Origin of the sequence: Alteraurantiacibacter buctensis, assembly GCF_009827655.1 — a bacterium.
GTDB classification, from domain to species: domain Bacteria; phylum Pseudomonadota; class Alphaproteobacteria; order Sphingomonadales; family Sphingomonadaceae; genus Alteraurantiacibacter; species Alteraurantiacibacter buctensis.
In genome coordinates, this window is record NZ_WTYV01000007.1 from 1 (window position 1) to 114,564 (window position 114,564).

101 protein-coding genes, 1 tRNA gene and 6 pseudogenes (1 of these 108 only partly in view) are annotated in these 114,564 nt (G+C 61.9%); 48 read left to right on the forward strand and 60 right to left on the reverse strand.

The window, feature by feature from the left end; translation table 11 throughout:
- Positions 1-83 precede the first annotated feature (83 nt).
- The 9 genes and pseudogenes from GRI99_RS15100 to GRI99_RS18780 form a co-directional block, all read right to left on the reverse strand.
- Positions 84-308: pseudogene (locus GRI99_RS15100) on the reverse strand (DUF1810 domain-containing protein); the annotation flags it as partial.
- A 413-nt stretch (positions 309-721) separates the two neighbouring features.
- On the reverse strand, positions 722-1,165 hold the full coding sequence (locus GRI99_RS15105; protein WP_160772904.1) for a MarR family winged helix-turn-helix transcriptional regulator: 444 nt from the start codon (positions 1,163-1,165) through the stop codon (positions 722-724).
- A gap of 82 nt (positions 1,166-1,247) precedes the next feature.
- Positions 1,248-3,197, reverse strand: coding sequence for a right-handed parallel beta-helix repeat-containing protein (locus GRI99_RS15110; protein ID WP_160772905.1), 1,950 nt, complete (start codon positions 3,195-3,197; stop codon positions 1,248-1,250).
- 23 nt (positions 3,198-3,220) lie between these two features.
- Positions 3,221-6,160 (reverse strand): TonB-dependent receptor plug domain-containing protein, encoded by a 2,940-nt coding sequence (locus GRI99_RS15115; protein ID WP_160772906.1) that lies wholly within the window; start codon positions 6,158-6,160, stop codon positions 3,221-3,223.
- A gap of 32 nt (positions 6,161-6,192) precedes the next feature.
- The gene (locus GRI99_RS15120; protein WP_160772907.1) at positions 6,193-7,869 is read right to left on the reverse strand and encodes a UGSC family (seleno)protein; all 1,677 of its coding nucleotides are present in this window, start codon (positions 7,867-7,869) and stop codon (positions 6,193-6,195) included.
- A gap of 354 nt (positions 7,870-8,223) precedes the next feature.
- A pseudogene (locus tag GRI99_RS15125) lies at positions 8,224-8,793 on the reverse strand (IS6 family transposase); the annotation flags it as partial.
- A gap of 148 nt (positions 8,794-8,941) precedes the next feature.
- Positions 8,942-11,386, reverse strand: coding sequence for a TonB-dependent receptor (locus tag GRI99_RS15130; RefSeq protein WP_160772908.1), 2,445 nt, complete (start codon positions 11,384-11,386; stop codon positions 8,942-8,944).
- 33 nt (positions 11,387-11,419) lie between these two features.
- Entirely contained in the window at positions 11,420-12,454 is a 1,035-nt protein-coding gene (locus tag GRI99_RS15135) for an amidohydrolase family protein (protein ID WP_337192934.1), read from the reverse strand.
- A 17-nt stretch (positions 12,455-12,471) separates the two neighbouring features.
- Positions 12,472-13,674, reverse strand: a complete 1,203-nt coding sequence (locus tag GRI99_RS18780; protein ID WP_160772910.1) for an MFS transporter — start codon at positions 13,672-13,674, stop codon at positions 12,472-12,474.
- A gap of 150 nt (positions 13,675-13,824) precedes the next feature.
- On the opposite strand from GRI99_RS18780, the gene GRI99_RS15145 reads away from it, so the two are divergent.
- Together GRI99_RS15145 and GRI99_RS15150 are read left to right on the forward strand one after the other, a co-directional pair.
- A complete protein-coding gene (locus GRI99_RS15145; RefSeq protein WP_160772911.1) occupies positions 13,825-14,463 on the forward strand; it encodes a TetR family transcriptional regulator in 639 nt (212 codons plus the stop codon).
- Positions 14,460-14,906 carry a hypothetical protein gene (locus tag GRI99_RS15150; protein ID WP_202393129.1) on the forward strand — a complete coding sequence of 149 codons (447 nt, stop codon included), beginning with the start codon at positions 14,460-14,462 and terminating at the stop codon, positions 14,904-14,906. Before GRI99_RS15145 ends, GRI99_RS15150 begins: the two co-directional genes overlap by 4 nt.
- 479 nt (positions 14,907-15,385) lie before the next feature.
- Here GRI99_RS15150 and GRI99_RS15155 read toward each other — a convergent pair.
- The 4 genes and pseudogenes from GRI99_RS15155 to GRI99_RS15170 form a co-directional block, all read right to left on the reverse strand.
- Positions 15,386-15,748, reverse strand: a pseudogene (locus GRI99_RS15155) (DDE-type integrase/transposase/recombinase); the annotation flags it as partial.
- Between the two features lie 69 nt (positions 15,749-15,817).
- A complete protein-coding gene (locus GRI99_RS15160) occupies positions 15,818-16,609 on the reverse strand; it encodes a Crp/Fnr family transcriptional regulator (RefSeq protein ID WP_160772912.1) in 792 nt (263 codons plus the stop codon).
- Complete coding sequence (locus GRI99_RS15165; protein ID WP_160772913.1) at positions 16,606-17,004, reverse strand: response regulator; 399 nt, start codon at positions 17,002-17,004, stop codon at positions 16,606-16,608. Before GRI99_RS15165 ends, GRI99_RS15160 begins: the two co-directional genes overlap by 4 nt.
- A gap of 41 nt (positions 17,005-17,045) precedes the next feature.
- A complete protein-coding gene (locus GRI99_RS15170) occupies positions 17,046-17,735 on the reverse strand; it encodes an alternative oxidase (RefSeq protein ID WP_160772914.1) in 690 nt (229 codons plus the stop codon).
- A gap of 127 nt (positions 17,736-17,862) precedes the next feature.
- Between GRI99_RS15170 and GRI99_RS15175 the strand changes: the two genes are divergently transcribed.
- The 3 genes from GRI99_RS15175 to GRI99_RS15185 all read left to right on the forward strand — a co-directional run bounded on the left by GRI99_RS15175 (position 17,863) and on the right by GRI99_RS15185 (position 20,926).
- Positions 17,863-19,368, forward strand: coding sequence for a PAS domain S-box protein (locus GRI99_RS15175; RefSeq protein WP_337192935.1), 1,506 nt, complete (start codon positions 17,863-17,865; stop codon positions 19,366-19,368).
- Positions 19,361-19,969 carry a response regulator FixJ gene (fixJ, locus tag GRI99_RS15180; RefSeq protein WP_160772915.1) on the forward strand — a complete coding sequence of 203 codons (609 nt, stop codon included), beginning with the start codon at positions 19,361-19,363 and terminating at the stop codon, positions 19,967-19,969. Before GRI99_RS15175 ends, fixJ begins: the two co-directional genes overlap by 8 nt.
- A 576-nt stretch (positions 19,970-20,545) precedes the next feature.
- On the forward strand, positions 20,546-20,926 hold the full coding sequence (locus tag GRI99_RS15185) for a globin family protein (RefSeq protein ID WP_237438386.1): 381 nt from the start codon (positions 20,546-20,548) through the stop codon (positions 20,924-20,926).
- A 105-nt stretch (positions 20,927-21,031) separates the two neighbouring features.
- Here the strand turns inward: GRI99_RS15185 and rnk are convergent, their stop codons facing one another.
- The 7 genes from rnk to GRI99_RS15220 all read right to left on the reverse strand — a co-directional run bounded on the left by rnk (position 21,032) and on the right by GRI99_RS15220 (position 28,747).
- Complete coding sequence (gene rnk / locus GRI99_RS15190) at positions 21,032-21,436, reverse strand: nucleoside diphosphate kinase regulator (protein ID WP_160772917.1); 405 nt, start codon at positions 21,434-21,436, stop codon at positions 21,032-21,034.
- Between the two features lie 246 nt (positions 21,437-21,682).
- On the reverse strand, positions 21,683-22,687 hold the full coding sequence (locus GRI99_RS15195; RefSeq protein ID WP_160772918.1) for a rod shape-determining protein: 1,005 nt from the start codon (positions 22,685-22,687) through the stop codon (positions 21,683-21,685).
- A 127-nt stretch (positions 22,688-22,814) separates the two neighbouring features.
- Entirely contained in the window at positions 22,815-24,164 is a 1,350-nt protein-coding gene (gene gdhA / locus GRI99_RS15200) for an NADP-specific glutamate dehydrogenase (protein WP_160772919.1), read from the reverse strand.
- Positions 24,165-25,155: 991 nt separating this feature from the next.
- Entirely contained in the window at positions 25,156-26,241 is a 1,086-nt protein-coding gene (locus GRI99_RS15205) for a hypothetical protein (RefSeq protein WP_160772920.1), read from the reverse strand.
- Between the two features lie 64 nt (positions 26,242-26,305).
- Complete coding sequence (locus GRI99_RS15210) at positions 26,306-27,712, reverse strand: SEL1-like repeat protein (protein ID WP_160772921.1); 1,407 nt, start codon at positions 27,710-27,712, stop codon at positions 26,306-26,308.
- Between the two features lie 102 nt (positions 27,713-27,814).
- Positions 27,815-28,012: a hypothetical protein gene (locus GRI99_RS15215; protein WP_160772922.1), complete on the reverse strand. Its 198-nt coding sequence runs from the start codon at positions 28,010-28,012 to the stop codon at positions 27,815-27,817.
- A gap of 333 nt (positions 28,013-28,345) precedes the next feature.
- Positions 28,346-28,747, reverse strand: coding sequence for a DNA methyltransferase (locus tag GRI99_RS15220; protein WP_160772923.1), 402 nt, complete (start codon positions 28,745-28,747; stop codon positions 28,346-28,348).
- A 252-nt stretch (positions 28,748-28,999) separates the two neighbouring features.
- Between GRI99_RS15220 and GRI99_RS18785 the strand changes: the two are divergent.
- Positions 29,000-29,179, forward strand: a pseudogene (locus tag GRI99_RS18785) (hypothetical protein); the annotation flags it as partial.
- 57 nt (positions 29,180-29,236) lie between these two features.
- On the opposite strand, the pseudogene GRI99_RS18790 reads toward GRI99_RS18785, so the two are convergent.
- The 6 genes and pseudogenes from GRI99_RS18790 to GRI99_RS15245 form a co-directional block, all read right to left on the reverse strand.
- Positions 29,237-29,362, reverse strand: a pseudogene (locus GRI99_RS18790) (transposase); the annotation flags it as partial.
- A gap of 175 nt (positions 29,363-29,537) precedes the next feature.
- On the reverse strand, positions 29,538-31,133 hold the full coding sequence (locus GRI99_RS15225; protein ID WP_160772924.1) for an FAD-dependent oxidoreductase: 1,596 nt from the start codon (positions 31,131-31,133) through the stop codon (positions 29,538-29,540).
- A gap of 186 nt (positions 31,134-31,319) precedes the next feature.
- Positions 31,320-31,460: a hypothetical protein gene (locus GRI99_RS15230; RefSeq protein WP_160772925.1), complete on the reverse strand. Its 141-nt coding sequence runs from the start codon at positions 31,458-31,460 to the stop codon at positions 31,320-31,322.
- Positions 31,461-31,536: 76 nt separating this feature from the next.
- Complete coding sequence (locus tag GRI99_RS15235; protein WP_160772926.1) at positions 31,537-32,922, reverse strand: FAD-binding oxidoreductase; 1,386 nt, start codon at positions 32,920-32,922, stop codon at positions 31,537-31,539.
- A gap of 2 nt (positions 32,923-32,924) precedes the next feature.
- The gene (locus GRI99_RS15240) at positions 32,925-33,275 is read right to left on the reverse strand and encodes a c-type cytochrome (RefSeq protein WP_160772927.1); all 351 of its coding nucleotides are present in this window, start codon (positions 33,273-33,275) and stop codon (positions 32,925-32,927) included.
- Positions 33,266-34,945 (reverse strand): FAD-binding oxidoreductase, encoded by a 1,680-nt coding sequence (locus GRI99_RS15245; RefSeq protein ID WP_237438387.1) that lies wholly within the window; start codon positions 34,943-34,945, stop codon positions 33,266-33,268. Before GRI99_RS15245 ends, GRI99_RS15240 begins: the two co-directional genes overlap by 10 nt.
- A 119-nt stretch (positions 34,946-35,064) precedes the next feature.
- On the opposite strand from GRI99_RS15245, the gene GRI99_RS15250 reads away from it, so the two are divergent.
- Positions 35,065-36,102, forward strand: coding sequence for a helix-turn-helix domain-containing protein (locus GRI99_RS15250; RefSeq protein ID WP_237438388.1), 1,038 nt, complete (start codon positions 35,065-35,067; stop codon positions 36,100-36,102).
- A 354-nt stretch (positions 36,103-36,456) separates the two neighbouring features.
- Here the strand turns inward: GRI99_RS15250 and GRI99_RS19065 are convergent.
- A pseudogene (locus GRI99_RS19065) lies at positions 36,457-36,555 on the reverse strand (IS6 family transposase); the annotation flags it as partial.
- A gap of 407 nt (positions 36,556-36,962) precedes the next feature.
- Between GRI99_RS19065 and GRI99_RS15255 the strand changes: the two are divergent.
- The 3 genes from GRI99_RS15255 to GRI99_RS15265 all read left to right on the forward strand — a co-directional run bounded on the left by GRI99_RS15255 (position 36,963) and on the right by GRI99_RS15265 (position 40,059).
- On the forward strand, positions 36,963-38,615 hold the full coding sequence (locus GRI99_RS15255) for a cation:proton antiporter domain-containing protein (RefSeq protein ID WP_160772929.1): 1,653 nt from the start codon (positions 36,963-36,965) through the stop codon (positions 38,613-38,615).
- Between the two features lie 744 nt (positions 38,616-39,359).
- On the forward strand, positions 39,360-39,707 hold the full coding sequence (locus GRI99_RS15260) for a helix-turn-helix domain-containing protein (protein WP_160772930.1): 348 nt from the start codon (positions 39,360-39,362) through the stop codon (positions 39,705-39,707).
- 97 nt (positions 39,708-39,804) lie between these two features.
- The gene (locus GRI99_RS15265) at positions 39,805-40,059 is read left to right on the forward strand and encodes a hypothetical protein (protein WP_160772931.1); all 255 of its coding nucleotides are present in this window, start codon (positions 39,805-39,807) and stop codon (positions 40,057-40,059) included.
- Between the two features lie 49 nt (positions 40,060-40,108).
- Here the strand turns inward: GRI99_RS15265 and GRI99_RS15270 are convergent, their stop codons facing one another.
- Complete coding sequence (locus GRI99_RS15270) at positions 40,109-40,825, reverse strand: IS6 family transposase (protein WP_160772932.1); 717 nt, start codon at positions 40,823-40,825, stop codon at positions 40,109-40,111.
- A 54-nt stretch (positions 40,826-40,879) separates the two neighbouring features.
- Between GRI99_RS15270 and GRI99_RS15275 the strand changes: the two genes are divergently transcribed.
- Positions 40,880-41,275 carry a LysR substrate-binding domain-containing protein gene (locus GRI99_RS15275; protein ID WP_337192936.1) on the forward strand — a complete coding sequence of 132 codons (396 nt, stop codon included), beginning with the start codon at positions 40,880-40,882 and terminating at the stop codon, positions 41,273-41,275.
- Between the two features lie 19 nt (positions 41,276-41,294).
- Here the strand turns inward: GRI99_RS15275 and pcaF are convergent, their stop codons facing one another.
- The 11 genes from pcaF to GRI99_RS15330 all read right to left on the reverse strand — a co-directional run bounded on the left by pcaF (position 41,295) and on the right by GRI99_RS15330 (position 55,112).
- The gene (gene pcaF / locus GRI99_RS15280; protein WP_337192937.1) at positions 41,295-42,497 is read right to left on the reverse strand and encodes a 3-oxoadipyl-CoA thiolase; all 1,203 of its coding nucleotides are present in this window, start codon (positions 42,495-42,497) and stop codon (positions 41,295-41,297) included.
- Positions 42,498-42,501: 4 nt separating this feature from the next.
- The gene (locus GRI99_RS15285) at positions 42,502-43,260 is read right to left on the reverse strand and encodes an alpha/beta fold hydrolase (RefSeq protein WP_160772935.1); all 759 of its coding nucleotides are present in this window, start codon (positions 43,258-43,260) and stop codon (positions 42,502-42,504) included.
- Entirely contained in the window at positions 43,257-45,272 is a 2,016-nt protein-coding gene (locus tag GRI99_RS15290; RefSeq protein WP_160772936.1) for a 3-hydroxyacyl-CoA dehydrogenase NAD-binding domain-containing protein, read from the reverse strand. Before GRI99_RS15290 ends, GRI99_RS15285 begins: the two co-directional genes overlap by 4 nt.
- Before the next feature lie 3 nt (positions 45,273-45,275).
- Positions 45,276-46,820, reverse strand: a complete 1,545-nt coding sequence (gene paaZ, locus GRI99_RS15295; protein ID WP_160772937.1) for a phenylacetic acid degradation bifunctional protein PaaZ — start codon at positions 46,818-46,820, stop codon at positions 45,276-45,278.
- 24 nt (positions 46,821-46,844) lie between these two features.
- Positions 46,845-47,567 (reverse strand): enoyl-CoA hydratase-related protein, encoded by a 723-nt coding sequence (locus GRI99_RS15300; RefSeq protein WP_202393140.1) that lies wholly within the window; start codon positions 47,565-47,567, stop codon positions 46,845-46,847.
- Positions 47,568-47,613: 46 nt separating this feature from the next.
- Positions 47,614-48,096: a 4-hydroxylaminobenzoate lyase gene (locus GRI99_RS15305; RefSeq protein ID WP_160772939.1), complete on the reverse strand. Its 483-nt coding sequence runs from the start codon at positions 48,094-48,096 to the stop codon at positions 47,614-47,616.
- Between the two features lie 16 nt (positions 48,097-48,112).
- Positions 48,113-49,354 (reverse strand): NAD(P)/FAD-dependent oxidoreductase, encoded by a 1,242-nt coding sequence (locus tag GRI99_RS15310; protein WP_160772940.1) that lies wholly within the window; start codon positions 49,352-49,354, stop codon positions 48,113-48,115.
- Entirely contained in the window at positions 49,351-50,910 is a 1,560-nt protein-coding gene (locus tag GRI99_RS15315; RefSeq protein WP_160772941.1) for a benzoate-CoA ligase family protein, read from the reverse strand. Before GRI99_RS15315 ends, GRI99_RS15310 begins: the two co-directional genes overlap by 4 nt.
- A gap of 68 nt (positions 50,911-50,978) precedes the next feature.
- Complete coding sequence (gene boxB / locus GRI99_RS15320) at positions 50,979-52,376, reverse strand: benzoyl-CoA 2,3-epoxidase subunit BoxB (RefSeq protein ID WP_160772942.1); 1,398 nt, start codon at positions 52,374-52,376, stop codon at positions 50,979-50,981.
- Positions 52,377-52,460: 84 nt separating this feature from the next.
- Positions 52,461-54,146: a 2,3-epoxybenzoyl-CoA dihydrolase gene (boxC, locus tag GRI99_RS15325; protein WP_160772943.1), complete on the reverse strand. Its 1,686-nt coding sequence runs from the start codon at positions 54,144-54,146 to the stop codon at positions 52,461-52,463.
- A 69-nt stretch (positions 54,147-54,215) separates the two neighbouring features.
- A complete protein-coding gene (locus GRI99_RS15330; protein ID WP_160772944.1) occupies positions 54,216-55,112 on the reverse strand; it encodes a shikimate kinase in 897 nt (298 codons plus the stop codon).
- Positions 55,113-55,154: 42 nt separating this feature from the next.
- Here GRI99_RS15330 and GRI99_RS15335 point away from each other — a divergent pair, with 42 nt between their 5' ends.
- Together GRI99_RS15335 and GRI99_RS15340 are read left to right on the forward strand one after the other, a co-directional pair.
- A complete protein-coding gene (locus GRI99_RS15335; protein ID WP_237438389.1) occupies positions 55,155-55,616 on the forward strand; it encodes a flavodoxin domain-containing protein in 462 nt (153 codons plus the stop codon).
- 11 nt (positions 55,617-55,627) lie between these two features.
- Complete coding sequence (locus tag GRI99_RS15340; RefSeq protein ID WP_160772946.1) at positions 55,628-56,107, forward strand: hypothetical protein; 480 nt, start codon at positions 55,628-55,630, stop codon at positions 56,105-56,107.
- Positions 56,108-56,171: 64 nt separating this feature from the next.
- On the opposite strand, the gene boxB (GRI99_RS15345) is transcribed toward GRI99_RS15340, so the two are convergent.
- On the reverse strand, positions 56,172-57,665 hold the full coding sequence (boxB, locus tag GRI99_RS15345) for a benzoyl-CoA 2,3-epoxidase subunit BoxB (protein WP_160772947.1): 1,494 nt from the start codon (positions 57,663-57,665) through the stop codon (positions 56,172-56,174).
- Positions 57,666-57,786: 121 nt separating this feature from the next.
- Between boxB (GRI99_RS15345) and GRI99_RS15350 the strand changes: the two genes are divergently transcribed.
- Positions 57,787-58,797 carry an aldo/keto reductase gene (locus tag GRI99_RS15350; protein ID WP_160772948.1) on the forward strand — a complete coding sequence of 337 codons (1,011 nt, stop codon included), beginning with the start codon at positions 57,787-57,789 and terminating at the stop codon, positions 58,795-58,797.
- A 6-nt stretch (positions 58,798-58,803) separates the two neighbouring features.
- Here the strand turns inward: GRI99_RS15350 and GRI99_RS15355 are convergent, their stop codons facing one another.
- The 3 genes from GRI99_RS15355 to GRI99_RS15365 form a co-directional block, all read right to left on the reverse strand.
- Positions 58,804-59,223: an acyl-CoA thioesterase gene (locus tag GRI99_RS15355; RefSeq protein WP_160772949.1), complete on the reverse strand. Its 420-nt coding sequence runs from the start codon at positions 59,221-59,223 to the stop codon at positions 58,804-58,806.
- A 188-nt stretch (positions 59,224-59,411) separates the two neighbouring features.
- Entirely contained in the window at positions 59,412-59,732 is a 321-nt protein-coding gene (locus GRI99_RS15360) for a 2Fe-2S iron-sulfur cluster-binding protein (protein ID WP_160772950.1), read from the reverse strand.
- A gap of 50 nt (positions 59,733-59,782) precedes the next feature.
- The gene (locus GRI99_RS15365) at positions 59,783-60,823 is read right to left on the reverse strand and encodes a Rieske 2Fe-2S domain-containing protein (RefSeq protein ID WP_160772951.1); all 1,041 of its coding nucleotides are present in this window, start codon (positions 60,821-60,823) and stop codon (positions 59,783-59,785) included.
- A gap of 189 nt (positions 60,824-61,012) precedes the next feature.
- Between GRI99_RS15365 and GRI99_RS15370 the strand changes: the two genes are divergently transcribed.
- Complete coding sequence (locus GRI99_RS15370; RefSeq protein WP_160772952.1) at positions 61,013-61,795, forward strand: IclR family transcriptional regulator; 783 nt, start codon at positions 61,013-61,015, stop codon at positions 61,793-61,795.
- A 48-nt stretch (positions 61,796-61,843) separates the two neighbouring features.
- Here the strand turns inward: GRI99_RS15370 and GRI99_RS15375 are convergent, their stop codons facing one another.
- From GRI99_RS15375 to GRI99_RS15385, 3 genes are all read right to left on the reverse strand, one after another.
- Entirely contained in the window at positions 61,844-62,821 is a 978-nt protein-coding gene (locus GRI99_RS15375) for an alpha/beta fold hydrolase (RefSeq protein ID WP_160772953.1), read from the reverse strand.
- A 79-nt stretch (positions 62,822-62,900) separates the two neighbouring features.
- Positions 62,901-64,838, reverse strand: coding sequence for an FAD-dependent monooxygenase (locus tag GRI99_RS15380; protein ID WP_160772954.1), 1,938 nt, complete (start codon positions 64,836-64,838; stop codon positions 62,901-62,903).
- A gap of 68 nt (positions 64,839-64,906) precedes the next feature.
- Positions 64,907-66,193: an MFS transporter gene (locus GRI99_RS15385; protein WP_160772955.1), complete on the reverse strand. Its 1,287-nt coding sequence runs from the start codon at positions 66,191-66,193 to the stop codon at positions 64,907-64,909.
- Between the two features lie 322 nt (positions 66,194-66,515).
- Here GRI99_RS15385 and GRI99_RS15390 point away from each other — a divergent pair, with 322 nt between their 5' ends.
- The 9 genes from GRI99_RS15390 (at position 66,516) to GRI99_RS15430 (ending at position 77,304) form a co-directional block, all read left to right on the forward strand.
- Positions 66,516-68,903 (forward strand): TonB-dependent receptor, encoded by a 2,388-nt coding sequence (locus tag GRI99_RS15390; RefSeq protein WP_160772956.1) that lies wholly within the window; start codon positions 66,516-66,518, stop codon positions 68,901-68,903.
- Between the two features lie 94 nt (positions 68,904-68,997).
- Positions 68,998-70,395, forward strand: coding sequence for an aldehyde dehydrogenase family protein (locus GRI99_RS15395; RefSeq protein WP_160772957.1), 1,398 nt, complete (start codon positions 68,998-69,000; stop codon positions 70,393-70,395).
- Positions 70,396-70,412: 17 nt separating this feature from the next.
- On the forward strand, positions 70,413-72,101 hold the full coding sequence (locus tag GRI99_RS15400) for a thiamine pyrophosphate-binding protein (RefSeq protein ID WP_202393131.1): 1,689 nt from the start codon (positions 70,413-70,415) through the stop codon (positions 72,099-72,101).
- Positions 72,098-72,652, forward strand: a complete 555-nt coding sequence (locus GRI99_RS15405) for a VOC family protein (protein WP_160772958.1) — start codon at positions 72,098-72,100, stop codon at positions 72,650-72,652. The genes GRI99_RS15400 and GRI99_RS15405 overlap by 4 nt, the downstream gene beginning before the upstream one ends.
- Positions 72,649-73,419 carry a glucose 1-dehydrogenase gene (locus GRI99_RS15410; RefSeq protein WP_160772959.1) on the forward strand — a complete coding sequence of 257 codons (771 nt, stop codon included), beginning with the start codon at positions 72,649-72,651 and terminating at the stop codon, positions 73,417-73,419. Before GRI99_RS15405 ends, GRI99_RS15410 begins: the two co-directional genes overlap by 4 nt.
- Positions 73,420-73,440: 21 nt before the next feature.
- Positions 73,441-74,187: an SDR family NAD(P)-dependent oxidoreductase gene (locus tag GRI99_RS15415; protein ID WP_160772960.1), complete on the forward strand. Its 747-nt coding sequence runs from the start codon at positions 73,441-73,443 to the stop codon at positions 74,185-74,187.
- 33 nt (positions 74,188-74,220) lie between these two features.
- On the forward strand, positions 74,221-75,189 hold the full coding sequence (locus tag GRI99_RS15420) for a Rieske 2Fe-2S domain-containing protein (RefSeq protein WP_160772961.1): 969 nt from the start codon (positions 74,221-74,223) through the stop codon (positions 75,187-75,189).
- Between the two features lie 132 nt (positions 75,190-75,321).
- On the forward strand, positions 75,322-76,098 hold the full coding sequence (locus GRI99_RS15425) for an IclR family transcriptional regulator (protein ID WP_160772962.1): 777 nt from the start codon (positions 75,322-75,324) through the stop codon (positions 76,096-76,098).
- A 225-nt stretch (positions 76,099-76,323) separates the two neighbouring features.
- Positions 76,324-77,304, forward strand: a complete 981-nt coding sequence (locus tag GRI99_RS15430) for an oxygenase MpaB family protein (RefSeq protein WP_160772963.1) — start codon at positions 76,324-76,326, stop codon at positions 77,302-77,304.
- Positions 77,305-77,337: 33 nt separating this feature from the next.
- On the opposite strand, the gene GRI99_RS15435 is transcribed toward GRI99_RS15430, so the two are convergent.
- On the reverse strand, positions 77,338-78,270 hold the full coding sequence (locus GRI99_RS15435; protein WP_160772964.1) for an oxygenase MpaB family protein: 933 nt from the start codon (positions 78,268-78,270) through the stop codon (positions 77,338-77,340).
- Between the two features lie 175 nt (positions 78,271-78,445).
- Here GRI99_RS15435 and GRI99_RS15440 point away from each other — a divergent pair, with 175 nt between their 5' ends.
- The 13 genes from GRI99_RS15440 (at position 78,446) to GRI99_RS15500 (ending at position 91,266) form a co-directional block, all read left to right on the forward strand.
- Positions 78,446-79,438 (forward strand): helix-turn-helix domain-containing protein, encoded by a 993-nt coding sequence (locus GRI99_RS15440; protein WP_160772965.1) that lies wholly within the window; start codon positions 78,446-78,448, stop codon positions 79,436-79,438.
- A 400-nt stretch (positions 79,439-79,838) separates the two neighbouring features.
- The gene (locus GRI99_RS15445) at positions 79,839-80,093 is read left to right on the forward strand and encodes a DUF3489 domain-containing protein (RefSeq protein WP_160772966.1); all 255 of its coding nucleotides are present in this window, start codon (positions 79,839-79,841) and stop codon (positions 80,091-80,093) included.
- The gene (locus GRI99_RS15450) at positions 80,090-80,515 is read left to right on the forward strand and encodes a DUF2924 domain-containing protein (protein WP_237438391.1); all 426 of its coding nucleotides are present in this window, start codon (positions 80,090-80,092) and stop codon (positions 80,513-80,515) included. Before GRI99_RS15445 ends, GRI99_RS15450 begins: the two co-directional genes overlap by 4 nt.
- Positions 80,512-82,173 (forward strand): recombinase family protein, encoded by a 1,662-nt coding sequence (locus GRI99_RS15455; RefSeq protein ID WP_160772967.1) that lies wholly within the window; start codon positions 80,512-80,514, stop codon positions 82,171-82,173. The genes GRI99_RS15450 and GRI99_RS15455 overlap by 4 nt, the downstream gene beginning before the upstream one ends.
- Positions 82,174-83,440: 1,267 nt before the next feature.
- The gene (locus GRI99_RS15460) at positions 83,441-85,786 is read left to right on the forward strand and encodes a heavy metal translocating P-type ATPase (RefSeq protein ID WP_160772968.1); all 2,346 of its coding nucleotides are present in this window, start codon (positions 83,441-83,443) and stop codon (positions 85,784-85,786) included.
- The gene (locus GRI99_RS15465) at positions 85,783-86,082 is read left to right on the forward strand and encodes a hypothetical protein (protein ID WP_160772969.1); all 300 of its coding nucleotides are present in this window, start codon (positions 85,783-85,785) and stop codon (positions 86,080-86,082) included. Before GRI99_RS15460 ends, GRI99_RS15465 begins: the two co-directional genes overlap by 4 nt.
- Positions 86,079-86,516, forward strand: coding sequence for a Cu(I)-responsive transcriptional regulator (cueR, locus tag GRI99_RS15470; protein ID WP_160772970.1), 438 nt, complete (start codon positions 86,079-86,081; stop codon positions 86,514-86,516). The genes GRI99_RS15465 and cueR overlap by 4 nt, the downstream gene beginning before the upstream one ends.
- Positions 86,516-86,827 (forward strand): hypothetical protein, encoded by a 312-nt coding sequence (locus GRI99_RS15475; protein ID WP_160772971.1) that lies wholly within the window; start codon positions 86,516-86,518, stop codon positions 86,825-86,827. Before cueR ends, GRI99_RS15475 begins: the two co-directional genes overlap by 1 nt.
- Before the next feature lie 40 nt (positions 86,828-86,867).
- On the forward strand, positions 86,868-87,173 hold the full coding sequence (locus tag GRI99_RS15480) for a hypothetical protein (RefSeq protein WP_160772972.1): 306 nt from the start codon (positions 86,868-86,870) through the stop codon (positions 87,171-87,173).
- Positions 87,174-87,249: 76 nt separating this feature from the next.
- Complete coding sequence (locus GRI99_RS15485; RefSeq protein ID WP_160772973.1) at positions 87,250-89,055, forward strand: copper resistance system multicopper oxidase; 1,806 nt, start codon at positions 87,250-87,252, stop codon at positions 89,053-89,055.
- Positions 89,052-89,942 carry a copper resistance protein B gene (locus GRI99_RS15490; protein WP_160772974.1) on the forward strand — a complete coding sequence of 297 codons (891 nt, stop codon included), beginning with the start codon at positions 89,052-89,054 and terminating at the stop codon, positions 89,940-89,942. Before GRI99_RS15485 ends, GRI99_RS15490 begins: the two co-directional genes overlap by 4 nt.
- Before the next feature lie 73 nt (positions 89,943-90,015).
- Positions 90,016-90,372, forward strand: coding sequence for a copper homeostasis periplasmic binding protein CopC (copC, locus tag GRI99_RS15495; RefSeq protein WP_160772975.1), 357 nt, complete (start codon positions 90,016-90,018; stop codon positions 90,370-90,372).
- Positions 90,373-90,375: 3 nt separating this feature from the next.
- Positions 90,376-91,266, forward strand: a complete 891-nt coding sequence (locus tag GRI99_RS15500; protein ID WP_160772976.1) for a CopD family protein — start codon at positions 90,376-90,378, stop codon at positions 91,264-91,266.
- A gap of 189 nt (positions 91,267-91,455) precedes the next feature.
- Here the strand turns inward: GRI99_RS15500 and GRI99_RS15505 are convergent, their stop codons facing one another.
- The 5 genes from GRI99_RS15505 to GRI99_RS15530 form a co-directional block, all read right to left on the reverse strand.
- Positions 91,456-91,980, reverse strand: a complete 525-nt coding sequence (locus GRI99_RS15505) for a hypothetical protein (RefSeq protein ID WP_160772977.1) — start codon at positions 91,978-91,980, stop codon at positions 91,456-91,458.
- 278 nt (positions 91,981-92,258) lie between these two features.
- Complete coding sequence (locus GRI99_RS18540) at positions 92,259-94,187, reverse strand: alpha/beta hydrolase (RefSeq protein WP_202393132.1); 1,929 nt, start codon at positions 94,185-94,187, stop codon at positions 92,259-92,261.
- 42 nt (positions 94,188-94,229) lie between these two features.
- Complete coding sequence (locus GRI99_RS15520) at positions 94,230-95,897, reverse strand: carboxylesterase/lipase family protein (RefSeq protein WP_160772978.1); 1,668 nt, start codon at positions 95,895-95,897, stop codon at positions 94,230-94,232.
- Between the two features lie 38 nt (positions 95,898-95,935).
- Positions 95,936-96,877: an alpha/beta hydrolase gene (locus tag GRI99_RS15525; RefSeq protein WP_237438392.1), complete on the reverse strand. Its 942-nt coding sequence runs from the start codon at positions 96,875-96,877 to the stop codon at positions 95,936-95,938.
- A gap of 17 nt (positions 96,878-96,894) precedes the next feature.
- A complete protein-coding gene (locus GRI99_RS15530) occupies positions 96,895-99,123 on the reverse strand; it encodes a TonB-dependent receptor (protein ID WP_160772979.1) in 2,229 nt (742 codons plus the stop codon).
- A 287-nt stretch (positions 99,124-99,410) separates the two neighbouring features.
- Between GRI99_RS15530 and GRI99_RS15535 the strand changes: the two genes are divergently transcribed.
- Positions 99,411-100,112 (forward strand): response regulator transcription factor, encoded by a 702-nt coding sequence (locus GRI99_RS15535; RefSeq protein ID WP_160772980.1) that lies wholly within the window; start codon positions 99,411-99,413, stop codon positions 100,110-100,112.
- On the forward strand, positions 100,109-101,266 hold the full coding sequence (locus tag GRI99_RS15540) for an ATP-binding protein (RefSeq protein ID WP_160772981.1): 1,158 nt from the start codon (positions 100,109-100,111) through the stop codon (positions 101,264-101,266). Before GRI99_RS15535 ends, GRI99_RS15540 begins: the two co-directional genes overlap by 4 nt.
- Before the next feature lie 212 nt (positions 101,267-101,478).
- Here GRI99_RS15540 and GRI99_RS15545 read toward each other — a convergent pair whose 3' ends face one another.
- Entirely contained in the window at positions 101,479-101,727 is a 249-nt protein-coding gene (locus GRI99_RS15545; protein WP_160772982.1) for a helix-turn-helix domain-containing protein, read from the reverse strand.
- Positions 101,728-101,849: 122 nt separating this feature from the next.
- On the opposite strand from GRI99_RS15545, the gene GRI99_RS15550 reads away from it, so the two are divergent.
- The 3 genes from GRI99_RS15550 (at position 101,850) to GRI99_RS15560 (ending at position 103,684) form a co-directional block, all read left to right on the forward strand.
- Positions 101,850-102,992 carry a PDDEXK family nuclease gene (locus tag GRI99_RS15550; protein ID WP_160772983.1) on the forward strand — a complete coding sequence of 381 codons (1,143 nt, stop codon included), beginning with the start codon at positions 101,850-101,852 and terminating at the stop codon, positions 102,990-102,992.
- A 10-nt stretch (positions 102,993-103,002) separates the two neighbouring features.
- Positions 103,003-103,377, forward strand: coding sequence for a hypothetical protein (locus GRI99_RS15555; protein ID WP_237438393.1), 375 nt, complete (start codon positions 103,003-103,005; stop codon positions 103,375-103,377).
- Between the two features lie 97 nt (positions 103,378-103,474).
- The gene (locus GRI99_RS15560; protein ID WP_160772985.1) at positions 103,475-103,684 is read left to right on the forward strand and encodes a hypothetical protein; all 210 of its coding nucleotides are present in this window, start codon (positions 103,475-103,477) and stop codon (positions 103,682-103,684) included.
- A gap of 18 nt (positions 103,685-103,702) precedes the next feature.
- On the opposite strand, the gene terL is transcribed toward GRI99_RS15560, so the two are convergent.
- The 4 genes from terL to GRI99_RS15580 form a co-directional block, all read right to left on the reverse strand.
- Positions 103,703-104,566: a phage terminase large subunit gene (gene terL / locus GRI99_RS15565; protein ID WP_160772986.1), complete on the reverse strand. Its 864-nt coding sequence runs from the start codon at positions 104,564-104,566 to the stop codon at positions 103,703-103,705.
- A gap of 170 nt (positions 104,567-104,736) precedes the next feature.
- Positions 104,737-105,099, reverse strand: coding sequence for a DUF5681 domain-containing protein (locus GRI99_RS15570; protein ID WP_160772987.1), 363 nt, complete (start codon positions 105,097-105,099; stop codon positions 104,737-104,739).
- Positions 105,100-105,161: 62 nt separating this feature from the next.
- Positions 105,162-106,637, reverse strand: coding sequence for a DNA modification methylase (locus GRI99_RS15575; RefSeq protein WP_160772988.1), 1,476 nt, complete (start codon positions 106,635-106,637; stop codon positions 105,162-105,164).
- 571 nt (positions 106,638-107,208) lie between these two features.
- Positions 107,209-107,299: transfer RNA gene (locus GRI99_RS15580), tRNA-Ser, on the reverse strand.
- Positions 107,300-107,382: 83 nt separating this feature from the next.
- On the opposite strand from GRI99_RS15580, the gene GRI99_RS15585 reads away from it, so the two are divergent.
- The 3 genes from GRI99_RS15585 to GRI99_RS15595 all read left to right on the forward strand — a co-directional run bounded on the left by GRI99_RS15585 (position 107,383) and on the right by GRI99_RS15595 (position 109,215).
- Positions 107,383-107,787, forward strand: a complete 405-nt coding sequence (locus tag GRI99_RS15585; protein WP_160772989.1) for a metallopeptidase family protein — start codon at positions 107,383-107,385, stop codon at positions 107,785-107,787.
- Positions 107,788-107,902: 115 nt separating this feature from the next.
- Positions 107,903-108,895 (forward strand): peptidylprolyl isomerase, encoded by a 993-nt coding sequence (locus GRI99_RS15590; RefSeq protein WP_160772990.1) that lies wholly within the window; start codon positions 107,903-107,905, stop codon positions 108,893-108,895.
- Entirely contained in the window at positions 108,892-109,215 is a 324-nt protein-coding gene (locus tag GRI99_RS15595) for a DUF1905 domain-containing protein (RefSeq protein ID WP_160772991.1), read from the forward strand. The genes GRI99_RS15590 and GRI99_RS15595 overlap by 4 nt, the downstream gene beginning before the upstream one ends.
- On the opposite strand, the gene GRI99_RS15600 is transcribed toward GRI99_RS15595, so the two are convergent.
- Positions 109,212-111,293, reverse strand: a complete 2,082-nt coding sequence (locus tag GRI99_RS15600) for a RelA/SpoT family protein (protein ID WP_160772992.1) — start codon at positions 111,291-111,293, stop codon at positions 109,212-109,214. The genes GRI99_RS15595 and GRI99_RS15600 overlap by 4 nt on opposite strands.
- Positions 111,294-111,443: 150 nt before the next feature.
- On the opposite strand from GRI99_RS15600, the gene GRI99_RS15605 reads away from it, so the two are divergent.
- From GRI99_RS15605 to GRI99_RS15615, 3 genes are read left to right on the forward strand one after another with little or no spacing between them, the layout of a single operon-like run.
- Positions 111,444-111,722: a hypothetical protein gene (locus GRI99_RS15605; protein WP_337192939.1), complete on the forward strand. Its 279-nt coding sequence runs from the start codon at positions 111,444-111,446 to the stop codon at positions 111,720-111,722.
- Positions 111,722-112,399 (forward strand): guanitoxin biosynthesis heme-dependent pre-guanitoxin N-hydroxylase GntA, encoded by a 678-nt coding sequence (gene gntA / locus GRI99_RS15610; RefSeq protein WP_160772993.1) that lies wholly within the window; start codon positions 111,722-111,724, stop codon positions 112,397-112,399. The genes GRI99_RS15605 and gntA overlap by 1 nt, the downstream gene beginning before the upstream one ends.
- Positions 112,399-113,013 carry a DUF1989 domain-containing protein gene (locus GRI99_RS15615; RefSeq protein ID WP_160772994.1) on the forward strand — a complete coding sequence of 205 codons (615 nt, stop codon included), beginning with the start codon at positions 112,399-112,401 and terminating at the stop codon, positions 113,011-113,013. The genes gntA and GRI99_RS15615 overlap by 1 nt, the downstream gene beginning before the upstream one ends.
- 12 nt (positions 113,014-113,025) lie before the next feature.
- Here the strand turns inward: GRI99_RS15615 and GRI99_RS15620 are convergent, their stop codons facing one another.
- Together GRI99_RS15620 and GRI99_RS15625 are read right to left on the reverse strand one after the other, a co-directional pair.
- The gene (locus GRI99_RS15620) at positions 113,026-113,868 is read right to left on the reverse strand and encodes a 23S rRNA (adenine(2030)-N(6))-methyltransferase RlmJ (RefSeq protein ID WP_160772995.1); all 843 of its coding nucleotides are present in this window, start codon (positions 113,866-113,868) and stop codon (positions 113,026-113,028) included.
- Positions 113,869-114,002: 134 nt separating this feature from the next.
- Positions 114,003-114,564, reverse strand: the end of a protein-coding gene (locus tag GRI99_RS15625; protein WP_160772996.1) for a M1 family metallopeptidase. 1,364 nt of this gene lie beyond the right edge of the window; the window shows 562 of its 1,926 coding nt (coding positions 1,365-1,926); its start codon lies beyond the right edge, outside the window; it ends in the stop codon at positions 114,003-114,005.

A 114,564-nucleotide genomic window follows, 5' to 3' on the forward strand; every position in this document is an offset into this window, starting at 1 on the left:
CCACCTGCGGCCAGCCATGGCGGCGGAGGCAATCTTGCACTAACAATCAACACGGACCACTCGGTGGGGGCCGATCAATCGCACAAGCGCGGTCCGAGAACTGGATGAGCAAGATAGGCCCGCGCCTCGTCGAGCGAGCGAATGGCATAGTGTTGCGACATGGAGCTGCGACCCAGGCCCGCGATCTGCGGGAAGATAAACCACATCCAGTGGCCACGCTTCGCGCCACGGCGGATCTCGAAGAGAGCCGCCGCATACGTCGTTTCCTGCGCCTTCAGGAACCGGTTGAGGTCAAAGGAAGTGGTCATGGGCGGCAATTAGATGGCTGGCCCCTTATCGTCTACCAGTCCGGCCAGTTCACCTTCTCTGGCTCCCTGAAGAGCGGGAGCCGCATTGACCGCTCGTCGCCGTTCGCCTGACACCGACCGGGCTTGCGCTCGAACTGACCATGCTCGACCCGCCAGAGACGCGGCCTCCAATCTAGCCCCGAAAGGCGATGTCGAGACGGCCCTCTTTGAACCTCATTGACGGATTGGGGCCCGCAAAGGCGCCTGATATCAGAGACCATTTGTGGGGGTGGTTGGAGGTGCTGTCAGTCTGACCGCAACTCGTCTCCGATCTGCGGAGCACTGGCTAACCTGAGAGGTAGAGCCATGTCAGGCTCGGACTCTCGCCGGCTCAGAATACCAGCGGTGCAGTTGCTCTGACAGGTCCGCGCTTGCTAGAGGTTCTGTTGCACCTTGATCAGCAGTCGCACCAGCTCGCGTTGCTCGTCCTCGCTCAAGATCGCTGCGATCGGCTCTTCGAGCGTCTGGCTCTTCAGCATGCTTTGCTCCGCGTAGGCTCGTCCCTTATCGGTCAGACTGAGATGCACCTTGCGACCATCCTCGGGAGACGGTGTCCGCGTGATCAGGTCCTCTGCCTCCAACTCACGAAGGAACAGGGCCACCTTGGACTGGTCGAGAAAGAGCGCATCGGCAAGGTCGCGCGGCGAGATCCCGGGATTGTAACCGATCAGAAGCGGGATGGAGAAGGCGCCACGGGGCACGCTGGGCTTTGCCCGGCGGCTACGCAGGAGCATGCGCTTACGGATCGCCCGCCAGGTCAAGTGGACTTGAAACCCAACGTGACCAGCAATCGGGCCGAATTCCGTCTCCCCGCTCATCCCACGCCCATCCTTGCACCCCACAGGCAAACACCGCCGCCGCCATAGATGCGACAAGTGCTGCAGAGCAAGGAGGGCATTTTCATCCGACCGGTTCGCGCGGGCCCACGACGAACGGCTGGCCGGCCTCGATCGCGCCTAAGTCGGGGCCACGACCGGTGAAGCGATCGGAGACATTGGGCAGGATTGTTCCGGCATCGACCGCAGGCGAACTGACTGCCAGGGAAAAATCGAAATCTGCCGGGTCATAATTGCGGGTCGGATTTGTCGGGTCCGGCGGGCTGGCACGCACGAAGCTGGTCCAGTCCACAATGACGCTGCTACGGTCCCGTCCTGTAGCGGCAGCATAGGATGCCAGGTCCGCAAACGTCGTTTCGGTGCGTCGCGCGGACCAGGAAGTTGCTCCGTTTGCCGGGCGCACGATCGCGAAGGTGTTACCACCCGCCGTTGCCGGCCCGAAGCCGTTGTAATCCGATGAGCTGTAGGCTGTGAACTCCTCGGTCGAGAAGACTTGCGGCCAGGCCCCCTGGCCCAGGATCAGGTTGTTGCGGAAGTGGACGTTGGAAGTTGGCCCCATCTGGTGGACCTCTGACAGGAATGTGTTGTTGTAGAGGATAACGCCCGCACTGTTGGCGGTCAGCTTCAGAGCGCCGCCTTCGGGCGCGTTGTAGACGATGTTGCGGATGAAGTAGATCGGGCCACCAAGCGCCGGCTGCGTCGACAGCGCCCGATGGGCGTGATTGAAGCAGCGGTTGCGCATTACCCGCACGTTGAACATCGCGCCATCGGCCTCGATGCAATTGTCATCCACGTTGCGGATATCGTTGTTGTAGATATCCAGCGCCACCGGCATCCGGTCGCGTGGCGTGTCCGGCCAGTCATCCGGATTGCCATAGGTTGCGTGGTCGATCCCGTCATGAAAGTTGGCCACCAGATTGTGCGCGATCACGTGGCCGGAACCGAACACCTTGATGGCGTATTCGCTGAGCAAGGGCTGCGGGAATCCCGGCAGTTGGTTCCAGGTGCGGCCGATCCAGCCCATCAACCTGTCGGGATCGTTGCGACCCATGAAAGTGTTGTCGGCAATATAGAAATCGCGTGCGCCGCCCCAGTCTGTGGAAACGCCCCTGCCCACGTCTTCGATCCGCGAATGCTTAAGGACAAAGCCGACAGCGCCGCCAATCCGCTTGTGCCCCAGGTCGAAGGCCACATCGGTGTTGCGGATGGTCAGGCCTTCAAAATGGTGGTGATCCGCAGCCTGAAGATTGAACAGGACGTGGTTGCCGCCACCGTCGATGATCACCTCGCCATCGCCTGCAGCAACGATCGCAATCGGTCGCTCTGCCGTGCCCTTGGCTGTCAGGTACATCGTACCGTCGAACAGCGTGCCCATGCCGCGCCCGCCGTACTGGCGTCGGTCCTGGCTGTAGGTGCCCGCGTGCATCACGATCGTGTCGCCCGGTTGCACGCGGGGCAGGAACGAATTGGACCAGTCCGCGCCGTTGGCCCCGGTGTTGTAGGCCTCCAGAAGGCTGGAAAATGCCGGCTCCTGCTTTTCCCCCTGATGGCCGGGCGGGTAGACGTGGAACCGGCGCCCGTCCGTTGCGGGGCGCGGTTCGGCTCTTGTCCTCACAGTCACTGTGCGCGTTGTTTCGCCGCTCGTTCCGTCAGGGTCGCTAAGCTGCAGGCGAACCTCGTACTCGGTATCTTCCGCCAGATCGAAGACGCTGCCGGCAAACATGTTGGGCGTGACGACGTCGAACGAGGGCGGCTGCCGAATTTCCTCGCCGCTCAGGCGCAGCAGAGGCAGGGCCTCGCGCCACTGTTCGCCACTGCCCGCGGGACGATAGGACACGGCGACCGCAGCATCACGGTTGTTGTCCCCTTCGATGTACCATTCGAAACCCAGCGCCATCAGGGTTGCGGGTTCGACGACAAGCTCGCCAGCGCGGACCTCGCGCGTGTCATCCTGCGCCCGCGCCGGTCCGGTCGCCGCTGCGCCTGCCACCAGGGCAAGGGCAGCGGCGGCCATCCGATGGCTGTCGAAGGAAGCCATCAGAACCCGGCAACCACGCGCAGGAAGGCGATGCGGCCGCGCGGATCGACCAGCAGGGCGCCACGGTCATAGCTGGGCAATTCCGGGCGATCCTGGAACAGGTTGCGCACGCCGATGCTGATCGAGGAATTGTCCACTTCCCAGAAATCTCCCACATCCAGCGTGTAGGTTACATCCACGGTGACGGTTCCGGAAAGATAATCATCTTCCGGCTGCTTCACGTCACCTGGGCTGCGGACCAGCGCGTCGTTCTCGATTCCGCCGTAATAGTTCAGGATCGTCGAAATCGAGTGGGGCCCGGTGCGGTAGTTCATCCGGCCCTGGCCCCGCCATTTGGGTGACAGCGATCCGCCGGTAACCGTGGTGTTGCGGTTGCCGGCAATGTTGACGAACGGCCGCCCGGGTGCGGACTGGATGGCATAGGTGGGCACATAGGTTGCAATGGCCGACAGGTTCAGTTCGCCTTCGCCCAGATCGGTCGAGTATTGGGCCTCAAAGTCGAACCCTTCGGTCTTCAGGCCCGCCAGGTTGATGTAGGACGGCTTGACGAAGATCACGTTGTTCTGCCCGTCGCGGATGACCTTTGCGGGATCGTTGGCCGTTACCAGCGCCTGGGTGTTCTCGGCGCTGATCAGGTTGTCGAACGTGTAGTGCCAGTAGCCTGCTTCGAACCGGAACCCGGTAAACGGCTCCAGAATGACGCCCGCCGAATAGGAGGTCGAGCGCTGCGGCTCCAGGTTGGGGTTGCCTTCGAACAGCGTGGTAATGCGCCGTGTCGCATCCGTGCCGCGCGGGCCGGGGCCTACGTCACTGATGTTGGCCAGGCCGCTCGACTGAGTGAAGCGCTGGAACAAGGTGGGCTCGAGGAAGGATGTGCCATAGGTGCCGCGCAGGGTCAGCCAGCCGCTGGGCACGGTATAGATCACGCCAATCTTCGGGTCGGTGGTCGAATTGTCCTCGAACTTCTCGTGCCGCACGGCAGCGTTTACGTTCAGGGTGCCCAGATCGTTGTCGAAGATCGGGGCGGACAGTTCGGCGAAGAAGGCGAGGGCATCCTGTTGGGCGGCAACGTCGGTAGAGACCGATCCGGTTTCGACAATGCCCGTGTTCTTGGCTGCGTCGAAATCCACCGCCCAGGTATCGCGCCGGTACTGCATGCCAAAGGCCAGGCTCAGCGGCCCGCCAGGCAGGTCGAACAGCGGACCCGTGGCATAGGCATCGAACACCTGCTGGCTGGTGCGGTAGTTGTCCCACAGGGAAGGCATCAGCCAATCTATCACGTCCTGCCGGTTGGCAGCGGCGCTCCCAGGGGTGGCGTAGATCGCATTGTTGAACGGGTTGAAGAAGTAGCAACTGCCTTCCCCGGGACGCTGCCCGGGCGTGCCCGCGTTGCAGTTGGGCCCCCCGAAGCCGGCCAGCGCCGCGCGGAGTTGCGGGATCAGCACGTTGTTGTTCTGCGCATTGTTGCGCTCGGTAATCTTGGAATAGGTGAAGTTGGTGTCGTAGAACCAGTCACCCAGGAAATCCCCGGAGAATCCGCCCACGAAGCGCAAGGCATCGTTGATGTTCTCGGCCCCTGTCCGGCTGCGGGCGCATTCGCCGGGTGCCAGCGTGTTCTGCGTCGGCAGGCCGCACTGCGAACCCAGGATGCGCCCTTCAAACACGACATCTTCATAGAAGGCGATGCCGGATGCGGGATCGGTGGGGTTCGCTGCCAGCACGACCACGCCGTTGGCATCTCGCAGCGGAATCATCGAACCGGGTGCCGAGGGTTGCGCATAGAGCTGTTGCCCGGCAGAGTTGCGCGCGAAATAGACCGGAGCAAGACCATTGGCGATCCGGTCCGCATCGGCGCGGGCAACCCCGGGGTTGTAACCTGGCACCACAATCGACGGATTGACGTTGATCGATGCCGAAGTGGAGGTCGACGCTTCGATATGCGCGCGCTGATAGCCGCCTTCCAGTCTAAGCTTCAGCCAGGGTTCGAACTCATGCTCAACAACTGCGTAAGTCTGTACGCGGTTTTCTTCTGAGACGAGCCCGCTGTCGGGGTAGAAGTCATAGTAGCAGGTGCCAGTGGTCACGTTCGGCGTGCCGGCGGGGAAGAACACGGTCTGCTGGGTTACGCCGCAGCCTTCGTCCTGCACCCGCGTGGTTGCGGTGGTCAGCTGACCCCCGGCATTGCGCCGCGGCACCACGAACCGCCCCGGGTTCCAGGGAGACGAGTAGAACGGAACGTCGGTCCAAGGCTGGTCTTCGGGGAAGAGTTGATCGCGGATATTGTATTCAGCAGCCAGAACCACGTGGGTGTCCCCTAACGAGCCGCCGAAGATGCCGCCGAAGCGCGATTCCTGCTTGCCGCTGTGAGTGACGATGTTGGTCTGCGCGCGCAGTTCCATGCCCTCGAAGTCGTCGCGGGTGAACATGTTGACCACGCCGCCAACCGCGTCCGAACCATAAAGTGACGATGCGCCATCCTTCAGGATTTCAACATTGCCGATCATGATCTGCGGGACCAGGCCGTTCACGTCGACCACGTTGGCTTCGCGGGGAAGCCGCGTCTGGCGGCGCGAGTTGAGCAAGATCAGCGTCGCACCGTCGCCCAGGTTGCGCAGATTGACCGTGCCGCCGCCGGTAAAGGCGGTGGCTCCCCCACCAGCCGGCACGGTCACAGCGTTGGTGTTGTAAGGCAACTCGGCCAGGTAGCGGGCCACGGAGGTTGCGCCCTTTTCTTCGAAATCCTCGCGGTCGAGCACGTCAACCGGGGACGAAGGCTGGAAGCTTGTGCCGCGGATAAGGCTCCCCGTCACCACTATGGTATCGCCGCCGTCTTCGGCGTCGCCAGCGGATTGTGGCACCGGCACCGCGCTGTCCTGCGCCGCAGCGGCACCATGCGTAAGGATCGCGGCAACGCCGCACAGCAAAGCAATCTTCCTCATTGAAACCACTCCCGGGTTTGGTGTTTGTGTGTTCAGCGCCAGCGATCGATCGAAACGGATTGCGGTCGGTACATTGACCAGGCCTGCATCATCGGGCTGGCATCGTTGCCGGCCACGATCACCTTGATGGTGCCAGGGGCGAAGCGGGGTACGCAGGTGTCCTCAGGTTGTCCGGCGTAGGCGCTGATATCCTGGAAACGGCCCTCCAGTCGCAGATCGCCCAAGGGTCGGCAGGCGTTCTGTTCGAGGTAGGCCTGCAGGTCGGATTTCGACATACCCTCCGCTTGCAGTGCTTCGGCGCGGGCTGGCGACACGATCAGGGCCGCCCCGCCGACAATCTGGAACCGAGCGAGGTCCGGCGGCACGTCAGCTATTCCCGTCCCCAGGCCATAATTGCCGGCGTGCGCCCACCCTCCGGTGAACAGCGTCAGCACGCTCTCGTCCGGCCCGAAGCCCGCGTCCTCCGCCAGCGACGGCCATGGACTACGCTCTTCGTTTTCAGCGAACATGAAGCTGTAATTGCTGTTGCTACCGATCACCGCCATCAGGTTGGTGCCAAAGTGGCCATCGCCCAGATTGGTAATGAACAGGCGCAGCGCGCGGCCCATGCACGCATTGGCACGGTTGCCCGGGCCGACCGCATTGGTGCCCGCGTTCATGCCCACCTGTTCGCGAATGGGGCCGTTGACCACCTGCATGAACGAGAACGAATTCGTCGATCGCAGAATCGCATTCATGTTGAACTTCTGGAACGCTTCCATTGATGCCAGCAGCACCGGCATGTGTTCCGGCCGGCAGCCCGCCATCACGCCGTTGACTGCGACATCCCGCACTGTGGCGATCAGCCCTTCCGGCGGAAATTCCGGAGCCACCACCTCATCGGGTGGATGGCTGGTTCCTGTGAGCATTTCGGCCACCAGTTCGGCGGTTGGCGGCACAATGGGCAAACCGTCGGTCAGGCCCATTTCATGAAACCGCTCCTGTACCTGGGCCATGTCGGCGGACAGCAGTACCTCAGGCCGAGGGGGCGCCTCACCAGTACCGGCTCGCAGTTCGGCCGCTGTGCGCGGGGTGACCAGCCCGGCAACGATGGCGTCAAGCGATTGTGCGAAAGCCGCAGGCTCCATCTGTTCCGGCGGATAATCGAAAGCGGCACGCCGCACGGCCACGCCGAAGCGCTGATTCGACAGATCGCCCACGCTTCCTAACTCGCGGAAATTCACGACCACGCCGGGGATGCCCAGCCGCTCGATGGTCGCGCTCCAACGGAAAGCGTAAGCCGTTGTGGAGGATGACGCAGCGGCCACGTAGACATAGCCGTCGAACCCGCTTTGCAAGGTTGCCCACAATTGCGGGTCATCCTGGGAATAGGTGACGTTGCGATCAAGGATCTGGACGCGGGCGCCTTGCCCTTCAAGGTGTTGCACGAGACGGGGCAGTGCCAGATCGAAACCGGAATTGTCGGGCCAAGATTTGATGATTGCGATGCGCTTGCCGGCAAGGTTTTCCAGTCGATTGGCCAGCGGGGTCAACTCAATCGGCGGGAGTGTCCCGCGCGGATCGAGAACAGCAATGGCAGTATCCTGTCCTGCCGCTAGGGCGCCTTGCATCGGGGCAAGAGCTAGTCCTGCGGCTGCCAACATCATCGACAAACGCGAATGCACGGCCGCTGCAATCAGGTCGCGCGTTGCCCTGCCCCTTCCACGCATGATAATCCTCCCTGCAAAAGATACTTATTTTTCTTAAGTATCTTGGATAGCTAAAGACGTGACTCCGCGCAAGAGCGTTTACAGTAAGGCCGGAGGAGCGCTGGAAAGCGCTTGGCGGCTGGCCGGCGTCGTGATTTGACTTCGGCCGCAAGACGCTAGCCGATTGGGCTATCAGCAGACAGAACGCTGGGATGTCCCGCATCGATAGGGTCGCCGCACCACGACCAAATTGGCGGACTCGCCCCATTGATCCTCAGCAACGGGGTCGGTCGCGGACTGGCCGCTTTCGGCAAGTAGCTGCGTTATAGCGGACGTTCAAACCGGCGGCCGTCTCGGTGTATCGCCAGCCGGTGGGAGCGAGGCGAACTTCTGCAAGCTCTTCATCTGCCGGAACCTGAGCATCGCTCGTTCTCTTCGTCGGAACGGCAGGTGGCTATTCTCCGGCCCGTTTTTGGCCCAGCGGCCAATCTCCTGCTTCTGGGCGTTGCCGAACTCGGTCATCGCGGCTTTGTACGAGCGCAGGCCGTCGGTGGTGATCCCGACCGGTGAGCCGTGGCGCTTCAGCGCCTTCTTCTTAAAGGCGAGAGCCGCCTTCTTGTCGCGGGTCTTCGTCACGAAGCTCTCGAGCACCTCCCCCTCCTGGTCGACCGCGCGCCACAGGTGATGCATCTCGCCGTTGATCTTTACATACACCTCGTCGAGGTGCCATTTCCATTGCCGAAACCCCTTCATCCGGCTGACCCGCTGGCGCCGGACGTCAGCGGCGAACAGCGGACCGAACCCTTTCCACCAGTGACGCACGGTCTCGTGGCAGATGTCGATACCCCGCTCGGCCAGCAGATCCTCCACGTTCCGCAGGCTCAGCGGAAAGCGGACGTACATCATCACCACGAGGCGAATGACCTCGGGTGGCGAGTTAAAAATGACGAAGCGAGCTGGCTGGTTTGCGAGGGCGTGGCATCGGGAGCGCCCTACCCTTACGGGATCAGAACGCTAGCGGAGAACTTGCTCTGAGAGAGCCCCGCAGGACACTCAAGCCAGGTGGCCGATCCTCAGCCGGGCCGGGCGAGGGTCAGAACCGCTTCTTCAGGCTGATCGCCCATTCGCGCGGGCGGCCCGGCTGGGCATTGGCCCCGGCAGGACCGGAGATCTCGGCGGTCGTCAGGTAATAATACTCGTTGAACAGGTTGGTCACCTCCAGCGACGCTTCCAGGTCCTCGTCCACGTTGCGCCACGTCAGGCGTGCGTTGGCCAGCGTGTACGGCGCAATGCGCGTTCGGTTCTGGTTCACCGCAGTGCCGAACACCTCGGACTGGTAGCTGGCATCGAAGCGCGGCGTGAACGATCCCATGGCGCCCGCCTCGATCCGATATTGCACGCCGACGCTCCATTTCCATTCGGGCGTGTACGGCGGCGACATACCAAACTGCACACCGTTGGGGCTGGTCGGTCCACCCGCCGCCGGAGCAATAGTCTTGTATTCGAAATCGAGGTAGCTAGCTGAAGCGTCGATCACCAGGCCGTCGGTCGGCCGGATCGACGTTTCGGCTTCGAGGCCGCGAATCCGCGCGGTTCCAACGTTTGCCGGCAGACCACACGGGAACGCGGCCGTAGCCGGCAGCGGCGGCGGATTGAACTGCGGGCAGCTGTTCAGGATCAGCTGAATGTCCTGATAATTGGACGAGAATGCCGCTACGTTAAAGCGCATGAGGCGGTCGAACAGCTCCGACTTGAAGCCAAGTTCCCACGTTTCCAGCGTCTCCGGCCCGAAAGGCTGCACCTGCGTGTACGCGAATGGCCGCGGATTGACGCCGCCGCCCTTGAAGCCGGTCGAATACTGACCGTACACGTTGACCTCGTCGGTCACCTGATAGGCCAGGTTCAGCCGGTAGTCCCAGCGGTTACCGCGATAGGTGCCGGTCTTCCCGTCGAGCAAAGCATTCTGCCCGGTCAGCAAATTGCCTGCGCGGTCGCGTCGGCGATAGCTGTAATCCTTGCCTTCTTCGGTATATCGCACGCCCGCAGTGGCTGTGAGTTCGTCGGTCAGGTCGTAAGACGCATGGACAAAACCGGCGCGCGTGAAGCTGGGAACCGGATCGCCGGAGACGAATACCAGCGGCGTTCCGGGCGTATAGCGGAGGTCCTGCCGGGCGGTGTAGAAAATGTCCTGGTTCATGATGAACCCGCCGAGGGTGTAATTCAGCCGATCGCCCACTTCGCCGTTCAGGCGCAGCTCGTTGCTCCACGAATTGAACTGCAATCGGTTGGGGCCGCCCAGGCCATGGGACAGCGGCGACAAGTCGTCCTCGGCGGTAAAGATGGAATCGTACCAGCGGTAAGCCGTGATTCCGACGAGTTCCAGGCTATCTGCCAGCTGCCATTCGACCTGGCCCGAGATGCCCCAGCCCTTGAAGTTTACCTGCCCGTCGATTGCCGACCGCTGCAAGGCGCCGTCGGCGGGCGATTCATACGCGGCGAAATTGCAGAACCGGCCGCAGATGAAACGGTTATCGAAGCGGAAGGGGATGGAGAACGGGTTGATGTCGCCATTGCCGGCATAGTTCGCGTCGACCAGCACGCCCCCCGCCATTTCATGCTTCTGACGCGTGAAATCGGCGATGACGTTGACTTCCAGATCGGGCGTCGGTTCGTAGCGCAACTGTGCGCGGGCGGCGCGGAAGCCGACTTCGCCCTGGCGCGAAAGCAGACAATTGGGCGCATCGCGCAGCGCCGGGATGCCGCCGGCAGGGTTGACCTGTGCGGTGACGCCGGCACTGGTGACATAGGTTGCGGGACCGCCGGCGGGAAAGACGCAGCCGAAGTCGAGCCGGTCGACATAGCCATCCTGCTGGCGGCTGACCGCGGCGACCCGCAAGGCCAGCGTGTCTTCGATCAGGCCCACGTCGACCGCCCCGCGCATATCGATGCGGTTGCGGCTGCCATATGTCGCCGACAGGAAGCCCGAGCCGTCGCCTTCTGGGCGGCGCGAATAGAGCTTGATCGAGCCGCCGATGGAGTTTTTGCCCGACAGCGTGCCTTGCGGCCCGCGCGAGATCTCGACCCGGTCGAGATCGAGCAGGTCAAGGATCGAGCCGGTCAGTGTCGAATAGTAGACGTCATCGACATAAAGTCCCACGCCAGGCTCAAGTGCCGGGTGGAAGTCGAACTGGCCGACGCCGCGGATATTGGCCGCCAGCGACGGTCCGAAGAACGACGAGTTCGGCTTGAGCGTCACCGAAGGGGCCTGTGCCGCCACTTCGGCGATGGTCACCTGGCTGCGCGCCTCCATCATCTCGCCCGACACAGCGGTAATCGCGATCGGCGTGTATTGCAGATTCTGTTCGCGGAATTGCGCGGTGACGACGATTGTCTCGACTTCGTCGGTCGACGCCTCGACTTCGGGCGAAGCGGGCGCATTGCCTCCGGTCTGGGAACCCGCCTGCTGGGCGGCGACCGGTGCAGCGATGGTGACGGCCAAAACACTGGCGGCGGCGAGCAGATGGCGTTGCTTGTTCATGTCCTTCTCCCTCTCATGATTGTTTCGCGGCCGTCAGCCGCGCGGAGCGATCTTGAAAATGCGTTCGGCATTGCCGTGCGTCACGGCTTGGCGCTCGGCCTCGCTCAAGGGCGCCTCGCGAATGAATTGCACCGCCGGCTCCATCGGCTGGTAGGGATAGTCGATCGCCCACATCACGTTTTCGACCCCCAGCTTGTCGATCGAGTAGCGCAGCGCCAGCGGGTCTTCGACGCCGCTGGTGGTGATGACGAAGTTGTCCTTGAAGTACTCGGCGATTGACCGTTGTGTCCGGGGCGCGCGACCAGCCTTCTGCGAGCGCGTGTTCATGAAATTGATCCGCCACAGCCAGAAGCCGATCGCCTCGCCCATGTGACCGATGCAGATCTTGAGGTTCGGGAACCGGTCAAACACGCCGCCCGCCATCATCCGCACGGCGTGGGTGCCGACTTCGACCCCGTACCCCCACATCGCCGAATCCATGCCGTAGTCGGCCAGCGGGCCCTTCAGCGTCAGCGAAGGCGCGCGCGGGTGGATGTAGATGCATGCGCCGAGCGCCTCGGCCGCTTCGAGGCACGGCCAGAACTTGGGATCGTCGAGATATTCGTCGTTGGTGTGGCTGTTCAGGATGAAGCCGTTCAGCTTAAGCTCGGTAATCGCACGCTCCATCTCGCGCGCTGCGCGGCGCGGACTTTGCGGCGCGAACGAGGCCAGACCGGCGAAGCGATCGGGCCGCCCGTGGCAGATTTCAGCCAGCCGGTCATTCGCCAACGCCGCCAGATCGGTCGCCGTATCGGCGTCGAACATTTGCACACCCGGCGCGGTCAGCGACAGCAGGTGCATATCGATGCCCAGCGCATCCATCTGCGGCAGCCGTTCGCCCTCGATGTCGAGCAGGCCGGTCAGGAAGTCGACCCCGGCGTATTCCGCGCCGCCGCCCACGGCCTCGTAGATGCCGCTGACCAGCAGCTTGTCGAGGCTCTGGCTCGGACCTTTGCAGGTCTCCGCCAGCTGTGCGGCAACCTCGGGGATTTGCCAGGCTTCTTCGGTGGCGATCAGACGGACGGACACAGGCAAACTCCCTTTATTTAGTGCGACAGCGGCGGGCGGCGCGAGAGCCACAACGCCAAGAAGGCGGCGACGATCATCGGCACGACGGGGATGAGGAAGAACTGGTGCGGCGCAAAGAAGCCCGCCCCGGCAACGGCGGCCCCCACCAGCGGGCCGATGATCGAGCCGATCCGGCCTATCCCCAGCGCCCATCCCAGGCCCGAACTGCGCATGGCCTCGGGGTATGTTGCGCCGGTCGCACCGTTGATGGCGTTCTGCGTGCCGATCACGCCAAATCCAGCCATCACGATCAGGATCGTCAGCGCCGCCGTGCCCCACACTACCGCTCCGGCAAGGCCCAGCATGATCGCGCCAGTCAGGGCGAACAGGCCAGCCGTGCGCCAGCGGTTCCAGCTCAGCATGATGCTGGAAAAGATGCCGCCGATCGTGCCACCGGTGTGAAACGCGGTGGTCAGCCAGGCCGATTCCTCCAGCGAAAAGTTGGCCGCGCGGGTCACCAGCGGCACCCAGGCATTGAGCAGGTAGCCGCTCATCAGGCAGAACGCAAAGATGAACCAGATCGCGATGGTCTGCGCGCGGTAGGTGGGAGCCAGCAGCCGGCGGACCCCAGGGCGCGGCGCCTCGCCGCTGTCAACGACCGCGTCATCGTTTGCTTGCGGGCGGCCTTCGGGCAACGAGAAGTGGACGATTAGCGCGATGATCAGCGGCAGAATGCCGCCTAGCAGGAACATCACCTGCCAGCCATAGTCGCCGATCAGCTGGGCCGCGGCCACGCCAGCGACGACGCCGCCGAAGGTGATGCCGATCCCGACGAGCCCAGTCGCGGTCGCGCGGTATCGCGGCCCGGCAATCTGCGCGGCGAGCGCCAGTGCGTTGGGCAGCATGCCGCCGAGGCCGACGCCGACGAAAAATCGCAAGATTACCAGTTGGGTCAGCGACGTCGCCATCACGGTGACGAGCGAAACAAGGCCGTAGGCAATACACGAGCCGACGATCACCTTGCGGCGGCCGTGCCGGTCGCCCAGCGGACCGATCAGGATCGCGCCCACCAGCACCCCAACCAGCGAGGCGCTGAGTACCGGGCCCAGTTGCGCCGGTGTGACGCTGAAGGCGGCTACGATCGACGGACCGGCAAGGTTTGCGGCCTGCAGGTCGAACCCCTCGACCACCAGTGCAATCACGATGATTGCCCGGCCCACCAGCGGCCGGTCGCGCACCATGTTCTCTCCCTCGATCCAGCCTTATGTCAGGCGGTATGCAAGTTATAATGAACCTTAGTTCACTTAAGTCAACCGACATCCGCTGGCAGGCCGATGCGGTTGACCTGGTGCGCCTCAGGCCATAGTCCACGAGTGGAAAGGGGATCGTCTGTGGCCAGCGCGACACGTCGACGAGCACGCCGTAACAGTCGCGGCGAAGCGGCCGATCGGATGATTGCGGTCGGCCGCGAACTCCTTTCCGACCGCGATATTGACTTGCTTACCGTACGCGAGATCGCCGAAGCTGCGGGTTCGTCGGTGGGCAGCTTCTACAACTGCTTTGGTGACAAGGAGCAGTATTTCGCCAGCTTGATTGAAGACATGGTCTTGCGCCGGCAGGCCGGGGCCAGGGTCAACTTCGGCCAGCCCTTTGCTGAACTGCCCCGCGCGCTCGCCACCGGCGCGATCACCAATTTCCGCGAGCACCAAGGTATGATCCGCAGCGCCTTGCGCAAGCATCTGCTGGGTGCGCCGGTGTGGGACCCGATCTCCGTGATGAGCACCGAGTTTGTCGACGAGTATCGCCGGCGTTGCAGCCAGCATCTCGGCCGCCCGCTGACCCGCACCGAGCGCAAGCGCATCGCGTTTGCTTTCGTCTGGTTGTACGGGATGCTGATGCAGCAGGTTATGCGCGTAAACAACACTCACGATTACGACAGCCAAGACCAGGAATTTACCGAACACGCCGTCCAGAGCTTCCTCAGCCTGCTGTACGACGCGATCCCGTTGACCGGCACCGCCGAAGGGTGAGCCGGCGGGGCGCGACCGGACTTTCAGTCGAACTGACCACCGCCAGGCCAAAGCTGATCACAGGCAGGCTGCAACCAGACGAAGAACTGGTCGCAGGCGAAGGCGGCACCGTCACCATCCACGTGCCGCTAACCCTCCCCTTGCGCGGCGGCCGCAAATACGTGGCAGCAAGTCATCGTGCTGGAACTCCGGATCTGACGCTGATCGCGGCCCTGCGCAGGGCCCATGCGATGCTCGACCGCGACCGGGGTCGCCCACTCATGGTCGAAGCGCCTGCCTCACCGTACGATCGCCGTATCCTGCGCCTCGCTTTCCTCGCCCCTGACCTGCAAACCGATATCCTCAACGGACGTCAGCCTGCCTCTCTCAACCTGGAATACCTGATGGCCCGCGACATCCCGCTCGCCTGGTCGGAGCAGCGCACAGCCCTCGGCTGGGCCTGACCCGCTGCTCCCTGTTCCATCGAACAAATAGCCTGTTCAGGTCGAATATCAGGCCCTGTTATGGCGATTAAATACCCTGTTCGGTCGAATAACAGGGAAACGGGGTTCTGACGCACACAACCTACGGAAAACGAGGCATTTTTTGCGATCATCCCGAGCGAGTTCGGCCCGCAACAGCCTGTTTTTGACTGCAAATGCGCAATTTTCCCTGTTCTTCCCTGTTAACCGGCAAAACCCAGGCAAACTGAACTGATGCTCCTCAGGCCAGAGACGGGTGCTCCAATTGGCCGGCAAAGCTGGACGTTGAGACTGGTCTGTTCGCGCCTCCGTGACGGTTTAGGCCGCGCAAACCCGCCTGTTCCGCGCCCTTGCGCAGGGCGCCTGATATCAGAGACCATTTGTGGGGGTGGTTGGCGGTGCTGTCAGTCTAACTGCAACTTGTCTCTGATTGGCGGAGTTCGCCCAACCCTAACGTCGGCTCAGGCCATGAGCGACCGCCACTCGGCCAGGGCGGCCGAGCGGCGGGTCTTGTAGGTTGTCCTGTCGACGAGGTGGCGTTCGAGGTTAAAGTGGTTGTGGACGTTCGCGTGAACCGAGGCGAACTTCTGTAGGCCCTTCATCTGGCGGAAGTGCAGCATGGCCCTTTCCCGTCGGCGGAACGGCAGGTGGCTGTTCTCCACCCGGTTGTTGGCCCGGCGTCCGACCGCCTGCTTGTAGGTGTTGCCAAGCTCGGTCATCGCCGACTTATACGAGCGCAGGCCGTCGGTCGCGATCTCGGCGGGTGAGCCGTGGCGCTTTCGCGCCTTCTTCATGAAAGCCAGCGCAGCCTTCTTGTCGCGGGTCACCTCGGGCGATGAATTGAAATAGCGGAACGGGCTGGCTGGCTTGCGAGAACGAGACATGCCAGCGCCCTACCCTCGCTGGCCGAGAACGCTAGTAGTGCGTTTGCTCTGACAGAGCCCGCGCAAAGCATCCATATCCCGGATCAGCAGGTCGAAGCGATTGGGCGATGTAAGCAGGCCCTCGTTGCGCATGACTGTAAACTGGCGGCTGACCGTTTCGATGTTCATGCCCAGCAGGTCGCCGATCTGCTGCCGGGAAAATGGCACATCGATAAATCTTTGCCCCTGCACAGGCGTCGCAATGCCGAAGGTTTCGGCAAGGTGCAGCAGGAACTTCGCCAGTCGCGCGCCTGCCGATGTCGTCCCCAGGATGCCCATCCATTTTCGCAGTTCGTCGAGATCGCTGAAGGCCAGCTCCAGCAGTGCATGGCCCAGCGGCGGATAATCACGGGCCAGGGCATCGAAGCCGTGTCGCGGCAGCAGGCAGATTTCCGCTTCTCCGACCGGATCGATATCATACCCGGCACCCTCGCCGACGGCGCGGCCGACAAGAGTTCCCGGAAAGGCCAGCCCCACGATCAGCTGGGTCCCGCGCGCGGTCGATGCGCTCAGCTTGACGATGCCGCTGCGGACGACCGCCAGGTAGCGGCCGGCATCGCCCTGCCAGGCGATCGGCTCGTCGCGGCGAAGCCTGCGCGCTGCACGCATCTGCTCAATCTGGCGCAGCCGATCAGGCGGCAGGATGCCACAAACCGACTTGTGACGGATCGGGCATTCGGCACAGGACTGCGGCGCGGCTTTGCCAAGCTGGCCTGCACTCTGGCGGGCGACTGGCTCCGTGCGGGCAAGGGCCATGGTCATCTGCCTGGCGCCTTTATTTCGGGCAGGCCGGCAATGGCTTTCAGCAGGGTCTCGCCCAGCAGCGGCTTTTCGATCACCTGCGCCCCTAGTTCCACGCAAACCCGCAGCAGCGGCAAGCCTGGGGTAGAGGTAAGGACAATGACCGGTCGGCCCAGCTCCACCCCCCACCAGCGGGCCAAGTCCTCGGGGAAATTGCTGCCCCGGCCCTCGCAATCCAGCACCAGGCAATCAGCCTCGCTTGCCAGATGGTCCGGCCTGCTGCCACGAGCCACCGCCAGGGCATGAATGCCATAGCCGCGGGTCTCCAGCGCAAAGGCGATGGCCGTGCGCACCCCTTCGTCGGCCACGCCAAGCGCGACGACTTTCTGTGGCGCAGTGCCTGCGGGTGTGCGCACAGTCATCCTCCGGTCTGATGATGCAGGGGAAGCGGCGGCCTTCAGGCCGCGTGCTTCCAGATAGGCTCCAGCGAGCGGTGCGGCGGACATTCGGCCACGGCTTGCGTGGGCAGGTCGGCCAGCTCGTTGGCAAAAGAGTGGTTGACGTCGCGATGGTGCGCCTCGTCGGCGCGCACTACCAGCACCACGTCGCGCAGGGTGGCATCGTCCGGCAGCCCCCAATAGGCGCGGGCGATAGCCGGCGCGGGCACATTCGCGCTGCGCCCTTCGTCAATCTCGGCCAGGTAATGGGTATAACTGATCACCGCCTCTTCCTCGAAGTAGCCAACCACCCGGTGGGCGGTGCGCGGGCTGGCCAGGTAGAGGACGAAGAAGCCGACGTAGAACACCCATTGCACGGCAATGATTACCATGCGCTCGAACAGCGTGGGCTGGGACACTTCAATGAAGGTCATGAGGTGCATCCGCTCGTTTTCGGCCTCGTCCATCAGGGTGCGGATCCAGCCACGATCGTCGCGCATGCGGCGCAGGGCGTGCAGGTGGTTGATCGTCGCCCCGACCATGCCGGGAACTGCCGCGACGGTTTCCAGCACCACTGCCCGGTGGCCATAGCGCCTGGCGAAGAAGGTATCGGCGCACCAGCGCAGCACCTTGGTAAAGCCAAAGGCCACGCGGTCCGACAGGCCGCGCGGCTGGTGGTGGATCGACAGGTCGACCATGGGGGCAGTCATTTGCATTCTCCTGACCATTCCGGCACCAAGGCCGGGTTGCTTCGTTGCGTGGCAATTAGGCCGGCCATCAGGGAGAGGCGATTTGGGTCTTCATCCTACGGGCCAACACGGAGGCGGGCAGCCCAGCGTGCTTCGGCCGGAGAACAGCCTGCCGTGGCGGCCAGACAACACCTTCTTCTCGGGACCGGCCGCCACTGCGGGAGGCGCGCTGGTCGTGCTGGCCGGCGTTTTCCTGCGCGTTGCGCTGGATCCCATGATGGAAAACCGGGCCACCTACATCTTTCTCGTTCCAGGGGTAGTGGTGGGCGCGTTGGGCGGCTTCTGGCCGGCCATCATTGCAACCGTAATAGCAGTGATCTGCGGCGTGCTGGCCGACCAGTGGACTGGCGAAATGCGCTTTGGCGACTGGGTGGCGGCCTGCGCCTTCCTGGTGATCGGCACCGTGCTGGCAGCGGGCGGCGCCTGGCTGAAGCGCAGCCGCGAGCGGGACCGATCCAGCCGCATGGCACTCGCCCAGCGTGAGGCACATCTCACTTCGGTGATCCAGACGGTTCCGGATGCCATAATCGTAATCGACGACGCAGGCATCATCCGCGACTTCAGCGAGACCGCCGAGCGCCAGTTCGGCTGGAGCGCGGCAGAAGCGGTGGGCCAGAATGTTTCGATGCTGATGCCTTCGCCCTATCGCGAGGCGCACGATGGCTACCTGCAACGCTATTACGCCACCGGCGAGCGACGGATTATCGGCATCGGCCGCGTCGTTGTTGGCGAACGCAAGGACGGTTCCACCTTCCCGATGGAACTGGCTGTGGCAGAAATGAGCCTGGCCGAAGGACACTATTTCACCGGATTCGTGCGCGACCTGACCGAGCGCCAGCAGACCGAGACGCGGCTGCAGGAACTGCAAACCGAGCTGGTCCACGTCTCGCGCCTGACCGCACTGGGTGAAATGGCCTCGGCCCTGGCGCACGAACTAAACCAGCCGCTCTCTGCCATCGGCAACTACCTGATGGGCAGTCGCACGTTGCTTGAGCGGGACGAAGTGCCGCTGGCCCGCGTGGCGGAGGCGGTCGACCGGGCCGGACGCGAGGCCCTGCGGGCGGGCGAGATAATTCGTCGCCTGCGCGATTTCGTGGCCCGCGGCGAGACCGAGCGCCGGGTAGAGAACCTGCCTAAGCTGATCGAGGAGGCCAGCGCGCTGGCGCTGGTCGGCGCCAAGGAGCACGGCGTCCGCGTGCGGTTCGAGATGGACCCCGCGGTCGATCATGTGCTGGTGGACAAGGTGCAGGTCCAGCAGGTGGTGCTGAACCTTATCCGCAACGCGATCGATGCCATGTCCGATACGGCCGGCCGACGCGATCTGGCGGTAATAGTCACCCGCGCGCCCGGCGGCATGGCCCAGGTCAGCGTGTCGGACACCGGCCCCGGCATCGCCCCCGATGTGGCCGAGCGCCTGTTCCAGCCGTTTGTGACCACCAAGCAGGCGGGAATGGGTGTTGGCCTGTCGATCTGCCGCACGATCGTGGAAGCGCACGGCGGGCACATCAGCGCACGGGGCAATGCCGAAGGCGGAGCCACCTTCGCATTCACGATCCCTACGGTTGAAGACGAGGAGTTGGCGACGAATGTCTGAGGCTGCGGTTCATGTAATCGATGACGATGATGGCGTGCGGGACTCCCTGTCCTTCTTGCTCGACTGCTCAGGGATCGCCACGCGCACCTATTCTTCGGCCGCGCAGTTCCTCGCGGCCCTGCCCGGTATCGCACCAGGCTGCATCATCACCGATGTGCGCATGCCTGACATGACCGGGCTGGAACTGCTAGACGAACTCAAGCGACGCGGGTTGGATACCCCAGTGATCGTCGTCACCGGACACGCCGATGTGCCGATGGCGATTCAGGCGCTGCACGCGGGCGTGGCCGACTTCATCGAGAAACCTTTCAGCGACGAGGCGATCTTGGTTGCTGTGCGGGCGGCCCTGGCGCGGCAGCAGGATCGCAGCGAACTGGAAGCCGAACGCAGCCAGATTGTCGCCCGCCTGGCTACCCTCTCGGGCCGTGAACGCGAGGTGATGGACGGCCTCGTGGAAGGCAAGGCCAACAAGGTCATCGCCTTCGAACTCGATATCAGTGCGCGCACGGTGGAAGTTTACCGCGCCAATGCCATGACCAAGATGCAGGCGCGCACGCTGTCGGAACTTGTGCGCATGGCAATGATCGCCCGCATAGGCTGAAATTGGCGGGCGAGACCGCCGGCTATGCCGCCTTGGTCACAGGCTTTCCGCAGCCCTTGATTGCTTCTCTCAGAAACTGGGCCGGAGCGAGAATGTCTGGTACTGGCAACCGAAGCTTGCAAAGCGGACGTTTCAGTAACGACCCCATTGCGAACATTCCGATTGGCCGCTTCAGCGGTGAGGTGCGTCATGGCCGATCAGCGGGCATCAGGATCTGTAGATCGTTGCATAGGGCTACAGCCGGATCGGTTGCAAAGTCGATCTCGGACACTAGATTCTACTTATGCAATTTGATGGTCTTTTCGCGCCACGCGAACCCCAGCTGCTGATGATCGGCAATTAGCCGGACGAACGTCTCGCCAACGTGCGTCCGGTTAAAGCGGTATCGCGGCACTGAAGACACTTTCGTCAAAACACGACCAGCTGCATCGATGCCAGGCCTTAGCACCTCTCTGCACGAGAGGATTTGCGCCTTCAGCGGCGCTGATTTGTATGCGAGTAAGACCAATGGCCAGCAGAATGCACCATTATCTATATTCAACGCCGGATACTTTCCCACAACATCGAAATCTGGGAGTGAGCGACAAAACGGCCGGGGTGGTTGCGCAGTCCTTGAGTCTGCTGAAAGATCACCGCCAAGGCATCTCCTCCGCGATGAAGAGATATGTTGGGCGGAGCGATTCCGCTGATGGCGTTCCGATGATTTTCGATATGCTGTTCGATTACGCCCCGTCTTTGAGCGGCTATGCTAACAATTTACCCGACCCCGGAGAGATCCAGCGTCGTCACATGGCGTTAGGCATCACTTCGCAAACGTACTCGCTTTTTGGCGATGGCCTTGGCGCGATACTGAGGGACGTGCTGGGGGCTCAGGCCACACCTGCCTTGATATCAGCATGGGGCGATACATACTGGGCGATAGTCCGCTTGATCACTCAATCCAGCCCTCAACAGTAGGGCAATTCGATTCCTTGCGGACCAGAGCGATTGGCTCCGGTCCGCGGAAGGGGATACACCGGTTGCTGTTGACCTGGGTGGAGGTGAGTAGAGGATAGGTCAATGTCAGCCCTGCGTGACATCGATGATGCGCAATAGCCTTTCATGCCCTTCCCGATCCGGCCACGAAATCGACTGGCCAGCGCGCAAACCGATCAGTCCTGCGCCGACGAGCGATATAATGGAAATGCGACCAGCTTCGATGTCGGCTTCGTGCGGGTAGACGAGTTGCAACGTCCTCTCTGTCCTGCTTGCATCATCAACGAACGTGACGGTGCAGTTCATCCCGACAATATCTGGCGGCAGGTGGTCATCCCTCACTAACCGGGCACGGTCAATTTCCTTCAGGAGCAGGTCGGCGACCTGCGGCATGCGGGCCTCTGCGTTCAGAGCGAGATTGCTGATCCTTTCGGCATCCGATTCCCGGATCTGGATAGGCGGGCGCGCTTGGCCCTTGCGATTCTTGGTCATGGATTCCTCCTGGGGCGGCCGGACACATGGCTGCGAGTGCAAGAAAAATTGCACGGTGAATTGTGAGAGTTGAAAAAGTAGCCCCGGACCGCGCAGGTCAGGAAATCGCTGTCCGGGGCTAGGCGCCCACGAGAAGCGAGTTTCCATGGCAGCGGTAGCGCTGCTTAGAGGCAAATATGATCATGGGGTCAAAATGGGCGCGGCATGTAAGAAAGTCAAAGGGGTTCGATAAATGGACCCCATAGATCAGAAGGCTAATGCCTTCTGAAGCCCGAGAGCAACGCAGTTTGCATGATCGTTGGCTACGGAAACTTGCAGACCCGTGTCATTCGCAATAGCTTTGCCCACCAGTCCGATTGCTGCGCTGCCGCCCGTGAGAAAGATTCCGGAACCATGTATATCCCGGCTCAGCTCAGGCGGGAGCTGCGCCAACAAATTCCTGACCATTCGGGTTACAGCGGCTATTTGCTTGTCGATCACGGAAATCAGTTCACCGGCAGAAATTGCCACGGCTTCTGGCAGGCCGCTCACGAGGCTCCGCCCCTTGATGACAATCTCGGCTTGTTCGCTCAACTCATTTTCCAGGATGTTGACCAGATCGCGCTTCACCCGCTCTGCCGTATTCGTGCCGACTAGAAACTTGTGCCTTATGTGAAGGTAATCAGATAGCGCCGCGTCCAGCGCGTTACCGCCGCCCCGAATTGACGCAGTGGCGCACATGCCGCCAAGCGATATCACGGCAGCTTCGGTGACACCTGCGCCACACTCGACGATCATGGAGCCCTCCGGACGATATAGCGGAAGGCCCGCGCCCAGGGCGGCTGCCAGTGGCTCGGCGACCAGTTCGACCGATCCCAAGCCCGCATCGTTGGCCGCCGTCAGCAAAGCGCCGCGCTCGGCAACAGTCGCATCGGCGGGCACGCCGATGATTGCGCGGAACGGACGGAGGCGCCGTTGGCCAACGCTTGATCTGACGGCGTAAACCAGGAATTCTCGAGCTGCTGCAATATCGCTTAATACGCCGCGATGGAGGGGGCGAACAATCCTTAAGGCGCCCGACGTACGGTTTAACATCGCCTTCACCGACGCTCCCACGGCAACGAGCTCGCTGCCAGATGCCTCACCGGCAAAACAGCAAAGAGACGGTTCGTCGAACAGCACTCCGGCATTGCACACCACCACTCTTGTGTTTGCAGTACCGAAATCGATCGCCAGATCAGGTTTACCGGAACCTATCAGAAATTTTCTCATTCCTAGCGGTTAGCAGGCATAGGAGGCAATGTCTCCAGCACCAATGTCGGAAAGTGACAGGCCCGCTGCCTGTGATGCTATACTCCAGACTGCGGGAATCGCGGCAGCCTACCCTTCGAACAGCAGCCTAAATAACCCCAAAAGCGGTCATGGCAGCTGCTACGCGCTCGAACCCGGCGATGTTGGCACCTAGAACATAATCGCCCGGGGCACCGTAATCGGCGGCGGTTTCAGCGCAGTTATCGTGGATATTGCGCATGATTTCTGCGAGGCGTTCTTCGGTTTTTTCGAAGCTCCAGCTGTCGCGCGAGGCATTCTGCTGCATTTCCAGAGCTGACGTAGCAACGCCTCCGGCATTTGCAGCCTTTCCTGGGCCAAACAGCACTCCCGCATTCTGAAATACCCGGACGGCATCTGGCGTGCAGGGCATGTTGGCCCCTTCGCCCACGGCGAGCACGCCGTTCTTGACGAGCGCGGCGGCATCCTTGCCAGTTAGTTCGTTCTGTGTAGCTGACGGCATGGCCACTTCGCACGGCACATCCCAGATCGATCCGCCCTCGATATAGCGTGCCCCCTTGCCTCGCAGATCGACATACTGGGAAATACGCTCACGGCGTACTTCCTTGATCTCCTTCAGCAATTCCATATCGATACCGTTTTCATCAACCACGTAACCATTGGAGTCGGAGCATGCGATGACAATGCCACCAAATTGCCGTATCTTCTCAATCGTGTAGATTGCTACGTTGCCGGAACCCGAGACGACACATTTGCGGCCTTCGAAGTCAGCAGATCTCGTTGCGAGCATGCTGGACACAAAATATGTCGCCCCAAAGCCCGTAGCTTCAGTGCGTGCGCGTGATCCACCATAGACCAGGCCCTTGCCGGTGAGTACCCCGGCCTCGTACCGGTTGGTCAGGCGCTTGAACTGGCCGAATAGATACCCGATCTCTCGACCGCCCACGCCGATGTCGCCTGCCGGGACGTCAGTATACTCACCGAGATGGCGCTGCAACTCGGTCATGAAAGATTGGCAGAAGCGCATAATCTCGCCCTCTGACCGGCCGCGCGGATTGAAGTCCGATCCGCCTTTGCCGCCGCCGATTGGCAGGCCAGTGAGGGCATTCTTGAATGTCTGCTCAAAGCCCAGAAACTTGATGATGCCGAGGTTTACCGAGGGGTGGAAGCGCAGTCCCCCCTTGTAAGGGCCTAGTGCTGAATTGAACTGGACTCGAAAACCTCGATTGATCTGGACCTGCCCGGCGTCGTCAACCCACGGAACCCGGAATATTATTTGCCGTTCCGGTTCGCACAGTCGTTCGATCAGGGCGTGATCGGCGTAGTGGGGTTTCTTGGCTATTACGCGACCGAGGCTTTCAAATACTTCCATGACCGCCTGATGAAACTCCAGCTCACCGGCATTGCGACGCAGCACTTCGGCCAGGATGGGCTCAAGCTTCTCATCTATACCTATCATGAAACTTCCTATATTTTAGTATCTGTGGTTCGTCGGAATGATCGCAGACATCCCTTTTCCGTAATGCCGTGCATTAATAATGATCATCTCGACGAGAGAATCCCCGTCAAGGTCACGCGGCGGTACACTGCGACCGGTCGAAGCCCCAAGCACGATCACCATCTGCGACACTTTCACCGGAGGGCCGACCGAGATATTTTCAACCACCCCCATGGTCGGGAGATCAAAAAGCCAAACCCCAAACGCTCATCAGCGAAGGCAGTGCCCCTTCGGGCAAAAGTTGCTTTCCGTAATTCGGGAAGTGTCGCTTACAGCGATGTACAGGAGAAAACCCCCCGTCACGCCCATCAAGGCAAACACCGCCGTCATGACCCAGAAGTAGAAGGGCTGTCTATCCGCGCGGACGTATATCCATCCCGACTTGTCGCGCAGGTGTCTGTTCCGGAGCGCCGACCAAAAACCTGCCAGTCCGATAGTGACGGACAGTATTCCGAGCAAAAAGTTCATGATGAAGTACGTCCGGAGGTCAATTCAGCCGTAGCAGCGGGAATGTTCTCCGCCTGGGGCAAGGTGAGGTAGGAATCTCGACAGACCTCTTCGATTACCCGGCCCTCCATCTCGAGCCAGTGCGGGGACCGGAACCCTGTTTCAGAGGCCCGCGTGTCGTATAGGTCCCCATCCCGAAAGCGCTCCTGCCGAACCCTCCGGAATTGCGACGTATCGCAATCATACTCGTTGAGAAAGGCGTCGATCAGCGGGGAGCCGTCCTGCGTCAACCAGACAGACCATGACCATGCCGTTCTGACGTTCGGCCCGGTCTGATCTGGTGCCGAGAGATAAGCTCCCCAGCGGTCATCCTGGCTGAGAACGTATACCCGCCCCTCAAGCGGCGCCGACTGCAGCCCAGGGGAAATCAGGAATGTCGTCGCAAGGACTACCATCGGGATCATAATTCACTCCACGCGGCGGCTGTAGCCGTGTTTCACAGGCGTCAAGGGCGGGGCGGCAAGCTCTCCGGAGAGGCCTGCCTGAATACGCGGGCGGCGAGGTTCCATTCGAGGGGGACGGTCTCGCAGATCTCGCCAGCAAGACAGGGCCGAGCGTCGAGCAGCCGTGCAGGGACGCGGTCTACCTGAAATGCCGGCCAGCGACCGGGCGCCGCGACGAAGGCGCGGGAGGCACCGTCCGTCCCGTCGGAGATCCAGACTTCGTAGCCATAATCGGCAGCTTCCTGCTCCGCGCAGGCGCTGGGTGCCTCGATAACCCAGTCCCGCTGGCCGTCACCGTTCAGATCCGGTGTCGAAGCGACGGCTGGGTAAGAGACGGTGAATTCATCGGGATCGTCCGGGTTGCCACAGGCGCGACGCCCCGCGAAATATCTGTCAAAAACAGCCGCTGGAATATCAGGCGGCAACTCCGGTCTTCCATCGACCTCGCCGAGATCCACGGTCCCCTCGCCAAAGCCGCTCACGACAGCTTCGCCATCGGAACTCGGGCGCTCGGAAAGGCTGCGGGCGGCCGGGTCCCAGGCCCAAGCGAGGCGACAAACTTCCCGTGGGGGAAAACAGTTCAGGTGGTGAAACGAAGCCTCCAGTCGGACCTCGTCGCCGACTGTTCGGATGTCCGAATCCCAAGCCTGACGGTCGAAGACGCGCAGGTAGTGATCGCCGTCGCTGACGTACAGACTGAGACGACAACCTCCGGTTCCGCAGAGCCGCTGGTCTTCCGGCCACCGGATCAGCCAGTCCGCGACACCGTCCCTGCTGACGTCAACCGGCATGAGCACCCCGGCAGGGGCTTCCGTAAACGGGACCGGACGGTTTGTGGGGTCCTCGATATCGAAAGACGCACGGTTCAGTTCGTCCAGAACATACCAGACGAAACCGGGAGGGGGTTCCTGCGCAATAACTCCGGCAGGCGACAGGGCGAGCCAGAGACCGACGAGCACTGCCCCTACTGCGGCAAGCCCGCGCGGCGCTGTTTTTGCCGATGCCACAGGGCTGCGGGCTTCAATGGCTGACAGTATCGAAATTCGCCAGCGCGACGCCGCCTTGATCCTGCCGGTCAGCGACTGCACAGACGCCTTTCGCATCGCAGTAGCAGACGAGAGGCGCGCTAGGTGTTGTTGCCTGAACAAGTCGTCACCCTTTGGATTTGCCCACCGTGTCCGCGCTCTTGCGGGATGCTGGTGCAGCCGTCGATGTCATGCCGAGGCGGGTCATTGCATCTTGCACCTCGTCCATGTCCAAGGTGTCGATGGCGTCCTGGTAGCCCAGCGCCGCGGCCGCCTGTAGCAGCTCGATCCCTCGCCGCTCATCGCTTGTGATGCCGCCTTCGCCGACGAAGGTCATCTTGCCCAGCACGGTCAAGGCTTGCGGATCGTTCTGCGCGGCTCCCAAGCGGATATAGCGCAAACCTTCGGGGACGTTTTCTGCCACGCCCTGCCCCAGCATGAGCGAGAGACCATAGACGCCCTGCGCCTCGGGATGGCCCAGATCGGCCGCGCGGCGAAATAATTCCAGGCCCGCTGCCACGTCGTTGGGCACTCCTTGGCCGGTCATGTATAGTTGCCCCAGGAACGACATGCCTGCCGGATCGCCGGCTTCGGCCGCACGACGGAACATGGCAACAGCCTCCCGCTGGTCCTGCGCCACGCCCCGGCCGACGAACATCATCCGCGCCAGTTCGGTCATCGACGGACCGTGGCCCTGGTCAGCCGCAAGGCGGGCATAGTGTGCCGCGCGCTCCCAGTTCTCCGCGGTGCCCACGCCCAGTTCGTAGACAATGGTACCGAGAGCTGCCTGAGCAAACAGTTCGCCCGCATCGGCTGCTCGCTCCAGGTTGGCCACGGCAACAGGATCGAGCTGCCCGTCGGCCAGGCCGCTCAGCCGATAGAGCCCGTTCAGCCCCGCGCCGTAGGTGCTGCCTGCAGCAGCCGCTCGGGCCGTGGAGTCAAGCGCCAGCGCCTGATCCTGCGGACCACCGATCCCCTCGTGCGCGAAATAGCCTAGGTTCGCCAGCGCCTCGGCATGGCCGCGCTCGCCCGCCGTGGCAAACCAGCGGCGCGCCTGGGCATCGTCCCGCGGGACCCCGGCATACCCGGTGTAATAGAGGCGGGCGAGGTTCCACGCACTTTCGGGATTGCCGCCTTCCGCCTCGGCGAACAGCCGAGCCACCACCTGTTCGGACGTTTCCTGCTGGTAGATGATGTACGTGCGGCGATCGACCACGGACTGCGGCCCCCCGCTTGACTGACCGCCGCTGCTCAGCGCAGCCGCCAGCCCGTCTAACGGGGTGCCCATGCCACCCGATCCAAACGACGAAGAAGACGATGAGCCGATGCTGCTGCCCAGCGAACGCTGTTGCGCCAGCCCGGCCTGGAATGCGCGGTCGGCTGCGGCGCGATCGTTGGCAGCGTCTTGCGCCCGCATCGATGCCATCATCGCCTGGCGATTACGCTCGTCTGTCGCGGGATCGGCTTGTGCCGCACCGGTCCACACACCAAGGACGATCGCCCAGAATGCCAACATCGGTCGCTTCGCGCGCATACCAAATTCTCCTCATTCGCGCTCTCGATATAGCGCGAAGAGGGATCGAAAAACGTGAATTTTCTTGTTAGAATTTCGCGGCCAATGGCCTCGCAGGTGGGATCAATCCCTCTGCTTCCAAGAGTCGTAATTCATAGTGCCTGCACTAATTATCCCCAGGTAGCCGAGGATTTCGCGTATTGCCCGAAGGTCGCCCTGGGCAGCCTTTTCCCGCAGCTTCATCAGGCTGATCTGAAACCATTTCAGCCTGCGCGTGCCCTGCGGCGTTCGGATGGGAACGCGCGCTCCGAGAATCTCCATGATCAGCGTCTTCTCGTTCCTGCTTTAGCGCGCCCTTCCGTTCGGATTTCCGGACCGGTCTTTCTTGAAACGCGAGTGGACAGGCGGTTTGCCGTAGCCGACCGCATACCCGTGATCTTCTTCCTCCTCATTCGGCCTCTTGGCGCCGGTGCCTGACGCAGGCGTCGGTTCACTCGCCCGGGGAGCGGGGCCCGGTCCCGGCCGGGTTGGCCCCTCAGGCCATGGCGACCGGGGTTCGGGATTACGCGTGACCTTACGGAAAGCCATTTTGGGTTCCTCGTCATTCCATGGGTTGATTGTCCGGGCCGCGCGGTGGCGCGGCCCGGTGTCGGATCATGCTGTCTGTATCGGCGGTAAGGCTTCGGGAGTGTCGGTGTGGCCGGCGTTCTCGCCCGCCCTCGACGCCGCGACCCGCGCGAACGTCTCGCCGGTGTCGGCGAGCACGGCCTCGCGGCCGGTCCGCTTCTCCCAGCGCCTGATCGCGACATCGACATAGGTGGGCTCGATCTCGATCCCGTACGCCACGCGTTTCGTGCGCTCGGCCGCGAGGATCGTGGTGCCTGAGCCCATGAACCCGTCGATTACGATCTCCGCGGTCCTGGTCACGTCGCGGATGGCGTCGGCCACCAATGCGGTCGGCTTGACCGTGGGGTGATCGGCTAGGTCGTCGGCCCGTGTCGCCCCGAAGCTGTTGACCCCGGCGTAATCCCAGACACCCGCGGGAAAATCTGGCATCGCAAGAAGGGCGATCTGGTGGATCGAGTTCGCTTCCCGAAGTCGGTCCTCGAGGAACGCAGGCTTGCCCTGGGCAACCGGTCCTACTCAGCGCAGTACCAGAACAACCCGATCGTCGCGGACGGAGGTTGTTTCCGCTCTGCGCACTTCGGCCAGTACAGCGAGGCTCAGCCGCGCGATCAGTTCCACCGGATCGTCCTGTCGATGGACATGGCCTCGACCGATCGGAGCACCTCGGATTACTCGGTGTGCATGACGTGGGGCTACTTGCCGCCCAACTGGTATTTGCTGGATGTCTATCGCGCTAAGCCCGCGTTCCCCGAACTTGTGGAGCGGACAATCAGCCTGCACAGGCGATGGAAGGCCGACGCACTGACCATCGAGGCGGCGTCCAGCGGCCACGCGCTGTACCAGCAGGTAAAACGCGCCAGACTGCCGGGAATGGTCGTCAGCCCGACACCGAGGGGAAGCAAGCTCGACCGAGCCGACGCCATAACGGCCGGCAATCGAACTCATCGCCGCCCACTCCGACGGGTAATCCCCCCGGTGCTCCTCCACCATCCGCACCACACGGTCGCGAAACTCAGGTGAAAACTTGTTCCTTGTAGCGCTCATCGTGGCTCCTTCTCACAAATAGGAGCCTCCGGAAAGCCCGGGACGCTTCAGTGCGCTCTTGGTGCTCAGGGTTTGGAAAGCTGTCAGTCGGCATACGACCCAAAATCGGACATTCAGCAAATGCGCTCAAACCCAACCGCAAAGTGTTTGGGTTGGGATGCCTGTTCACACGCTGCTAGGCGAACCACTGTTCGAGATAGGTGGAGATAGACATGCCATCTTCGGGCAATACAGATAGGCCTATATAGAGATCTGGGCGCACGAGAACGAAACGCCCCTCTTCGCGGATCTCGTAGCGTTCGCGAATCTCACCGGTTTCGTCCGAGACTATGTGATCGAAGTCGAAACCGGCATCCTTGTCGTCCGCAATCAGGCAAACCGAGATTTGACCGGGGTAATGTTCTTCCAGATTACTCCGAACCGATCGGGCCAACTCCAGGTGGACTTGTTTCTCTTCGCCGGGAACGATGAGCAGGGTGAAGCCAGGATGTCGCAGGACGTCGTAGACACGCTTCTGCGGTTCGCGCACCAACATTGCATCGGGCGCTCTTGCGCCGGCTTTCGGTCCAGCGACTTCTGCAATGCCGTCGGGCAACACGACATTGTCGCTGTAGTTGTGCGACAGGCCGGACACGAGGTGGATCGTACGCGCCTCCCAACCCGGCTCCTGTGTTTGTTTCCAGCGCTCTTTGGGTTCGTCGCCGAAGCCCATTACGATATGGTGGGTCGCCATTGCGCCTTCGCTAATCTGCTCGCCGATCGGCTTTCGTTCCTTCTCGTAGCTGTCAAGAATAGCAGCGTCGGCCCGGCCCTGGCACACGGCTGCCAGTTTCCAGCCCAGATTGAAAGCATCCTGCATGCAACCGTTCATACCCTGCCCTCCCGATGGCGAATGGATATGGCTGGCGTCGCCGCAAATCACTAATCGCCCGTTACGATAACGCTCGGCAATATTGTTGTGGATTTCCCAAGCGGTGACCCATTCGGGCTCACCGACTTTGAATCCAATACCGATCTTGTCGGCAACCTCCTGGAAGGCCGCGCGCTGGTCGCTCGCATAGACATACTCTCCGGAAGGCTCGCTCATGTAGATGCGCCAGTTCTTCCCCGGCAATTTGGTACAGTTCATGAACAGGTCTTTGTTGAAGAAGTAGTTCATCCAGCGATCATCAAAAGTCACGTTTTCGAGCTGCACGTCCATCATTGACATCACTGCAACTTGTTCACCTTCAAAGGCGATACCGGCCGCATCCCGCACAAAACTGCGCTTGCCGTCACAGCCCACAACCCATGGGTAGCGATGCGCCTCCACCCGGCCGTCGGGTAACTTGATCTGCGCCGCGACGCTGTCACTGCTAGCATCAAGCCCGACGAGTTCTGTGCGGTATTCAGGCTTGATCCCGTATTGCGCCAAAAGGTGTTCGCGTAGCACCTGTTCAAAATCATTCTGGTTGATCTTGTAATAGAAGGCGAAGCGCGTCGGCAGTACGCGATAATCGGTGCGCGGCTGCTCTTCGGCCGGTAAATGTGGAAAGTTGTAGATATTACCGGGGCATTCGAGGCAGACCTCTTCGAGCCGATAAGCGATCCCCATATGCTCGAACATCTCCATAGAGCGAGCATGAACGGTCATCGCGCGCGTTGTATGCGAGGGACCCTGGCGCTTTTCGACCAATCGCACAGTAACCTGACGGCGTAGCAATTCATGCGCCAGTATCAGACCAGACGGTCCGGCCCCCACGATTAGGACTTGAGGTTCTGCGGACTGCATAATGAGGCTGCTCCCAATATTGTTGCCGTCTTTTTTAAAGATCTAACTTGTTGTGATAGGCACCGACAAAGCAAACTGGCTAAGGAGACAGGGTATTACTAGTCACTCCGGATGAGCAAGGCTAACAGCCCGCTTCTCTGTTTCGACACCTCGTCCGAGATCATCCGCTGGCGGCGAACACGAATGTCAGCTTTCCACCCAATCTGCGACGTGAGATAAGGTCTGTACCTGGGCCGGTAAGGGACTGTCGGCTTTTGGTGTTTGCGCCATATAATGCAGCCAATCAGCAATCGAGCCAATTTCAGGCCTGTCGGCAATCTCGGCCATTGGGCACCCCGCTTTTGCACTGCACCGCTGGCGACACCGCGCCAGTATCGCAGCAAGTAATCACCAACGATTGAGCCTATGCCGTAAGGGCCGTTTCAATCTTACGGTGCAACTCGGCCAATCCACTCCCGGTGTCTCGGCCAAGACCGAGGCCGGCGAGTTCAAAGCTCTGGGCTGCGACGCCGATTCCTTGCTGCTGCATTGCGGTCACCAACTGCCTTGCACTCTCGGCAAGGCGCTCCTCGCTGCGCTGGTTGAAAGGAGTATAAGGCAGATAGATCTTCTGAAACAAGGAGCGCCCGACAACCGCCATTTCAGTCAGGAACGGCAAGCCGTGTTCGGCGAGCGCCTGCTTTGCGTGCCCGCCCATCGCAAGTGCGAAACGATCTTCGATGGGGGCGACCATAGTCAGGCTTGCCGCATGGCTGGCATCGATACCGGGGAACGACACGCCTGCGACGCCTGGCTGGCCTGATACCAGCGCGGCCTGCTCCTGCCAGACGGGTGACCCAGCCTGTTCTTCAACGCTGACTGCGCGAACATCTGCAATGGAGGAAAGCGCTCCATCAATCGTTGCTCTTGCCAGTGCGATCAGATTGGGAAGCCCATAGAGCGCCGAGGTCAATCGCCACTCGGAAGCGGCATTCTCGGAATGGCGGGCCTCATCGAACTCGCGGTGGGTCAGGCTGACGGTGCCAGGTAGCAAGTTCGCAATCTTGAATTCACGCAACGCTTCCATGACTTCGGACAGGGCCTGAGTATTGGCTATCTGGTATGCCAAAGTCTGGGTGACAGGCACCTGTCCCATCAGCCAGACGCCAATCTGGGTTGGCACGAGCAGGCCAGACTGCATGGCCAGCCCGTCTGAATATGGTCCCAGCGAATATTTGTAGAGCTGCCAAGTCTTGCTGCCCGGCATGGCGCCCATGCCCGTGCGAACCAGTTCGCCATAGGGCGTTGCGAACTCTGCCCCGCACTGCACCAGTGCGTGTTCGCCGTAGGGTGTGTAGCCAATTCCCTTGGCAAAGGTGCTGCCGACGATCGATGCTGCGCCATCGCGTTCGCTGTCGACCTGCAACGCATGGCCATGCTCTGCTAGATAGGCGGACAAGGCCGCATAGCTGACGCCCGGCTCGACCCGTGCGTAGCCATTGGCGACATCGACTTCGAGAACGCGGTCCAGCCGCGACAGGTCGAGGATAACCGTGTTGCCATCGCCGCAAAGCCTCGCGCCTACGTTGGAGGCATTGAACACCGTGAGCAAACCAGCGCCATGCGCGTGCGCAGCAGCTACTGCATGCTGCGCGGCTTCGGCGTTCCCGGGGCGTACAGCCACCACGTAGTTTGCCTCAACCCCCGGATGGGTAGCGAAGCGCTCTGCCAGCGCATCGAAGGCGGTGTCGCCCGGACGGAGAAGCTCCAAGTCCATCCCTGTCTGGTTCAGGCTTTCGATCAGGCTCATGCTCATTGCCCTTCCTCCAGCAGGTAGTCGGCGATCCGGTCTACTTCCTCGTCAGTGATTTCGGTTGGCCGGAATGGGGGCATCATCTGAAAGCCTTGCCGCACGGCGTAATGGATCAGCGGGCGGTTGATCGCCTGCATGTCACGCAACACGGAATTTTCAGGCCCGAAATCGCCTTCCATTCGCATGGTGCCGGGATGGCCCGGACCCGGATCATGACAACCCGCACACCACTGCTGGTAGAGGTCTTCTCCGCTGCGCTTCTGCGGTTCGGCCTGCTGCGCATCAATCGCTGCGAATGGAACAAGTGCTGCTGATGTCAGCAGGACGAGGGCGAAAATTCTTATCCGCATGGCAGGTCTCCTTCGCAGAACTGGCTGGGCCAGATGCCGCTTTTGCCCGGCGCAAGGATGCCGCTCGGGTCAATGGCTGCCTTGAGCCGCGAATTGAGGCGGCCCAGCGCACCATCGTTCCATGAATAGGAACTGGCGACCTTGTCCATCAAATCGAGGTGCGTGCGGTAGACGCCAAAGCTGTCTTCGGTGGCATCGTCGATCAGGCGGTCCAGCAATTCGAGAAGGCGTGCCTTTTCTTCCGGTCGATCCCGGCGGAAGGCAGGCATGTAGATGTGGTGCATATCGCGCCAGCCGACGATGAATTCGCCGAAATAGTCGAAACCTGCCTCTTCCGACATTTGCCGAACCTTGGTGTATTGCCGCAGGGCCAGTTCGCCATCGACGGGTACGACGGGGCCGAAGCCGACATGCGCGGCGTTGGGTATCCAGGCTACAGTGCCGAATTCAGTCATATTGGGTTCGCCGCGCATCAGCTTGGCTCGGTATTGCCAGCTGGCGGTGTGGCCCTTCTCGGCCTCGGAGAAGAAGCGTGCGCCGCGGATGGTGGAAAAGCTGTCTCTCAGCACTTCCCAGGTGGCGTCCATCATCTCCTCTGTGCCGTAAAGCGCGCCGTAGAAGCTCCAGTTGCCCACATCGAGATCATCCATGATGGCGCGCCGCGCACTGTCGGGAAGTGCGCCTTCTCCGGTGTAGTATTGGTCCTTGCGCTTCTCGACCGCTGCCTCCCACACGAGCTCGGTAGAGGTAGCCGCATTGGGAATGAGCTGTGCGAGCTTGAGTGGACGGACAACTTCCGTGATCGGCTGGATCGCGTCCTCATCCGCAAAGGTAACCATATAGGGGCGATAGCCTGGCGGTTGGGGCATCAGCTGCACGCCCATTCGCGTAACCACGCCGAGGTTGGACTGGGTGAACAACCCGTCGACCCAGGGGCCATTGCCATAGCGATAGACGCTCATGGCAGCCTGTCCCGCCTGCCCGCCCATGCCGGTGTCGACAACCGTGCCATCCGACAGCACCACCTGCATCCCGCACTGCTGCTGCAGGAAGTGTTCGCCCATCGGCGTATAGCCGACGCCGCGATCCAGCAGGTTGCCCACCACACCGCCCCAGCCGGGCGCTGCGCAGTCGATCCATAAACGCGATCCGGTGCGGCGCAGGTGGCGATACAGCTCGGTGTAGGAGACGCCCGGCTCGACAATAGCGTAGCAGTGTTTCTCGTTGACCTCGATGATGCGGTTCATTCGCTTCAGGTCGAGAACCAGGGTGCCGGGCATACGTGGCGCAGCCCCTCCATAGCCAAGGTTGCGCCCGGTCGAGATGGTCCAGACCGGAATACCGTGTTCACGGGCCACGGCCAGCACGCGTTGTATCTGATCGACCGACGTTGGCGCCACGGCACCCGACGGCGCATGCTCTTCCGGCGGCTTCATGGCGAAGTGGTCATTGTAACCAACAAGCTGGTCGGAATCGGAGAACACGTTTCGCGGCCCGACGATTGCACGCAATGCATCCAGCGCGGAATCGAAGGCGCTGCGGCTCACTCGCGGTGGCAGCGGCGCACCGTCCGGCCCCGCTGCAAGCGCGCCATTGGCAGCCACCAGTGTTAGTCCGGCACCAACCGCCGAATTGCGGATGAAATTTCGTCTGGTGATCATGGCGATCATTCTCCCTTGGTACGCCATCATGCCAGCTTGGCCCGCTAATTCGCGCGGCTGGGAGTGCACCCTCGCTAGACTGTGAGTGCAATTTGAGATCGGCGGGCAATGCGCTATTGTAAGCGCCAATGACCGGAAGGTGGGATCACCACCTTCCGTGGAGAGGGTTTGACGACATGACGCTTGGACAAATGGCTGACAGATTCTGGGCTACCGACAGCTGGAGCGTTGGCGCAAAGATGTCGCGCTGGAATGACACCGTCGCCACGCACATGACTGAGCTACACGTTGATGCCGCGCAGCCGGAAAGTTTCAAGGCTAGTTGGACGCAGACGGCTCTGGGTCCCATCGACCTCAACGTTCTGGGCACCACGCCGCAGATCGTGCGGCGCACGCCGGAAATGACGCGCAGCACTGCTGAAGGCTCTTACGAGATCGTCTACATGCAGCGTGGTTCGATGATCGTGCGGGAGTGGGGCGACGAACAGCTGATCCGCCAGGGCGATTTCGGTGTTCTGCGCAACGCCGTGCCTTACGAGTTCGAGTGTCCGCGCGAGAATGTCGCGCTGTCGATGCATGTGTCGCAGGGCTGGATGGACAAGTGGCTCCGCGATCCGGAGGGCTTGCGTCGGATGCCGTGGCAAGCACGCTCGCAATGGGGCGCGCCGCTGGCATCGCTGTTGCGGTTGATTGCAGCAAATGGTGTCGCGGACTGTGCCGTTCCGCGCGACGTGATTGCCGATCAAATAGGTAGCTTGTTTGCCCTGATCGGGCAGAACGCAGGCGCACAGCGCAGAGTGCGAACGAGCACCTTCGATCGTATCGAAGCGCTGCTAGATACGCTATTTACTGACCCTGATCTGTCGCCAGGCCAGCTGGCTGGAGAAGTAGGCATATCAAAACGGCACCTGCACGGTCTGTTTGCCGACAACGGGACAACCTTCGGCGCGCAACTTGTCGAACGCCGTCTGCAATATGCCGCCGATCGCCTCTCCGCAGGCTCGCTTGATGCAAGTTTCGTCGGAGACATCGCATTCGAAGCAGGCTTTTCCGACCCAAGTCACTTCGCCCGTCGTTTCCGGAAACGGTTTGGTTGCGCACCCAGCGCATGGCGCAATGGCCGCAGGCCGATAGGGCCGAAGGGAACGTCCGCTTTTGAGCACTGAGAAATCGGAAGCTTACGTCTTTGATTGGGGCGCAAATCTGCCATTTCACACTCAGTGTTTCGTCAGAACCGTACTCTCGGCCGAAAACGTAACTCCAAGGCCGGAACATCCAAGTTTCCACTGGACTGTTCTTACCCCGCAAGCATTGGTGACGCCACGCCCGGCACGCCGGGCTCATGCCGGTAGCGGCGGCCATTCGGCTCCGCCCAACCGGAGTACCATGGTGACCACCAAATACACACATGCCCGGCAAACCATGGCTGGCGCCGCGACGAAGCAGGGCTCGCCCAGGTGCTGTCAGTCTAACCGCAACTTGTCTCCGATTGGCGGAGTTTGGCCTACCCAAGCGATGGTTCAGGCCATGAGCGACTGCCACTCGGCCAGGGCGGCCGAGCGGCGGGTCTTGTAGGTTGTTCTGTCGACGAGGTGGCGTTCGAGGTTGAAGTGGATGTGGACGTTTGCGTTTCGGGGTCGGCTGGCAGCAGGGCCTCCGTCCGGGCCAGGGCCACTCGATAATAGCCCGGATGATACACCGCTTCCCGCAGCTTGAGGTGAAGAATGCTCCCTCCGGTCAGTTGCGTCACTGCCCCGGTATGGGTGGCGGTGGGAGAGAGCCTGCGGACGAACTCTCTTTCGAATAATGCATTGTATCACAATAATAAATTTAGATTCCTCCAGGCAGTCCGCTGGTTGAGCGTACCTGGTTCAAGCCCTTGCGCTTTCACGATGCGTCAAGTTCGACAGTGGCTTTGATACTGAAACCCCGCTCTCGTGGCCCGCAATGGATTCCGATGCAAATCCCTCCTATTATCCTCCGGAGATGAGCCAAACCGGACATCACCGCTGATAATAAGGACGTTATGCCTCATCACACGCCACTCATCGGAACAATAGTTGCCGGACTTGTCGTAGCATTCGTGATGGGTGCCCTCGCGCATCGGCTCAGGATTTCACCGCTCGTTGGTTACCTTCTTGCGGGTGTGCTTATCGGTCCGTTCACTCCGGGTTTCGTGGCCGATTCGGGACTTGCCAATGAATTAGCCGAGCTTGGCGTAATTCTTCTCATGTTCGGGGTTGGTCTCCATTTCTCGCTGCGAGACCTGTTGGCAGTCAAAAACATCGCCGTACCCGGTGCTATCGTACAGATAGCCGTCGCAACTGCGCTCGGCGCTGCTTTGGCCATCTCACTGGGATGGAGTGTTGTTACCGGTCTAGTTTTTGGCTTGTCGTTGTCAGTGGCCAGCACCGTCGTTCTGTTAAGGGCGCTGCAGGGACACAAGCTGGTCGACACCCAGCAGGGCCGCATTGCTGTGGGCTGGCTGATCGTTGAAGACGTCGTGATGGTCCTGGCGATCGTGCTGCTTCCAGTCCTGGCCAATATCATGAGTGGGGGCGGGGTAACCACGAGCACGGTGGTCTACACGCTTGGTGAAGCGGTACTGAAAGTCGTGGGCTTTATCGCGGTCATGCTGCTGGCGGGCAAAAGGTTGATCCCTTGGGTGCTGCACTGGGCGGCCCATTCCGGTTCGCGCGAACTGTTCCGTCTCGCTGTCCTATCAATTGCGCTAGGTGTCGCCTTCGGCGCCGCCTTCATTTTCGAGGTGTCATTCGCGCTCGGCGCGTTCTTTGCTGGTATGATCCTCGGCGAAACAACGCTGAGCAAGCGCGCGGCCGAGGAGACTCTCCCGCTACGCGATGCCTTTGCGGTGCTTTTTTTCGTCTCGGTAGGCATGCTTTTCAATCCGGCGGTGGTGATTGACCAGCCTTTGCCGCTATTGGCAACGGTGGCCATCATTCTGGTGGGGAAGTCAGTTGCCGCCTATTTTATCGTCAGGGCCTTTCGCCATCCAAACCGGACGGCGCTGGTGGTTTCTGCGAGCCTCGCGCAGATTGGCGAGTTCTCCTTCATTCTCGCAAGCCTTGGCACCGGCCTTGGTCTTATACCGGCTGAGGCGCGTGATCTGATACTAGGCGGGGCGATCATCTCGATCGTTGCAAATCCCTTTATTTTCTCGATCGCAGCCGGATCCATGGTCAAAGCAGGTCAAGCTGCGGCTGCGCATGCAGTTGCATTAGAGGAAAAACGGGAAACAGATCGGCGCGAGCATTTGGTACTGGTGGGGTATGGAGCCGTGGGGCAGCTTGTTGCTGCCGGTACCCGCAATGCAGGCCGCGCGATCGTCATCATTGAAGATCAGGAGGATATTGCTCGGAAGGCCGAGGCTGATGGTTTTGTGGTTATCGTGGGCAATGCATCTGATCCCAATGTCTTGGAAGAAGCTGGAATCCGACATGCCAGCAAACTGGTGATTGCAATTCCTGAGGGGTTTGAGGCGGGCAGTATCGCCGAGCACGGCCGAGCGCTGAACAATCGGGCAATCGTAATCGCAAGAGCGCATTCGGACGCGGAAGTGCAGCATTTGCAGAAGCATGGTGCTCATAATGTTGTTTTGGGCGAGCGTGAGATTGCAGACCGAATGCTCTCGTTAGCGGCCTCCTTACGGTCAGCCTGAGAGGACTGAACTTCATGCGAACGGGCCTGCCGGCTTGGGTTAGTCCGCATTCGTAAAATGCCGATAGCTAGGATTTGCCCTACGTCTGCCAACTTCTCTTCTGCGGTCATGGTGTTGGGGTCTGGGCACCCCGGCGCCCATCTGACCCTCGGCTGCGCCACAGGATAAAGCTCCATCACGAGATTGGGCTTCTTCGCCAGCAGGGCGAGTAACACCTTCGGTCGGTGAAAATGGCTGTTTTCTGGGGCTTTAGGTTTTCTGGTAGGTGATAGAGTTCGTGATGCTCTCGGTAGGCGGTCGGTTTTTGCAACTCACGGCCTGTGGGTGACTAAGCGGCAGTGGAGAGCTATTCTTCCAAAAAACGACGCAAAATCAGAGGTTTTTAAGAAGACGTGCCCACCGACCATGGTCAAGGGAGACAGTTTGTTTCGCAACTCGGTGCGTTGGCGGTGGGTAGTCGACTGGCATCGAACCTTCTCTGGGTCGGAACGTATTGAACTTCGTCTGTTCAACGTGAGTTCGAATCCTGGTCGACTGGCGCCCCCTTCCTGCCTGCATCGGATGAAGGTGGTGGAGGCGAGCGCTAGAAATTGATAAATGTCCTGCATAATGTCGTCCTAAGCTCGAAAATCCCGGAATATGGCGCGAAAATGAATCATATCGCGATAAATAGGACAAAAAATACCATCTTCTTTTGTCTCTCGTGGCGCGGCATATTCAGTCGCAACGAAAGGAGACCGAACGATGGCATTCAATGCAGCGCTGCTTCGCAAGAAGCTCAAGGAAGAAGGTCGGACGCGGGCGTTTCTCGCCGAACTTACCGGGAAGAACGAACGCACCGTCAGTCGCTGGTTGAACGGCGGCAATTCACCAAAGACCAAAGATTTGGAGAAGATCGCGACTGCGCTAAACTGCCGGCCGCAGGACTTCGATCCACGCTATGCAGACGAGGGGCCTGGAGTGCCGGTTACACGCCCGAATGGCGGCATTGTTGGACGATGCGGAACGTCAAGTTTTTCAGCGCGACGGGCAGCAAGCAGTCGTTGCCAGCGTCCAAAGTTGACAACGCTTAACACGGTGCTGTCAGTCTAACCACGCCGCTTGGCGCGCGTTCGTCGACCGCTTCGTGGCGGGACTTTCCCTCGATGACCCGGCACAGGCGCCACCCCGCGTCGGTGGACTCAACTGGATGCGCATGCCGTTCCCGGGTCCAGCGGACCTGACCTTGTACCGCACTAAGGGCTCGGCCGAGACCGGGGCGTTCCTCCGCTACCGCGAGGGAACCGGGTTCGCGCTGTTCGGGGAACTGGCCTTGCAGCGAGAGGCCATCGACGGCGAGTTCCGCGCGGCGGGATTGCCCGCACCGTGCTGGGGCGAGGGAGATGGAGAGCAATTTATTACCGTCACGGCTTCGTCGCCGCTTCCGTGGGTGCTGTCAGTCTAACCGCAACTCGTCTCCGATTGACGGAGTTCGGCCCTGAACAACGCAACCGTTAGGCCACGAGGTTCTGCCACTCGGCCAGGGCAGCCGAGCGGCGAAGCTTGTAGGTCTGTCGGTCGACAAGGTGACGGTCCTGGTTGAAGTGGTTGTGAAACGAGGCGTGGACTGAGGCGAATTTCTGCAGCGACTTCATCCTCCGGAAGCGCTGCATCGCACGCTCTCTTCGTCGGAATGGCAGGTGTGAATTCTCCGCCCGGTTGTTGAGCCAGCGCCCAATCTCGCGACGCTCAAGATTGCCCAGTTCGCGCATTGCTGCTGGGTAGGAGCGCATGCCGTCGGTGACGATTGCCTCCGCCCTGCCATGGCGTTTCAGCGCCTTCTTCAGAAAGGCAAGCGCCGCGGCTTTGTCTCGCTTCTTTGTGACGAAACTCTCCAGGATTTCGCCTTCGTGATCCACGGCCCGCCACAGGTAATGGCGCTCGCCATTGATCTTCACGAACACCTCATCGAGGTGCCAACGCCACTGCCGGAATCCCTTCATCCGACTGACGCGTTGCCGACGGATGTCTGCAGCGAACATCGGACCAAACCGGTTCCACCACAGCCGCACCGTCTCATGGCATATATCGATGCCGCGCTCGAACAGCAGATCCTCCACGTTCCGCAAGCTGAGCGGAAAGCGGACGTACATCATCACCACTAGGCGAATGACCTCGGGTGACGAGTTGAAATAGCGAAACGGACTAGCTGGTTTGCGAGGGCGTGGCATGCCCTCGCCCTACCCTCGCCGGCTCAGAACGCTAGCGGTGCGTTTGCTCTGACAGTGCCCCGACGCGGCCACCCCCGCTTTTCAGAGACACTGGACCTCGACACATTCCTTGCCTGCCGCCACGCGGTCGTGCGCCATGAAGGGCGCAGTCAGGAGATTGCCGAGCGGGCGGTTGCCGAGGCCGGCCTTGTGCGCCACGTGGCCTTGCACACACCGCATTATGTCAGTCTGCCGTTTCACATCGCCAGCAGCGATCTCATCAGCATCGTGCCCAGAAACCTGGCCACCTCTTTCGAGAAGGTCATGGACCTGCAAATCGCCGCCCCGCCCATTGCCATTCCCGACATTCCCCTGAAACAGCACTGGGCAAAGCGATCGGCAACTGATCCCGCGGTGGCCTGGCTGACTTCTCTGGTGGAAGAACTGTTCCTGGGACGTGATCCCACCTGATTGTGGCCAGGTGGCGGGCTCAGACCCGCTCGATCAACAAGGCGATGCCCTGACCCACGCCAATGCACATCGTGGCAATCGCAAAGCGACCGCCATTGCGGCACAGTTCCTCCGTTGCCGTCAGCGCCAGGCGCGCGCCGGACATGCCGAGCGGATGACCAAGTGCGATCGCCCCGCCATTGGAGTTCACCCGCGGATCGTCATGGGCGATGCCCAGTTGGTTCAGGACGGCCAGACCTTGCGCGGCAAAAGCTTCGTTCAGTTCGATTGTGGCGACATCGCGCATGGATACGCCAGTGCGTTCTAGCAGACGAACGGTCGCCGGAGCTGGGCCTATCCCCATGATCCGCGGTGCGACGCCAGCGGTGGCCATCGCCATGATCCGTGCTCGCGGTGTCAGTCCATGGCGGATGGCTGCCGCCTCGCTGGCGATAATCAACGCGGCAGCGCCGTCATTCACCCCACTGGAATTGCCTGCGGTGACGGTACCGCTGGCATTGACGACCGGATTCAGTCGGGCAAGCGCTTCCAGCGACGTTTCACGCGGATGCTCGTCTGCCGTTACCAGCATGGCCTCGCCCTTGCGTTGAGGCACCGAAACGGCGCAGATTTCTGCGGCCAGCCGGCCATTGGCCTGCGCGGCAGCTGCCTTCTGCTGACTCCGCAGGGCAAACAGATCCTGATCCTCCCGCGAGATTGAAAACTCCCCGGCCACGTTTTCCGCCGTCTGCGGCATGGGGTCGACTCCGTGCGCAGCCTTCATCCGCGGATTGACGAAGCGCCAGCCAATCGTGGTATCATAAACGGCGTTTTCACGGGCAAAGGCGCTGGTTGCCTTGGGCATCACAAACGGTGCCCGGCTCATGCTTTCCACGCCGCCAGCCACGATGAAATCGGCATCGCCCGCTTGGATCGCCCGCGCCGCTGTGCCAACCGCATCAAGACCCGAACCGCAAAGCCGGTTGACCGTCGAGCCACCCACCCCTTCAGGTAGCCCGGCAAGCAGGCCTGCCATGCGCGCCACGTTACGGTTATCCTCGCCAGCCTGGTTGGCGCAGCCAAGGATCACGTCATCGAGCGCCGCCCAATCAACTGCTTGGTTCCGTTCCATTAGTGCCTTGATCGGTATGCTTGCCAGATCGTCGGCCCGGATTGACGACAAGGCTCCGCCATAGCGGCCGATCGGCGTACGGATGGCATCGCAGATAAAGGCATGGGTCACGTGCTCAATCCTTATCATTCAGAAAGCCGCAGACTGCGGCGATGACGGCATCCTGCTGGTCGAGATGCGGCGAATGGCGGCAATCGGGCAGTTCGACCCGGGTGGTGTCGGCCAGAACGGCCGCGATACGGTCGAGCTGATCCAGGGTGCCATATTGATCATCATGCCCATGAATTAGCAGGGCCGGAGCGGAAATGCCGCCGAGCAGACCTTCAATATTCCAGTCGCGAAAACGGGGATCGAGCCAGATAGCAGACCAGTCATCAAAAAGAGCAATCGGGTCCGCGTGATAGCGTTTCATCCGTTCGCCCATGTCTGTTTGCGGAAAGCGCGCGGCGACCTCGGCAATGCTGCTGTGGGTCAGATCTTCCACCAGGACATGCGGGGCCTCCAAGGTCAGGCTGGCCACCCGCCCGGGGTGCATATTTGCCCCGATCAGCGCAATCGAGGCCCCGTCGCTATGCCCGAACCAATGCGCCCTCTCCATGCCAAGGGCGTCCATGACATCCGACAACAGCGCCGCCTCGCGGTGCATGTAGTCGGGCTCGCGCCTGGTTGTGTCCGGATCGCTCCAGCCATGCCCCATCCGCGACCAGGCGACAACTTCGCGGCCGGTGGCGCTGGCCAGCATGGCCGGAAACTCCTTCCACAGCTTGATCGAGCCAAGACCCTCATGCAGCAACAGGATGGGCAAGCCTACGCCACCGCCCCATCGCGCGAATTCCAGCCGCGCCGATCCCACAGTCATGAATGCGCTGCTCACTTGGGTTCACCCCGTGCAAGGGCGAACAGGGCCGGCGAAGCTCCGATGCCCATTTCCTCCAGCCGTCGCACTACTTCGGACAAGCCCACATGGCGTGCATGATACATCGGGCCTCCGGTCCAGGCAGGCCAGCCGTAACCATTCAGCCAAACCACATCGATATCCGACTCCCGCAAGGCAATGCCGTCTTCAAGCAGTTGGGCGCCTTCGTCGACCATGGGCCAAAGCAGGCGATCGAGCACCTCGGCGTCGCTGAATTCGCGCCGGACTACCCCATTATCCCTTGCAAACTCGGCGATGATCCGACGCGCCTCTTCCGAGGGGACAGGCTTGCTATCCTCCCCGTAGTCATAGAACCCGGCCTGAGTCTTCTGACCTCTCCGCCCCGCCTCGCACAGCCTTTCGCGGATGGTCGATCCGGTGGAGGTTTCCGGCGACCAGCCGAGGTCAAGCCCCGCCAGATCACCCACGCGGATCGGGCCCATGGCCATGCCGAAGGCCTCCATGACGCCATCCACCTGCTCTGGCGCGGCGCCTTCGACCACCATCGCCTCGGCATGTTTGCGGCGCACCGCCAGCATGCGGTTACCGATGAAGCCCCAGGCGTTGCCCGAAAGGACGGCAACCTTGCCAAGCCTTTTGGCTAGGGCAAAGGCGGTGGCCAGAACATCGGGCGAGGTCTCTGCGCCCTGCACGATCTCCAGCAGTTTCATGATGTTGGCGGGCGAGAAGAAATGCATTCCGACCACGTCGGCCGGTCGCGAAGTGGCCGCTGCGATTTCATCAAGATCGAGATAGGACGTGTTGCTCGCCAGAATGGCGCCAGACCGCGCGATCCGGTCAAGGCTGGCGAAGATCTCCTGTTTCACCGCCATCGTTTCGTATGCGGCTTCGATGATCAGGTCGGCATCGGCCAGCGCGTCGATGGTGGTGCCGCAGGAAAGCAGAGCGCGCGCAGCATCGGCCTTTGCCGAAGTCATCCGCCCCGACGCGACATTGCTGTCGAGTACCTTGGCTATATGCGCCTGCCCCCGGGCGAGAGCCGCGGGGTCGCGTTCGAAAAGGTGAACCGGCAATCCTGCACTGATCAGGGCAATGGCAATGCCGCTACCCATGGTGCCGCTGCCAATAACGCCCGCGCGTTCGACCGGGCGTGGATCGATACCGGCGATAACGGGCACTTTGGCAGCTTCACGTTCGGCAAAGAAGACATAGCGAAGGGCTTCTGTTTGCGGGCCTGCCCGCAATTTCAGAAAGATCTCGCGCTCGCGCGTGGCGCCTTCGGCAAACGGCAGTTCAGTAGCCGCACGAACCGAAGCGATAATCGCCGGTGGTGCGTCCAGACCGCGAAACTTGCGCGCGTTGCGCTTGGCGAACTCGACATAAACCCCGTCATCCACCTTCTGCGCAGCAAGGTCGCGGGTACGGCGCGGTGGCTTTTCGGCCATTTCGCCCGCAAACCTGATGGCCGCTGATCCCAGGTCTCCGTCGGCGATGCGGTCGACCAGACCCATGGCGAGCGCATCGGGTGCCTTGACCGGATCGCCAAGAGCAATGATGTCCAGCGCCCGCTCGACGCCCACCAGACGCGGCAGGTGCTGCGTCCCGCGCGCTCCCGGCATCAGGCCAAGCTTGACCTCGGGCAGGCCCAGCTTCGCGTCCTGCGTGGCAATCCGGTAATGGCACGCCATGGCGATTTCCATGCCGCCGCCCAGTGCCGTGCCGTGGATGGCCGCCACTACGGGCTTGGCCGAGGCTTCAATCGTATCGACAACTTCGGTCAGAAGGGGCTGGGTCGACGGCTTGCCAAACTCCTTGAGATCGGCCCCGGCAAAAAAGGTTCGGCCCGCACAGGCGATCACCAGCGCAGCTACATCCGCATCGGCATTCGCCCGGGCTATCCCTTCGACAAGTGCCGCACGCACTGCCTGGGAAATCGCGTTGACCGGCGGATTATCGATGGTGAGCGTGGCGATCACGCCCGAACGGGTCCAGTTCGTCAACCCGGCCATAACTCACATGCCCCCGATAGCGGTCAGGATACGATCACTCGCCTGAATGGCACTGCGCTGCAGGTAGGGCATCATGCCGATGATCCCGCCCAGTTCCGCGCCGCCCCCCGCCCGTCCAGGCCCGCCGTGCTGCAAATGCGGCAGGGCTGCACCGTGGCCTGTGGCAAACTCGGCATTGTCGCGATCAACGATCATGATACGCCCGTGGAAGCTGGAAACCCCGCCGACAAGGTCGTTAATGGCGGCCGCATCGTTGCTGAAGATCGACAGCGCCAGCGATCCCTCGCCCGCATTCGCCAGCACGATGGCCTCCTGGGCATCTGCATAGGGCATCAGTGTGGCCACCGGCCCGAAAGCTTCGACGGCGTGAACTGCCTTCGCCACTGCAGGTCGATCGCAGCGCAGCAGCGTCGCGGCAAAGAATGCGCCCTTATCGAGCTCTCCGCCGAGTTGCGGAATGATGCCGCCGGTCACCAGTTCGGCCTCGGTCCGCAGCGTGGCGAGATTGGACATCACGTCTTCGCGCTGGGCAATCCCCGCCAGCGCTCCCAGGCGCGTGGTATCGCTGCGCGGATCGCCAATCGTTGCCTTGCCCAGACGTGCCACCACTGCGCCCTGCACCTGATCGATCAGATGTGCGGGAACCAGAACACGGCGAATAGCGGTGCACTTCTGCCCCGCCTTCTGTGTCATTTCACGCACGACTTCCTTGATGAACAGGTCGAATTCAGGTGCCTCTGGCGAAGCGTCCGGGCCGAGAATCGCAGCATTGAGGCTATCCTGCTCAGCGGAGAAACGCACGGTCCGCGCAATGATATTGCGCCGGGCCTTGAGCATGTTGGCAGTCGCGGCGGAGCCGGTGAAGGCAACACTGTCCTGCCCGTCAAGCCGGTCGAGCAGGTCACCCGCTGAACCCAGCAGCAATTGCACCGCGCCCGGTGGCAAGGCACCACTTTCGATCATTATCCGGAATGCAGCCTCGGTCAGGTAGGCACCGACCGTGCCCGGCTTCACAATCGCGGGCATCCCTGCCAACAGCGTGGGCGCCAGCTTTTCAAGCATTCCCCATACGGGGAAATTGTAGGCGTTGATGTGGATCGCAGCCCCGCGCAAAGGCGCAAGGATGTGCTGACCGATGAAGTCGCCCTTGCTGATCGTCTCGCGCGCGCCGTCGGTCATGACCCGTGCGTCGGGCAGGCCTTTCGCCTTTGACGAATAGACGAATAGCGTGCCGATACCGCCCTCGATATCGAAGGCACTGTCGCTGCGGGTCGCGCCGGTGAAGGCCGACAGTGCGTAAAGCTCGTCCTTGCGCGCAGTCAGCGCGTCAGCCAGCGCACGCAGCATCTTGCCGCGCTGCTGGAACGTCATGGCGCGCAGGGCCGGTCCACCGACCTCGCGCGCATGTTGCAGCATGGCGCCAGGGTCGGCCTCTGAGGGCATCAGGGCAACTGTCGAGCCATCGATGGCCGAGACAAGCTGCGCTTCCTCGCCCGCCGGCAGAAACCGGTCCTGGGCATAGGAACGAAGGGCAATTGGCTGGGTCATGTCAGGGCTTTCGGTTCGTAAGGATCAGGATCGGGGCTTGGCGAAGCGGAGCACCGCCTGCCGATAGGCGTCCGTCGCGCCGAGCTTGCCCTGGGCGACACGTTCGCTTGCCAGAGCAGCTTCAAGCGTTCCGGTCGGATTGGAGCGCAGCTGGCGCTTGATTGCCGACAGGGCTTGCGGCGAGCGCTGGGCCAGGCCGCGTGCGATCTCGTTCGCGGTGTCGGCCAGTAACGCATCATCGACCACCCGACTGACAAGGCCGATCATAGCCGCTTCCTCGCCACTGACTGCCCGACCCGTAAGCGCCAAATCTAGCGCCCGCGCCTGGCCGACAAGGCGGGGCAGCGACCAGCTCGCGCCGCTGTCGGGGCCGAGCGCGACGTTGACGAAGCCGAACTGGAACCTAGCCGATCTGGCGGCCAGCACGATGTCGCAGGCGATGGCGAGGGCAGCGCCGGCCCCGAACGCCATGCCGTTTACGGCTGCGATGACCGGTTGCGGAAGGTTTGCCAGCCGCAGTACCAGCGGATTGTAGTTTTCTTCGAGTGATGCCGCGAGATCGGGCACCTCACGGCGAGCAAAGCTGGCCGCCCGCTCGCCAAGGTCCTGCCCTGCACTGAAGGCCCTGCCGCAACCCGTCAGCACGACTGCGCCAATGGTCGGCTCGCCTTCAACCTTGTCAAGGGCGTCGCGCAGAGCCTGGTGCATCGCCCCATCGATGGCATTCAATTGCGCTTCACGCACCAGGCTGATGGTGGCGACACCATCGGCTATGTGGAGCCGGACCCGATCCTCAGCCACGGGTGAACTCGATAGCGCCGCCCGGAAGGAGATAGAGGACCAGGGCCTTGCCGCCGGTTACCGTGGGGTGATGGGCCGAACCGGGACCATAGACCTTCCAGCCCGCACCCTGTCCGTCAAACGCGGCGCCCAGATCAATAGGGATGACCAGGTCGATCTCGCCATTGGGGTGCGCATGATGCGGACCGACGATTTCGGTCATCTCCACCACATCAACCGACATACCGGCCAGTGCCTCACCTGCGGGCACGGCACGCCCGAACTTGATGCCGCCTGCCTCGCGGCCGCACAGCCAGCCCTCCTCGCATCCACGCAGGACCCATTCGCGCGCATCTGCATGCCATGCGCCATCGGCCGGGAAATCACGGTTGAGGCGCGCTTGGAGCGCATCGTCGAGTGGCGCGCCAGCGATGGCATCGGTCACCACGCCAAGGTGGGTCACGAAACCCTCGGGTGTTTGCGGACGTTCGCCCATGTCTTTCCTCCTGAAATCAGCCTGCCGCGACAGCGACAGGGATGAATTCCTTCAACTGCCGGTCTGCATCGGCCAGAACGGCGGGATCGACTGCAACACCCAGTTCCACCAATCGTCGGCCGTGCGAATAGTCGCGGGCGTTATTGATACAATCGAGCGCCATCACCCGGCCTGCGTCATCCAGATAGACGACTGCAAACTTTCTCGACGCAGGATCACCGCGCAGCACCGTCCGGGCATGACCGGCCGACAGGCCGACGGTCTGCAATTTGAGGTCGTACTGGTTCGACCAGAACCAGGGCGTAGCCTCATAGTGGGCTGCTTCGCCGCAAATGGTTCGCGCTACCACCGTTGCCATGTCATTGGCGTTCTGCACCGATTCAAGCCGTATCACGGCCCCACCGGCAAACTTGTTCGCATGCGCCGCGCAATCCCCGATGGCGAAGATGTCGGCAAGCGAGGTGCGGCATTGTGCGTCCACCAGCACGCCATTGCCCGTTTCGGCACCAGCTTTTGCCAGCGGTTCAACGCAAGGGGCAATACCGATGCCCACGATCACCATGTCGGCGGGCAGAACCTCGTCACTGGCAAGCCTGACCCCGCTGACGCGACCCTGCCCTTCAATCCCGGCAATCTCCTGCCCGGTGCGCAGGTCAACCCCATGGGCGCGGTGATCGGCCTCGTAGAAAGCGGACAGCGCCTCACCGGCAACCCGCGCCAGAACGCGCGGCAGGGCTTCGAGCAGAACCACCTGCTTGCCCAACTTTGTCAGCACGGCAGCGGCCTCGAGCCCGATATACCCCCCGCCAACCACCACCACGTGCTGCACGCCCGGCAGCTCTGCCATGATTGCGTCGACATCCTCACGGTCCCGCACACAATGCACGCCCGGCAGATCGGCACCCGGCAATGGCAGGGTGCGCGGGTCACCGCCCGCTGCCCAGATCAGTTTGCCATAGGTAATCTCGCGCCCGTTGGCGCATTGCAGCCGATGCCCGTCGGCATCAACTGCCGTCACCGTATGGCCCAGCAGAAGCGTAATGTCCTTTTCCGCCCAATAGGATGCCGGACGCAGATAGAGACGTTCGAACGGCTTTTCCTGCGCCAGATATTCCTTCGACAGCGGCGGGCGTTCATAGGGCAGCTCGGTCTCGCGACCGATGATGGCGATCGAACCGGCAAATCCGGCAGCGCGCAAGGCTATCGCCGCCTGCGCGCCGCCGTGGCCCCCACCCACAATGGCAACATCAAAGGTCATGCATCCTCCCGCAGGCGGAACCTCTGGATCTTGCCGGTGGCTGTCTTGGGAAGTTCGGCAACGAAGGTGATCCAGCGCGGATACTTGTAAGGGGCCAGGTGGCTCTTGCAGTGATCTTTCAGTTCCTGCTCCAGCGAAGGGGTCGGCTGCACATCGTTGTGCAACACCACATAGGCATGCGGTTTCACCAGCCCGTCGGCATCCTCGGCCCCCACTACTGCGGCTTCCAGCACCATGTTGTGACCCGACAGTGTCTCTTCCACTTCGATCGGAGAAACGTAGATGCCCCCGACCTTGAGCATGTCATCGGCGCGGCCAGCATAGGTCAGCCAACCCTCCTCGTCGCAGACATACTTGTCTCCGCTCGCTGTCCATTCGCCGCAAAAGGTCGCCGTCGATTTTTCGCGATTCCGCCAGTAGCCGATTGCGCTGGTCGGTCCGCAGATCTGCAGGTTGCCGATCTCTCCGGGCGGCACTTCCGATCCGTCATCGCCGACAAGCCGCACGCGGTAGCCATCGACGACACGCCCCGTGCAACCATACCGCACCGAGCCGGGTCGCTGGGATACGAAGATGTGCAGCATCTCCGTCGACCCCAGACCATCGAGCACGTCGGCACCGAACTTGTCGGCAAAAGCCTTGCCAATGTGACCGGGCAGGGCCTCGCCAGCCGAAGTTGCGATCCGCAATCGAGGCGCGTCCTGCTTCGTAGGACAGGATGGGTGGGCAAGCCACCCCGCAAAGAACGTCGGCACTCCGCCCAGTACCGAGACCTGATGTTCGACGATGAGCGCCGAAATCGCATCGGGAGTCGACCGTCCGTTGTGCAGCACAACCGTCGCGCCAGCGGCATAGGGAAAGCTCAGGGAATTGCCCAGGCCGTAGGCGAAAAACTGCTTCGCCACCGACAGCACCACATCATCTTCACGCAGGCCCATCGTTCCCAGCGCGTAGAGATTGGCAGTAAGCCGTATCGATCCGTGCAGGTGCATCGCCCCCTTGGGCCTGCCGGTAGACCCCGAGGTGTAAAGCCAGAACGCCACATCGTCACGATGTGTGGGCGCCGGATCGGGCGCCGGTTGGGCATCGGCGAGCAAGGCCTCGAGATCATCAAACGGCCCGCCCTCGCTGCCGACGAACTTCACGAAGGGTTCGGCTGCGGCGATCGCTTGCCACTTGTCGGACAATTCGCCCGACACGAAGACAGCAACGGCACCGCTGTTGTTCAGTATCCAGCCATAATCGTCTTCGGTCAGAAGCGTGTTGAGCGGAACCGGGATCACGCCTGCACGCATTGCACCCAGGAAGACCGTCGGGAAATCGCGCGTATCGGTAAGGCACAGCAAGACCCGCTGATCACGCCGCACGCCAAGGCGGTTGAAAACGTCCGCCATGCGGGCAACCCTGTCGCCGAGTTCACGGTAGGTGCAAGTTCCCCGGTGATCGATGATGGCCGTCTTGCCGGGATGGCGGGCCAGATTGGCGGCGAGGAGATCTTCCGCCGCGTTGAAGTATTCCGGCAGATCGGCAGCGCAGCGCCCGTCACTCGTGTTCATCGGCTATCCCCCATTCCCACCAAGGGTCGGGGCACCGGACTTACCCGGCGCTCCGACCCCGGCTCAGTTCAGGCCGCCCTGACGTATTCGAATTCGAACGGCATGTTGTTGATTCCGCGATCCGGCGGGCAGGTCCAGTTGGCACACTTGCCTGGCTCCGTGACACCCACCATGAGCGACTTGACATAGGCCCGGTCGAATTCGCTGGGCAGTGCGGCCCTGACCTGATCCGGGTCGCTCGGCTTGCCGCTCGTATCGAAGGCCATTCCCGCCCAGACGCCAACACTGCGGTTGAACCGTTCGGAAGGCAGGGTCAGTTCAACCTGGAAACCTGCCTTCGCGATCGTCCGGTTCCAGCGGGTAAGCCCGATGGCACAGTCGCGAACGTAAGCATTGCGGGTGATCAGGTTCATCGCATTGCGCGTGGCGACTTGCTCGAGTCCGCCGGGGGTATCGACATCCTCGAAGGTGTCGATGCAGTCGTGGTCTTCGTAGGTCCCCTCGTCAGGACGCCCCTTCAAGCCATTCGCCCAGTAAGTGGCGGCATTGGAGCTGATTTCCGCGCCGAACAGGTCAAGTGCCGAGGAATACCAGAAGTTGATGTAGCGCTGGATCAGCGGCAGATCGATCACCCCGGACTTGCGCAGGGTTTCCGGATCATCGGTTCCCAGCTTCTGCATTTCCTCCAGCGTGCGCCGGATGACCCGGGCAATCCCCGTTTCGCCCACGAACATGTGATGGGCCTCTTCGGTCAGCATGAAGCTGCAGGTCCGCGCCAGGGGATCAAAGCCGCTCTCGGCCAGCGACTTGAGCTGGTATTTACCGTCACGATCGGTGAAGTACGTGAACATGTAGAACGAAAGCCAATCGTCGATCGGCTCGTTGAACGTGCCCAGGATACGCGGGTTGTCGACATCGCCCGAATGGCGGTGCAGCATTTCTTCCGCTTCCTCGCGACCATCGCGGCCGAAGTAGGCGTGAAGAAGATAGACCATCGCCCACAAGTGGCGGCCTTCCTCCACATTGACCTGGAACAGGTTGCGCATGTCGTAAAGCGACGGCGCGGTCAGGGCCAGCAGCCGCTGCTGCTCAACCGACGCGGGTTCGGTGTCGCCCTGTGTCACGATCAGGCGGCGCAAAGCGGAGCGATATTCACCGGGAACCTGCTGCCAGGCCGGCTTGCCCTTATGGTCGCCGAAGCCGATGGTGCGATCCTGCTGCTTGTCGGCAAGAAAGATGCCCCAGCGATAATCCGGCATCTTGACGTGGCCGAACGTCGCCCAGCCCTTGGCATCGACCGAGGTGGCAGTACGCAGATAAACGTCGTGGCCCTGGTAGGTAGTCGGCCCCAGGTCCTTCCACCAGTCGATAAAAGCCGGCTGCCAGTGTTCGAGCGCACGTTGCAGGGCACGGTCAGTTGACAGGTCTACGTTATTGGGAATGCGGGACTGGTAATCGATCGCCATTGCAACGCTCCTTGACCGCCAGGCGCGGCCCGATCCTGAAAAAATCCCGCCGCCCCTGGGAGAGGAGTGGGGCGGCGAGAAGCTTCAAACCCTCTTGCGGTCAAATTCGGCGCGTCGGCCGGACCCGAACAGCTTCAAGGCACCGCCATCGCCCACGGCATTGGGCCGGATAAAGATCCAGTTCTGCCAGGCCGACAGGCGACCAAATACCTTCGACCAGACGTTCTCGGCACCGGCAAAGCGCAGTGACGCTTCCATTCCGGTGCAGGCATCGGGCGACAGGCCGGCGCGCTCGTCAATCGCCAGGCGCACTTCATCTTCCCAATCGATGTCGTCGGGCGCGAAAGTCACGAGACCCAGGTCATGGGCCTCGCCAGAAGGGATCGGCGAACCCGCGAGCGCGCGCAACTCGTCGATGCGTTCCAGATTGCCGAGGAAGCGCGAACCCAGCCGGGTGAGGCCGTTGCACATCGGGAAATGGCCAAAATTCGCTTCACCAAGATGGAGAACAGGGCCGTTTTCGGGGTCCGAAATCAGTTCGAGCATGTACCCGCGATCCGCCGCGAAAGCCAGTTCCGCCAGTGTCCCTGCAAAAGCAGAACCCGGCTCAATCACCGCGTATATCGAACGCGAGGACACATCGAGGCGCGACAGCGTGCGGCGCAGCATGCCGATTACCTCGTTGGCGAACCAGTGGTCCTTGGCGGCCAGCAGTGCCGCATCATAGGCCAGCACCTTGGCTCCATCGCCCGTGGTCTTGAGAACCCACAAGCCCAGCTCGGGTTCGTTGGTGCGCAGCATCAGGATGGCGTCATCAAGCTCGCGCGCCATTTGCAGGGGCCAGAAGCCGGTGCCCTCGGCCAGCATCGCCGCGGCATCCGCTGGAGGAGCCGTGTCGGGAGCCTTGACCGTTACGGTAGCAAGCCCACGAGCGCGATCGAACGTCACGTCGACAGTGCCGTAATGGTATCCGGCCTCGTCGATGACACGCTTGAGCGGATCGAGATGAACACCCGCCCCCGCCTGCGGCCGGGCGCTGCCGGCAGCAAGCGCTTCTGCCTTGGCCCGCACCGCCTCGTCCCAGCGGCCACGCGGCGCAATATCGTCAACCAGATTCCAGTCCTTGGCCCTGCGGCCGCGCACGCCCTCTTCCGAGGTGCAAAACACATCGGCCAGATCACGGCGCACCTTGCGCTTGTCGACCACGCGGGTGAGGCCCCCGGTTCCGGGCAGGACCGCCAGCAACGGCACTTCGGGAAGCGACACGGCAGAGGAGCGATCATCGATCAGCAAAATCTCGTCGCAAGCCAGCGCTACTTCATAGCCACCGCCAGCGCAGGTGCCGTTGACCGCAGCAAGGAACTTGAGCGAGCCGTTCTGCGACGAGTCCTCGAACCCGTTGCGCGTTTCATTGGTGAACTTGCAGAAATTGACCTTCCATGCGTGGCTGGAAATGCCCAGCATGTAGATGTTCGCACCCGAACAGAAGATGCGCTCGTTCGCACTCGTCAGCACCACACAGGCCACCTGCGGATGTTCGAAGCGCAGGCGCTGGACAATGTCGTGGAGCTCCATGTCCACGCCAAGGTCATAGCTGTTCAGCTTGAGCTTGTAGCCCGGCAGCAAACCACCCTCAGGGTCGACATCCATCGAAACGGTAGCGATGCGCCCGTCGATTGCGACCTTCCAGTGGCGATAATCGCCGCCAGTCCGGTCGTAGGTGAAAATTGCCGCATCCTGTGCGGCTTTTTCCGCCAATTGCGTTGCCATCGAATCGCTCCTCAGCCCGTCACTGCCGGAACAATAGGTCATTGATGGCGATCAAACAAGCACTATATTTCATCCAGCAAACGAGGCTACGACTCCTTCAAGCATGCTGACGGTGTGATTGAAATCCTGCCCCGAAGTGTCGAGGCGAGCATCGGCTCTGGCGTAGTCAGCCTCTCGAGCTGCCAGAATGGCCTTCAGGTCGTTCATGGCAGTGCGGTTACCCGTCATCGGGCGCAAATCACCTTGTGCAACCACTCTCGACATGTGGTCTTCAGGCGTCGCCTGCAGCCAGACTGTCCAGGTTTCACGAAGCAACTGGTCGAACAGCTTACCATCCGCCACCACTGCACCTGGAGCCGCGATGACTGCAGCTGCGTTTGTGCGGCAGATATCTCGCAACACGTCGGCCTCATAACGCCGTAACGCCGCCGGACCATTGATCTCCAGCAGGACGCCAATTGATCCGCCATATCTCTGCTCGACCTCCTTCGATATCTCGAAGAATGGTACACTCAACCGGTCGGCAAGAGCCTGGCCCAGAGAGCTTTTTCCTGCTCCGCGCAAGCCGATGAGAGCAACCCGCCGCCCCTTCCCATCCACGGCATCGGGCCTCTCTCCCAGCCATGCGAGCGCTTCGCGAACACGCTCTGGCGGTGCGCGTCGCAGCAGTTGGGCGGCATGTGCCACACCGGCATCGCGCTCCCCGCCCATTGGCAGCAACTCAGCCATCGCCATGCCCAGCGCTTCGGAAATGGCGAGGAGCATTTCAACCGAGGGATTGCCGGTACCAGCTTCCAGATGGGCCAGATAGCGTTCAGAAGCACCTGAAGCTGCGGCCAGTTGCTTGCGGGTGAAGCCAGCCCTCGCACGTGCCGAACGTATTCGCTGAGCGATCTCCTGGCTGCCGACAAAGCTGGCCTGACCGCTCTGGATCGTCACATCTTGCATAGTTGCTATATATTTCATATCTGCCGGTGATACGAATCTTATTTCCGAATGGAGAGTGCTATGTCGAGCGGAAACAGGCGCGCGGGCATTTTTGTTGCCACGATGACCGGCCTGGCGGACCTGTGCGCCGAAGAAATCGAAAGTGCGCTGGCGGCTGCAGGCGTTGCTTGTGAACGCCAGTTGATGGATGGACTCGACAGCAGCGCCTTCGCAGATTTTGATCTGCTTGTTATCGTCTCATCGACGTATGGGCACGGTGAAATTCCAGACAACGGGCAGGCGCTGTTCACCGCGCTCGAAGCTGGGGCAGACCTGTCCGGCAAAGACTATGTGGTCTTCGCGCTCGGCGACCGGACATATTCGGACACCTTCTGCGCAGCTGGCGAGAGGTGGGATCAGGTGATGTCCGCATGCGGCGCATCCCGCGTCGTCGATGTTGAATGCCATGACGCATCCAGCGGCACGCTTGCAGAAGATGTCGCTGGCGAGTGGGCTGCCGGCTGGGCTCCGGCGATAGCTTAAGGAGACAAGCGATGGATGCAGTCATTTCAGACCCCGCAATGGAACATGCGCACAGTGCCATTGGCGGTTTCGTCGCGCGGTGCGCCCTGCTCGATTACCGTGTCAGTCAGTTCATGGCCCGGTGGTTCTGCAGCCACGAGAAGCAGAAATTCCTCTCCTATACCTTGAAAGCCATGCCTTTTGTGGAGAAGCGGCAGGTTATCGAAGAGCGACTGACAAACTGGCACACCGATCCTGAGGCGCTGCGGACCACGATGAGCGACATCGCTTCCGTGCTGGAGCGACGCAACCTGGTTGTGAGCGGCGTCCTCTCGCGTCGATCGTCGGGTGCCTTGTGCGTCAAGAGCTTTTCGGGCGCCCGCTTCATCTCCGAACCAGGGGCAATCGACATCATCGATATTGCAGATCTGGCTGCATTGTCGGAAAAGGCAAGCGAACTGGCAGAACGAGTGATGGCGCTTGGCCTCGGCCTGAAGCAAGGCGGCAATTGACCGGCCACGAGAAAATGGAGGCGGGCCCGATTTGGCTTGCCCGCCTCCTCACATCCAGATCGGGTCAGGCGATCCGGACGTATTCATAATCCAGCGGCTGGCTGTTGATCCCGGTGCGCGGTGGGGCAATCCAGCTGGCATAGCTGCCAGGCGCATGGCAGGGTTTCATCAGCGAGTTGATGAACTGCAGATCGTCTTCGGTAGGCAGAAAGCTATCGCGGTTAGCATTCCACGTCTGCTCGTCCACGATATCCCCGGAAGGGGTGATGCAGGCCCCGGCAAATTCACCGATCCGGCGATTGAACCCCTTGTGCGGCTGGGTGACGCAGAAATCGATGCCTGCTTTGGCAATCGCCCGGTTCCACCGCTCAATGCCCGGCTGGCAATCTGCAATGTAATCATCAAGCAGCCGGGAGTTGATGGCGCGCAGCGCGGGCATATCCTCGCTCACCAACTTGCCCTCGACGATCCGCGTCACGGGATAGGTTTCCCCTTCAAGCACATGATCATCGCCATCGAGACGCGCTTCGCCAAAGCGCCCTTTCAGCCCTGCCGAAAAAGCCGCCGCAGCGTTGCCGGACACCTCACTGCCGAACAGGTCGCGCGTGACGGACATGTGGAAGTTGGCCTTGCGCTGGATCAGCGGCAGATCAATCACGCCAAGCGCTCGCACTGCTTTGATGTCATGGGGATCGGTGATCCCCGCCTTCTTCATAGCGGTGCAGGTCGCTTCGATCACCCGCCCCAGCCCGGTTTCTCCCACGAACATGTGGTGCGCTTCTTCGGTCAGCATAAAGCGGCAGCTGCGCGACAGCGGATCGAAGCCGCTTTCTGACAGCGAGGCGAGTTGCATCTTGCCGTCACGGTCGGTGAAATAGGTGAACATGAAAAATGACAGCCAATCGGGCGTGGCTTCGTTGAAGGCACCCAGGATGCGCGGATTGTCCGCGTGCCCGCTACGCCGCTCGAGCAGCGCCTGCGCTTCCTCGCGTCCGTCCCGCCCGAAGTATTTCACCAGCAGGTAGACCATCGCCCACAGGTGTCGTCCTTCCTCGACATTGACCTGGAACAGGTTGCGCATGTCGTAGAGCGAGGGAGCAGTACGCCCCAGGTGACGCTGCTGTTCAACGGATGCCGGCTCGGTATCGGCCTGCACTACGATCAAACGGCGCAGCAGCGAGCGGTACTCGGCGGGCACTTCCTTCCACACGGGCTCGCCCTTGTGCTTGCCGAAAGGAATGGTGCGCCCGTCAACCTCGGGTGCCAGCAGGATTCCCCAGCGATAGTCCGGCATCTTCACATGGCCGAATTTTGCCCAGCCGGCCGGGTCCACCCCCACGGCCGTGCGCAGATACACATCGGAAGCCTGAAACCCGTCCGGCCCCATCGCCTTCCACCAATCGATGTACTCCGGCTGCCACTGTTCAAGAGCCCGCTTTAGCTGACGGTCCGAGGACAGGTTCACATTATTGGGGATCAGGTCATCGTAATCGACCTCGACAAAGCCGTCGCCCTTCACCGAGGCATCGTCTTCCAGCAGCGTTTCGACTTCACTCACTGCGGTTTCCTCTCGTCATATGTGCTATGAAGCATCTTTGAAATGCATTATGACGCATTGCACTGGGCAACCTTGATCCAGATCAAGCTACCGCCCGCCGGGAGCAAGGGAGACGACAGCAATGCAGCAGGTTCTGGTAGGCAGCAGCGGCTTGCGCAGTTCGGCGCTTGCCCTGGGAACCCTGACGTTCGGGGAAAGTAAAGCCTGGGGTTCTCCGCCTGACGAGGCAACGGCCATCATGCGCCGGTTCGTCCACGCTGGCGGCACGACCATCGATACCGCCCCCAACTACGCGGATGGCCGAAGCGAAGAGATTGTCGGCGCCTTTGCCCGCGATCGGCGGGACGAACTCGTGCTGTCAACTAAGTACACTGCATCATCCTCCGCCCACCCGCTCGCTGGAGGTAACAGCCGAAGAAGCATGATCCAGTCAGTTGAGGCCAGCCTGCGCCGCTTGCAGACTGACCGGATCGATCTGTTGTGGCTGCACTACTGGGACGGGACCACGCCGGTGGAAGAGATCATGCGCGCGGCTGACGACCTCGTCTGTGCCGGGAAGATTCTGTACTTCGGCATGTCAGATACGCCGGCCTGGCTGGTTTCGCGGGCAGTGACCTTAGCTGAACAGCAACGGCGGGCGCCGGTCGTCGGCATCCAGGTGGAATACAACCTAGCCGTGCGGGGCGTAGAGCGCGACCTACTGCCGATGGCCGACGCGATGAACCTTGCTGTATTCTGCTGGGGGCCACTTGCTGCCGGTGCTCTGGCGGGAGCCACGACCCCGCAGCGGCTGCCATCCGAACGCATCCCGACAGCGATACTGGAAGTCCGCAATGCGCTGGCAGCTATTGCCGCGAACTGCGGATCGGCACCGGCAAATCTGGCCTTGCGCTGGCTGATGCAATCCCGTCACAATCGCATACCCATCGTCGGGGTTCGGACCGCCGAACAGTTGGATGACCTTTTGTCGGCCGCAGCAGCCCCTCTCGACACGGAAACCTTCACCATGATCGACGGGCTGGCAAATGCAGGGGCCCTATTCCCGATGCCACTTATCAATTCAACATACCTCCGCAAGTTCGCGCTGGGAACGCCGGACCGCTTCTCTCCAGCCTTGCCGGGCCGATACTAGGCCGGTTCAGCCGCCGCGGAGCTGCTGCGCGATTTGCTCGGGGATCGGAACGCCCATGATGCCCAGTCCTACGGGTGAGTGCGCCGCCCACACGCGAACCTCGGTTGCTTCCAGGCAGAGGCGACCGTCCTTCAGAAGCCGGTGGGCAATGCCGAAACTGGAGCGGCCGACGCGGGTGACCTGTGTCTCGATGTGAACCTGCTCTCCGAAGCTAGCAGGTTCAATGAACCTGGCTCCAGTCTCGACCATGGGCCAGCCGATGATCCCGTGTTCACGCATCAGGTCCGCGCTCGTGCGACTTGTCGCTGCCTCGATTAAGCGAGCGGTCGAGGTGTCGAAGGCGGCGAAGAAGCGCGGATAGAAGACGATCCCGGCAGGGTCGCAATCGCCCCACTCTATGGTCCAAGTTCTGGTATTGGAGAACATGAGCGACACTCTAAACAAGCGACCGCCACTGCGAAGAAGCGCGGTTCAGGACTTTTACTCTGGCAGACAATCACTCGAAGCCCAAGCACCACCGCAGTTTACGTGAATGCCAAGCCAAAATCGACGTTAAGAATGGAAGGCGGTCCGACAGCGGTGGGTAAGCATGTCCGGGGCCCGACGAGCCCAGCCTATCTCTGGCTTGATGGGGTTCGCACAATCATGCCTTTCAGAACTTCCGTCACGCAGATTTGGCATGCAAGCCGCGAGTTGGGCTGAGCTTTATCGACGAACTCCAGAAGCGCCTCTTCGCCATCGCCCGGCGCGGGCAACTGCGACAGAAATTCTGTGTCGACGTAAACATGGCACGTTGCGCAGGCACACATGCCGCCACAATCGGCATCGATGCCGGGCACGTCATTTGCGCGGGCAGCAGTCATCAAAGACTGGCCACATTCTGCCTGGACAGAGCGGGCAGCACCTTGCGCATCGATAAATGTTATGGTGGGCACGAAATGCACTCCCGGTGGAATGATTGTTACCTAGATGTGTGAGAGGAAACTCAACCGTTCTCCGGCCGATTGTCTAACGACTGCGCGTACTTAGCGATGGTCCGCCGGGCCATGATGCGCGCGGCATCGGCTGCATTGTCGAACAGGCGCTCCTCGCCCAGTTCCTGGACACGCTGCTGCTGCGCCTCGATGAACATCTTGTCCTCAGCAATCGCCAATGCGATTTCTTCTGTGATAGCCCTGTTTGCTGCCGGGTCTTCGACCCTGTGGCCGTTCTGCACCGAGTAGAAGTAGTAGCAGGACGTGTCGGTGGCGGGCGTCGCTGAGTGAAATATCCGCATGTCGAAGCGCGGGGCTGGCGCAGTCGCCCGGTCCGCTCCGGCGGCTACCCCGCCAGAGTATTGCAGCACTGTGCTGGGTGCATGAAAATCGAACTCCTGCCAGCGGTCGATCCGGGCGGGCAGGTCATCGACGCAGTTAAGGTAAGCTGGCGGCGGTGGAGCATCAAGCATCAGGCGCTCGTATCGCAGACCTCTGGCCGTAGGTTTCAGAGTATTCTGCGCAACCATGTGCACGTGCGGGTTCGATCCTCCAACCGTACCGCCGTGGACGTAAGCCAGATGGGTTGCGTCCAGAAGGTTATCGGCAATCAGCAAATAGTTGCTCGCCACGGATGCCATTGCGAAGGTGCTTGGCCAGAGCGGATCGTTGTGGAACGGGTAAGCGGGAATTAGACTATCGTCGACGAGTTCTTTGGCACCCATCCAGATCCACAGGATCTGGTCCCGCTCCACCAGTGGATACCAGTCCACCCTGGCTTTGGTCGGAATGGCAGCCTGGTTCGGCACCTCGATGCACTCGCCGCGACATCCGAACACGACGCCATGATAGTTGCAACGAATGCCTTTTTCCGTGACGGTTCCAAGGCTGAGCGGTGCGCCGCGGTGTGAGCAGCTGTCGATCAGCGCACAGGCTTCTCCGGTCACTGAGCGAAAGAGGACGAGGGGCTTGTTGCAGATGCGGCGAGCCATGGGCACGGAGGTTACCTCGTGCGACCATGCTGCCACGTACCACGCGTTGGTTATGATCATAACCTCTCTCCCATTCAGCGATTTTACCACTAACCAGTTTTTCTCATATTGCAGGAAGTTGTCGTACCATCAATGTCATTATTGCAGATTTGTGTTTTTGGAAGCAGAATGCCTTCTGTGAATATCAGTTTTGGGAGAGGCCCGTCCCAAGAGGCGGGTTGATTCCGGTTGTAAATGGAAGCCCGACAAATGGCGGCGACTGCCGATCGTGTATTAGGCGTTTTGGCACTTTTTACCGGTCTACGGTCGCGGTGGACCGTCGAGGAAGCAGCTGAGGCACTCGACCTGACCTTGAGTACCGCCTACCGCTATTTCCGAAGCCTGGCGGAAGCCGATCTGCTGTCATCGTCAATCGCGGGATACTACACACTTGGTCCCGCCGTCTGCGTGCTCGACCGTGCAATGCGGCTCAACGATCCTTTCATTCACGCGGCGATGGGTGAGATGGAAAAGCTCGCCACGGCTTACCCGAAGACGATCATTCTCCTGACCCGGCTCTATAAGAACACAGTCATGTGCGTGCATCGCGAAGGTGAGCAATTGCGCGCGTCAGGCTACGAACGCGGTCGCCCGATGCCGTTGCACCGTGGGGCCGCCTCCAAGGCGATCCTAGCCAACCTCCCACCTCGCACCTTGCGCAGCCTGATGAACAGCGACCTAAGCGATCCGCCGGTCGACATGGAAGACCTTCGCAGCGAACTGAGGCAGATCAAGGCACAAGGTTATTCGCTCACGAGGGGCGAGATTGACACCACCAAAATTGGCATTTCCGTACCCGTTTTCCGTGGCGATCAATCGCTCGAAGGGAGCCTCTCGTTTGTCCTTGACGCAAGTGACCCTTGCGAAAAGCGCTTGCTCGTGGAGACTCTGATCAGGAGCCGGAAGGTGGTGGAGGCCAATCTCCTGATTTCGGACTACCTCGCCTTCAATCCTGGCAACCAGCACGCAGCCAAAGTTTTTCCTGGAGACTAGAGACCGCGCCTACATGGCCTCGCTAACGGGATGCTCGTGCCGGGTACACTATCGCAGCGCGGCGATGTGCTTTTCGAGAAAATCCGCAATGTGCTGCGCGGTTTCGCGCGGCCGTTCCAATTGAATGAAGTGGCCTGCTCCCTCCACGATCACGGGAGGTTCGCAGTTCTTCATCAGACGCGGCATCGCCTCAACTAGATCGCGCATGCCCGGGAAGTGCAGCACGATATCCCGGCTTCCCCCGATGTAGAGCGCCGGAACTTCAATTGTGCGGTCCGCCCAGCCCGCCATCAATTGCCAGTTGCGATGCAGGCTTCGGTAGGTGTTCAGTGCGGCGCGGAAGCCGGTGCGGCTAAATTCCTCCACATAGTAGGCAAGGTCTTGCTCGCTCAGGCCGAGCCATGAGGTGGGCGGCTCATCAAGGCCTTCAATCAAGCTGCCGTTGCCAGCTAGGCGCATGGCCGGCACACCGTCCCCCGCCCAGTCGCCGCTGTTGGTGTAGAACAGGCGTCGAAGGAAAGCGCGGGGATTGGCATCCAGCTCCCGCTCGGCCCGTCCTTCTTCAAGAAAGTAGAGCATGTAGAGATCGGGCGGCGCTGCCCGTGCCATCATCTGGGGCAGGCTGGCAGGACCCCTAGGTGCATAAGGGACCGAAAGGGCGACAATCGCTGCAAATCTGTCAGGCCGCAATTTGGCGATCGTCCAGCCGATTTCCGCGCCCCAATCGTGGGCCACAACCGCCACTTGGTCTATGGCTAGATGATCCAGCAGGGCAACTAGGTCGCCCATTACGTCGATCGCGGTCGCTTGTTCAGCCCCGGCCGCCGGTGCCGTTTGACCGAAACCTCTAAGATCGGGTGCGATGACCCTGAAGCCTCGTTCGACGAGCTGCTCCATCACCCCACGCCAACCAATCCAAAGATCGGGAAAGCCATGCAGGAGAAGAACCGGAATTCCATCCCCCGCAGTGACGAAGTGATAATCCAGACCGTTGAGGACCGCCTGGTGATGCACATAATCGGTCATACAAGCGCCTTTCCCAGCAAAAAGGGGTTTGCACTAAGCTGCATTGAGCGGAAGTAAGCGGCCCCGAGGCAGCGGGTCATCAGGTCCTGTCGACAAGAAAGCGGGCAAAGAATGCGGCCAGTTCCTCATGCGCACCAAGAGGTAGGATTTCTGCCACGTACTGGTCGGGCCGGACGATGACCAAGCAGCCGCGATCCCGGTCGATCCCACGCATGTCGAAGATGTCTTCCTGACCGTCGCCGGCGGGGCAGAAGATCTTTTCACGATCCTGCACGGCGAACTTACCCCGCGCGGGCATCAGAAATGAATGCGTCCGTTCAAGCGGGACAGAAGGGTGATCTTGCTGGAAGACGACCCGCACATCGATCACCGAGTCACGATCCGAGTCAGGAGAAGTGAAGCGGTTGACCGGCGACGCCGGGTCCTTGTCGAGGTAGTCGCACAAGTCCCACAGGGCGGAGGCCGGATCGCACGGATCGCTCCGATCGGCGAAGGCGAGGATGCGCCAGCGTCCGTCGGCCGTGACGGTGTGCCCGATGTGCATCGGGCGCGCATCGGCCAGCCGCACGACCGGAGCGGAGTGCAGCCGCGTGCCCACGACAAAGCCCTTGGCGAGGTCCTGGTGAGCTCCGTCCCCGGTGAACAACGATGGGCTGTAAGTGGTGGCAGTCCCTGCGGTGTAGCGCCCTTGGCGCACGAAATACTCCTTGATCTCTTCGGGCGTGACATCGCCCTCCGCTGCTTCTGGTGTAGCCTTGAGCGGGGCACTCAGCATGGCTGCCCATTCGCGATCAAAATCGATCAGTTCCTTGGCGATGGCATGGCGTTCTGCCGAATAGGTCGACAGGATCGCCTCGTCGGACTGGCCACGCAATACGGCGGCGAGCTTCCAGCCGAGGTTGAAAGCATCCTGCATTGAAACGTTCATGCCTTGGCCTGCCTTGGGACTGTGCGTGTGGCAAGCGTCCCCGGCGATAAACACGCGCGGAGGCTGAGTTCCAGCGGCTTCCGGCGGAACGTCATCGAAGCGCGGGCACAGGCGTTGGCCGATCTCGTAGACCGACCACCAGGCTACGTCCTTCACGTCGAACGCATAAGGGGCAAAGGTTGCCTGGGCCGCTTCAATGATCTTCTCCAGCGTGATGTTTCGCTGAGATGCCCTCTCGTAGCTCTCAAGCTTGTCCAGCTCGACGTAGATCCGCGACAGGTAGCCACCCTCGCGCGGAATGAGCACGATGCTGCCACCATCCGCCGACCGGATGAGGCACTTCTTGCGCAGGTCAGGGAAATCCGTGACGGCCAGGACGTCCATCACGCCCCAAGCTTGGTTGGCGGCTTCGCCCTGCAGGGCCAAGCCCAGCGATCGCCGTACCTCGCTGCGGGCGCCGTCACAGCCCACAGCATAGCGAGCCTTAACCACGCAAGTCTCAATGCTGTTCGCGCCAACTTTCTCGAACGTCGCTTCGACCGGATAGGCGTCGCCTGCGTTGCGCGAAATACTCAGCCCTGCCAGCCGCCAGGCGTAGAACGGCGCAAGGCGATTGGGCGACTTGCGCATGATTTCGAGGTAGAAACCGTGCACGCGCGCTTGATTGAGGATGACGTGCGGAAACTCGGACAGGCCTGGCTCTGTGTCCTTGACCCAGCCACCTCTAACGATTCCCTTGCCAGCGTCGTCGGACGGGCGCCAGAATGTAGTCTCGTTTACCCAGTAAGCCTCGCGAAGAACCTGCTCTGCGAAGCCGAACGCGTTGAACATCTCCATCGTGCGACAGGCGATACCGTCGGCCTGACCCAATTCCAGCGGACCCGGGCGTTGATCGACGATGCAGGTATCGATATCGGGAAAAGCTGAAAGCTGTGCGGCGAGGGTGAGCCCGGCCGGGCCACAGCCAACGATGAGGACATCAGTATACGCTGGCAGGCGCGCATCGTCCATTTCCCGGGCGATGCCCTTCGCCGACGGACTGGCAAGATCGGGATCCCCAACCTGAAAGCCGTCAAAATGGAACTGCATCTGGATTCTCCTTCATTCTCAAATCTTGCTCGAAAGACGCTTGCGGGCGTCTGGTCAGATAGTTTCGTCTAGGCGGTAGGGAGGGCGCCGCCGTGGCCCGGCCGGCTTTCCGTAAGGAATGGTGCGAGCGTCAGGGCGCAAACAGCCAGGATCCCGGAAAGCACTAGAGCCGCAGAGTTGCCGGACTGTTCGGCAAGCCAACCCGCTGCCATGGGGCCAGCAGCGCCGCCGCCAATCTGAGCTACGGCAATCACTAGACTGCTTGCTGTCGCCCCGTTTGCCGGGCTGGTGCTTTCCTGCGGCACGGTGCCCATGAGGAGAGGGAAGATACCCAGCATTTGGCACCCGCAGACAAGCACGAGCACCACGGTGATCATGCTGCTTCCCGCCAGCAGGACACCGACGGGAGCAAGCAGTCCCAACGCGCTGAACGCGATGATGGCCATCCGCCGACCGAACCGGTCCGCGAAATAGGGCACGATCAGGGAGGAGGTTACGCCAGCAAGGCCGATCACCCCCATAATCACGCTCATTACGCTAGCTGAAACGTGCAAGTCCCGCGTCAGGTAAAGGGGCAGGAACGTCAGCAGGATGAAGAACCAGCCAACTGCGGCCAACGCGATTAACGCACACAGGACGATGTTGCGATTGGCTACGAGGTCCTGCCAGCGGTCGCCAGAGACCTCGGCCTTGTCGGCGGCGGCGGCCCGCGGGGGTTCGCGCAGCACTCGCCAGATCAGGATTGCGATCAGCAGGCCAGGCAGGCCTGCGGTGAGGAAAGCCCAACGCCATCCAGCCGCTTCGGCCAGCGCGACCAGGGCAATGGGTGCCAGCAATGAGCCAATTAGTTGGGCCCCGAAGTTCTGCACGATGCCCATGTTCAGCGCCCGCCGCGACGGCGTCGATTCGCAAATTACCAAGGCTTGTTTGACGGGAATCACCGGGCCTTCAGCAACGCCGATAAGCAGGCGAGCGATCAGCAGGCTAAAAAAGCCGACTGCAGCCGCACTGAGGCCCGACAGAAGGGCAAAACATAGGAAGGCGCCGATCAGGAACGGAAGCCGCACCCCTGCCCGGTCGGACGCGCGCGCGATGACCAGCCCTCCCAAGGCCCATCCGATCAGCACCGCCGACCCGATGAAGCCCACTTCCCCGCCGGACAGCGAGAACTCGTCGGCTATGAACGGCATGAGGTAGAAGACTGCCTGTGCATCGAGGGCGGCCACCCCACCGGCAGCCGCAAGCACCAGCACCATCCGGTTCTCGTAAACCGACAGGAATGACGGGCCAGTCCGCTCCTGCCCCTGACAGGAACGGCTGACCGAATCTCCGCGCTTCGCTCCTTCGATGTCCAACGATTTCCCCATCCCTACGATTCTTGTGCGGGCCTTATGCCGGACATGCTACTTTACTGCAATATGATAATGCGGATGTTCGCACCAGCGATATTTGTAGGATTTCGAGAAAGCCAAATTTGCTGCCCTTGATGGCAGAGAGGGATGAGTGGATTTCCAAGCGCGGACAAAGCCATTAGCCTTTAGGCGCGATAACCATTTTATGAGAATCTGGGAACATCGCTATAACTGTTTGTCGAAAAATTATTGACGCCAGCATTTTGCGGTTTTAGTCCCTGCCAATCCGCCGGGAGTGCGGACACAGGGATTTTGGGAGGACATCATGGGTTCGATGAAACGAAATAGCTCGCTGGCGAGTCGGCGGATGGGCGCCCTCGCATGCGGCACCGCTCTTGCCTGCCTGGTTCCCGTCAGCGTTCTTGCGCAGGAACAGGCGGCGGATGCCCAGACGGCTGCAGATCAGGACGATCAGATCATTGTTACTGCGCGTTTCCGACCCGAAACGATTCAGGAAACACCAATCTCGATCACAGCGCTGACGGGTGAAATGCTTGAGCAGCGCGGCGTACAGAGCGTCGAGGGGATTGCCCGGGCGACGCCCAACATTACGCTGGAACGCAACACGGCCGGCTACGGTAAGTCAGTGATCGCCTACATCCGCGGCGTAGGGCAGAGCGACTTTCTTCCCGCATTCGAGCCCGGTGTCGGCATCTACATTGACGATGTCTACCATGGGACGTTGTTCGGTTCGCTGTTCGACTTTGCCGACGTCCAGCAGGTCGAGGTATTGCGCGGCCCACAGGGCACGCTGTTCGGCAAGAACAACGAAGGCGGCGCCATCCGCGTCACGACGCGCGAAGCGCAGGGCGACAACACGGGTTATCTCGAAGCCGGCCTTGGCAGTTTCAACCGTATGACCCTCAGGGGTGCCTACGACACGTCGTTGGTAGACGACCGCGTTTTCCTCCGCGTCGCCGGCGGTTTCAACAACGTCGACGGCTACATGGACACCATCGACTTCACCTGCGCCAATCCGACCCTGGCCGGCCGAATTCCTTCGCAGGTGCCCGCATCGGCCAGCGGCGACTGTCGCACGGGCACACTGGGTGGGCAGCAGACATTCGCCTTGCGCGGGAATCTGCGCATCCTCGCCACCGACGACCTTGAGATCAGCATTAATGCCGATTTGCTGGACGATAAGGGCGAGCCGGCGGCCGAAAAGCTCATCGACGTCAACACTGACGGGACATCGCCCCTGGCGCTTTACCAGCCAGGCTCGCCGTTCGGATCGGATCCCACCGGCTACGGCATCCCGTTCGACAAGCGGTTCATCACCAACGATCCCTACACCAGCTATGTGAACTTTACCGATTCACGGAATGGCCTCACATTTCCGCGCGTCAGCAACGTGCGGTCGTGGGGTGTGTCGGGCAAGGTCGAATGGGATATCAATCCGGACCTGAACTTCACTAGCATCTCGGCCTACCGCACCTATCGGGGCGAATTCATCGAGAACTGGGGCGCGTCGCCGATCCATATCAACGACAACTATTTCAAGCCGTACCACGACCAGTTTAGCCAGGAACTGCGTCTGAATGGGCGGATCGGCGACCTGGCCGAATGGACCGTTGGTGGGTTCTACTACACCGGTCTGACCGAGCTAAACGACTACATCTACATTCCGCTGGTCAACTTCGCATTCTTCGGTGTCGACCCCGTCCGGGACCGCGATCTTTCGGGCTTCGCGCACGTGGTTCTTACGCCAACCGATCGCCTCTCGTTCGAAGCGGGTCTGCGTTACTCGGACATCAGCAAGACCTATACCTTCAATCGCTATCTGCCCAACACCGGCAATCCGCCAGCCACCCTGCCGGGCTTTGAAAACAACCCGGCGGTTCGCTCGACAACGAGCCGGGTCGACTACCGACTTTCGGCCTCTTACGATATAACGCCCGACGTAATGACCTATGCGGTATTCTCGACCGGCTTCAAGGGTCCGGGCGTCAACCCCAGGCCGTCGAGCGCTGCGGAGCTTCTCTCGTTCGACGAAGAAGAGCTGACGGCCTATGAAATCGGCCTCAAGGCCGACTTCCTCGACGGGCGCGTGCGCGCCAACCTCAGCGCATACCGTTCGGACTACAGCAACCTGCAACTCACCGTGGTGCGCGTTCTGCCCAGCGGCGTTCCCGGGTCGATCACGGCCAACGCAGGTAAGGCGCGGATCCAGGGTTTCGAGGGTGAATTCACTTTGGAGCCTGTCGACAACCTGATGGTGAACGCATCGGTCGGCTATCTCGATTTCCAGTACCTCGACCTGGGTGATGCCGCCAACCAGCCTGGCGGGCCATGTCTGACCTGCGTAGCGGCCTATGTGCCCGAATGGTCGTTCACCGCCGGCGCTCAGTACGACTTCGATCTGGGCGATGTCGGTACGCTGACCCCGCGCATCGACTATGCGTACAAGTCGCAGGTGTTCAGCGATGCGGCAAACTATGGGCCGGGTGCGATCCCGGGCTATGGCTTGTGGAATGCACGGCTGAGCTACACCACGCCTGACGAGGACTTCAACGTGTCGCTGCAGGTCAACAACCTGACCGACAAGTTCTACTTCGTGAACAAATTCCAGGGCTACTTCGCGCTTGGAACGCTGGTGGGGCAGCCGGCCATGCCGCGCACGTTCCTTCTGACGTTGCGGCATAATTTTCAATAACATAACCACCCCGGGGCGCGCACAAAGTGCGCCCCGGGACCGTTGCCAGCGGCAGCGGCTGTGACGGGCGAGACTAACTGTGAAGGGAAGTGCGATGTACCAACTGCTCATCGATGGACAGCTTGTTGATGGCGCCAGGCAACTGGACGTGGTCAATCCGGCCACAGGTGCAGTTTTCGCCACCTGCGCCCGAGCGGATGAGGCTCAGCTTGAACAGGCCGTAGCTGCAGCGAAGAAAGCCTTTCCCACGTGGGCCACCACACCGTTCGCGCAACGCAGCAAGATGCTCCTCCAATGGGCCGATGTGATTGAAGCGCGCGCAGACGAATTTGCCCGCCTGCTGACTCAGGAGCAGGGCAAACCCCTGCCCCAGGCCGCACACGAAATGGGCGGAGCCATCGCCGTGCTACGCACCTTCGCAAATATGGAACTGAAGCCGGAGGTGCTGCGCGACGACGGTGATTGCCGCATCATTCGCCAGTGGACGCCGCTGGGCGTGGTCGCGGCGATCACGCCTTGGAATTTCCCAATGTTGCTGCTCATGATGAAGCTCGCCCCGGGCCTCTCTTCGGGCAATACCATGGTCGCAAAGCCCGCGCCCACCACTCCGCTGACCACCCTGCTGCTGGGTGAGACCGCCGCAGACATACTTCCCGCCGGCGTGCTGAACGTCATCGTCGACCAGAATGATCTTGGAGCCCGGCTCACGTCGCACCCTGACATTGCCAAGGTTTCGTTCACCGGGTCCACCGGCACCGGCAAAAGGGTTATGCAGGCTGCTGCCGACACCCTGAAGAGGATCACGCTGGAGCTTGGCGGTAACGATGCCGCGCTGGTTCTCGACGATGCCGATATTGGCGTGGTGGCACCTGCAATCTTCCAGGCCGCAACGATCAATGCAGGTCAGGTGTGTCTGGCGGCCAAGCGGGTCTACGCTCCGCGCTCCCTATATGAACCTCTGTGCGACGCACTGGCCCAGCTGGCTACCGATGCCGTTGTCGATGATGGGGCGAAGCAGGGCACCCAGATCGGCCCTATCCAGAACAGGGCGCAGTTCGAAAAGCTCAAGGAGTTTCTTGCCGACGCGCATGCCAATGGCTCGGTCATCGCGGGCGGAGCGCCGCTCGATCGTGAAGGGTTCTTCATCGCGCCCACCATCGTCAAGGACATACCCGATAGCGCGCGCCTGGTGCAGGAAGAGCAGTTCGGACCCGTTCTGCCGATCCTTGCCTATGATGATCTGGACGATGCCATCGCCCGGGCGAACGACAGCGAATATGGCTTAGGCGGTACGATTTGGACCTCCAATCCCGAGCGGGCAATCGAGGTGGCCATGAAGATCGATACCGGCACGGTGTGGATCAACAAGCACTTGGACCTGCCGTTTGATGTACCATTCGGCGGTGCCAAACAATCCGGCTTCGGTGCGGAAATGGGGCGCGAAGGACTGGAGGAATTCAACCAGTCCAAGATCGTCAATGTGGCCCTCTAATCGAAAGTCGACGCACCATGGCAATGATCAGTGGCGGTGAGCTTCTAATCCGCACGCTCCGCAAAGCGGGCGTGGAAACGATCTTCGGATTGCACGGTGCACACATCGATACGGTGTTCCAAGCCTGTCTCGATCACGAGCTGCCGATCATTGACACGCGGCATGAGGCCGCCGCTGGCCATGCCGCGGAAGGCTACGCCCGTGCTGGAAAGAGGCTGGGTGTTGCGCTGGTCACGGCTGGAGGCGGCTTCACCAACGCGCTTACGCCGATGGCAAACGCATGGCTCGACCGTACGCCGGTGCTCTTCATCACCGGATCCGGTCCGTTGCGCGATGACGAGACGAACACCCTCCAGGCGGGGCTGGACCAGGTGGCCATGGCCAAGCCGGTGACCAAATGGGCCCACCGGGTCGTGGCGACTGACCACATTCCGCGCCTCGTCATGCAGGCGGTGCGCACGGCGCTAGCCGGGCCCCGCGGACCGGTACTGCTCGATATTCCATGGGACGTGCTGATGAACCAGGTCGAAGAGGATGCCGTTGCCATCCCCGAACTGCGTCTGTCGAACAATGGCTCGCGCCCCTCCACCACAGATGTCGAGCGCACGCTGGACTTGCTGCGCGCCGCCGAACGACCGGTGATCGTGGTCGGTTCCGAGGCGTCGCGCTCGGCCAGCGCGAAGTACCTCGCCGCGCTTGCCACCACCGCGAACATTCCGGTGTTTGCCGATTTCGAGGGATTCAATCTCCTGTCGGACCTACCTCCCGCGCTTCGCGGCGGATTGATTCAGAACTTGTATTCGTTTGGTCGTGCAGAGGCCGCGCCCGACGCCGTGCTGATGCTGGGAACCCGCTTCGGGCTAAACACCGTACATGGATCGGGCCAGCTGATCCCGCTCGATGCCACCGTGGTCCAGATCGACCCTGACGCGCGCGAACTGGGCCGCCTGCAGGCAATCGAATTGGGCATCGCCGCTGACGTCGGCGGGTCGATCGAGGAACTCGCCCGTTGTGCCGCAGACCGCGGCTGGCCGGATAGGACAGACTGGTGCTCCAAGGTGACGGAATTGGTGCAGAAGCGGTACGACAGCATCGCCGGTAAGGTCGAAGACGGCGGAGCGCTGCATCCCTTCACCGCTTCGCAGATTCTTGCCGAGTGCGTAGATCAAAGTGTCACGGTGGTCGCCGATGGCGCCCTTACCTATCTGTGGCTGTCCGAGGTCCTCAGCGCGACCCGGCCGGCCGGCTTCCTGACCCACGGTTATCTGGGATCGATGGGAGTGGGATTTGGTACTGCAGTGGGTGCCCAGGCGGCGGACCTGGTGGCGGGCAAAAGGACGATCCTCGTCACTGGCGACGGTTCAGTTGGCTATAGCATCGGCGAGTTCGATACGCTGGTGCGGCACAAGCTACCGCTGATCGTGATCATCATGAACAACCGCAGCTGGGGCGCGACCCTACACTTCCAGCAGTTGGCAGTCGGCCCCAACCGCGTCACCAATACAAGATTGGAGAACGGCGACTATGACGCGGTCGCCGCGGCATTCGGCGCCGCAGCATATCACGTCGACGATGCGGCCGGCTTCAAGGCAGCCCTGGGGCAGGCGATGACTGACAACCGCCCCGCCTGTATCAATGTCCGGGTGGCGCTGGACCCCATCCCGCCGGAGGAACTGATCCTCATCGGCATGGACCCCTTCGCATGACCGATCTCGCTTTCGGCCAGCCGGACGACGGCATCATCCAGATGGCCTACACCGTGGCTGATCTCGGACAGGCAATGGCGCAATTCACCGCTGATCTGGGTGCCGGTCCTTGGTTTGTTTTCCGCCAGCTTTCGGGCCCGAACCCGCAATATCGCGGAACGCCCTCGCAAGCCGCCTGCGACATTGCGCTGGGCTATGCCGGCCACATGCAGATCGAGCTGATCCAACCGAAGGACGATCACCCTTCGGTCTATCTCGAAACCATCATGCAACGCGGCCACGGCTTTCACCACTTCGGTGTCGCCGCCACGGATTTCGCTCTCGCCTGCGATCGACTGGCAGCCAAGACATACGACCTGGCCTTTAGCGACGAGGTCGTGGGGGTCACCCGCGTTGCCTATTTCGACACGCGCGGCCTGCTGCCCGGAATGATCGAGGTGATCGAAGCAACGCCGCAGCTGGAAAGCCTTTTTTTGATGATGCACGAGGCCGCGGTTGGCTGGGACGGCACGAACCCCGTTCGCGAGATGGCAGGGGAGAATACCCAATGACCGGGATGCTTGATGGCAAGGTGATAATCGTCACGGGTGGCTCAAGCGGGATCGGCCGCGGCATTGCCCTGGCTGCCGTTGCCCATGGCGCTAAGGCCGTAGTGATCGGCGATCTGGCGGAGGAGCCGCGCGAAGGCGGTGAAACCACCGGGCACCTGATTGCCCAAAGCGGAGGGACCAGCACGTTCCTGCGCACCGATGTCACATCGAGCGCTGATCTTGCTGCGCTTGTCGCGGCCGCCGATCCGTTTGGTGGGGTCGATGTTATGGTCTGCAATGCCGGGATCGCAATACCTCAGGATGGGCCAGACATCAGTCCGGAGATGTTCCGCAAGCTGATCGCGGTAAACCAGGAGGGCGCGCTGATGAGCGCGCAGGCAGCTGTTGCCGCTATGCGGCGCCGGGGCACTGGCGGCAGCGTGGTTATGATTTCCAGCATGGGCGGGCTGCGCGGCGCCGGCTTCACCACCGGCTACAGCGCAACCAAGGGTGCGGTGAACATGATGGTCGCCGCGTTGGCCGACGCGTGGGGGCCCGAGGGCATCCGCGTCAATGCTGTTTGTCCCGGCCTTATCCAGACGGCGCTTGTCGATTCCTCTCCCGCCGTCGCGGCGGCATTCGAGCCGATGCGGCAGAGAATGCCGCTGCGGCGCTTGGGGCAGCCGGCGGAGGTGGGGAACGTGGTGGCGTGGCTGGGCTCATCGCTTTCCTCGTTCGTCACCGGCGTCGCTATCGCCGTAGACGGCGGACAGACCGCGGTGATCTGACAAGGGATGGGATCTGTGGGCATGCTCGAAGGCAAGGCAATTATCGTCACTGGAGCCGGCTCCGGCATTGGGCGGGCCAGCGCGCTTGCCGTGGCCGCGGCGGGCGCGAAGGTCATGGTTTCTGACATATCGCAGGTCACGGCTCTCGAAACCGCATCGCAGATCCGCACGGCCGGTGGGATCGCGCAAATTCATTGCGGCGATGTGTCGCGATCGGGTTTTGCCGAGGAGTTGGTCCAGGCAACGCTTGCCGCCTTTGAACGCCTGGACGGTGCGCACAATAACGCCGGGGTCGAAACACCGATTGCGCTGATCACCGAGATTGAAGAGGCCGATTTCGATCGCAGCATGGCGGTCAACCTCAAGGCCGTATGGCTGGCCATGCGCGCGCAGCTGCGCCACATGGCCAAATCCGGCAGCGGGGCGATCGTCAACACTGCATCCGTGGGCGGCCTCACCGCGGTCCCGTTCAATGCGGGCTACAGCGCGGCGAAGCACGGTGTTGTCGGACTGTCGCGGACGGCAGCTGTCGAATTCGCACCGATGGGGATCCGCGTAAACGCACTGTGTCCAGGCCTGACGCGCTCGGGCATGACCGAGCGCCTTATCCAGGCCGCTCCCGAAATGATTGAGGCGATCATGCCGCCCATGAAACGCATGGCAAACCCTGCCGAGATCGCCGGGACGGTGGTGTTCCTGCTGTCGGACCAAGCGACCTATCTCACGGGCCAGGCCGTCACCGTGGACGGCGGCGCCACGGCGATCTGACAATCTTCCCCACTGCAATCCAAGGAGTTTAAGGTGCGCAAATACATCAACATGAAGCCGGGGAGCGAGCCGCGCTACTGGGAGGACGGGAAGCATTTTCAGGCTTGGTATCCGCTGCATGTGGCCAAGGACCTCCTCCCGGGGAAGATCGTGGGGCGCCAGTTCCTTGACTCGAAGATCATTCTCTACCGCGATCCGGACGGAAATCCGGTCGCCCAGACCGCTTACTGCCCGCATATCGGCGCAGACCTTTCTGATGGCGCAATCGTCGAGGGTCAGGTGCAGTGTCCCTATCACCACTGGCGGTTCGGCACAGATGGTCACTGCAAGCACATCCCGTCAGGCACGCACCCGCCGCGTGCCGCCAAGATCCACAATTATCCCGTTGCCGAAAAGTGGGGCCTGATCTGGGTCTTCAACGGCACGGAGCCGCTCTATGAGGTGCCGACGTTCAATGGCGATGAATCGGAATACATCTACATGGCCCGTGAAAGGCCAGACGTGATTATGACCGATAGCTGGATCCAGGGATCTAATGGGCTGGACTTCCAGCACCTTACTGCAGTGCATAACATGCCCGAAGAGGCGAAGCCTGGCAAAGTGATATTCAACGATTACACCGTTGAATATCCGTTCACCGGCATGTCGCCCGAAGGCTGGAACCGGATGTACGGCGGCAATTGCCTGGTTGGACACTGTGCCTTGCCGATCCCGACCAACAACTACGTAATCTTCTGCACCAATGCCCCGGAACCGGGTCGGTCCGAATCATTCTGGGTCGCCGCCGTCAAGCAGATGGATGGCGAAACGCGCGAGGAAGCGGAAGCCCGGCTGGAGGCGCTGGACCAGTTCCTGTTCGGCTTCTTTGCGGAAGACGAATACGTGCTGAACGGTCTGCGTCTCCGGCTGCCCGGCGATTCCAAGCTGATCAAGGATGATCTGTACTTTGGGAAGTACTTTGAATTTCTGGACAGGTTCCCCCGGGCCGCCCCGCTCGATTGAGATACCAGTGGCCGCATTAGCCCACGCTTGCTATGCGGGCTACTGCGGCCGTTCCGGCGACGCCACCCGGACCAACCGGGATGATGATCCCGGTCCGGATACATATTGGGCCAAGCAGGAGAGAGCAATTTCATGGCGGCCACCGCAGACCGGGTTCTCGGCGTGCTGGACCTATTCAGTGACGACAAGTCCGAATGGACCGTCGAAGATGCAGCCGTGGCTATGGGCCTGCCGGTCAGCACGACTTACCGCTATTTCCGCAGCCTGGCCAATTCCGAACTGATCGTTGCTTATGCCGCTGGCCGCTACGTCCTTGGCCCGGGAATCATCCAGCTTGATCGGCAACTTCGGCTGCACGACCCCTTCATCACCGCAGCGAGGCCGGAAATGGTTCGCCTGGCAAACGAAGTGGGCGGCGACACCGTGGTACTGCTCGCGCGGCTATACCACAACAAGGTGATCTGCGTTCACCAGGAAGAGGTCGGCCACCTCAAGGGCGACGTCAGCTATCAGCGCGGACGACCGATGCCATTGGACAAGGGTGCGGCGTCTAAGGTTCTGCTGGCGAACATCAGCGCCAAGGCAACCCGGCGCCTGGCATCTCCGGAGGGAGGGCTGGATATCGACGGAGAGCTTCGAACCAGTCTCCGACAAATTCGCCAGCAGGGGTTTGCCGTTACCGAAGGCGAAATTGACCCTGGCAAGCGCGGGATAGCTGTTCCGGTCTTTCGTCCCGATCAGACTCTCGAGGGCAGCCTGTCACTTGTTGTGGAGGCTTCGAGAACCGGCAGTTCTGATCTGATTGCCGCCCTGATCAATACCCGCAAGGCGATCGAAGCGACGCTTGCCATTCGCGTTTCTGTTTTGGCCGTCGCTCCGGATCGCGAGCCAGTGGCCGAAGACGGTTAGCCAGCCTCGCGCTGCACTTACCAAGAGTTTACCGGCCGATGCGCCACGATAGGCGCAGCAGCGTCACCTGATGCCCGCGGGCCGGTCGGACCGACAGTCCAGATTTGCAAAGGCCCCGTTCCAGCTTAAGCAAGAACCTTGCGCCTGCCGACCTATGATCCCGTGGTAAAGCTATAGCGTGCCGGGCATCTTCGCGTCTTCACGCTGATCAAAGGACTTCGCAAGATGGGACGAGGGTGGAGATGGATCGATCGCCGCATTGCGGATCTCGATCCGGAAGTCGATTACGTCGAGATCGTTCAGCTTACCAATCTCTATAGGATGAACAGGTTCGTCGCTCATTGGGGCTTTGCCGCAGGGAGCCCGGTTGCGGGAATCAACCCGGCCGCCACTGACCAGGTTTGGCGAGACGGGAACAGCACTTCCGCTAAGGCGCCGCACAAGCGCGTCGAGGATTCCAACGGTCACCTGCTGTCGTGGCTGGAACACGGTCCAGACCACGAAGCCACGCGTATCTCGATTGAAATGGTCAATCAGTACCACGCCCATTTCGGTAAGGGCACCACCAGCGGTCTGGGCGATCCGGAAGAATACGTCTTCATTATGTGCCTCAATGCCACTCTGCTTCACACCTTGCAGCGACGCCTGGGTTTCGCCGGGTTCAGCCCGAAGGAACAGCGCGCAACTCAGCTCGCCTGGGCGCGAATTGCACAGCACTTCCGGCTGGCGACCGATGGTTCGCCGGTCCTAAACCACACGCCATTCCCGGATAGCTTCGACGGCATGTTGCGGCTTGTCGATGACTGGATTGATCGGCCCTGGCCCGAAAGCCAGTCCGGGCACTCCTATACCACGCAGCAAATGGAACACTTCGCAAGGACGTGGTTTCCCAAGCCTCTGTGGCCGCTTGGGAGGGCGATCGTTTCAACCTTCCTGCCGCCGCAAGTTCGCCGGGTGCAAAGGATAGCCACCCCCAATCTCCTGCTGCGCACGCTGGCGGTAGGACTGATGAAATCCGCGTTCTTCTTTTCCACGAGGATCGCCCCGGATCCCACCGTCAGCTACCTGGACCGGCGGCGCATGTTGGCTGCGGCTGACAGGGACAAGCCGTCAGAAGTCGATGTCACGATCCATCGCAAGCTGGCGCGACATGAGGGGGGACTCCAGGGGATGTGCCCACATGCACCGGCCTTCCATCACGATTAGGCCGGCGACGAGGTACGCAAACGGGGTTCGAACTTACCCCGTTACCGCTAGCACATATTGCTCGACCGAAAGTCCTTCGCGTTCGCGAATAATCTCCGCATGCGATTGCGTTGGATCGCGCAACAGCTTCATGCCGATAAGCAGATAGGTTGCGAAAACAAGCTTGCACAACTTGCGCACGAAAGGCGGTGGTAGTTCGAGACCAAGGTTGCACACGGTGCGCTCAGGCAGCAGCGAAAGAACCAACTGCCGACCAATCGGCCGCAGAACCTTGGGCATGTGCCGCTTCGCGAAAGCCTGGATGAGCGTGGCATCGATAGAGGCAGTGTACGCATTGGGGGGCCACCTGGTGGACTCGTATCTTTCAACGTAGTCGACGCAGGCTTCGAAGCTGCCCGGAAATCCGCTGATGGCTGTGTCTGTTTCTGCATTGCGGAACTGTGGTGCAAGGCGCGAATAGAATTCCCAAGAGGCCTGCTTCTCCTTCTCGGAGAGGCCGGCAAGGCCAACTCTTCGCAACAGGCGATGGAATAATGTCGCCTCGTAACACATCGTGTAAAGGTAATCCTCATCATGCGCGAATGACCCCGGATACCGATCCGACCAGTGCTTATGCAGCCTGTTCAAGGCATTGACCGAGCGCCGCGTATACTCGTGCTCAGGACCGAACTCGTTCCAGATGAGGATATGTCGAGCCGTATCGTCCATGCGTCGCTCAGCTGCCCGAAAAACCTTTCCCTTACCGTCTCGCAGGACCGCAATAGCTCCGCGATTGGGTACGATGAAGTTGGGAAAGGTTATCGAGTAGAGCAGATCCATAAAGGCGTCGTTGGATCGATAGACGACCGATAAGCACATGATTTCTGCATAGTCTTTTGCAGGATCGAGAGCCGCGATTCTCCGGTCGATCCACTTCCTTGCTTTGCCGTTGAGAGCCATATTTTTGCCAGTCGATCCGCTTATCATCTCGACCCGGACGCTCCCCCGGCGCTTGGGTCTGTTTCAGCTGCCTAGGGACAATCCGGCAAATTGGCTTGATCGCAATGGAACGCGTCCTTGGCTGTCTTGGAAAGCGGCCCTAAAAAGGGTATGATCGTATTTCCAAAAAACAAAAATTTTGTGGGCTTGGGATTCGCGCAATATGAACGTGGCCTCGGCATACGATTATCTCCTGACCGACTTGAGCGAGGTATTGCCAGCGCTGCGAACGCGCGTTTGGGAAAATTCTGTCCACCTTGCGTTCCCAGGGGTTCGGGTCGCCCCCGCGGAAGGGCAGAGCTTCAATGGCCGCCTGAAGCAGATTTCCATTGGACCTGTTCGGATCGGCTCGGTTTGCGCAACTGCGCATACAGTTGAAATTGATAACAGCGTGATCCGCAAGGAGGAGGCCCTGTTCGCCGTCCTAATCGTCAAGTCGGGGACGCATGAGCTTAGCCACCCCAAGGGCGAGATCATACTGCGTCCGGGGGACATGACGGTCCTCCAGAATAACCTAGACTTCACGATCAAGTCCCTCGAGGGGTCCGAGGTGCTGATTTGCACCCTGCCGCAGGTCCTGTTCGCTGAGAAGGCGAGGCATTTCCTTGAATTGAGCGGCAGGCGGCTGCCGGCCGATGCCCCATTGGCCAGCCTCCTGCAGCATCACCTCGAGCAGGCTTTCGAGCGGCATCGCCAGTTCTCAGAAGTGGATTGTTCCGCCTGGCTCGCTGCTTTCCTTGCGTTAGCATCCGGCCTGCGCAGGTCGCCAGCAGATGATAACGAGGACATCCCCCATTGGCGAGTTGAAGCGGCCCTCCGGATGATCGAGGAGAGGATTAATTGCTTCGATCTGACGGCTGAAGCGATAGCGCGCAGTCAGAACATTTCACGCAGACGGCTCGATCAGCTCTTCACCGATGCGACTGGGGAGACAATTGCCTCGAAGATCCTCGAACTCAGGCTCATGAAAGCCGCATCCGCTCTATGTGACATGGCTCAGCATGAGCGCCATGTTACCAGCATCGCCTTTGATTCCGGGTTCAAGGACAGCGCGCATTTCTCTCGCGTCTTTCGCCGCCGCTTCAACATGTCACCCAGCCAATGGCGGAAGAATGCAATATCAGACTGGGCTTGGCCTGAAGGACGGTCGAGGTAAAGGGTAATGTCAAACTAACCGCACTTTGGTTCATGAGCGGCCAGATACACCACAGTTGGGCAACTTTGGCTGCCTCGCGCGCGGAACATTCAAGGTGCACTGCATAAACAAAGTGCGAGTTAGAGATAGATGCTTCCGGGTTTAACCATTTTGGGAAACGGCGGTTCATTTGCTTTGACATTGCCCCATCATCGCCTCTTGAGCGACGGCAATTTGGTAATTCGTCAGATATCTTCCGAAACGCCGCACAATCCATTCGACTTCCCCGCACGATCGAGCATGTGTTGCTCAGCCAGCGGGTCGCAAGTGCTCGCCAGCAGCAACCCCGACGCCTGCCAGCGAACGGGGCTTTGAGTGGTGGGAACGGCATTGGGCCGCTTCCTGCAGAAGGAGACACCCCATGGCCCGGTCGGCAAAAGCCATCAGCAACCCCGTTATCACTGACAGTCCCCTCCCACGCCCCAGCAAGATCGATGCGGTGATTGCTCTGTTGCGCCGCTCCGAAGGCGCAACGCTGGGCGAGATCATCGACCAAACCGGATGGCAGCCCCATTCAACCCGCGCCGTGCTCACGGGCTTGCGCAAGAAGGGCCATACGCTGGAAAAAGCCAAGCGCGACGAGGTGACCTGCTACCGCATCGCGGAGCCGGCATGATGGAGGCCGAGAAGCTCGATGAAGAACTGGCTGCGCTGACGACCCTGTCGTCAGCGCAGCTGCGCAGCAGATGGTCGGCTGTCACCGGCCGGCCCGTGCCAAAGGTCAGCCCCGCTCTGCTGCGCAACGCGCTCGGCTGGGAACTACAGGCTGCATTCCACGGCGGTCTCTCGCGGCGCACGCAGCAGAAACTCGACCAGCTGGCTGCCGCCAAGACCGAGACCCGCGACGCCCAGCCCGGCATGCGCCTCGTGCGCGAGTGGAATGGCACGCTCCACGTGGTCACCATCGGCGAAGATGGCACGATCATGTGGAACGGCGCAAACTGGCCTTCGCTTAGCAGGGTCGCGCGCGAGATTACCGGCACCCGCTGGTCGGGTCCCGCCTTCTTCGGACTCAAGGCAAAGAGGACCGCGGCATGACAACCGTCCGCTGTGCCATCTACACCCGCAAGTCGAGCGAGGAGGGTCTGGAGCAGGATTTCAACTCACTCGATGCCCAGCGCGAGGCCTGTGCGGCCTATGTCCTGAGCCAGACCGGCGAGGGCTGGAAACTGCTCCCCGACCGTTACGATGATGGCGGTCTGTCGGGCGGCACACTCCAGCGCCCTGCCCTCCAGCGCCTGCTCGCCGAGGTCAAGGCCGGCAGGATCGACATCATCGTGGTCTACAAGGTCGACCGCCTGACCCGCTCGCTGCTCGACTTTTCCAAGCTGGTCGAGGCGCTCGATGCCGCGGGCACCAGTTTTGTCTCGGTCACCCAGTCGTTCAACACCACCACCAGCATGGGCCGGCTTACCCTGAACATGCTGCTCTCATTCGCCCAGTTCGAGCGCGAGGTCACCGCCGAGCGCATCCGCGACAAGATCGCCGCGTCCAAGGCCAAGGGTATGTGGATGGGTGGAACCCCGCCGCTCGGCTATCGGCCCGAAGGCCGCAGTCTCGCTATCGTCGAGGAACAGGCCCGGATAGTGCGCGACATCTATGCGCGGTACCTGGAGCTCGGCAACGTCCGCTTGCTGGCCGAGCAGCTGGTGGCAGAAGGGATTGGATCCCCGTCTCGTATGTCCGGCAAGGGTCAGTCGTTCGGCGGCTGTCCTCTCACCCGTGGCCAGCTCTATTACATGCTAAAGAACCCGATCTATGCCGGTGACATCCCCCACAAGGGCAAGGTCTATCCTGGCAACCACGATCCGATCATCGAGCGGGCTATGTGGGACCGGGTGCAGGCGCGGCTTGCTGCCAATGTACAGGGACAGCGAACCGTACGGGCAGAGACTGCCAGCCTGCTGGCAGGGCTGCTGGTCGATGCTGACGGCGAGCCGCTGGTGCCGGTGCACACCCGCAAGGGCAGGCAGCGGTATCGCTATTATGTGAGCCGCTCGCTGCAGCACGGCACGGCGGCGACGACCGGGAACGGGCTGCGCATTCCCGCGCGGGAGATCGAGCAGGTTGTGCGGCAGGAGATCACTTCGCTGCTGGGAGACCCGCTGGTCCTCGCGCAGGCTTGCGGGCTTGCGGTCACGCCGGAGATGCTGGCGCCGATCAGCCAGAACTGCGCCGAAACGCTTCCTGATCTGCTGCGGTCAAATGCGAGGCTGGCAGGCATTGTCTCGCGCATCGTCATTCATGCGGGCCGGGTCGACATTGAGCTCGCCCCTGCCGGTCTCGCCAGAATCCTCGGCATTCCTGTATCGCCCGACGTGCAGCAGACCATCGTTCACAGTACTTCGGTCCGGCTCACCCGGACCGGACATGTGGTGCGCCTGGTTCATGACAACGGCGCTCCCGTGCTAAAGCAGGCCGACCCGTCGCTGATCCGGCTGATCCTCAAAGCGCGCCGCTGGTGGGGTGAGCTGGCGATTGGTGAGGTAAATATTCAAACCCTGGCGGACCGTGAGAAGGTCGTTCCTTCGTACGTCACCCGCGTGGTGCGCCTGGCTTTCTTGGCACCTCAGGTGATCGATGCCATTCTGACCGGTTCCATTCGCGCCGGGCTCAATGGAGTTACCGTACTCAGGCCGAATGCGATCCCCAGCCACTGGGAACAGCAGGTAGCGAAATTTATCCCGGGCCCGTGAGGCTGATTGGCAGGTTTTGGGCCGTTTGCTGAATGGCGGGTTCTGGGTGGCAAACGGTGGAAAGCTGCCATCAGGTCTGCCACCCAGCGACGGCAGAACTCGACCAAAGCCGATCGTTCAGCTCAGCTACCGCGAACGTCTGCTACTGACCGGAAGCTGCCTATAGAGCGCTTCATCAGGAAGGCGCCCCATAATCTGTCGTTCGCGGCCGCGAATTCCTTGCTAACTTGTCCGACCTGGCAGCCGCGCTCGAGCTCGAAAGCGATCGCCTCCCCTATGGAGATTTCGAGACAATTGTCACAGACTGGCTTCTGGCTGCGCCGTCGGCGTGACAGCCACTGATTGACCGGGCCTGCACCCACCGCGCGTACGGGCGCGATGGGTGCAGGTCGTCAAGGGCATCAGGCAAGTGCGAGCCTCGACGCTTGATCCGCCCTTACCGAGGCGATCCTCTCGCGGAGATAGTCATCGTAATCCCGGAGGATCGTGGTAGCGGCCGCGCTTGCGTCCGTCGCAGCATCGGGAATTGCCGCAAGCGCGGCGGGGAGCGTCCCCCACTTCGCGGTCCCGGTCGCGTCCATCAACCGGTCATTGTCATGAGCGCGGTAATATTCGCGAAGCTGCGGGGTCAGCGTCTCGGGGTTGCGCTCGTAGATGAGACGATACCTGGGACGAGGCCCGAAATGCCGAGGCCGATCTTAAAACACTACTCGCGTGGCGATAACTAGCGCCGACGATTTTGACTCGCCATTGCTGACCTCTGAATTGTCGCAGCCGCGACGGTGCGCGTTGAGAGGCCGGCTAATGCATGCTGGCCCATGTGTCAGCTTTCGCATTTTGTGCTTCTGGCATTGTCAGGCCGCAATCGGCCCCGATCCTGTCATTAGGTAGTGCCGCCCAGGCTAACGTTGAACATCAGCTTCTGACAAAAGCCGCCGTTCGACATGTCGCGTGCGAACGTCGGGAATGTCCCAGACTCGGCCATCTGCGCCGTTTGGCTACCGTATCCGTTTTCAGGCGATCGCCAGTCGACCCTGAATGACCGATATGAAGGCGCCTTCCAGACGGGCAGCTCTTGGGCCGTTAGCGGCCTGTCCGGTTTAGAACGTCCAAGGTACAAAAGCCGTCCTTCGGGTTCCGACCCCACTTCGGACATCGAAAAGGGCAGTCGGACTGCAAGGAAAGTTCGCCCGGATTTCCAAATAGCGTTTGACCCTGACACAGTGTCAAGGTGCATTGTCCGTGCGACTCGCAACAGGAGCGCAAGATGTCTGGCTGTCATCACCATCACGAACACGCGGCAAACCATGCTGGCCACGTCGCTCAAGATCCCGTCTGCGGGATGGTGGTGGACCCGGCGACAGCCAGCCATCACGCCGAGCACGCGGGGATGCGCCATTACTTTTGCAGCGCGCGGTGCCGGGAGCGTTTTGTCGCTGATCCGGGCAGTTTCCTGGACAAGCCGTCCGGCCATCAGGCTCCGGCCTCTGCGGCAGCCGAGGGCGCGATCTGGACTTGCCCCATGCATCCGCAAATCCGCCAGAACGGGCCGGGCAGCTGCCCGATCTGCGGCATGGCGCTGGAGCCGCTCGACCCGCTGACCGAAAGCGGTGAGAACCCGGAGGTTGCTGACATGACCCGGCGCTTCTGGGTCGCGGCAGTGCTGGCCGTTCCATTGCTGGTTCTCACGATGGGCGCTGAACTATTCGGGTTGGAGCTGCTCCCGATGCGCATGTCCATGTGGGTGCAGCTTGTCCTGGCGACGCCCGTGGTCTTGTGGAGCGCGGCGCCATTCTTCCTGCGCTTCGCGGCCAGCCTGCGCAGCGGCCACCTCAACATGTTCACCCTGATCGGGCTGGGTGTGGGCGTGGCTTATGGCTACAGCCTGGTTGCCACGCTGGCTCCGCAGATCTTCCCGGCATCCCTGCGCACGATGGGCGGTATGGTCCCGGTCTATTTCGAGGCGGCGGCGGTGATCGTGGCGCTGGTCCTGCTGGGCCAGGTGCTCGAACTGCGTGCCCGCAACGCCACCGGCGCGGCGATCCGCGCCTTGCTGGGCCTGGCCCCCAAGACCGCGCGGCGGGTGCTGCCCGATGGCACCGAGGACGATGTGGCGCTCGATCAAGTGCAGGTTGGTGACCTTCTCCGCGTCCGGCCCGGCGAGAAGGTGCCGGTGGACGGCGTGGTCGTCGAAGGCCGCAGCGCGGTGGACGAGGCCATGATCACTGGCGAGCCGGTGCCGGTGGAAAAGTTCGCGGGCGAGCGGGTGACTGGCGCCACGGTCAACGGCACCGGCAGCCTGCTGATGCGCGCCGACCGGGTGGGCCGCGACACCATGCTGTCGCAGATCGTCCACATGGTGGCCGAAGCGCAACGTTCGCGCGCGCCGATCCAGGCATTGGCCGACAAGGTATCCGGCTGGTTCGTCCCAGCCGTGGTGGCGGTGGCGCTGGCGGCATTCGCAGTTTGGGCGCTGGTTGGGCCGGAACCGCGCCTCAGCCATGCGCTGGTCAATGCCGTGGCCGTGCTGATCATCGCCTGTCCCTGTGCCCTTGGCCTGGCAACGCCCATGTCGATCATGGTGGGGACCGGGCGCGGGGCCGGGGCCGGCGTGCTGGTGAAGAATGCCGAAGCGCTCGAACTGATGGAAAAGATCGACACCCTGGTGGTCGACAAGACCGGCACGCTGACCCTGGGCAAGCCAAAGCTGATGCAGGTGGTTGCTGCGCAAGGTATCGAGGAAGACGAGGTTCTGACCCTGGCCGCTGCACTGGAACGCGGCAGCGAGCATCCGCTGGCCGCAGCCATCGTGGCCGGTGCCGAGGAACGGGGGCTTGCCGCCCAGGAGGCCGAAGGCTTCCAGTCTCACACCGGCAAGGGCGTGACCGGTACCGTGGGTGGACGCGCTGTAGCGCTGGGCAACCGCGCGCTGATGCTGGATGCCGGGGCCGATCCCGCGCCACTGGAGGATGCCGCCGACGCGCTGCGGAGCGAAGGCCAGGGCGTGATGTTCCTTGCCCTGGACGGGCGGTTCGCCGGATTCATTGCCGTGGCCGACCCGGTCAAGGAAAGCGCCGTCGCGGCGGTCCAGGCCCTGCGCGCTGATGGTGTGCGGCTGGTGATGATGACCGGTGACAACGGCCAGACTGCCGACGCGGTCGCGCGCAGGATCGGCGGCATCGATGAAGTCCTGGCCGATGTTTTGCCTGAACAGAAGCAGGCGATGGTCGAACGCCTCAAAAGTGAGGGCCGCCGCGTGGCGATGGCCGGCGACGGCATCAATGATGCCCCGGCGCTGGCTGCCGCCCACGTGGGCATTGCCATGGGCACCGGTACTGACGTGGCCATGGAAAGTGCAGCTGTTACGCTGGTCAAGGGAGACCTAGGCGGCATCGTGCGCGCTCGTCGCCTGAGCGAGGCGGTGATGCACAATATCCGCCAGAACCTGTTCTTCTCTTTCGTGTTCAACGCAGCAGGCGTGCCGATTGCGGCTGGCGTGCTCTATCCGTGGACCGGCTTGCTGCTCAGCCCGATGATTGCCGGGGCGGCCATGGCCTTCAGTTCGGTGGCGGTGATCGGCAACTCGCTGCGGTTGCGGAGTGTCAGGCTGTGAATCAAATCCAGGAAACTGTGGTCAGCAGGCTGTCGGGCCTTTCTTCGCTTTCCTCGGTCGGTGCCGCGATGGCGGGGTTCGGTGCCGGGTTGTTGTTGGCCGACCCGCTTGCCTTTGCGGCCCTGCCGTCGCTGCTGGTCGGCCTGATCGTGCATGTTTACGGCATGGTCGGAGCAGCCCGACTGCGCCGCGAAGCGGGGCATCTGCCTAGTCTGTGGCAAATGTCGGGTTACTGGGCCTGCTGGCTGACGATGGCAGTCCTCGTCGCCTATGTGGCCTTGCGAGTGGCCCAATGAAGATCGGCCAGGCATCTGCCGCTACCGGCATCAGCGAACGCATGATCCGCCACTATGAGAAAGTGGGCCTGATTAGTGCCGCGCCGCGCCGGGATTGCGGCTATCGCGACTATGATGATGCCGATGTGCGCACCCTCCAGTTCATCCGCCGTGCGCGCGATCTGGGATTTCCTCTGGAGGAAATCCGCCTGCTGCTGGCCCTGTGGCAGGATAGCGGACGGTCCAGTGCAGACGTGAAGTCACTTGCCCTGGCACACGCCGAGGAACTCCAGCGTCGTCTGCGCGAAATGGAAATCATGCGGGACGCGCTGCTTCATCTTGCCGAACGTTGTGCCGGTGACGAACGTCCCGATTGCCCGATCCTGGGTGGTCTGGCAGCGGTTGACGAAGGTCAAGACAGGTTCACCGCCAGCATGCTAAAGAGCAAGGCGTGATGCGATTGTTCGCCTCGATTCTGCTCGTTCTCGGGCTGGTGCTGATGCCGGTAGCGATGACCGGCCATGCTGCTTCCGCCTCGGAGCCGGCTGCGGCCTCGGCGTGCCCGGACCATCACGAACCGGCATCTCCTGACGCGCCTGCCCACAAAGGGATGGTTAACTGCATGATGTGCGTCGCGCTGCCGCAGCCCGATCTGGGTGTAGCGCCGCAGGTAGCAGTGTTGACCCGCACCGATGGCGCGGTAGTCCCGCCGCAGCTTCACGGTGTCACACCCGGCGTTTCCGATCCCCCTCCGAAGATTGCCTGAGCGTCCCAACAAGGCTGCAATCTTTTCGGAGTATCTGATCATGAAGTATCTGCTGTTTGCGGCGGCTGTTGCCGTCGCGTCGCCCGCGTTTGCTCAGCCCGCCGCCGCTCAGGAGGCACCGGCTGCAAGCCACGCTGGCCACGCGGGCCACAACGCGCCCTCCACCCCCTCACCTTCCGCTCCCGAGCCTATGGGGCAACCTGCTCAGGCAGCCGGAGAACAGCCGGGCCACGGCATGCAGGAATGCTGCTGTTGCAAGGAGGGCGAGCATCAGGGCAACGAGGCAATGATGCACCACGCCGAGCCGGACGCCGAAGCGGCACCTGCCCAGCACCAGCATTCCTGATCTGGCCCAGCTGATCGGCACGGGGGGTCGCCTGCGGGCGGCCCCCATTCGCCAGCACTCGAAAAGGGGAAGCCCCATGACCAGCTTTACGCCGCTGTCGCGCCGCGCCTTCATGGCCGGCAGCACCGGCCTTCTTGCCCTGGCCTCTTTCAGGCCGGCCTGGGCGCAATCGGCATCGCCAGGCAGCAAGGGTTCTGCCAGCCTTGCCGGACCGAATATCAACCTTACGATCGAACGGCGCGACTTCCAGATCGATGGGCGGTCCGGGTCCGCCGTCACCATCAACGGCAGCGTGCCGGGGCCTCTGCTTCGCCTGCGCGAAGGAGGTAACGCCCGCCTGACGGTGACCAATCTGTTGGACGAGGACACCTCGATCCACTGGCACGGGCTGATTCTGCCCTTCCAGATGGATGGGGTGCCGGGCCTCAGCTTCCCCGGCATCGCGCCGGGCGCCAGCTTCACCTATGAGTTCCCCGTGCGCCAGTCGGGCACCTACTGGTATCACAGCCACAGCGGCCTGCAGGAGCCGGTCGGCCACTACGCCCCGATGATCATCGATCCGGAAGGGCCGGACCCGATTGCCAGTGACCGCGAACATGTGATCGTGCTGTCGGACTGGACCTTTGCCAATATCGAACACGTGGTGAACCGGCTGAAGCAGGGAGGCGGGTTTTACAACCATGCCAAGCCCTCTCTGACAGATCCGCTGCCGCTCGATACTGCCAGCCGCGCCATGTTCAACCGCATGCGGATGGACCCCACCGACATTGCCGATGTGGGCGCACCCGAGTTGATCTACCTCGTTAACGGCCACAGCCCGGCGGAAAACTGGACCGGCTTGTTTGCGCCGGGCGAGCGGGTCCGGCTGCGGGTGATCAACGCCGCCTCCATGACCATATTCAACTTCCGCATTCCGGGCCTGCCGCTGACGGTGGTGGCGGCTGACGGCCTGCCGGTTCGCCCGGTGGAGGTCGATGAGTTGCAGATCGGCAACGGCGAGACCTATGACCTGATCGTCACCCCTCGCGATCCGGCCTATTCGATGGTTGCCGAGGGGATCGACAGGTCCGGCATGGCCGTGGCCACGCTGGCGACCGCCCCCGGCCTGCGCGCGCCGGTTCCGCCCCTTCGGCAGCGTCCGGTGCTGACCATGCGCGACATGGGAATGGACCACTCCTCTCACGGCGCACCGGCAGGACCGGCTGCGGCCAGCGATCCCCACGCAGGGATGGATCATGGATCGCACGGTGGAGCGATGCCGATAGTGCCTGCCGCCGATCCCCACGCCGCGCATACGGGACATGGCGGCTCGCCCCCTCCCGCGCCGCCGCCGATGCAGGATCGCAGCACGGTTGATTTTCCCACCGGGCCGGGTGTGGACATGATCGCCAGCATGCCGGTGGACCGCACGGGCGACCCAGGCCTTGGCCTGGACGACCAGCCGCATCGGGTACTGACCTACCGGCAGCTGGCTGCGCTCGAACCCAACCGCGACCGGCGGGTGCCCCAGCGCGAGATCGTGATCCACCTGACCGGCAACATGGAGCGCTACATGTGGTCGATGGACGGCGAGACGCTGTCTCCCGCCACCGAACCCTATCGCTTCACGCTGAACGAACGGGTGCGGCTACGGCTGGTCAACGATACGATGATGACCCATCCCATGCACCTGCACGGCCACTGGTTCGAAGTGGTCAACGGGCAGGACGGGCACCTGCCGCTGAAGCACACGGTGCGCGTGCTGCCCGGCAGCTACGTCGATCTCAACCTGACAGCCGACGCACCGGGGGACTGGGCGTTTCACTGCCACCTGCTGGTGCACATGCACATGGGCATGATGCGTGTCGTCAAAATCCGCCCGCTGACGGGAGAGGGCCAATGAGAGGCTTGTCGATCATCCTTGCGCTAGGCGCGCTGGCCGCTGTGCCGGCCCCGGTATTGGCCCAGCACGAAGGCCACGCGATGCCAGCCCCGGTTCCGCCACCTGCTGATCCGCACGCGGGTCACACGGCACCGGTGGTAGCCACGGCATCCCCTGGCCCGGTCGATCAGCAAGCCTGGCCGGAGAATGCTGCCGATGCCGTGTGGGGCGAAAGCGTCATGGCTGCTGCCCGTGGGCACTTCTACGGGGATCACACCATGGTTTCCCAGAAGATTGCGGTGGAGCAGCTGGAGGTGCTGTCGGGCGACGGCCCGCTGCTCTGGCAGGCCGACGCAGAAGCCTGGCGCGGCACCGATATCGACAAGGTCTGGCTCAAGTTCGAAGGCGAGGGCAATACCGACGAGGGGCCGGACGACACCGAACTCCAGGCGCTATGGAGCCACGCAATCGACCCATGGTTCGACCTGCAGACGGGTGTACGGCAGGATTTTCGTCCTGGCCGTGACCGCACCCATCTGGCTGTCGGCTTGCGTGGCCTTGCGCCCTACTGGATCGAGGTGGACAGCGCGGTGTTCCTGTCCACCCGTGGCGAGGTCACGGCCCGCATCCAGGCCGAGCACTTGGTCCGGATCACCCAGCGCCTGATGCTGAGGCCCAAGGTCGAACTGGAAGCCTCGGCGCAGTCCATGCCGGACCTCGCAACGGGCAGCGGCCTCACGTTCCTGACCGCCGGTGCCCGCGCAGGTTACCGCATGACGCCGACGGTCGAACCCTACGTTGGAGTGGAATGGCAACAGGCTCTGGGTGAGACACGTCGCCTGCATCGCGCTGCGGCAGAGAATGCCGGCTCAGTGCGCGCTGTCGCCGGCCTCAGGTTCGTCTTTTAGTGCAGCTCCCCCATTCACGGCCAATAAACACGCCGAAGTGCATCTAGTGAACACGAGAACAAGGATCATTGATATGCGTAAACTTCCCCTGCTCGCGGCCGTGGCCCTGACCATTGGCGCCGCCGTCCCGGCACTGGCCCACACGCATCTTGTGCGGTCGGCGCCCGCCGCCAACCAGACGCTCGCCGCTCCTGCCAGGCTGACGCTCACCTTCAATGAGCGGGTGGCCCCGGCATTCTCCAGCGCAGAGGTCACCATGCCGGCGCATGACATGACCGTGCCTTCGACCATGCGCCTCAGCCAGGATGGCAAGACCATGACCATCACCCCGCGCAGCGCGCTGGTTCGCGGCAGCTATGTGATTCACTGGACGGCTGCCGGGTCAGACGGGCATCGTATGGAAGGAAACGTCCCCTTCACCGTCCGGTAAGCCATGGAGCCGGCATTCATCCTCGCCCGCTTCGTGCAATATGCGGCAGCTTCGATCCTGTTCGGGTCAACGTTGCTGCTGTTGTGGGCGGGGCTGGACATTCGGGGCACCAGAGTGCTGCTTGCGGCTGCTGGTGTGGCCATGGCGATAGCTTCGGCGGTTGCACTGGTGGTGCAGACCGCCATGCTGGCGGGGTCGCTCACCGAAGCCTTGCGCCTGGAAACTCTTACGCTCGTGATGCAGAGCATGGCATTCGGCCCGGCTGTGGCCGTTCGCATAGTCACCGGCGTGGTTGCTTCGCTGATAGTCCTTGTGCTGCCCCGCAGCCGTCAGGCCCTTCTCGCCGTCCTGGTTAGCGGCGCTGTCGCCTGCATTTCCTTTGCCTGGAGCGGCCATGCAGCGGCAACAGAAGGCTCGCTGCGCGCAGTGCACCTTGCCAGCGATGGTGCCCACGCGCTGGCGGCGGCAGGATGGGTAGGTTCTCTCTTCGTCTTCGCACTGATGATCTGGACTTGCAGGTCATCGGACATGCAGATCCTCATTCATGCGCTTTCTGGGTTTTTTAGACTGGGTGTCGCGCTAGTCACTGTCCTCCTGCTAACCGGCACAGCAAATACAGTTTTTATCCTCGGCGGCGATGTAACCGTCCTGACTCAGACGACTTACGGGATGCTATTAATTGCAAAGGTTGCCGGTTTTGGGGTGATGTTCGCGCTGGCTGCCAACCATCGCAGATGGCTACTTCCAACTATGCGCAAGATGACTGGACGAACCCAGTTCAGCGGAGACGGGATGGGAGGCCGCCTTCAGATGTCGCTTAGCGCTGAAAGTTTTGTGGGGCTCGCGATACTCATGATCGTTAGCTTGATCGGGATGCTCGATCCGTTTGCGTAGGTCCGCTTTCCACCCCTTTGCTGCCGTTCAAGCAAGGCTTGCTCATCGTCCGCTTTCAGGTGATCGGAAAAAGGGCCCGAATGACAGAGATGAGGGCGCCTTCCAGACGGGCAGCTCTTGGGCCGGGAGGAGACCGTCTGCTTGCGGTGGGGTTCGTTTATAAGCAGACCCTTTCCTGTACAGGCCCTTTCAGGTTTCACGAAACCGATGTCGGACCTGGCCGAGAACCGAGCGAAGTCGGCTCCCATCCTTCTCCAGCAAGTTCAGAATTGCGGCGGCTTCAGCCTCCTGCGTTACGAAAAGGTCTCTTGACGCTCTGCCTGTCCGAAGCGCGAGCACGCGAGCGACGAGGTGCCATTGGCCTTTATGATCAAGCGTTACTGTGAACACTCCATGCGAGATTTGGGTCCGCAAAGCATCATGTTCCCGGAACTTGGTCAGGGCCTCCACGGCGATTTTTCCCTCATCGGCAAAGACGCCACCGGCGCCAACGGCTTTCGAAAGTGCGTCGTAGCGCTGGCCGACCAAATGCGGCAATTTTAGCGCGTTGCCGCGCCCATCGACCCCCACCAATACAAGCAGGGTTTCAGTGACGGCGGCCTCGCTCCGAGCGAACACGTCGAGGCAGCGACCTCGCCACGCAGAGGCAGCTGCACGAGCTGCCTCAAATGGCTCTCGTGGCAGGGTCAGTTCGATCGAGGAAATCGCGTTCATCAGAATGTGTTATCCGCACCGAAGTTTATTTCGTGTAACCAGCCTAAATCATTGCTGCATGACGGCTAGTGGGCCGTTAACGGACTGACAGTTTTCAGCACCCAAGTTTCTCAAAGCGGACAGTGGGGTAATGTTGCTAATGTCACCGCTAGCACTGTGTCCACTCCAACGGGTGATTTCCAACTGTGAATGAAATCTTTGGGCGGCTGCCGTGCAACCGCCCAAAGGGTGCCTTCCGCATTGTGATAAACAGTCACAGCTTCTCGGCACTTTGGAAGCTAGAACCCACGGCTCTCATAACGCCATCGGTTATCGATGCAAAGCCCACAGCCCTCTCCCACGAAAGCCCTCTGCCCGTCCAAATCTCCCTTCAGTTGCCAGTCGAGCCATTGCCAAGCGATCCGAGCCGCCGGTCCGCCGTTAGGCTGATAGAAGCTGCCGCCGTGGCCGATGTCACCAAGGTTGGCGACGGCGGCGGGGACAGACGATATGCGGGCGAAGTCGTCCATGCCTTGCGGATAGGCAATATCGCTCGGTCCACCGAGAACATAGATTACGGGGCCGTGGAGGCGCTCCAGCGTTGCCTTGCCTATGTCCATCGATCCCATTCCCGAGCCATCTGGGAAAATGCCGCTATTGTGGATCACGGCCGTCGCTACGCGAGGATCGCTCGCTGCGACTTGGAGCGCTTGAAGACCACCGCAACTCCAGCCTGATACGGCCACCGCGCGAGGATTGATCTTGCCAAAGAGAGGGCTGTCGGGGCGAGAATTCTCATTGAGCGCCCAATCAATCGCCTCGACCAACTGTGCAGACGTGGTGGCTGCCGGTGGAAAGCCGCCAGCTCCTTGGCCCGCCTGTGGGACTTGCCTCTGCCTCTCGGGTGCTCCAGGTCCCGATTGAATCGTCCCGTTCGCGATAACGAGGTATCCGTGCGAGGCAATTTCCAGCAGGTGCAGACGCGCATTGGCGCCATCGTCCATGCATCCTCCGTTACCGAAGGCTACAACACCTAGCGAACCTTCAGGAACAGACGTCAAATCGCGCGGCTGGTAAACGACATGATTGGGTAGCGAAGACATTTCCGCCTTGGTCGCGGGAAATGAGCCGGTGCCCGGATCATCCGCCATCGCGTTGTAACGAGCCATCTCCGCTTCCATCTGGGCGCGGATCTCTGGCGGAATACCGGGTCGGGGTGCAGGGGCACTACGCTCGTCCGCCAACGAATTTAGCGCAGAAGGGACGATCTGATGTAACCGCAGCCAGCTTATGAAGCTGTCGAACCACTGAGTGGTGGTCGTCTCTGGCGCACCTAGCCCGAAGCCGTGCCCCCCGCGCTCGTAGAGATGAGCCTCAACCGGCTTCCCCGCCGCGAGCCAACTTTCATAAAGGCCGGCGCCCTGATGCCCGAACAACGGATCATCTGAAGCCAGGGCGACAAACATCGGTGGGGCATCGGCAGGCACGTCTACCGAAGTCATCGGGCCATAGATCGGGCCGATAAAGTCGGGCAGTTCGACCCCATCCGAATGTAGCGCCACCGACAGTGTGGTCATCGCGCCAGCGGAGAACCCGATCATGCCGACGCGCTGTGGATCGATGCCCCATTCGGCTGCTCGACTACGAACCAAGCGGATTGCAGCTTGCCCATCGGCAACTGCATAAGCGGGTGCCGGGGCAGGTGAAGCACCGGGCCGCATTGCGCCAATCCGTTCACCCATGACCCTTTCCAACCCGGCGATATCTCGCGGCGTGGGTTCGAGCCGGTATTTCAATACGAAGGCAGCGATGCCGTTCTCCGCGAGGCGCCTGGCGACGGCCCATCCCTCGGTTTCCATCGCCAAGGCGTAAAAGGCACCGCCTGGCGCCACAATTACCGCAGCACCAGTGGAATGGCCTGGCTCAGGCAGAAACGGAGTAATTGTGGCCGTCGTGACGTTACGCACTAGCGGAGCATTCATGACCGATGCCCACTGCTCGGGCCCACCGACGGGCGGACCGGGCACTCGCTGGTCGCTATCCAGCAGAATTTCTCCAGTCACTGTTGGAGGGGCGATTTCCACCAGAGGGGGAAATCCGGCGGCCATTTGCGGCGGAGTTCCGGCCTGGGAAGCTGCTTGGGACAAGGGGCACAACGCGAGCGCGAGCGCACCAATCACCCCCATTGGCTTGTTCCAATTACGCATGACATCAACTCCGAGGATCATTGCACGCTTTCAAAATTGAGACCTAAGAAAGCGCCAAAAGGATTAGCGCGGGCGCGGCTGGCTGAGCAGTCCGACCAGAGCTTCATCGTGCGAGACACCCACATGTGACTGATCTTCAAAAATCATTGTCGCATGATTTTGCGCTGTGAACCGCGGCCATTGCGGGAGACCTGGATTGTTGGGATTGCCGCTTCGGGCAAAGTTGATCCACGCCTGGCTCATGGCCTGCGTCAGACGATCGACCACCGGCCCGCCGCCCGACGATTGCACCCCCAGCGGGGCATTGTTGAACACGAACGCGACATCGGAGGTGTGGCCCGCGGCCCAGCCGTAGTCGAGCACGGCGCTGCGATAGGCAAACAGGTAGTTGTAGACTGGCGCCGCCTGCATGGCCTTGGCCTCAGCCATACCCAAGGCGCCCGAACGTCCGCCGCTGTCGATCTCGACGACTCGACTCAATGGTGCCTGCGGATAGGCGGCGCGGAAGGCATCGGCGATGCGCGGGGCAGCATCGCCATATGCGCGGCCGAGGAATTGCAGCACCTGCTCGTCCGACCAGCCTTCGTGACCGGCGATGGCCGGATTGATGTGCTGGAACTCGGACAGGGTGCTGCCCACCAACAGCGGAACATTTGCGGAAACGGCGGGTGCGCCTCCGGCCCATGGCGGCGCTGGCAGGAAGGCTCCGTCCATCACCGGCCCCCAGTTCACGCGGGGGAAGCCCAGCGGTCCGCCTGCGGCCTCGCCAGTGATCTCCTGACTGGCCTGCCGCAACGCGGCTGCTCCGGCAGCTTCCAGCCGGTCATAAGGCAGCGCGCGCAGACCGGCGATGTCGCCATCCGCCAGGCCAGCCAGACTGAACACCAGTTGCGCCACGCGCCGTGATAGCGCCTGCCCGGTAGTCCGTCCGTCCGGCGGCCCCATGGCCCCGCTCATCACGATAGCCTTGTCGAACAGCCCTTGCGCCGAAGGGGCGCCCATCAGCGTGCTGACTTTTCCGCCACCGCCAGACTGGCCGAAGATGGTCACATTGTCGGGATCACCACCAAAGGCGCGAATGTTGTCACGCACCCACTGCAACGAGGCAACCAGATCCACCAGGCCGACATTGCCCGACGCGGCAAACTCGGACCCATAGGCGGAAAGATCGAGGTGTCCGAGGATGTTCAAACGGTGGTTGACCGAAACCACCACGACATCACCCATCTGGCTAAGGCGCATTCCGTCATAGACCGGCAATTCGATCGACGAGCCGCTGAAGAAGCCGCCACCGTGGAACCACACCATGACAGGCCGCGCCGCGCCATCGGTGGCCGGGGTCCAGACATTGAGGTTGAGGCAGTTTTCGCTCTGCGGCCAGTATTGGGTGTTGGACAGGAACGCCTGCGGCTCGCGCGCGACCGGGTCGATCGGCTGCGGGCAAACGTTGCCATAGGTCATGGCCGGACGAACGCCGTCCCAGTGGGCCATCGGCTGCGGCGCCGCGAAGCGCTCGGCCTGGGCGTAGGGAATGCCATGGAAGGTAAAGATCCCGTCGCGCACATAGCCCTGCACATCGCCACTGGTCGTGGGGACGACAGCGATCCCGCGGCCGGCCGTCAGCGTGACGCTGTGGTCTCGCGTTTCTTGTGCCGGCACGGTCGTGCAGGCACCTTGCAGCAAGGCTGCGGCGAGGAACAGGCTGCCGGTCGCCAGGGTCTTCAGGGTCATCATGTTCTCCGGTAATTTCTTGTCTTAGATCGCACGGATCAGTCGCGATCTTCCAGCAGTCCGTTGCTCTCCAGCCAGGCGAGGAACTGGCCGGGCCAAAGCGTCGCCGTGGTGCCGACAGGCCGAATGCCAAAGCCGTGCCCGCCTGCCTGGTAGAGGTGGAATTCGATCTTCCCACCTGCCGCGCGCCAGGCATCGAGCAGGCCGGTGCCATTGTTGCCGAACAGCGGATCGTCGGTGGCCAGCGCCGCGAACAACGGCGGAGGTTTGTGGGGCACCTCAGCCTGCATCATCGGGCCGTAGATGAGCCCGATGAAGTCCGGCTCTGCCCCCTCGGCCTGCGCCTGAGCCACACTGAGCGTGGTCATGGCTCCGGCGGAAAAGCCGATCATGCCCACGCGGTGCGGATCGACATGCATGCCCTCCGCCCGGCTTCGCACCCAGCGGACGGCGGCGACGCCATCGTCAATGGCCGGTTGGAAGGCTGGCGGACGCACAGGCACGCCATCACGGACCTGTGGCCGCGGCTCCCCCTGACGAGCAAATTCCTGCGGATCGACGGGCGTCGGCATCACGCGATACTTGAGCAGAAATGCTGCCACTCCATGCGCCGCCAGCCAGCGCGCCACCATCTCGCCCTCGGCATCGATGGCCAGAAGGCGGAATCCACCGCCCGGCGCCACGATCACCGCCGCGCCGGTCGCCTGTGAAGGATGCGGCAGGAACGGCGTGATTGTGGGCTGCGTGACATTGCGCACGACCAGGTAGTCCCGGTCGAAGGTGCCCCAGTTCTCCTGAGCGTGCTGCCCCTGCATAGGCGGCAGCGCCTCGGTGTAAAGCGGTATGGCATTACGCTGATCCGGTGCTTCTGCTTCAGCCATGACCGGTGGGCCGGATTGCGCCATTGCAGATTGCATGACCAGTGATGCGGATGCCAACGCGCATCCCGAGGCGACAAGCCTAAGGGTGTGCTTCATCATGTTCGAACTCCTCGCGGTCAGAATTCATAGTCGAGGGCAAGACCCACCTGGCGGAAGCCTGTGGTCGTCAAGATCTGGCCATATGATCCGATATTGCCGTCCGGGAAATTGATCAGCGCAAACACCGGTTCGTGGTTGTTGGTCAGGTTCCTGACGAAGGCCGAGAGCGACCAGCCGCTGTCGGATCCACGGATGCCCACGCGTCCGCCCAGCGTGAAGTGGCTGGGGTAAAGCACGTTGGGATCGGTCGATTGCGCGACCTTGAAGCTCGACTTGAACACCATGTCACCACTGATGAAGAAGTCCATCGCGTCGGTGACCGGAGTGAAATACTCGGTGGATGCAGTTGCCTTCCATTCGGGCGCATTGGCCAGTTGCGTCCCGCCGATTATCGTCCCGTCGCTGCCGACCAGGCCCGCCGGATAATCGACGTCGTTGTAAATGAGGCCCGTATTAAGCATCCAGCCTTGCGCCACCCGGCCGCCGAACGACAGCTCGAAGCCGCGCGAGGTGACCGTGCCGATGTTCTGCGGCACGCACTGCAGGCCGCCGGTCTGCGTGGTGTTGCAGACCTGGCCCTGGTAATTGCGTACGCGGGTGGAGAAGGCATTCGCCTCGAACAGCATCCCACGGCCCACTCCCGCCTTGAGACCGATCTCGAAGCTGGTGGGGATTTCCTCCTTGATGATGGTGGTAACCGCAGTCGGATTGCTGGGATCAGCCAGCGCGATCTGCGGCCCCTTGTAGCCCCGCGTGACGGTGCCGTAGAGGAAGGTGCTGGGCGACACTTCGTATTGCAGGCCGGTTTTCCAGGAGAAGTTGTGAATGGTCACGCCGCTCGACCCGGTGGCGCCGGTCAGCGTATCGGTGAACACGTTCACTTCTTCATTGGTATAGCGTGCGCCGGCCAGAACGCGGAGGCTGTCCGACAGATGATAAGTCGCTTGCCCGAAAACCGCGTAGGAACTGTCATCGACCGTGGTCAGCCGCCCGTTGTTCGATACCGGCGTAATCACCGCACCGTTCGGCAGCGTAACCTTGATGCTGAACGGGCTCGGGTTGTTCACGGTGTCCTGGTCCGAGTAGAACAGGCCAACAGTGTATTCGAGCGGCGAACTGCTGTCCGATGCCAGTCGCAGTTCCTGCGTGAACAGATCCACGCCTGAGAATCCCGGGCCACTGAAGATCCGGGTGGGATAGGTATCCAGCCGGAAGATATTGAGCGAGTTCGGCCCCTGGTCCTGGCTGCGCAACGCAGTGACCGAGGTCAGCACGGCGCCGCCGAGGTCGTAATCGACCTGCAACGAGCCGGCCAGCAGCTCGTTTTCCGCGTGGCCGGGAGAGTTGGTGCAATAGTCGCGGTTGGCGCGCGAGGCAGTGATGCCGCAGGCAGCGAGCACCGTGGCAATAGCCGGGTTGGCAATGTAGATCTTGAAGAAGTCGTTGCCGCGCTCATCGACGGAATCAGAGTACTCGCCGATCAGGTTGACGGTCACGACATCCGAAGGCTCCCACAGCAGGCGGCCACGCAGACCCCAGCTATGGTGCTTGTCCAGCTCGCCGGTCAAAGTGTTCCGGTCGATGCCCTGCGTGCCGCTGTAGTTGCCCGACACGCGCATGGCTGCGTTGTCGGCGATTGGCAGGTTGACCACGCCTTGAACCAGTTGCCGGCCGTATTCGGAACCCAGCGTGCCGGCGTCCGACAACTCGGTGCGGAAGCGGCCGCCGAAAACGCCATATTCGGGTCGACGGGTAGCGATATTGATCACGCCCGCAGATGTGGTGAGGCCGAACAGTGTGCCCTGCGGCCCCTTCAAGACCTCGACCCGCTCGACATCGAACAGGCTGGTGATGTTGGCGTTGCCCTGGCTGACCTCGTCGACCACGACGCCGACCGAGCCGACCGCGCCGATCTGGAACGTGGTAGTACCCACGCCGCGGATCTGTCCGCCGCCGCCGGTTCCGAGGTTGGGTGCCTGCTGCACTTCCAGTGCCGGAGCGACACGCGACAGATCCGAGATCTGGTTGACCTGCTGGCGCTCCAGCGCCTCCTGGCTGGTTACCGTAACCGAGACCGGCACTTCCAGCACCGATTGTTCGCGACGCTGGGCAGTCACGATGATCTGCCCGTCGTCCTCGTCGCCGTCGTCTGCCGCCGGGGCCGATTGCGCGATCGATGGCGTTGCCACCAAAATGGTCGATGCGATGGCCGCGCTAGCGCTGGCCGCCAACAATGAAAACTTCATCCTCCGCCCCTCTCCGGTTTTTCCGGCTTGCTCCCTGTGCTTCTCCCGACAAAAAGTTCGGAGGGGGGAAGCGACGCCCCCCTCCGAGATGGGAGAAACCGCAAGGGTCAGCCCTTGCCTTATGCAGGACCGCGATCAGCGACTGAGCGAGCCGCTGCGATTGTTCCGCGAACCTGATCTGAGTTGTATCCGGCTAAAGAGAGAGCGGGGGTAAGTTTACCGAAATCGATCTGTAAATTTACCGTAAAGGGACTAGCAAGCTGTGATTGAAACGGCACACACGGACCATGACCGATAAACAGCCAAGATTGTTGATCATCGACGACGATAATGAACATGTCGATTTGCTTGCAGATTACCTGCGCGCCGAAGGTTTCTTGATCGATTCGGTGCTGGATCCGCAGCTTGCGACAGAACGGGCACTGGCAACTCGCTACGATGCACTCATCCTGGACGTGATGATGCCGGGCAAATCAGGCATTGCCATCCTGGGCGAGCTACGTCGCGCCAGCCAGGTGCCCATCATCATGTTGACCGCGCGCGGAGATGACATCGACCGCGTGGTAGGACTGGAACTGGGTGCCGATGACTATATGGCCAAGCCATTCCTGCCCCGCGAACTGGTTGCGCGGGTGCGTGCCGTCTTGCGCCGATTCAACCTTCCGCCAGGCGATGGGGGCACCAATCGTCTCGACAACGGCACAGTCTCGATCGACCTTGCCGGGCGCGAGGCCTGGAGTAATGGCGAGCGGGTGGATCTGACCGCTTCGGAGTTCAATATCCTGGCTGCGCTGCTGCAATCGCCCGAAAAGGTCCTGACGAAGGACGAACTCACGCAAGTTGCCTTGAACCGCAGCTGGTCGCCTTATGACCGCAGTATCGACGTGCACATCAAGAACCTGCGGCACAAGCTGGGACGCGGCGGCGCGGTGCGGCACGGGGTAGAGACAGTGCGCGGCGTCGGCTACCGGATCGTGAGAGCGCAGTGAAAATCAAGATCTTCTGGAAGATCCTGCTGTCGTTCTGGCTGGCGTTCTTCCTGGCGGTGCCGACGGTCTGGATCCCGGTGACCATACTGTTTGGCGAACATCCGCCGGCACCCGGCGAGAGCGTGGTGGTAACGAACGCGGCTAACGGCGAGCGAAGGCTGGGTGACGGGGTGGCCACCGTGCGCGATCCCTCGGGCGATCCAGAGGAGTTTCGCCGCTTCACCCTTCAGGTGCTGATCGTTGGCGCAGTCACCGGCCTGCTGTTCAGTATAGTGCTCGCCCGCTACCTCACCCGCCCGGTCAACGCCTTGCAATCCGGGTTTCGGCAACTGGCGCAAGGGCAGTTCGACGTCCGGCTTGCTCCGCGACTGGGCCGTCGGCGTGACGAAATCGCCGACCTGGCGCGCGAGTTCGACGATACCGCACGCCGCCTCGACGCGCTGGTCACGGCCCGTGACCGATTACTCCACGAAGTTTCGCACGAGTTACGCACTCCGCTTAGCCGCCTTCTTCTGGCGATCAGCATCTTCCAGCAACAACCTGCCCGCGCACAGGAGATGGGCCTTCGTATCGAACGCGAAGCAACAAACCTGTCCAGCCTGCTGGGTGAAATTCTCGATCTTGCGCGTAGTGAGGAGCAGGGCATCGGTGCTGACGGCGAAAGCTATTACGACCCCATCCTGGTGCTGACCGAACTGGTGAATGATGCCGCATTTGAAGCCCAGTCACGCGAACTCAAGATCAAGTTCGAATGTCTGGAACCTGCCGCACCTGAAACACTGACCGTGCGCGGCAATCCACTGATGCTCGCCAGGTCGTGCGAGAACGTGCTCCGCAACGCCATCCGGTTTTCGTCACACAAAAGTGAAATCACCATCACAGCCCACGTGTCAGTCGCAGCCAGACCAACGCTGGAAATCGTGATCAGTGACCAGGGGCCAGGCATTCCCGAGAAGGACCTGACACATATTTTTGAGCCTTTTTCTACGAGCCAGGAACCGGGTTTTGGCTTGGGTCTGTCGATAGCTCGCCGCGCCATCAAGTCACAGCGAGGAACGATCGAGGCCAGTAACCTACCCAGTGGAGGTTTGAGGATCATTATTTCGATTCCTGTCCATACGGATTGGGGAGATGAAGAGAAATCGCTGACTTAGGAATGGATTGAATTGGAAGTCTAAACAGATGGGCCACGTACTCGTGCTGTCCCATGCGAGCGCAGTAGGCAGATTGCAGGCAGTGTAACAACGCGATGTTGTGAAATTTTACACAACTTACCGAGTGTCCGTTGTTCCAAATCGTCCGCTTTCAGGCAAACAGAACCACGGACCGAACGGCCGAAATGAGGGCGCAAAGCTGCCGAAGCAACCTACATCCCACCCCGCCGCTGTTCCGCAAACTCATTCGCCTTCCTGGCATCGAGCAACTCAACCACATCGACCCCGAGCGCCGTTGCAATCCGCTCCAACACCAGGATCGAGGGGTTGCGCACACCACGTTCGACGCCCGAGATGTAACCGCGGTCAAAGCCGCTGTCGGTGGCAAAGTCTTCCTGCGTGATCTCACGCCCGGCACGAAGCCGCCGAAGGTTCCAACCGATGCGCTGCCTGATCTCCATTGCATGGAAAGGATCGGGCCATGCGACCTATTGGCCCACGACTTATAAGACTCATTTGACTGGACTGTTCTCCGCTCTTCGCCCACCACAGTCCTATGCAAAGGGCACGAGGCATCCCCGTCTTGGTCGGTCATGAAGGCGAGCGCCAGGCGCTCGATCGCATTCATCTCGGAAGCGGGACCCACGATGAGAACTGGCTGCAGGAGCTGATCCATGACCACCCTGCAATCCTGCCGATCGCTGATATCGAGCCCGGGTTCGGTGAGCCGGTACCGGTCGCCAGGGAAGTGCCTTGCGGACACGGCTATATCGACAACCTCTATCTTACCCCATCTGGCGACATCGTGCTGGTCGAGACCAAGCTATGGCGCAACAACGAGATCAGGCGCGAGGTGGTGGCGCAGGCGCTCGATTATGTCGCGGCACTGACCGCCATGTCCTTCGACCAATTCGAACAGGCTGTTGCCCGCGGACAGGGTGCGCCCAAGCGGATCCATGATCTGTTTGCGTCTAACCCCGAGGCGCTCGAAGAGCCGGCCTTCATTGATGCTGTTACCGTCAACCTGCGGCGCGGCCGGATGCTGGTGCTCGTGCTGGGAGACGGGATCCGGACCGAGACCGAGGCGCTCGCCAATCTCCTCCAGAGCCATGCCGGCGCCCATTTCACATTCGCGCTGGTCGAGCTGGCCACCTGGCGCACAGGGAACGGGTCGATCCTGGCAGTCCCAGACGTGCTGGCACGGACTGTGATGATCGAGCGCGGCATTGTGCGGATCGAGGGTGCCGGCGTTACGGTCGCCCCGGTTCCGGTCGAAGCCAAGGCCCGCGCCCAGTCCATCAGCATGAGCGATTTCATGGGCATCATGGCGCAGCGTAATCCGGCCCTGCCCGGTGCCATCAACGCCATGCTGGATGCGCTGAAGCCTTACGGGATCTACTCTGAGCTCAAGGCCACTCTCAGTCTCAAGCTAGACTCTCCCCTACTGAACCGGCCAGCAAACTTTGGTTACATCGACAAGAGCGGCAGATTCTGGACTGACCCAGCTGCGGGCAATTTGCCCAGAAGCGTCTGGCGCCCCTATTTTGATCGCCTCGCCGAGATTGTCGGAGGTGTGGTCATCGATGAACCGAAGAGTCGCTACGTAGCGATCCCTGGGCGATCAACCCCACGGATCGAGGATTTGATCCTTCAGCATCTGGACGACTTTGTCGGGGCTATCGCGGATGCGATCCATCGCCTGAATGAAGATGCGCAGCAGCAATGAGGACACGCCGATGACCGACCGCGTCTTCATGGTGGAGCCTAGCGGTTGGTACGCATTGACGATGTACCCTGGATATTGGGATGTGCCCTATCACTCCCCATTGCGGGTGGATGGCATTGAATGGCTGGGCGAGCAGCACATCACGTTGGAGTTCCTGAACCTCGCTTACGCAGCTGGGGTGCGGGATTTCAGGATCGAATGCGCGATCCTGAAAGCTGCGCCAGACTTTCTCGCCTGCAGCCCCGTCGATCAGTCAGACCGGTTGTATGTCTTTGCGAAGCTGACGCGGGCCTGGATGACGGCCAATTTCCCCAACGTCGCAACGGACTCGCTGTTTGACGAAGCAGGAAGGCCAGACGAACGCGCCTTCCTGGCACTGGTCTAGGATTTTTCCTACAGCCGCCTACCCAATCCGACCCAGCGCGCGCCTTTCGAAAAGCTGCGTCTCGACTTTGCCGGCGCGGCAAGCATGTGTGTCACCCGTGGAACGGCAAGCACGCGATGACATGGTGAGATTACTGGTCCTGGAGGCCGGACGGTTTTTGGAGGACCTGTCACCAGACCTGGCGCAAATCCTGCCCGCTGACGAAGATGTCCGCAGGGTAAGGCTTGGTGCGATGGCGGAAGCCTCCGCCGCAGCCACGGCGCTGCTGCAGGCTGCTATTGCGATCTGTGGTCTCCACGAGGGTTGAATGCCACTATGCGCCCCTTCATCGCCTCCTTGCCGCATCCGCAAAGCGAACTAGGTTCCCGGTATCGACGGCCGCCAGGAACTGGATCACGCTATCGACCTGGTCATCATGCTTGCCATTCGGAAAGGCCAGCAGTTCGTCCTCGAAGGTCCTGAGCCATGGCGCCCCCTCCGGCAGGAATATCTCGCCGCGTTCAAACTTGGGCGTTTGCTGTGACGCCCGGTCCTGCTTGGAACTGACCGGAGGTATTGCCTGGAGCCAGACGTTGCGATGGTCGGCTCGCCTGATATTCTGGCCAACGCTAAATCCTGACCCGGCCTTCTCAACAATCACCAGACCGGCCTCCCATTCCTTGCGCTTGGCATAAATCGCCTTCTCCAAATCAGGGAACGTGAGCTTCGCGCGATACACGTCGAGCAGGTAGCAATTTTGGCCCGACAGCGCCCAGGTCGAACAGACCGAGAAGTCGTTATGCTCCTGGATATCGTAGGCCGTATCCCAACTCTGGAAGATGCCTTGCACCTGATGCGGTTGCGGCGGCGTTTTATAGCGCTTCAGCCATTCGCCCTTAAACAGGGCCCCTCCCGGCGGCATTGGGCGCTGGTTGTATTGCGCTTCGAAATCCCGCTCACCCATCTCGCTGCGAAGGCGCGCAATCTCCTCCTCGCCAATCCGTTCCGCATGCAGGATGCGCCCCGCCTTCCGTGATCCAAATCGACCCGGCGCGAGCTCAATCTTGCGATCCTGCCATTCCACTAGGGGCAACTCGAGCAAATTCCATCCACCTTGCGCCATAAGCTGCCCTGGCAAGTCCTCCATGTGCAGGCGCTGGGCAATGACGATGATCCGCCCCTTCTTGGGATCATCGAGCCGGCTGGCCACGGTTCCGCCATACCATTGCATGGCATTCTCACGTGCGACTTCGGAATGGGCATCGGCTGCCTTGATGGGGTCATCCAGGATGATGAGATTTCCGCCCAGGCCCGTCAGTGAGCCACCTACCGAAGTGGCACGACGTTGTCCGAGGGTCGACGTTACCCATCAGAATTCCCTCAGTCCGGTTTGGGATTGAGCAGGTCGTGCATGGCCAAATAGCCCCGTAGCGCCTCAAGATCGCGTCTGACCTTCTCGGGTTCCGGCCCGTCCGGTTCATCCTGCGGCCCGTAGCGCTCATAGAGAGCGAGCGCCTTGGCGGCGGCCTTGAGATCACCCTGACTGGACTTGGTGGCGATCTGGTGGACAGTCAGTTCGAGCTTGGAGAGCTTGAAGGTCTTTCCGCCCAGCTTGGCCGGAACCTTCTGGCCCATCGCTTCCTTCACGATGGTCTTGAGGCCCTTCGCACCCTTCTGACGTCCCTTGCCCAATTTGTTGCCCGCCTTGAACTGGTGCTCCTTCGGCGGCTTGGCATAACCCACGTCCTAATCGCCGGCCCCTGGCGCAGGATCACCATTGGCTTCCTCGCTGGCGGTTGACTGGCTCATTTCGCGCCTCCCGCTTCCAGACCCGCTTCATCATCGAGATCCTCGACCCCAGCGTAGCGCTCCGCTTCCACTTGCCGAAATGTCTGGCCCGTCCTGATCAGCACCGCCTCCTTACCGGTGTGGCGCTCCCAACGGCGGATGCAGACATCGACAAAACCCGGCTCGAGTTCGATGCCGCGACACACGCGGCCGGTCTTCTCGGCCGCGATCAGCGTCGTGCCGCTGCCAAGGAAGACATCGAGCACCACATCGCCGCGCTGCGTCACATCGAGCAGGGCATCCACGCACAGCTCGACCGGCTTGGGCGTGGCATGCGACGCCAGCATCTCATTGGCAGAAGACCCGCGGCGGTTGGCCCCGGGGGCCACCCAGACGTTAGCCCGGTCACGGCCGTGCCGCCCTAGCTCGACATTGTTGACCCTCGGCTTGTCGCCCTTGCACAGGACCGCGATCAACTCATGGGCCGAGCGATAGAGCGCCCCCATGCCGCCCGATTCCTTGTACCAGACGACAAGGTTGAGCAGCTTGAGCTTCGCCGCCTCACCCGCCGCATAGACCCGGTGGATCGAGCGCCAGTCCATGAACACGAACAGCACGGCACCCGCGACCAGCCAGGCCGTCATCAGGCCAAGGACCTTGTCGAGAAAGGCCTGGAACTCGGCATCCGACATCTCGCCCGATGCCATGACGAACTCGTCATGGACCTTCTTGCCCAGCCCGCTTACATTGCCCTTGATCGGCACATTGTAGGGCGGATCCGTCAGCACCACATGAACCCGCTCATCCCCTAGCAGTGCCTTGTAGGTCCCCTCCTCCAGCGCGTTGCCACTGATGATCCGGTGCTCGCACAAGCCCCAGATATCACCAATGCGTGTCACCGGATCGACCGCAGGTTCTGCGCCGACCTCGTCTTCATCGGCATCTTGCGCATCAAGCGGATCGAGCAGGATAATGTCCTGCTCTTCCATGGTGAAGCCAGTTGCCCCCAGATCGACGTCCAGGTCGATCAGTTCCTGGAACTCGATTTTCAGGGCATCGAGATCCCAATCGCCGCGTTCAGCAATCCGGTTTAGCGCAAGGGCAAGCCCACGGGCCGCGGCTGCATCGAGGTGATTGCAATCAATTGCAGGCACGTGGTCCAAGCCAAGCTCCCTTGCCGCCAGCACCCGCGTCCAGCCATCGAGAACCTGCCCTTGCCGAACCAGGACCGGCTGGCTGAAGCCAAACTCGGCAATCGAACGCACCAGCCGCTCAACCTGTTCGGGCCCATCCTTTCTCGTGCGATTGCGTGGCCCGCGCAGGTCACCAATAGGGATCTGGCTGATCTGGAGATCGGGCAGCAAGTCATTGCGGCGCGCGCGTCCTGCCGCCTCCGCCAGCCGGCGCTCACCCGCCAGGCGCTCGCGCCGCGCCTTGGTCTTGTCCAGCTTTGCCTTCTTCAGTCTGCCTTCCTGCAGTGCTTTCGTCGTCATTGTTCAACCTCCCTAGGACCAAAAAACCCGCCACCGCTGCTGCGGTGACGGGCGTCCTGTCGGAAGGACACGAACCCCGCACACGCCTCAGCGTATACGCAGTCAACCGTCCCTTCCTTGGTGGTCTAACTTCCGAAGAAGCTCTGCTTGCCCAGCAATAAGCCTGAGCCGATTCCAGCATGCAAGGACATTTTTGCGGCGCCCCCCCCCAAAGGCCCGCCGGTAGGGGTTTTGCCGTCAGTCGAGCCACAGAGCCAGCCTTCCTCCCGTGAGACCCTACTAAAGTTCACGTCATCTCGGATGCGGGAAAGCTGCCAGGAAACCCGCAGGATTGCGCCACTCTGCGCTGCCGATCGTCGCGGTCTCGGCCCAATTTTGACGATTTTCCCGTTAGAATCCCGTCAAAACGGGAAACCGTACTTGCCAGACCGGCCACAGAGAAAGGGGTAGGATACAGGCCGCCACGTCTCCTGAAACCCGCGCTCTGCGGTACGGTTCGCTTCCGGAATGCCGCAGAACTGCGCGGTTCTGCCGGGCAGTTTCCCGATTATTCTGAATTTCTGAGACTAGGTGGCGGAGCGGGAGGGATTCGAACCCTCGATACGCTTTTGACGTATACACACTTTCCAGGCGTGCGCCTTCGACCACTCGGCCACCGCTCCGCATGCCTGTCTGGAACAGAGGCGGCTCCCTAGCTGGCGGCGGGGCGGATGACAAGCGGCACGGCAATGCCTAGCTTCGGCAGATGACCCGAACGTTTGGCCTCGCCCCTTCCGCTGCCGAAATCGAGGCGCTTGCCCGCGCCACGCTGGCCCGGCTGCCCGAGCAGTTCCGCGCCCATCTGGGCGAAATCCTGCTGCAGGTTGAGGACTTTGCCGACGACGAATTGCTGGACGACCTGGGGATCGAAAACCCGTTCGACCTGACCGGGGTATATGAAGGCGTGACCGTGGCCGTGCGAGGCTGGGAAGAAAGCGGCACCATGCCCGACCGGGTGCGCCTGTTCCGCCTGCCGATCCTGCTGGAATGGGCCGAACGGGGGGACGAGACGCTGGAGCACCTGGTGGCGCACGTGGTGATCCACGAGATCGGGCATCACTTCGGGCTGAGCGATGAAGACATGCACGCGCTGGAGGAGATGGCGGGGTAAGACAGCTACCCCGTCAGGCCAGGCCACTACGCAGCGACCAGGCTCGCTCCCCTCTCGCAAGCGGGAGGGGTTGGGGTGGGCTTGCAACGCTGCGTCATGATGCCATGCTGCGTCGATGAAGCGCCTCCTCCTCGCCCTGCCCTTGGCTTTCGCCATCCCCGCCGCCGCGCAGGAGGCTGAGCCGCCCACCCCCGCATCGGTGGTGGCCGAAGCCGCGCCGGAGGAGTGGGTGGCTATCGCCCCGCAAGATCTGCTGGTGATGGACCTTGCCCCCGATGCGGCGGGCCGCGCGCGGCGGGTGGTGATCCAGCTGCTGCCGCCGCCTTTCAGCCAGCCGTGGGTGGAGAACATCCGCACGCTTGCCCGCGCGCACTGGTGGGATGGCACGCAGGTCTATCGCGTGGTCGATAACTGGGTGGCGCAATGGGGTGCGGGCGAGGACGGCGGCGAGGCAGGGTTTATTGAGCATCCGCTGCCGGAGGGGGTGGTGTCGCCGGTGGCGGAGTATGTTGAGCGGAACGACAGTGTTCTATCTCCCTCCATAGGACGCGACGTTCTCTTTTGGGATCCTAGTAAGAGCTGGCCTTCGGTGGTCGAGGGACTCGTTGCTTTTCGTAGTCATCAGAACCGAATTTATGAAACTTTCATCGGCGGCTTTCCGATCGCCGGTTCTGAGGGAATTCATGAGGGTTATGTCTGGCCCATCCACTGCTACGCCTCCGTCGGCGTCGCCCGCGACCTGGCGCCCGATACCGGCACCGGGGCAGAGCTTTACGCCGTGATCGGCCACGCGCCTCGCCAGCTTGATCGCAACATCGCAGTGGTGGGGCGGGTGATCGAGGGGATCGAGTACCTCTCCACCCTGCCGCGCGGGACGGCGGAGGCCGGGGTCTATGCCACGCGGGCGGAAGATACGCCCATCGTGTCCGTCCGGCTGGGCAACGACCTGCCTGATCCGCCGCGGTTCGAGTATCTGGGCACGCAGAGCGAGAGCTTCGCCCGCTATGTGCAGGTGCGCGCTAACCGCCACGATGCCTTCTACACCGTGCCCGCCGGCGGGTTGGACGTGTGCAACGTGCAGGTGCCGATCAGGTGGGTTGCGCCTTGAGTGACACCGTAACCCACAGGGGCACGCTATGGCTGTGGACCGGGCCGGAAGGCACGGCGGCCTGGCATTTCCTGTCCATCGATGGGGAAGCAGCCAAGGCCATCAAGGCGCACGAAGTGATGCGGCGGCTGGAACATGGTGCAGGTCGCGGGTTCGGCTCGGTCAAGGTGCGGGCCCGCATCGCCGAGACGCGCTGGGCCACCAGTGTCTTTCCAAGCAAGGAGAGCGGCGGCTGGCTGCTGCCGATCAAGCTGGCGGTGCGCCGCGCGGAGGACCTGGCGGCAGGGGACGAAGCCGAGGTTGAGCTCGAGCTGCTCTAGACTCGGTCAGCCTGGGCCACGCTGTCGCTGGCGCGCAGGCTGCTGACGATGCGGGTGATGTGCGCCAGGTCGCTCACTTCCAGGTCCACCTCGTAGGTGTGGAACGGATCGTCGCGCTGGGTCAGTTCCAGGTTCATCACGTTGGCGCTGTTGCGGGCAAAAGTGCCGGCCATTTCCGCCAGCGTGCCCGGTCGGTTGTAGAGCACCACCCGCAGCCGGCCCACCGCCCCGTGCGAATCCTCGCCCCACGACAGGTCGACCCAATCGGCATCCTCGCCGGTGGCCAGTTGCAGGCAGTCGATGGAGTGCACCTGCACCCCCTGCCCCGGGCGGCGCAGCCCCACGATGCGGTCACCCGGCAGCGGGTGGCAGCAATCGGCCAGGGTGAAGGCCATGCCGGGCGTCAGGCCCTTGATGTTGATCGCCCGGCCCTGCTGCATGTCGTCCGGCAGGTCGGCCGTGGAGCCGGGGACCAGCGCTTCCATCAGCGCCCGGTCGGAGAGCTTGGCGGTGCCGATGGCGAACATCAGCTCCTCCTCGTCCTCCATGTCCAGCCGCTCCAGCGCGTCCCTGATGGCCTTCTTGCCGATCTTGGCGGGCAGCCGCTCGGCAATCTCCTCGAACAGCTTCTCGCCGATCGCGGCCACCTCGGCCCGTTCCTTCTGGCGCACGGCGCGGCGGATGGCGGCGCGCGCCTTGCCGGTGACCACGAAGCCCAGCCAGGATAGCTGCGGGGTGGCGTGAGGAGACTTGATGATCTCCACCACGTCACCGTTTTCCAGGGGGGTGCGCAGCGGCATGTGGCGGCCGTTGATCTTGGCCCCTACCGTTGCCGCGCCCAGCTTGGTGTGCACGGCAAAGGCAAAGTCCACCGCAGTCGATCCCTTGGGTAACTGGAACAGCGCGCCCTTGGGGGTGAAGGCGAAGATGCGATCCTGGTAGATCGCCAGCTTGGTGTGTTCCAGCAGCTCCTCGGCATCGTGGCTGGCGTCCACGATCTCGATCAGGTCGCGCAGCCAGCCCACCTGCCCGTCGGGCCGCTCCTCGTTCTTGTAGGCCCAGTGCGCGGCCAGGCCGAATTCGTTGGTGCGGTGCATGTCGCGGGTGCGGATCTGCACTTCCACCCGCAGCGAGCCTTCGTGGATCAGCGTGGTGTGGAGCGACTTGTAGCCGTTGGTCTTGGGGGTGGAGACATAGTCCTTGAACCGCCCCGGCACCATTTTCCAGGTGGTGTGCAGCACGCCCAGCGCGCGGTAGCAATCCTCGACCGATGCGGTGAGCACGCGGAAGGCGAAGATATCGGTCACCTGCTCAAAGCTGACGTGCCGCTCGGCCATCTTGCGCCAGATCGAATAGGGGTGCTTCTCGCGCCCCCACACCTCCACTTGCAGCCCCGCCTCGGCCAGCGCCTGCTTGATCTTCAGGGCAATGGCATCGACCTGCCCGCCCTCGCTTGACCGGATCTGCTCCAGCCGGCCGGTGATTGTGGCATAGGCTTCGGGCTCAAGCTGCTCGAAGGCGAGCATCTGCATCTCGCGCATGTATTCGTACATGCCCACCCGCTCGGCCAGGGGGGCATAGATATCCATCGTCTCGCGGGCGATGCGGGCGCGCTTTTCCGGGTTCTTGATGAAGTGCAGCGTGCGCATGTTGTGCAGCCGGTCAGCCAGCTTCACCAGCAGCACCCGCAGGTCCTCGCTCATCGCCAGCAGGAACTTGCGCAGGTTCTCGGCCGCCCGCTCATTCTCGGGCATCTGCTCGATCTTGGACAGCTTGGTAACGCCATCCACCAGCCGGGCGATTTCTGGGCCGAACAGCTTCTCGATATCCTCGATGGTGGCGAGGGTATCCTCCACCGTATCGTGCAGCAGGGCGGTGATAATCGTCTGCAGGTCCAGCTTCAGGTCGGTCATCAGCCCGGCCACTTCCACCGGGTGGCTGAAATAGGGGTCACCGCTGGCGCGCTTCTGGCTGCCGTGCTTCTGCACGGTATAGACATAGGCGCGGTTCAGCAGCACCTCGTCGGCGTCCGGATCATAGGCCTTGACCCGTTCGATCAGTTCATACTGGCGCAGCATTGGCCCCAAGATAGCCACGCCTTCGGCAAAATACAGCCGTGATTGTCCCGCACTGCACCAAGTGGCGGAAACGATGACAGATTGGAACCATCTGGCAACGCGGCTGTTGGTCCCTCACAGCGCGCCTTGCGGCGGCAGAGAGGCATCCCCGTGTTTACCCAGCTCAATCCCTCCATCCCGGTGGATATTGTGGACCGCGGCCCCGGGCAGGCCGTGGCGGTGATCGATTATGGCCCGGAACATCACCTGATCTGGGTGACCGCGCTGGATGCCAGCGGCGAGATCTGGTGCGCGCCCAATCCGCAGGTACGGGTGCAAAGCAACTGGACCATGGGCCGCAAGAGCGCCTTCGCCCGGTCCAGGCCTTCCGCTTCGACAGCGGAGGAAGCCTGCGCCTGCCACGACCACGCGCTGGCGGGGATGCGCTGATGCTGCAGGAACCCGAGGCCGGCGAGCGGCTGGCAGACGAACTGGAACACTGGATCACCGATCAGGGCTTCCCCTGCGTGGGGGCCAAGTCGGCCCTGGCGCGCGGCAACCTGAAGGTGGTTCCTGCCCTGGACCTGACCAGCGCCTGGAACGACGTGGCAATTCACGATGCCCTGCTGCACTGGGCCTGGGAATACCGTGACGATCCGGAAGGCCTGCGCAGCCTGGCCGTGGTTTTCGAAGGCCCGCTGGACCTCACCGAGGAACAGTTCGAGCAGTTCATCTGGCAGCGCATCCAGAGCCTGGCCGACAAGGACCACTGGCGCGGCCAGCCCTATGACGCCAGCGTCAGCGCCGATCCGGCCAGCCCGCATTTCTCGCTGAGCTTCGGGGGCCAGGCCTATTTCGTGGTTGGCCTGCACCCCAACGCCAGCCGTCCGGCCCGCCGGTTCGGCCGCCCGACCATGGTGTTCAACCTGCACGACCAGTTCGAGCGGCTGCGGGCCGAAGGACAATACGAGCGGATGCGCGAGAAAATCCTCAAGCGTGACGAGAAACTGGCGGGTGATATCAACCCGATGCTGTCCCGCCACGGCGAGGCGAGCGAAGCGCTGCAATATTCCGGGCGCGAGGTGCCCCCCGACTGGGTGCCCCCGTTCGAGGACAAGCGCGCCTGATGCCGGATACCACGCTGCCGCCCCCCGTCGTGCCGCCAAACGTGATCCCGCCCCGCTCAGGCGCGGCCTTCCGGTTGGCCCGGGGGCAGGTGCTGGAAGTCGTCGACATCATGGGCACGCAGGTATCAGACCTCCTTGCCTTCAACGCCGATGACGTGCGCGAGGTGATCAGCAACGGGCGCACCTTCGACTATGAAGAGACGCTGAAGCTGACCACGGGCAATACGCTGTGGTCCAATCGCAGCCAGCCGATGCTTAAGCTGCTGCGCGACGATGCCGGGTGCCATGATTTCCTGCTGACCCCGTGCAGCGAGGCGACTTTCCGCCACTTCTATCCGCACCAGCCGGTGCATCGCGGCTGCTTCGGCAACCTGGCCGAGGCGCTTGCCCCTTATGGCATCGAACCGGACGCAATCCCTTGCGCGTTTAACGTGTTCATGAACGTGCCCTTCGATGGCGACACAGGCAGGCTGCGGGTCGATCCGCCGCGCTCGCAGCCGGGCGACGTGCTGCAGCTCGAGGCGCAGATGGACCTGGTGATCGGCCTCACCGCCTGTTCGGCCTATGCCTCCAACGGTGGCACCTTCAAGCCGATCGGATGGCGGATCGTGTAAACCCGCGCCGGCTCAGGTGTTCAGCCAGTCGGCCGCGATCACGCCCCTGTGCCCTTCTGGCGCCAGTGCGGCGCGCAGGGCTTCCAGCAAAGGCGGCAGCGCCTGGGTGAAGGCATAGGGCGGATTGACGATGAACAGGCCTGCGCCGTTGTAGATGTCGGGCTGGTCGGCGTCGTACAACCAGTGTTCGACCGCCAGGAATTTCGGGATGCCGAGCCTGCGCAACCGATCCTTCCAGCGCACGTGCGTGGCGCGGTCTTTCAGCGGAAACCAGATCACCGTCACCCCATGCGCCCATTTGCGGTGAGCGGCAGCAAGGGTGTCTGCCACACGGGCGCGTTCGTCGGTCTGCTCGTAGGGCGGATCCACCAGGACCACACCGCGCGGCGTCCGGGTTGGCAGCATCGCCAGCCAGAACTCGTAGGCATCGCGCTGATGCACGGCAGCGGCCGTGCCGCGCATCGCGCTGCGCAGGGCACGGATATCCTCGGGATGCTTTTCGTTGAGGATCAGGCCATCCTGCGGGCGCAAAAGCTGCGCGAGTATCCGCGGCGAACCGGGGTAAAGGCGGGGCGCGGCGCCCACATCGGCCGCCCCGTTCACCGCATTTACGGCAGCCCGGTAGTCGTCCAGCAAGGGATTGTGGTCGGCAAAGGCCCGCACCACGCCCTGCGCGGATTCGCCGGTGCGCTGGGCCTGATCACCCTGGAGATCGTAGAGCCCGCAGCCGGCATGGGTGTCGATCAGCGTCAGCGCGCCCTGCTTCTGCTGCAAGGCCCGCACAAGGGCGATCAGCAGGCCGTGCTTCACGACATCGGCGCTGTTGCCGGCATGGAAGGAGTGGCGATAATTCATTGTGCTGAAGAAACCCTGACGACCTGCCTTTACACGAGTTGCCGGGCAGCGGAAGCCGGGCGCGGGGCGATCTGCCGGACAGCCTGGGCCCCGAACAGATCCGGGCTGACGGAATAGGGCTTGGGCCTCCAGCCCTATTCCGACCACCCCAGGATCTCGTCCACGTTGCCGCGCGTCATCGAATGGTATCCGGCGCGGGTGCGCTGGTAGAGCGGGCGGGCGATGGCCGTGCCCCAGTCACCCTGTTCGCTGAGCGCGCGGTACAGCGGGGAGACGAACTTGTTGCGCCCCACGCTGCCCAGGAACAGCTCCGCCGCCTGCACGGCCGGCTGGTAGCGGTTCTTCAGCGCCAGTTCCAGCCACAGGAACTTGATCTCGTTGTTGCCGGTGGCGGAAAGGCCCAGCGCCCGGTCCAGCGCGGCCAGTTGCGTGGCATTGCGCTGCTGCGGCACTTCCTGCAGGAAGCGCATCCGTTCCGCCGTGGTCCAGCCGCCCCAGGCTTCGAACGGCAGGGCATCGCTGGCGGCATAGGCCTCTACCGCGCGGTCGACGTCGGCAAAGGCCGCCGGATCGGGCTTGACGGCGTTGGCGGGCAGGCCCGTGCCATAGACCCAGTCATCCAGCATCAGCCGTTCTTCCCGCGCCGCATCGCCCTTGATCAGGTTCTGCCGCAGGTCCGCCAGGAACATCTCGGAA

What these genes read in the sequence shown, in the direction of transcription:
- GRI99_RS15485 (WP_160772973.1), top strand. Translation starts at nt 87,250, where the DNA reads ATGACCAGCTTTACGCCGCTGTCGCGCCGCGCCTTCATGGCCGGCAGC.
- GRI99_RS15535 (WP_160772980.1), top strand. Translation starts at nt 99,411, where the DNA reads ATGACCGATAAACAGCCAAGATTGTTGATCATCGACGACGATAATGAA.
- GRI99_RS15450 (WP_237438391.1), top strand. Translation starts at nt 80,090, where the DNA reads ATGATGGAGGCCGAGAAGCTCGATGAAGAACTGGCTGCGCTGACGACC.
- rnk (WP_160772917.1), bottom strand. Translation starts at nt 21,436, where the DNA reads ATGACCAAGAATCGCAAGGGCCAAGCGCGCCCGCCTATCCAGATCCGG.
- GRI99_RS15215 (WP_160772922.1), bottom strand. Translation starts at nt 28,012, where the DNA reads ATGGAGATTCTCGGAGCGCGCGTTCCCATCCGAACGCCGCAGGGCACG.
- GRI99_RS15400 (WP_202393131.1), top strand. Translation starts at nt 70,413, where the DNA reads ATGGCAATGATCAGTGGCGGTGAGCTTCTAATCCGCACGCTCCGCAAA.
- GRI99_RS15355 (WP_160772949.1), bottom strand. Translation starts at nt 59,223, where the DNA reads ATGTTCTCCAATACCAGAACTTGGACCATAGAGTGGGGCGATTGCGAC.
- GRI99_RS15520 (WP_160772978.1), bottom strand. Translation starts at nt 95,897, where the DNA reads ATGACCCTGAAGACCCTGGCGACCGGCAGCCTGTTCCTCGCCGCAGCC.
- GRI99_RS15455 (WP_160772967.1), top strand. Translation starts at nt 80,512, where the DNA reads ATGACAACCGTCCGCTGTGCCATCTACACCCGCAAGTCGAGCGAGGAG.
- GRI99_RS15370 (WP_160772952.1), top strand. Translation starts at nt 61,013, where the DNA reads ATGGCGGCGACTGCCGATCGTGTATTAGGCGTTTTGGCACTTTTTACC.
- GRI99_RS15415 (WP_160772960.1), top strand. Translation starts at nt 73,441, where the DNA reads ATGCTCGAAGGCAAGGCAATTATCGTCACTGGAGCCGGCTCCGGCATT.
- GRI99_RS15575 (WP_160772988.1), bottom strand. Translation starts at nt 106,637, where the DNA reads ATGACGACGAAAGCACTGCAGGAAGGCAGACTGAAGAAGGCAAAGCTG.
- cueR (WP_160772970.1), top strand. Translation starts at nt 86,079, where the DNA reads ATGAAGATCGGCCAGGCATCTGCCGCTACCGGCATCAGCGAACGCATG.
- GRI99_RS15405 (WP_160772958.1), top strand. Translation starts at nt 72,098, where the DNA reads ATGACCGATCTCGCTTTCGGCCAGCCGGACGACGGCATCATCCAGATG.
- GRI99_RS15120 (WP_160772907.1), bottom strand. Translation starts at nt 7,869, where the DNA reads ATGCGTGGAAGGGGCAGGGCAACGCGCGACCTGATTGCAGCGGCCGTG.
- GRI99_RS15585 (WP_160772989.1), top strand. Translation starts at nt 107,383, where the DNA reads ATGACCCGAACGTTTGGCCTCGCCCCTTCCGCTGCCGAAATCGAGGCG.
- GRI99_RS15330 (WP_160772944.1), bottom strand. Translation starts at nt 55,112, where the DNA reads ATGAAATATATAGCAACTATGCAAGATGTGACGATCCAGAGCGGTCAG.
- gdhA (WP_160772919.1), bottom strand. Translation starts at nt 24,164, where the DNA reads ATGATAGGTATAGATGAGAAGCTTGAGCCCATCCTGGCCGAAGTGCTG.
- GRI99_RS15235 (WP_160772926.1), bottom strand. Translation starts at nt 32,922, where the DNA reads ATGAGCCTGATCGAAAGCCTGAACCAGACAGGGATGGACTTGGAGCTT.
- GRI99_RS15315 (WP_160772941.1), bottom strand. Translation starts at nt 50,910, where the DNA reads ATGAACACGAGTGACGGGCGCTGCGCTGCCGATCTGCCGGAATACTTC.
- GRI99_RS15425 (WP_160772962.1), top strand. Translation starts at nt 75,322, where the DNA reads ATGGCGGCCACCGCAGACCGGGTTCTCGGCGTGCTGGACCTATTCAGT.
- GRI99_RS15530 (WP_160772979.1), bottom strand. Translation starts at nt 99,123, where the DNA reads ATGAAGTTTTCATTGTTGGCGGCCAGCGCTAGCGCGGCCATCGCATCG.
- GRI99_RS18540 (WP_202393132.1), bottom strand. Translation starts at nt 94,187, where the DNA reads ATGATCCTCGGAGTTGATGTCATGCGTAATTGGAACAAGCCAATGGGG.
- GRI99_RS15240 (WP_160772927.1), bottom strand. Translation starts at nt 33,275, where the DNA reads ATGCGGATAAGAATTTTCGCCCTCGTCCTGCTGACATCAGCAGCACTT.
- GRI99_RS15225 (WP_160772924.1), bottom strand. Translation starts at nt 31,133, where the DNA reads ATGCAGTCCGCAGAACCTCAAGTCCTAATCGTGGGGGCCGGACCGTCT.
- GRI99_RS15160 (WP_160772912.1), bottom strand. Translation starts at nt 16,609, where the DNA reads ATGACCATGGCCCTTGCCCGCACGGAGCCAGTCGCCCGCCAGAGTGCA.
- GRI99_RS15340 (WP_160772946.1), top strand. Translation starts at nt 55,628, where the DNA reads ATGGATGCAGTCATTTCAGACCCCGCAATGGAACATGCGCACAGTGCC.
- fixJ (WP_160772915.1), top strand. Translation starts at nt 19,361, where the DNA reads ATGTCTGAGGCTGCGGTTCATGTAATCGATGACGATGATGGCGTGCGG.
- GRI99_RS15440 (WP_160772965.1), top strand. Translation starts at nt 78,446, where the DNA reads ATGAACGTGGCCTCGGCATACGATTATCTCCTGACCGACTTGAGCGAG.
- GRI99_RS15435 (WP_160772964.1), bottom strand. Translation starts at nt 78,270, where the DNA reads ATGATAAGCGGATCGACTGGCAAAAATATGGCTCTCAACGGCAAAGCA.
- GRI99_RS15460 (WP_160772968.1), top strand. Translation starts at nt 83,441, where the DNA reads ATGTCTGGCTGTCATCACCATCACGAACACGCGGCAAACCATGCTGGC.
- GRI99_RS15170 (WP_160772914.1), bottom strand. Translation starts at nt 17,735, where the DNA reads ATGACTGCCCCCATGGTCGACCTGTCGATCCACCACCAGCCGCGCGGC.
- GRI99_RS15375 (WP_160772953.1), bottom strand. Translation starts at nt 62,821, where the DNA reads ATGACCGATTATGTGCATCACCAGGCGGTCCTCAACGGTCTGGATTAT.
- GRI99_RS15475 (WP_160772971.1), top strand. Translation starts at nt 86,516, where the DNA reads ATGCGATTGTTCGCCTCGATTCTGCTCGTTCTCGGGCTGGTGCTGATG.
- GRI99_RS15350 (WP_160772948.1), top strand. Translation starts at nt 57,787, where the DNA reads ATGCAGCAGGTTCTGGTAGGCAGCAGCGGCTTGCGCAGTTCGGCGCTT.
- GRI99_RS15525 (WP_237438392.1), bottom strand. Translation starts at nt 96,877, where the DNA reads ATGATGAAGCACACCCTTAGGCTTGTCGCCTCGGGATGCGCGTTGGCA.
- GRI99_RS15305 (WP_160772939.1), bottom strand. Translation starts at nt 48,096, where the DNA reads ATGGGCGAACGTCCGCAAACACCCGAGGGTTTCGTGACCCACCTTGGC.
- GRI99_RS15620 (WP_160772995.1), bottom strand. Translation starts at nt 113,868, where the DNA reads ATGAATTATCGCCACTCCTTCCATGCCGGCAACAGCGCCGATGTCGTG.
- GRI99_RS15255 (WP_160772929.1), top strand. Translation starts at nt 36,963, where the DNA reads ATGCCTCATCACACGCCACTCATCGGAACAATAGTTGCCGGACTTGTC.
- GRI99_RS15500 (WP_160772976.1), top strand. Translation starts at nt 90,376, where the DNA reads ATGGAGCCGGCATTCATCCTCGCCCGCTTCGTGCAATATGCGGCAGCT.
- boxB (WP_160772942.1), bottom strand. Translation starts at nt 52,376, where the DNA reads ATGGCGATCGATTACCAGTCCCGCATTCCCAATAACGTAGACCTGTCA.
- gntA (WP_160772993.1), top strand. Translation starts at nt 111,722, where the DNA reads ATGCTGCAGGAACCCGAGGCCGGCGAGCGGCTGGCAGACGAACTGGAA.
- GRI99_RS15115 (WP_160772906.1), bottom strand. Translation starts at nt 6,160, where the DNA reads ATGAGGAAGATTGCTTTGCTGTGCGGCGTTGCCGCGATCCTTACGCAT.
- GRI99_RS15260 (WP_160772930.1), top strand. Translation starts at nt 39,360, where the DNA reads ATGGCATTCAATGCAGCGCTGCTTCGCAAGAAGCTCAAGGAAGAAGGT.
- GRI99_RS18780 (WP_160772910.1), bottom strand. Translation starts at nt 13,674, where the DNA reads ATGGTGCGCGACCGGCCGCTGGTGGGCCGGGCAATCATCGTGATTGCA.
- GRI99_RS15270 (WP_160772932.1), bottom strand. Translation starts at nt 40,825, where the DNA reads ATGCCACGCCCTCGCAAACCAGCTAGTCCGTTTCGCTATTTCAACTCG.
- GRI99_RS15245 (WP_237438387.1), bottom strand. Translation starts at nt 34,945, where the DNA reads ATGATCGCCATGATCACCAGACGAAATTTCATCCGCAATTCGGCGGTT.
- GRI99_RS15395 (WP_160772957.1), top strand. Translation starts at nt 68,998, where the DNA reads ATGTACCAACTGCTCATCGATGGACAGCTTGTTGATGGCGCCAGGCAA.
- GRI99_RS15290 (WP_160772936.1), bottom strand. Translation starts at nt 45,272, where the DNA reads ATGGCCGGGTTGACGAACTGGACCCGTTCGGGCGTGATCGCCACGCTC.
- GRI99_RS15210 (WP_160772921.1), bottom strand. Translation starts at nt 27,712, where the DNA reads ATGCGCGCGAAGCGACCGATGTTGGCATTCTGGGCGATCGTCCTTGGT.
- copC (WP_160772975.1), top strand. Translation starts at nt 90,016, where the DNA reads ATGCGTAAACTTCCCCTGCTCGCGGCCGTGGCCCTGACCATTGGCGCC.
- GRI99_RS15380 (WP_160772954.1), bottom strand. Translation starts at nt 64,838, where the DNA reads ATGCAGTTCCATTTTGACGGCTTTCAGGTTGGGGATCCCGATCTTGCC.
- GRI99_RS15230 (WP_160772925.1), bottom strand. Translation starts at nt 31,460, where the DNA reads ATGGCCGAGATTGCCGACAGGCCTGAAATTGGCTCGATTGCTGATTGG.
- GRI99_RS15480 (WP_160772972.1), top strand. Translation starts at nt 86,868, where the DNA reads ATGAAGTATCTGCTGTTTGCGGCGGCTGTTGCCGTCGCGTCGCCCGCG.
- GRI99_RS15265 (WP_160772931.1), top strand. Translation starts at nt 39,805, where the DNA reads ATGCGCATGCCGTTCCCGGGTCCAGCGGACCTGACCTTGTACCGCACT.
- GRI99_RS15335 (WP_237438389.1), top strand. Translation starts at nt 55,155, where the DNA reads ATGTCGAGCGGAAACAGGCGCGCGGGCATTTTTGTTGCCACGATGACC.
- GRI99_RS15430 (WP_160772963.1), top strand. Translation starts at nt 76,324, where the DNA reads ATGGGACGAGGGTGGAGATGGATCGATCGCCGCATTGCGGATCTCGAT.
- GRI99_RS15490 (WP_160772974.1), top strand. Translation starts at nt 89,052, where the DNA reads ATGAGAGGCTTGTCGATCATCCTTGCGCTAGGCGCGCTGGCCGCTGTG.
- GRI99_RS15220 (WP_160772923.1), bottom strand. Translation starts at nt 28,747, where the DNA reads ATGCCAGATTTTCCCGCGGGTGTCTGGGATTACGCCGGGGTCAACAGC.
- GRI99_RS15445 (WP_160772966.1), top strand. Translation starts at nt 79,839, where the DNA reads ATGGCCCGGTCGGCAAAAGCCATCAGCAACCCCGTTATCACTGACAGT.
- GRI99_RS15555 (WP_237438393.1), top strand. Translation starts at nt 103,003, where the DNA reads ATGACCGACCGCGTCTTCATGGTGGAGCCTAGCGGTTGGTACGCATTG.
- GRI99_RS15310 (WP_160772940.1), bottom strand. Translation starts at nt 49,354, where the DNA reads ATGACCTTTGATGTTGCCATTGTGGGTGGGGGCCACGGCGGCGCGCAG.
- GRI99_RS15615 (WP_160772994.1), top strand. Translation starts at nt 112,399, where the DNA reads ATGCCGGATACCACGCTGCCGCCCCCCGTCGTGCCGCCAAACGTGATC.
- boxC (WP_160772943.1), bottom strand. Translation starts at nt 54,146, where the DNA reads ATGGCAACGCAATTGGCGGAAAAAGCCGCACAGGATGCGGCAATTTTC.
- GRI99_RS15105 (WP_160772904.1), bottom strand. Translation starts at nt 1,165, where the DNA reads ATGAGCGGGGAGACGGAATTCGGCCCGATTGCTGGTCACGTTGGGTTT.
- GRI99_RS15130 (WP_160772908.1), bottom strand. Translation starts at nt 11,386, where the DNA reads ATGAACAAGCAACGCCATCTGCTCGCCGCCGCCAGTGTTTTGGCCGTC.
- GRI99_RS15110 (WP_160772905.1), bottom strand. Translation starts at nt 3,197, where the DNA reads ATGGCCGCCGCTGCCCTTGCCCTGGTGGCAGGCGCAGCGGCGACCGGA.
- GRI99_RS15195 (WP_160772918.1), bottom strand. Translation starts at nt 22,687, where the DNA reads ATGAGAAAATTTCTGATAGGTTCCGGTAAACCTGATCTGGCGATCGAT.
- GRI99_RS15505 (WP_160772977.1), bottom strand. Translation starts at nt 91,980, where the DNA reads ATGAACGCGATTTCCTCGATCGAACTGACCCTGCCACGAGAGCCATTT.
- GRI99_RS15590 (WP_160772990.1), top strand. Translation starts at nt 107,903, where the DNA reads ATGAAGCGCCTCCTCCTCGCCCTGCCCTTGGCTTTCGCCATCCCCGCC.
- GRI99_RS15545 (WP_160772982.1), bottom strand. Translation starts at nt 101,727, where the DNA reads ATGGAGATCAGGCAGCGCATCGGTTGGAACCTTCGGCGGCTTCGTGCC.
- GRI99_RS15390 (WP_160772956.1), top strand. Translation starts at nt 66,516, where the DNA reads ATGGGTTCGATGAAACGAAATAGCTCGCTGGCGAGTCGGCGGATGGGC.
- GRI99_RS15410 (WP_160772959.1), top strand. Translation starts at nt 72,649, where the DNA reads ATGACCGGGATGCTTGATGGCAAGGTGATAATCGTCACGGGTGGCTCA.
- paaZ (WP_160772937.1), bottom strand. Translation starts at nt 46,820, where the DNA reads ATGACCCAGCCAATTGCCCTTCGTTCCTATGCCCAGGACCGGTTTCTG.
- GRI99_RS15600 (WP_160772992.1), bottom strand. Translation starts at nt 111,293, where the DNA reads ATGCTGCGCCAGTATGAACTGATCGAACGGGTCAAGGCCTATGATCCG.
- GRI99_RS15250 (WP_237438388.1), top strand. Translation starts at nt 35,065, where the DNA reads ATGACCGGAAGGTGGGATCACCACCTTCCGTGGAGAGGGTTTGACGAC.
- GRI99_RS15365 (WP_160772951.1), bottom strand. Translation starts at nt 60,823, where the DNA reads ATGATCATAACCAACGCGTGGTACGTGGCAGCATGGTCGCACGAGGTA.